General features: G+C 70.4%; 97 protein-coding genes and 1 tRNA gene (2 of these 98 cut by a window edge). 67 read left to right on the top strand and 31 right to left on the bottom strand.

The genetic code is table 11. The features are described 5' to 3' along the window. From AB0E78_RS09185 to AB0E78_RS09175, 3 genes are all read left to right on the top strand, one after another. Positions 1–190 carry the final stretch of a Xaa-Pro dipeptidyl-peptidase gene (locus AB0E78_RS09185; protein ID WP_361829883.1) on the top strand. It extends 1,775 nt beyond the left edge of the window, so only the last 190 of its 1,965 coding nucleotides appear in the window; the start codon falls outside the window, past its left edge; it ends in the stop codon at positions 188–190. Beyond that, positions 187–1,485: a M14 family metallocarboxypeptidase gene (locus AB0E78_RS09180; protein ID WP_361829881.1), complete on the top strand. Its 1,299-nt coding sequence runs from the start codon at positions 187–189 to the stop codon at positions 1,483–1,485. The genes AB0E78_RS09185 and AB0E78_RS09180 overlap by 4 nt, the downstream gene beginning before the upstream one ends. A gap of 141 nt (positions 1,486–1,626) precedes the next feature. Continuing rightward, a complete protein-coding gene (locus tag AB0E78_RS09175) occupies positions 1,627–3,285 on the top strand; it encodes a BCCT family transporter (protein ID WP_361830431.1) in 1,659 nt (552 codons plus the stop codon). A gap of 33 nt (positions 3,286–3,318) precedes the next feature. Here the strand turns inward: AB0E78_RS09175 and AB0E78_RS09170 are convergent, their stop codons facing one another. Beyond that, entirely contained in the window at positions 3,319–3,459 is a 141-nt protein-coding gene (locus AB0E78_RS09170) for a hypothetical protein (protein ID WP_361829879.1), read from the bottom strand. A 90-nt stretch (positions 3,460–3,549) separates the two neighbouring features. Between AB0E78_RS09170 and AB0E78_RS09165 the strand changes: the two genes are divergently transcribed. Further along, the gene (locus AB0E78_RS09165) at positions 3,550–4,584 is read left to right on the top strand and encodes an oxidoreductase (RefSeq protein ID WP_361829877.1); all 1,035 of its coding nucleotides are present in this window, start codon (positions 3,550–3,552) and stop codon (positions 4,582–4,584) included. Positions 4,585–4,895: 311 nt separating this feature from the next. Next, positions 4,896–6,542, top strand: coding sequence for an ABC-F family ATP-binding cassette domain-containing protein (locus AB0E78_RS09160; protein ID WP_361829876.1), 1,647 nt, complete (start codon positions 4,896–4,898; stop codon positions 6,540–6,542). Positions 6,543–6,626: 84 nt separating this feature from the next. On the opposite strand, the gene AB0E78_RS09155 is transcribed toward AB0E78_RS09160, so the two are convergent. The 3 genes from AB0E78_RS09155 to AB0E78_RS09145 form a co-directional block, all read right to left on the bottom strand. Further along, positions 6,627–9,011 carry a Tex family protein gene (locus AB0E78_RS09155; protein ID WP_361829875.1) on the bottom strand — a complete coding sequence of 795 codons (2,385 nt, stop codon included), beginning with the start codon at positions 9,009–9,011 and terminating at the stop codon, positions 6,627–6,629. 63 nt (positions 9,012–9,074) lie between these two features. After that, entirely contained in the window at positions 9,075–9,242 is a 168-nt protein-coding gene (locus AB0E78_RS09150) for an LPFR motif small protein (protein ID WP_361829873.1), read from the bottom strand. 105 nt (positions 9,243–9,347) lie between these two features. Continuing rightward, complete coding sequence (locus AB0E78_RS09145; protein WP_361829871.1) at positions 9,348–10,238, bottom strand: hypothetical protein; 891 nt, start codon at positions 10,236–10,238, stop codon at positions 9,348–9,350. 188 nt (positions 10,239–10,426) lie between these two features. On the opposite strand from AB0E78_RS09145, the gene AB0E78_RS09140 reads away from it, so the two are divergent. Together AB0E78_RS09140 and AB0E78_RS09135 are read left to right on the top strand one after the other, a co-directional pair. Further along, on the top strand, positions 10,427–11,431 hold the full coding sequence (locus tag AB0E78_RS09140) for a GlxA family transcriptional regulator (protein ID WP_361829869.1): 1,005 nt from the start codon (positions 10,427–10,429) through the stop codon (positions 11,429–11,431). A gap of 9 nt (positions 11,432–11,440) precedes the next feature. After that, positions 11,441–12,073, top strand: coding sequence for a DJ-1/PfpI family protein (locus AB0E78_RS09135; protein ID WP_361829867.1), 633 nt, complete (start codon positions 11,441–11,443; stop codon positions 12,071–12,073). Here the strand turns inward: AB0E78_RS09135 and AB0E78_RS09130 are convergent. Next, the gene (locus tag AB0E78_RS09130) at positions 12,063–12,839 is read right to left on the bottom strand and encodes an enoyl-CoA hydratase-related protein (protein WP_361829866.1); all 777 of its coding nucleotides are present in this window, start codon (positions 12,837–12,839) and stop codon (positions 12,063–12,065) included. The genes AB0E78_RS09135 and AB0E78_RS09130 overlap by 11 nt on opposite strands. 93 nt (positions 12,840–12,932) lie before the next feature. Here AB0E78_RS09130 and AB0E78_RS09125 point away from each other — a divergent pair, with 93 nt between their 5' ends. Then, positions 12,933–13,613: a DUF308 domain-containing protein gene (locus AB0E78_RS09125; RefSeq protein WP_361829865.1), complete on the top strand. Its 681-nt coding sequence runs from the start codon at positions 12,933–12,935 to the stop codon at positions 13,611–13,613. Between the two features lie 167 nt (positions 13,614–13,780). Continuing rightward, complete coding sequence (locus AB0E78_RS09120; RefSeq protein WP_361830429.1) at positions 13,781–14,260, top strand: ATP-binding protein; 480 nt, start codon at positions 13,781–13,783, stop codon at positions 14,258–14,260. A 13-nt stretch (positions 14,261–14,273) separates the two neighbouring features. Here AB0E78_RS09120 and idi read toward each other — a convergent pair whose 3' ends face one another. The 3 genes from idi to galE all read right to left on the bottom strand — a co-directional run bounded on the left by idi (position 14,274) and on the right by galE (position 17,047). Continuing rightward, the gene (idi, locus tag AB0E78_RS09115) at positions 14,274–14,867 is read right to left on the bottom strand and encodes an isopentenyl-diphosphate Delta-isomerase (protein ID WP_361829863.1); all 594 of its coding nucleotides are present in this window, start codon (positions 14,865–14,867) and stop codon (positions 14,274–14,276) included. Positions 14,868–14,971: 104 nt separating this feature from the next. Continuing rightward, complete coding sequence (locus AB0E78_RS09110) at positions 14,972–15,898, bottom strand: cation diffusion facilitator family transporter (RefSeq protein ID WP_361829861.1); 927 nt, start codon at positions 15,896–15,898, stop codon at positions 14,972–14,974. A gap of 165 nt (positions 15,899–16,063) precedes the next feature. Then, positions 16,064–17,047, bottom strand: a complete 984-nt coding sequence (gene galE, locus AB0E78_RS09105; protein ID WP_361829859.1) for a UDP-glucose 4-epimerase GalE — start codon at positions 17,045–17,047, stop codon at positions 16,064–16,066. A gap of 257 nt (positions 17,048–17,304) precedes the next feature. Here galE and AB0E78_RS09100 point away from each other — a divergent pair, with 257 nt between their 5' ends. The 19 genes from AB0E78_RS09100 (at position 17,305) to AB0E78_RS09010 (ending at position 38,441) form a co-directional block, all read left to right on the top strand. Beyond that, positions 17,305–19,119, top strand: a complete 1,815-nt coding sequence (locus tag AB0E78_RS09100) for a DUF5941 domain-containing protein (protein WP_361830427.1) — start codon at positions 17,305–17,307, stop codon at positions 19,117–19,119. Continuing rightward, a complete protein-coding gene (locus tag AB0E78_RS09095) occupies positions 19,116–19,853 on the top strand; it encodes a phosphocholine cytidylyltransferase family protein (RefSeq protein ID WP_361829857.1) in 738 nt (245 codons plus the stop codon). The genes AB0E78_RS09100 and AB0E78_RS09095 overlap by 4 nt, the downstream gene beginning before the upstream one ends. Beyond that, the gene (locus AB0E78_RS09090; RefSeq protein WP_361829855.1) at positions 19,841–20,905 is read left to right on the top strand and encodes an iron-containing alcohol dehydrogenase family protein; all 1,065 of its coding nucleotides are present in this window, start codon (positions 19,841–19,843) and stop codon (positions 20,903–20,905) included. Before AB0E78_RS09095 ends, AB0E78_RS09090 begins: the two co-directional genes overlap by 13 nt. Beyond that, entirely contained in the window at positions 20,883–21,662 is a 780-nt protein-coding gene (locus tag AB0E78_RS09085) for a CDP-alcohol phosphatidyltransferase family protein (RefSeq protein ID WP_361829853.1), read from the top strand. The genes AB0E78_RS09090 and AB0E78_RS09085 overlap by 23 nt, the downstream gene beginning before the upstream one ends. A gap of 47 nt (positions 21,663–21,709) precedes the next feature. Continuing rightward, on the top strand, positions 21,710–22,555 hold the full coding sequence (locus AB0E78_RS09080; protein ID WP_361830425.1) for a glycosyltransferase: 846 nt from the start codon (positions 21,710–21,712) through the stop codon (positions 22,553–22,555). A 95-nt stretch (positions 22,556–22,650) separates the two neighbouring features. Next, positions 22,651–23,580: an ABC transporter permease gene (locus tag AB0E78_RS09075; protein ID WP_361829851.1), complete on the top strand. Its 930-nt coding sequence runs from the start codon at positions 22,651–22,653 to the stop codon at positions 23,578–23,580. 31 nt (positions 23,581–23,611) lie between these two features. Next, entirely contained in the window at positions 23,612–24,379 is a 768-nt protein-coding gene (locus AB0E78_RS09070) for an ABC transporter ATP-binding protein (RefSeq protein WP_361830423.1), read from the top strand. A gap of 335 nt (positions 24,380–24,714) precedes the next feature. Continuing rightward, the gene (gene hpnC / locus AB0E78_RS09065) at positions 24,715–25,611 is read left to right on the top strand and encodes a squalene synthase HpnC (RefSeq protein ID WP_361829849.1); all 897 of its coding nucleotides are present in this window, start codon (positions 24,715–24,717) and stop codon (positions 25,609–25,611) included. Continuing rightward, a complete protein-coding gene (gene hpnD / locus AB0E78_RS09060; protein WP_361829847.1) occupies positions 25,608–26,558 on the top strand; it encodes a presqualene diphosphate synthase HpnD in 951 nt (316 codons plus the stop codon). The genes hpnC and hpnD overlap by 4 nt, the downstream gene beginning before the upstream one ends. A 109-nt stretch (positions 26,559–26,667) precedes the next feature. Further along, positions 26,668–28,080: a hydroxysqualene dehydroxylase HpnE gene (gene hpnE / locus AB0E78_RS09055; RefSeq protein WP_361829845.1), complete on the top strand. Its 1,413-nt coding sequence runs from the start codon at positions 26,668–26,670 to the stop codon at positions 28,078–28,080. Next, a complete protein-coding gene (locus AB0E78_RS09050) occupies positions 28,077–29,207 on the top strand; it encodes a polyprenyl synthetase family protein (RefSeq protein ID WP_361829843.1) in 1,131 nt (376 codons plus the stop codon). The genes hpnE and AB0E78_RS09050 overlap by 4 nt, the downstream gene beginning before the upstream one ends. Positions 29,208–29,338: 131 nt before the next feature. Beyond that, positions 29,339–31,333: a squalene--hopene cyclase gene (gene shc, locus AB0E78_RS09045; RefSeq protein ID WP_361829841.1), complete on the top strand. Its 1,995-nt coding sequence runs from the start codon at positions 29,339–29,341 to the stop codon at positions 31,331–31,333. Further along, positions 31,333–31,983: a 1-hydroxy-2-methyl-2-butenyl 4-diphosphate reductase gene (locus AB0E78_RS09040; RefSeq protein WP_361829839.1), complete on the top strand. Its 651-nt coding sequence runs from the start codon at positions 31,333–31,335 to the stop codon at positions 31,981–31,983. Before shc ends, AB0E78_RS09040 begins: the two co-directional genes overlap by 1 nt. Positions 31,984–31,988: 5 nt before the next feature. After that, positions 31,989–33,011, top strand: coding sequence for an adenosyl-hopene transferase HpnH (gene hpnH, locus AB0E78_RS09035; protein WP_361829837.1), 1,023 nt, complete (start codon positions 31,989–31,991; stop codon positions 33,009–33,011). A 4-nt stretch (positions 33,012–33,015) separates the two neighbouring features. After that, positions 33,016–34,182, top strand: coding sequence for a flavodoxin-dependent (E)-4-hydroxy-3-methylbut-2-enyl-diphosphate synthase (gene ispG, locus AB0E78_RS09030; protein WP_361829835.1), 1,167 nt, complete (start codon positions 33,016–33,018; stop codon positions 34,180–34,182). Positions 34,183–34,207: 25 nt separating this feature from the next. Then, the gene (gene dxs, locus AB0E78_RS09025; RefSeq protein WP_361829833.1) at positions 34,208–36,097 is read left to right on the top strand and encodes a 1-deoxy-D-xylulose-5-phosphate synthase; all 1,890 of its coding nucleotides are present in this window, start codon (positions 34,208–34,210) and stop codon (positions 36,095–36,097) included. Beyond that, positions 36,094–37,479, top strand: a complete 1,386-nt coding sequence (locus AB0E78_RS09020) for an aspartate aminotransferase family protein (protein ID WP_361829831.1) — start codon at positions 36,094–36,096, stop codon at positions 37,477–37,479. Before dxs ends, AB0E78_RS09020 begins: the two co-directional genes overlap by 4 nt. Positions 37,480–37,608: 129 nt before the next feature. Then, a complete protein-coding gene (locus AB0E78_RS09015) occupies positions 37,609–38,250 on the top strand; it encodes an XRE family transcriptional regulator (protein ID WP_361829829.1) in 642 nt (213 codons plus the stop codon). 74 nt (positions 38,251–38,324) lie between these two features. After that, positions 38,325–38,441 carry a DUF6126 family protein gene (locus tag AB0E78_RS09010; protein WP_361830421.1) on the top strand — a complete coding sequence of 39 codons (117 nt, stop codon included), beginning with the start codon at positions 38,325–38,327 and terminating at the stop codon, positions 38,439–38,441. Between the two features lie 21 nt (positions 38,442–38,462). On the opposite strand, the gene AB0E78_RS09005 is transcribed toward AB0E78_RS09010, so the two are convergent. Next, positions 38,463–39,284, bottom strand: coding sequence for a tyrosine-protein phosphatase (locus tag AB0E78_RS09005; RefSeq protein ID WP_361829827.1), 822 nt, complete (start codon positions 39,282–39,284; stop codon positions 38,463–38,465). Positions 39,285–39,456: 172 nt separating this feature from the next. Here AB0E78_RS09005 and AB0E78_RS09000 point away from each other — a divergent pair, with 172 nt between their 5' ends. Together AB0E78_RS09000 and AB0E78_RS08995 are read left to right on the top strand one after the other, a co-directional pair. Beyond that, positions 39,457–41,547, top strand: a complete 2,091-nt coding sequence (locus AB0E78_RS09000) for an alpha-galactosidase (protein ID WP_361829825.1) — start codon at positions 39,457–39,459, stop codon at positions 41,545–41,547. 155 nt (positions 41,548–41,702) lie between these two features. Then, entirely contained in the window at positions 41,703–42,521 is an 819-nt protein-coding gene (locus AB0E78_RS08995; RefSeq protein WP_361829823.1) for an SGNH/GDSL hydrolase family protein, read from the top strand. 275 nt (positions 42,522–42,796) lie between these two features. Here AB0E78_RS08995 and AB0E78_RS08990 read toward each other — a convergent pair whose 3' ends face one another. Continuing rightward, positions 42,797–43,411 carry a TetR/AcrR family transcriptional regulator gene (locus AB0E78_RS08990; protein ID WP_361829821.1) on the bottom strand — a complete coding sequence of 205 codons (615 nt, stop codon included), beginning with the start codon at positions 43,409–43,411 and terminating at the stop codon, positions 42,797–42,799. Positions 43,412–43,436: 25 nt separating this feature from the next. Beyond that, positions 43,437–44,663, bottom strand: coding sequence for a Glu/Leu/Phe/Val dehydrogenase dimerization domain-containing protein (locus AB0E78_RS08985; protein WP_361829819.1), 1,227 nt, complete (start codon positions 44,661–44,663; stop codon positions 43,437–43,439). Positions 44,664–44,807: 144 nt separating this feature from the next. On the opposite strand from AB0E78_RS08985, the gene AB0E78_RS08980 reads away from it, so the two are divergent. Further along, positions 44,808–46,049, top strand: a complete 1,242-nt coding sequence (locus AB0E78_RS08980; RefSeq protein WP_361829817.1) for an MBL fold metallo-hydrolase — start codon at positions 44,808–44,810, stop codon at positions 46,047–46,049. Positions 46,050–46,181: 132 nt separating this feature from the next. Here the strand turns inward: AB0E78_RS08980 and AB0E78_RS08975 are convergent, their stop codons facing one another. Both AB0E78_RS08975 and AB0E78_RS08970 read right to left on the bottom strand, forming a co-directional pair. Beyond that, positions 46,182–47,735: a SpoIIE family protein phosphatase gene (locus tag AB0E78_RS08975; RefSeq protein ID WP_361829815.1), complete on the bottom strand. Its 1,554-nt coding sequence runs from the start codon at positions 47,733–47,735 to the stop codon at positions 46,182–46,184. A 237-nt stretch (positions 47,736–47,972) separates the two neighbouring features. Further along, entirely contained in the window at positions 47,973–48,524 is a 552-nt protein-coding gene (locus tag AB0E78_RS08970) for a YciI family protein (protein WP_361829813.1), read from the bottom strand. A gap of 344 nt (positions 48,525–48,868) precedes the next feature. Here AB0E78_RS08970 and AB0E78_RS08965 point away from each other — a divergent pair, with 344 nt between their 5' ends. The 5 genes from AB0E78_RS08965 (at position 48,869) to AB0E78_RS08945 (ending at position 52,678) form a co-directional block, all read left to right on the top strand. Further along, the gene (locus AB0E78_RS08965) at positions 48,869–50,659 is read left to right on the top strand and encodes an ATP-binding protein (RefSeq protein WP_361829812.1); all 1,791 of its coding nucleotides are present in this window, start codon (positions 48,869–48,871) and stop codon (positions 50,657–50,659) included. Positions 50,660–50,726: 67 nt separating this feature from the next. Continuing rightward, the gene (locus AB0E78_RS08960; RefSeq protein WP_361829811.1) at positions 50,727–51,161 is read left to right on the top strand and encodes a roadblock/LC7 domain-containing protein; all 435 of its coding nucleotides are present in this window, start codon (positions 50,727–50,729) and stop codon (positions 51,159–51,161) included. A 2-nt stretch (positions 51,162–51,163) separates the two neighbouring features. After that, a complete protein-coding gene (locus AB0E78_RS08955; RefSeq protein ID WP_361829810.1) occupies positions 51,164–51,535 on the top strand; it encodes a DUF742 domain-containing protein in 372 nt (123 codons plus the stop codon). Further along, positions 51,513–52,109 carry an ATP/GTP-binding protein gene (locus AB0E78_RS08950; protein WP_249586446.1) on the top strand — a complete coding sequence of 199 codons (597 nt, stop codon included), beginning with the start codon at positions 51,513–51,515 and terminating at the stop codon, positions 52,107–52,109. Before AB0E78_RS08955 ends, AB0E78_RS08950 begins: the two co-directional genes overlap by 23 nt. Continuing rightward, positions 52,106–52,678, top strand: a complete 573-nt coding sequence (locus AB0E78_RS08945) for a GAF domain-containing protein (protein WP_361830419.1) — start codon at positions 52,106–52,108, stop codon at positions 52,676–52,678. The genes AB0E78_RS08950 and AB0E78_RS08945 overlap by 4 nt, the downstream gene beginning before the upstream one ends. A gap of 3 nt (positions 52,679–52,681) precedes the next feature. Here the strand turns inward: AB0E78_RS08945 and AB0E78_RS08940 are convergent, their stop codons facing one another. Next, positions 52,682–54,568 carry a DUF2264 domain-containing protein gene (locus AB0E78_RS08940; RefSeq protein WP_361829808.1) on the bottom strand — a complete coding sequence of 629 codons (1,887 nt, stop codon included), beginning with the start codon at positions 54,566–54,568 and terminating at the stop codon, positions 52,682–52,684. Between the two features lie 47 nt (positions 54,569–54,615). Beyond that, positions 54,616–57,093 (bottom strand): polysaccharide lyase 8 family protein, encoded by a 2,478-nt coding sequence (locus tag AB0E78_RS08935; RefSeq protein ID WP_361829806.1) that lies wholly within the window; start codon positions 57,091–57,093, stop codon positions 54,616–54,618. A gap of 260 nt (positions 57,094–57,353) precedes the next feature. Here AB0E78_RS08935 and AB0E78_RS08930 point away from each other — a divergent pair, with 260 nt between their 5' ends. The 6 genes from AB0E78_RS08930 to AB0E78_RS08905 all read left to right on the top strand — a co-directional run bounded on the left by AB0E78_RS08930 (position 57,354) and on the right by AB0E78_RS08905 (position 65,753). Then, the gene (locus AB0E78_RS08930) at positions 57,354–58,856 is read left to right on the top strand and encodes a M1 family metallopeptidase (protein ID WP_361829805.1); all 1,503 of its coding nucleotides are present in this window, start codon (positions 57,354–57,356) and stop codon (positions 58,854–58,856) included. An 89-nt stretch (positions 58,857–58,945) separates the two neighbouring features. Beyond that, a complete protein-coding gene (locus tag AB0E78_RS08925; RefSeq protein ID WP_361829804.1) occupies positions 58,946–61,156 on the top strand; it encodes a right-handed parallel beta-helix repeat-containing protein in 2,211 nt (736 codons plus the stop codon). A gap of 44 nt (positions 61,157–61,200) precedes the next feature. After that, on the top strand, positions 61,201–62,388 hold the full coding sequence (locus AB0E78_RS08920; RefSeq protein WP_361829803.1) for a Gfo/Idh/MocA family oxidoreductase: 1,188 nt from the start codon (positions 61,201–61,203) through the stop codon (positions 62,386–62,388). Positions 62,389–62,497: 109 nt separating this feature from the next. Then, complete coding sequence (gene tdh, locus AB0E78_RS08915) at positions 62,498–63,526, top strand: L-threonine 3-dehydrogenase (protein ID WP_361829801.1); 1,029 nt, start codon at positions 62,498–62,500, stop codon at positions 63,524–63,526. Between the two features lie 43 nt (positions 63,527–63,569). Beyond that, on the top strand, positions 63,570–64,778 hold the full coding sequence (locus tag AB0E78_RS08910) for a glycine C-acetyltransferase (protein WP_361829800.1): 1,209 nt from the start codon (positions 63,570–63,572) through the stop codon (positions 64,776–64,778). A gap of 75 nt (positions 64,779–64,853) precedes the next feature. Continuing rightward, the gene (locus AB0E78_RS08905; protein WP_361829798.1) at positions 64,854–65,753 is read left to right on the top strand and encodes a LysR family transcriptional regulator; all 900 of its coding nucleotides are present in this window, start codon (positions 64,854–64,856) and stop codon (positions 65,751–65,753) included. 103 nt (positions 65,754–65,856) lie between these two features. Here the strand turns inward: AB0E78_RS08905 and AB0E78_RS08900 are convergent, their stop codons facing one another. The 3 genes from AB0E78_RS08900 to AB0E78_RS08890 form a co-directional block, all read right to left on the bottom strand. Beyond that, the gene (locus tag AB0E78_RS08900) at positions 65,857–67,116 is read right to left on the bottom strand and encodes an RICIN domain-containing protein (RefSeq protein ID WP_361829796.1); all 1,260 of its coding nucleotides are present in this window, start codon (positions 67,114–67,116) and stop codon (positions 65,857–65,859) included. A 254-nt stretch (positions 67,117–67,370) separates the two neighbouring features. Then, entirely contained in the window at positions 67,371–67,946 is a 576-nt protein-coding gene (locus tag AB0E78_RS08895; protein WP_361829794.1) for a hypothetical protein, read from the bottom strand. Between the two features lie 11 nt (positions 67,947–67,957). Further along, on the bottom strand, positions 67,958–68,719 hold the full coding sequence (locus AB0E78_RS08890) for a sulfite exporter TauE/SafE family protein (protein WP_361829793.1): 762 nt from the start codon (positions 68,717–68,719) through the stop codon (positions 67,958–67,960). Between the two features lie 84 nt (positions 68,720–68,803). Between AB0E78_RS08890 and AB0E78_RS08885 the strand changes: the two genes are divergently transcribed. After that, the gene (locus AB0E78_RS08885; protein ID WP_361829791.1) at positions 68,804–69,733 is read left to right on the top strand and encodes a LysR family transcriptional regulator; all 930 of its coding nucleotides are present in this window, start codon (positions 68,804–68,806) and stop codon (positions 69,731–69,733) included. A gap of 129 nt (positions 69,734–69,862) precedes the next feature. Here the strand turns inward: AB0E78_RS08885 and AB0E78_RS08880 are convergent, their stop codons facing one another. Further along, complete coding sequence (locus AB0E78_RS08880) at positions 69,863–70,861, bottom strand: LacI family DNA-binding transcriptional regulator (RefSeq protein ID WP_361829789.1); 999 nt, start codon at positions 70,859–70,861, stop codon at positions 69,863–69,865. A gap of 83 nt (positions 70,862–70,944) precedes the next feature. Next, entirely contained in the window at positions 70,945–71,490 is a 546-nt protein-coding gene (locus AB0E78_RS08875) for a hypothetical protein (protein ID WP_361829788.1), read from the bottom strand. A 185-nt stretch (positions 71,491–71,675) separates the two neighbouring features. Here AB0E78_RS08875 and AB0E78_RS08870 point away from each other — a divergent pair, with 185 nt between their 5' ends. The 3 genes from AB0E78_RS08870 (at position 71,676) to AB0E78_RS08860 (ending at position 74,582) form a co-directional block, all read left to right on the top strand. Beyond that, positions 71,676–72,539, top strand: coding sequence for an ABC transporter permease (locus AB0E78_RS08870; RefSeq protein ID WP_361829786.1), 864 nt, complete (start codon positions 71,676–71,678; stop codon positions 72,537–72,539). 106 nt (positions 72,540–72,645) lie between these two features. Further along, the gene (locus tag AB0E78_RS08865) at positions 72,646–73,674 is read left to right on the top strand and encodes an ABC transporter substrate-binding protein (protein WP_361829784.1); all 1,029 of its coding nucleotides are present in this window, start codon (positions 72,646–72,648) and stop codon (positions 73,672–73,674) included. Between the two features lie 14 nt (positions 73,675–73,688). Beyond that, on the top strand, positions 73,689–74,582 hold the full coding sequence (locus AB0E78_RS08860) for an ABC transporter ATP-binding protein (RefSeq protein ID WP_361829782.1): 894 nt from the start codon (positions 73,689–73,691) through the stop codon (positions 74,580–74,582). 133 nt (positions 74,583–74,715) lie between these two features. On the opposite strand, the gene AB0E78_RS08855 is transcribed toward AB0E78_RS08860, so the two are convergent. Both AB0E78_RS08855 and AB0E78_RS08850 read right to left on the bottom strand, forming a co-directional pair. Then, on the bottom strand, positions 74,716–75,534 hold the full coding sequence (locus AB0E78_RS08855) for a sugar phosphate isomerase/epimerase (protein ID WP_361830418.1): 819 nt from the start codon (positions 75,532–75,534) through the stop codon (positions 74,716–74,718). Between the two features lie 61 nt (positions 75,535–75,595). Further along, positions 75,596–79,135: a ThuA domain-containing protein gene (locus AB0E78_RS08850; protein WP_361829780.1), complete on the bottom strand. Its 3,540-nt coding sequence runs from the start codon at positions 79,133–79,135 to the stop codon at positions 75,596–75,598. Between the two features lie 269 nt (positions 79,136–79,404). On the opposite strand from AB0E78_RS08850, the gene AB0E78_RS08845 reads away from it, so the two are divergent. From AB0E78_RS08845 to AB0E78_RS08835, 3 genes are all read left to right on the top strand, one after another. Beyond that, a complete protein-coding gene (locus tag AB0E78_RS08845; protein ID WP_361829778.1) occupies positions 79,405–80,451 on the top strand; it encodes an alpha/beta hydrolase in 1,047 nt (348 codons plus the stop codon). A gap of 112 nt (positions 80,452–80,563) precedes the next feature. Further along, complete coding sequence (locus tag AB0E78_RS08840; RefSeq protein ID WP_361829776.1) at positions 80,564–80,944, top strand: MmcQ/YjbR family DNA-binding protein; 381 nt, start codon at positions 80,564–80,566, stop codon at positions 80,942–80,944. 435 nt (positions 80,945–81,379) lie between these two features. Beyond that, on the top strand, positions 81,380–82,687 hold the full coding sequence (locus tag AB0E78_RS08835) for an MFS transporter (RefSeq protein ID WP_361829775.1): 1,308 nt from the start codon (positions 81,380–81,382) through the stop codon (positions 82,685–82,687). Between the two features lie 61 nt (positions 82,688–82,748). Here AB0E78_RS08835 and AB0E78_RS08830 read toward each other — a convergent pair whose 3' ends face one another. Both AB0E78_RS08830 and AB0E78_RS08825 read right to left on the bottom strand, forming a co-directional pair. Beyond that, positions 82,749–83,669 carry a transketolase gene (locus AB0E78_RS08830; RefSeq protein ID WP_361829773.1) on the bottom strand — a complete coding sequence of 307 codons (921 nt, stop codon included), beginning with the start codon at positions 83,667–83,669 and terminating at the stop codon, positions 82,749–82,751. A 100-nt stretch (positions 83,670–83,769) separates the two neighbouring features. Beyond that, positions 83,770–84,477, bottom strand: a complete 708-nt coding sequence (locus AB0E78_RS08825; RefSeq protein ID WP_361829771.1) for a transketolase — start codon at positions 84,475–84,477, stop codon at positions 83,770–83,772. Positions 84,478–84,607: 130 nt separating this feature from the next. On the opposite strand from AB0E78_RS08825, the gene AB0E78_RS08820 reads away from it, so the two are divergent. The 4 genes from AB0E78_RS08820 (at position 84,608) to AB0E78_RS08805 (ending at position 87,931) form a co-directional block, all read left to right on the top strand. Then, positions 84,608–84,681 (top strand) — tRNA-Pro (locus AB0E78_RS08820). A gap of 388 nt (positions 84,682–85,069) precedes the next feature. Continuing rightward, positions 85,070–86,104, top strand: a complete 1,035-nt coding sequence (locus AB0E78_RS08815) for a LacI family DNA-binding transcriptional regulator (RefSeq protein ID WP_361829769.1) — start codon at positions 85,070–85,072, stop codon at positions 86,102–86,104. A 323-nt stretch (positions 86,105–86,427) separates the two neighbouring features. After that, the gene (locus AB0E78_RS08810) at positions 86,428–87,111 is read left to right on the top strand and encodes a glycoside hydrolase family 11 protein (RefSeq protein WP_361829767.1); all 684 of its coding nucleotides are present in this window, start codon (positions 86,428–86,430) and stop codon (positions 87,109–87,111) included. Positions 87,112–87,298: 187 nt separating this feature from the next. Then, on the top strand, positions 87,299–87,931 hold the full coding sequence (locus AB0E78_RS08805; protein WP_361830416.1) for a polysaccharide deacetylase family protein: 633 nt from the start codon (positions 87,299–87,301) through the stop codon (positions 87,929–87,931). 44 nt (positions 87,932–87,975) lie between these two features. Here the strand turns inward: AB0E78_RS08805 and AB0E78_RS08800 are convergent, their stop codons facing one another. Further along, on the bottom strand, positions 87,976–89,094 hold the full coding sequence (locus tag AB0E78_RS08800; RefSeq protein WP_361829765.1) for a Gfo/Idh/MocA family oxidoreductase: 1,119 nt from the start codon (positions 89,092–89,094) through the stop codon (positions 87,976–87,978). Further along, positions 89,079–89,756: a ThuA domain-containing protein gene (locus AB0E78_RS08795; RefSeq protein ID WP_361829763.1), complete on the bottom strand. Its 678-nt coding sequence runs from the start codon at positions 89,754–89,756 to the stop codon at positions 89,079–89,081. The genes AB0E78_RS08800 and AB0E78_RS08795 overlap by 16 nt, the downstream gene beginning before the upstream one ends. 282 nt (positions 89,757–90,038) lie before the next feature. Between AB0E78_RS08795 and AB0E78_RS08790 the strand changes: the two genes are divergently transcribed. From AB0E78_RS08790 to AB0E78_RS08745, 10 genes are all read left to right on the top strand, one after another. After that, positions 90,039–91,097: a LacI family DNA-binding transcriptional regulator gene (locus AB0E78_RS08790; RefSeq protein WP_361829761.1), complete on the top strand. Its 1,059-nt coding sequence runs from the start codon at positions 90,039–90,041 to the stop codon at positions 91,095–91,097. Between the two features lie 128 nt (positions 91,098–91,225). Continuing rightward, a complete protein-coding gene (locus AB0E78_RS08785; protein ID WP_361829759.1) occupies positions 91,226–92,524 on the top strand; it encodes an extracellular solute-binding protein in 1,299 nt (432 codons plus the stop codon). A gap of 6 nt (positions 92,525–92,530) precedes the next feature. Next, a complete protein-coding gene (locus AB0E78_RS08780) occupies positions 92,531–93,520 on the top strand; it encodes a sugar ABC transporter permease (protein ID WP_361829757.1) in 990 nt (329 codons plus the stop codon). Then, complete coding sequence (locus tag AB0E78_RS08775; RefSeq protein WP_361829755.1) at positions 93,517–94,362, top strand: carbohydrate ABC transporter permease; 846 nt, start codon at positions 93,517–93,519, stop codon at positions 94,360–94,362. The genes AB0E78_RS08780 and AB0E78_RS08775 overlap by 4 nt, the downstream gene beginning before the upstream one ends. A gap of 72 nt (positions 94,363–94,434) precedes the next feature. Next, on the top strand, positions 94,435–96,711 hold the full coding sequence (locus AB0E78_RS08770; RefSeq protein ID WP_361829753.1) for a glycoside hydrolase family 3 N-terminal domain-containing protein: 2,277 nt from the start codon (positions 94,435–94,437) through the stop codon (positions 96,709–96,711). Between the two features lie 65 nt (positions 96,712–96,776). Next, positions 96,777–97,901, top strand: coding sequence for an endo-1,4-beta-xylanase (locus tag AB0E78_RS08765; RefSeq protein WP_361829751.1), 1,125 nt, complete (start codon positions 96,777–96,779; stop codon positions 97,899–97,901). Positions 97,902–98,178: 277 nt separating this feature from the next. Further along, complete coding sequence (locus AB0E78_RS08760; RefSeq protein WP_361829749.1) at positions 98,179–99,144, top strand: glycoside hydrolase family 6 protein; 966 nt, start codon at positions 98,179–98,181, stop codon at positions 99,142–99,144. A 116-nt stretch (positions 99,145–99,260) separates the two neighbouring features. After that, positions 99,261–100,553 carry a glycoside hydrolase family 6 protein gene (locus AB0E78_RS08755; protein ID WP_361829747.1) on the top strand — a complete coding sequence of 431 codons (1,293 nt, stop codon included), beginning with the start codon at positions 99,261–99,263 and terminating at the stop codon, positions 100,551–100,553. A gap of 588 nt (positions 100,554–101,141) precedes the next feature. Continuing rightward, the gene (locus AB0E78_RS08750) at positions 101,142–102,050 is read left to right on the top strand and encodes an alpha/beta hydrolase (RefSeq protein WP_361829745.1); all 909 of its coding nucleotides are present in this window, start codon (positions 101,142–101,144) and stop codon (positions 102,048–102,050) included. 71 nt (positions 102,051–102,121) lie between these two features. Then, complete coding sequence (locus AB0E78_RS08745) at positions 102,122–103,165, top strand: endo-1,4-beta-xylanase (protein ID WP_361829743.1); 1,044 nt, start codon at positions 102,122–102,124, stop codon at positions 103,163–103,165. Positions 103,166–103,310: 145 nt separating this feature from the next. Here the strand turns inward: AB0E78_RS08745 and AB0E78_RS08740 are convergent, their stop codons facing one another. Together AB0E78_RS08740 and AB0E78_RS08735 are read right to left on the bottom strand one after the other, a co-directional pair. Beyond that, the gene (locus AB0E78_RS08740) at positions 103,311–104,315 is read right to left on the bottom strand and encodes an NADP-dependent oxidoreductase (protein ID WP_361829741.1); all 1,005 of its coding nucleotides are present in this window, start codon (positions 104,313–104,315) and stop codon (positions 103,311–103,313) included. Between the two features lie 72 nt (positions 104,316–104,387). Further along, entirely contained in the window at positions 104,388–105,080 is a 693-nt protein-coding gene (locus AB0E78_RS08735; RefSeq protein WP_361829740.1) for an SDR family oxidoreductase, read from the bottom strand. A gap of 137 nt (positions 105,081–105,217) precedes the next feature. Between AB0E78_RS08735 and AB0E78_RS08730 the strand changes: the two genes are divergently transcribed. After that, positions 105,218–105,778 carry a TetR/AcrR family transcriptional regulator gene (locus AB0E78_RS08730; protein WP_361829738.1) on the top strand — a complete coding sequence of 187 codons (561 nt, stop codon included), beginning with the start codon at positions 105,218–105,220 and terminating at the stop codon, positions 105,776–105,778. Between the two features lie 107 nt (positions 105,779–105,885). Here the strand turns inward: AB0E78_RS08730 and AB0E78_RS08725 are convergent, their stop codons facing one another. Next, positions 105,886–108,789, bottom strand: a complete 2,904-nt coding sequence (locus AB0E78_RS08725) for a glycoside hydrolase family 48 protein (protein ID WP_361829736.1) — start codon at positions 108,787–108,789, stop codon at positions 105,886–105,888. Positions 108,790–109,066: 277 nt separating this feature from the next. Between AB0E78_RS08725 and AB0E78_RS08720 the strand changes: the two genes are divergently transcribed. Continuing rightward, positions 109,067–110,539, top strand: coding sequence for a cellulose binding domain-containing protein (locus tag AB0E78_RS08720; protein ID WP_361829734.1), 1,473 nt, complete (start codon positions 109,067–109,069; stop codon positions 110,537–110,539). Positions 110,540–110,627: 88 nt separating this feature from the next. Further along, positions 110,628–112,355 carry a glycoside hydrolase family 6 protein gene (locus AB0E78_RS08715; RefSeq protein WP_361829732.1) on the top strand — a complete coding sequence of 576 codons (1,728 nt, stop codon included), beginning with the start codon at positions 110,628–110,630 and terminating at the stop codon, positions 112,353–112,355. Between the two features lie 96 nt (positions 112,356–112,451). On the opposite strand, the gene AB0E78_RS08710 is transcribed toward AB0E78_RS08715, so the two are convergent. Both AB0E78_RS08710 and AB0E78_RS08705 read right to left on the bottom strand, forming a co-directional pair. Beyond that, positions 112,452–113,705 carry an SLC13 family permease gene (locus AB0E78_RS08710; protein WP_361829730.1) on the bottom strand — a complete coding sequence of 418 codons (1,254 nt, stop codon included), beginning with the start codon at positions 113,703–113,705 and terminating at the stop codon, positions 112,452–112,454. Between the two features lie 114 nt (positions 113,706–113,819). Further along, positions 113,820–114,941: a PrpF domain-containing protein gene (locus AB0E78_RS08705; RefSeq protein WP_361829729.1), complete on the bottom strand. Its 1,122-nt coding sequence runs from the start codon at positions 114,939–114,941 to the stop codon at positions 113,820–113,822. Positions 114,942–115,149: 208 nt separating this feature from the next. On the opposite strand from AB0E78_RS08705, the gene AB0E78_RS08700 reads away from it, so the two are divergent. Next, a protein-coding gene (locus AB0E78_RS08700) for a LysR family transcriptional regulator (RefSeq protein ID WP_361829727.1) crosses the window boundary here: on the top strand, positions 115,150–115,343 show its beginning. It continues 760 nt past the right edge of the window; the window shows 194 of its 954 coding nt (coding positions 1–194); its start codon is at positions 115,150–115,152; the stop codon falls past the right edge of the window.

Below are 115,343 nucleotides of genomic sequence, written 5' to 3'. Positions count from 1 at the left end.
CATCGATCCCCCCGCCGACACTCCGACGCTCGCCATCGACCTGGCCCGTACATCGGCGAAGGTACCGCTGGTGGGCGGCGCCGAAGCGTTCAGGACCTCGTCCGGATCCGTCGCCCCGCGCGAATCCCGTCTCGACGGCGTGGCCCCGCCGCGTCCGTTCCGCCCCATCCCGGGAGGCAGCACTTCATGAGACCCCGCACCGGCCTCACGCCCCGCGTCCGCACCATGGTGCTCGCCTGCGCCACCGCCGCGCTCGCCGCGCCCCTCGTGACCGCGCCCGCGCAGGCGACGCCGACGCCACCCCGTACCGGATTCGAGGAGACCAACGGCGCACGCTGGACCAGTCAGCCCGAGGAACAGGACCTCCTCGCCGCCGTCGACAAGGCGACCGACCGGGTCTCTGTGTCCCGCATCGGCACCACCAAGCAGGACCGGCCCGTCCAACTGGTCCGCATCGGGGAACGCCCCACGAAGAACACGGTGTTGCTGATCTGCAGCCAGCACGGCGACGAACCGTCCGGCCGCGACGCCTGCCTGTCGACCATCCGCGACCTGGCGTACGCGAAGGACAAGAAGACCCGGAAGTTCCTCTCGCGCACCACGCTCCTCGTCGTCCCCACCGCCAACCCGGACGGCCGCGCCGCCGACACCCGCGGCAACTCCGACGGCGTCGACATCAACCGCGACCACCTCTCCCTGCAGACCGCGGAGGCCCGCGCCATGGCCGCCGTCATCCGCGACCGGCAGCCCGACTCGATCTACGACCTGCACGAGTACGGAGCGACCCCGAAGTACTACGACAAAGACCTGTTCGACCTGTGGCCGCGCAACCTGAACACCGACGAGGCGGTGCACAAGGAGGCGCAGACCCTCTCGCAGGCCTACGTCAGGCCCGCCGCCAACAAGGCGGGCCACACGACGGGGACGTACGGGATCTGGACCGACCCCGTGACCGGCGACCCGATCAAGCAGACGGCGGGCGACGGCCAGGAGCGCATCCTGCGCAACATGTCCGGCATCAAGCACGCGGCGGGCCTGCTCATCGAGAGCCGCGTCGACCCGCTCACCGATGCCGAGAAGAAGGACGAGGCGCTGAACAACCGGCGCCGCGTGAAGTCCCAACGCTCGGCGCTCGGCGGCCTGTTCGCCTACGCGGACGAGCGGCGCGGCCAGTTGGAGGCGGCCACCGGTGCGGCCCGCCTCGAAGGCTTCCGTGACCGAGGGCCCGTCTATGTCGGCGGTGCGGACAACGACCCCGCCGAGCCGTCCGAAGTGATCCAGGACCCGCCCTGCGGCTACCGGCTCGACGCCGCACAGTACGGCGACGTCAAGGATGAACTGGCCTTGCACGGAGTCAAGGTCAGGCCAGCGGGCAGGGGTGCCTACGTCCCCCTGCGGCAGTCGGCACGAAACCTCGTACCGTTGCTGCTCGACGAGCGTGCTCCCTATCACCTGCTGACGGGTAGGCCCGACACCGGCTGTTGAGCAGGTGAGAGGCGCGTCACATGTGGTAGGGGGTACGGAGAACATTGATCTGACGTATCCACTCTGTGAAAGGTGCCATTTGTGACGCAGGAACAGCAGAAAGCGGACAGTGGGGGAGGCCCGCCCGATTCGGGGGCGGGCCTGGCCGCCGAACGGGCCCCGCAGACCGACCGGATCGTGTTCGGTGTCACCGCCGTACTCACCCTGGCCTTCGTGGTCTGGGGCGCCGTGGCGACGGATTCGCTCGAGAAGACCTCGACGAAGATGCTCAACGGCCTGATCCACAACGGCGGCTGGGCCTTCATGCTGGCCGCGAGCGGCTTCGTCGTCTTCGCGCTCTGGCTCGCCGTCAGCCGGTACGGGAAGATCACCCTCGGCAAGGAGGGCGAGGAGCCGGAATTCCGCACCGTCTCCTGGGTCGCCATGATGTTCAGCGCCGGAATGGGCATCGGTCTGATGTTCTACGGCGTGAGCGAGCCGCTCGCCCACTTCACGACGCCCCCGCCGGGCACGGACCCCGCCGACTCCGCCGCGAAGATGGAAACGGCGATGGCCACGACCCTCTTCCACTGGACGCTCCACCCGTGGGCGATCTACGCGGTCGTGGGTCTTGCCATCGCGTACAGCACGTTCCGGCGTGAGCGCAGGCAGACCATCAGCGCCGTCTTCGAGCCGCTCATCGGCGCGAAGCACGCCCATGGCGCGTGGGGCAGGGTCATCGACATCATCGCCATCTTCGCCACGCTCTTCGGCTCGGCGGCTTCGCTGGGGCTCGGCGCGCTGCAGATCGGCAGTGGCTTCGAGGTGCTCGACTGGAGCAGCGATGTGCCCACCAGCCTGCTGGTGGCCATCATCGCCGTCCTGACCGTGGCGTTCGTGGCGTCCGCCATCTCCGGAGTGGAGAAGGGGGTGCAGTGGCTGTCGAACATCAACATGGTGCTCGCGTTCCTGCTCATCGTCTTCGTCTTCATCGTGGGTCCGACGGTGATCGTCCTCGACCTGCTCCCGACCTCGATCGGCGCCTACCTCGGGGATCTGCCCCAACTGGTCGGGCGCACGGAGGCGTCGAGCGGCAAGGGCGTCTCGGACTGGCTCGGCAGCTGGACGGTCTTCTACTGGGCCTGGTGGATCTCGTGGACGCCCTTCGTGGGCATGTTCATCGCGAGGATCAGCCGCGGCCGTACGATCCGCCAGTTCGTGGGCGGCGTCATCCTGGTGCCCAGCACCGTCAGCCTTCTCTGGTTCGCCGTGTTCGGCGGCACCGCGATGAAGGTGAAGGAGCGCGGCGGCCTCGCCGACGAGTCCACGCCCGAGGGGCAGCTCTTCGGTCTGCTGCACGAGTACCCGATCGCCACGGTGACGAGCCTGCTCGTCATGATCCTCGTGGGCATCTTCTTCGTCTCGGGCGCCGACGCGGCGTCGATCGTGATGGGCACGCTGTCGCAGAAGGGCGCGCTCGAACCCGGCAAGTTCGTGGTCGTGTTCTGGGGTGTCGTGACCGGAGCCGTGGCGGCGATCATGCTGCTCATCGGCGACGGATCGGGCAACGCCCTCCAGGGCCTGCAGAATCTGACGATCCTGGTGGCCGCGCCGTTCACCCTGGTGATGATCGGGATGTGCGTGGCGCTCATGCGGGACCTGCGCCAGGACCCGCTGATCGTGCGCGGCGAGCACGGCACGGAAGCCGTCGAGAAGGCCGTGATCGCGGGCCACGAGCAGTACGACGGTGACTTCGAGATCCGTATCGGCCCGAGCGACAACGGGGACGACGAGGGGGCGACCAAGGCCAAGTCGGTCTGAGTCCGCACCGCCCTCTTCCTTGTCGCACCACTCTCAGGAGGCGGCCCGCTTCGTCCGCGAAGCGCGCCGCCTCCTGCGTGCTTCCGCCCGTCCGTCCAGCCGGGCCGCGCCGTGTACGCCATCGACCATGCGTACGCCGTCCCGCGCCACCCGGGCCGCCAACTCCTCGTCCATGACCCGGAATTGGATCTATCGCCCTCGGCGAGCGCAGCGGAATGTGCCATGCCGTGCTCACATCACCCCCTAGATGGGGATACTCACACTATGTCTGCCGAGTACGCGACCTTCGGTCTGGCACCGGCCATGCGTGCCGGTGGGGTCCTCGCCAACGGTGACTACCAAGTCCACCGGGATTTCGTCGACTTCATCGTGAACGGGCGTCCGCTGCTGTTCCAGCTCTCCGACCTCGACGCCGTCTCCCCGCTCGCCTCCGACGTCCCACCCGCGATCTTCACCCACCATGTGCGCGGACTCCTCCTGGAGGCCGAGGCGCCCCTGCTCGACGGCCGGCACGTCATCTACGGCTGTCCCGAGTGCGAGGGCCTGGAGTGCGGGGCGGTCACGGCGGTCATCGAGCAGGCGCCGGACGGCACCGACACCTACGTATGGCGGGACTTCGCCTGGCAGACGGCCGAGCGGGCCGATCTGCAGCTCAACGGCTACCACGGCATAGGGCCCTTCCGCTTCCACGGCGCCGAATACCGCGAGGCGCTGCGGCAGTTGCTTGCGGACGGCGAACCCGCGGCGCGTCGCCGCAGGGTGCTCCTGATCGGCGCCCGCGTCGCCGTCCTCGCCAGGCTCGCGGCGGCGCTGCGCACGATCGGAGTCGGCGCCGAGATCGCGGCGGACGCGGCGGGCGTACCGCCGGACGAGCTGCGGACGTACGGGGCGGTGGCCTTCGGGCGGTCCGTCCCGGCGGCGACGCGCGAAGGGGTACGCGCGGCGTTCGAGGGGGCTGGGCTCCAGGTCGCGTACGTCGACGGCCTCGCCCCGATCATCCCGCTCCTGGTCGCCCAGATAGAACACGCCCTGGACCGCAGCCCGTTGGAGCTGCGCCGCCTGACGCGGCTCGCGGCGGCGGACGGCGCCGCGGGCGTCGACATCACCTCGACCTGCCGGGTCCAGCTCATCGCCTACCGCCTCGACCGACTCTCCCGCACCCAGACCCACCAGGTCTTCGACGGCGTCCTGGAGCCGGGAGAGCACCGGATCACCCTGGACGCGAAGGCGACAAAGGGCGAGTCGTTCGTGGTGGCACGAACGACGGACAGCGTGCTTACGGCGCCGATAGTGAGGTAGCGCAGGGCGGTAGGGGTGGCGAGGTGGGGCCCGGTAGTCGTTCGGGCAGGGAGGGGGGAGGGGGCCGCCTTCGAGGGGGCGCAGGTGGGCTTGCCTTGAGCAGGTGCCGCAGGGTGGAGATCCGTGGATGGCAACGGGGCGGCTCGGGTGGCGTGGCGCCCGCCGGTGGCGAGGGGCGTCAGGAGGGGCGTCAGGAGGAGCGTCAGGCAGGCCTGGGCGGGCGGGTTCGCTCGACGCGGGCGTTGGTCTGCCCCTGGCCTGGCCTGCTGCCGGGCGAGCCGGTCCGGGTCTCGCCTAAACTCGACCCCCTGATGACCGCAACCCTCGTCGCCAAGAACCTCGCCGCCGGCCACGGCGACCGCTCCCTCTTCTCCGCCCTCGAACTCGTCGTCGCCCCCGGTGACGTCATCGGCCTCGTGGGCGCCAACGGAGCGGGCAAGTCCACCCTCCTGCGCCTGCTCGCGGGCCTGGACACCCCGGAGACCGGCGAACTGCGCCTCTCCCCGCCCACCGCGGCCGTGGGCCACCTCCCGCAGGAGCCCGACCGCCGCCCCGGCGAGTCCATCCGCGCCTTCCTGGCCCGCCGCACCGGCGTCGAAGAGGCCCAGCGGACCATGGACGAGGCCACCCAGGGCCTGGTCGACGGAACCCCGGGCGCGGACGACGCGTACGCGACCAGCCTGGAGCGCTGGCTCGCGCTCGGCGGCGCCGACCTGGACGAGCGTGCGGAGGAGGTCGCCGCCTCGCTGGGCCTCGACGTCAGCCTCGACCAGCCCATGACCTCGCTCTCCGGCGGCCAGGCCGCCCGCGCGGGCCTCGCCTCGCTCCTCCTGTCCCGCTACGACGTGTTCCTCCTGGACGAGCCGACCAACGACCTCGACCTCGCGGGCCTCGAACGCCTGGAGAGCTTCGTACGCGGCCTGCGCGCCGGCACGGTGGTCGTCAGCCACGACCGCGAGTTCCTCACCCGCACCGTCACCAAGGTCCTGGAGCTCGACCTCGCCCAGCAGCAGATCAACCTCTACGGCGGTGGCTACGACGCCTATCTGGAGGAGCGCGACGTCGCGCGCCGGCACGCCCGCGACGAGTTCGAGGAGTATGCCGACAAGAAGTCCGCCCTGGAGGGCCGCGCCCAGATGCAGCGGGGCTGGATGGACAAGGGCGTCAAGAACGCCCGGCGCAAGGCGGGCGACAACGACAAGATCGGCAAGAACTTCCGCAGCGAATCCAGCGAGAAGCAGGCGGCGAAGGCCCGTCAGACGCAGCGCATGATCGAGCGGCTCGACGTCGTCGAGGAGCCCCGCAAGGAGTGGGAGCTGCAGATGGAGATCGCGTCGGCGCCGCGCTCCGGCAGCGTCGTCGCCACCCTCCGTGACGCCGAGGTGCACCGCGGCCACTTCACGCTCGGACCCGTGTCGCTGCAGATCGACTGGGCGGACCGGGTGGCGATCACCGGCGCGAACGGCTCGGGCAAGTCGACGCTGCTCGGCACCCTGCTGGGCCGCGTTCCCACGGACGCGGGCCACGCGGCCCTCGGCTCCGGGGTGCTCGTCGGCGAGGTGGACCAGGCCCGCGCGCTGTTCCACGGCCCGGAGTCGCTCCTGGACGCGTTCTGCGCGGCCGTGCCCGACACCGAACCGGCCGAAGTGCGCACGCTGCTCGCCAAGTTCGGCCTGAAGGCGGCGCACGTCCTGCGCCCCGCGGCCACCCTCTCGCCGGGCGAACGTACCCGCGCGGGCCTCGCGCTGCTCCAGGGCCGGGGCGTCAACCTCCTGGTCCTCGACGAGCCGACGAACCACCTCGACCTGCCGGCGATCGAGCAACTGGAGTCCGCCCTCGACGCCTACGAGGGCACGCTGCTCCTGGTCACGCACGACCGCAGGATGCTGGACGCGGTACGAGTGACGCGGCGCCTGGAAGTGACGGACGGCAAGGTAGCGGAACTTCCCGCTCCTTGAGGCTGCCGGGCAATCCGGTGGGTGGGCGGGAGACCCCCGGCCGTTAGGCCGGGAAAACCACCCACCCACCCGCAGACAAGTGCGTCAGCGCTTCTTCGGATCCAACAACCCGGCCCGCCGCAACGCATCAGCCATGGCGTCATTGGCAGGCGGCGGCCCTTGCCGCTGCTGCCGCTGACCCTGGCCACCGCCCTGGCGCTGGGGGCGCTGGCCCCCTTGCCCCCGCTGCTGCGGCGGACGCCCGCCGCGCTTCGGGCGCTCCTCGGTGGAGTCGGCCGCGGCCTCATCGTCCAGGCGCAGCGTCAGCGAGATCCGCTTGCGCGGAATGTCGACGTCCATCACCTTCACCTTGACGATGTCGCCCGGCTTCACCACGTCCCGCGGGTCCTTGACGAACGTCTTGGACATCGCGGAGACATGGACGAGCCCGTCCTGGTGGACACCGATGTCCACGAAGGCACCGAACGCCGCCACGTTCGTGACGACCCCTTCGAGCACCATCCCTGAGGCGAGGTCGGAGATCTTCTCGACGCCGTCCTTGAAGGTCGCCGTCTTGAACGCCGGACGCGGGTCGCGCCCCGGCTTTTCCAGCTCCTTCAAGATGTCGCTCACCGTGGGCAGACCGAAGGAGTCGTCCACGAACTCGTCCGCCCGCAGCGAGCGCAGCGTGGCCGTGTCGCCGATGAGCGAGGCGACCTCGCCGCCCGTCTTCTTCGCCATCTTGCGTACCACGGGATACGCCTCGGGGTGCACACTGGACGCGTCGAGCGGGTCGTCGCCGCCCCGGATGCGCAGGAAGCCCGCGCACTGCTCGTACGCCTTGGGGCCGAGCCGTGCCACGTCCTTGAGGCCCTTGCGGGAGGAGAAGGGGCCGTTCGTGTCGCGGTGCGACACGATGTTCTCGGCGAGGCCCGCGCCGATGCCGGAGACCCGGGCGAGCAGCGGGGCGGACGCCGTGTTCACGTCCACGCCGACGCCGTTCACACAGTCCTCGACGACCGCGTCCAGCGAGCGGGACAGCTTCAGCTCGGAGAGGTCGTGCTGGTACTGGCCGACGCCGATGGACTTCGGGTCGATCTTCACCAGCTCGGCGAGCGGGTCCTGCAGCCGTCTGGCGATGGACACGGCGCCGCGCAGCGACACGTCCATGTCGGGCAGCTCCTGCGAGGCGAACGCCGACGCGGAGTACACCGAGGCACCCGCCTCGGAGACCATCACCTTGGTGAGGTTCAACTCCGGGTGCTTCGTGATGAGTTCACCGGCGAGCTTGTCCGTCTCGCGGGACGCCGTGCCGTTCCCGATCGCGATCAGGTCGACCGCGTGCTCCTTGGCGAGCTTCGCGAGCGTGGCCAGGGACTGGTCCCACTTGTTCGCCGGGACGTGCGGGTTGATGACGTCCGTCGCGACGACCTTGCCGGTCGCGTCGACCACGGCGACCTTCACGCCCGTACGGAAACCGGGGTCGAGCCCCAGCGTCGCGCGCGTGCCCGCCGGTGCGGCGAGCAGCAGGTCGCGCAGGTTCGACGCGAAGACCCGCACGGCCTCGTCCTCGGCGCCCGTCCGCAGCCGAAGGCGCAGGTCGATGCCCAGGTGCACCAGGATGCGGGTCCGCCAGGACCAGCGCACGGTGTCCTGCAGCCACTTGTCCGCCGGGCGTCCGCGGTCCACGACGCCGAAGCGGTGCGCGACCATCCCCTCGTACGAAGAAGGCCCCTCCGTCGCCTCCTCCGGCTCCAGGACGAGGTCGAGCACGTCTTCCTTCTCGCCGCGCAGCATCGCCAGGACGCGGTGCGAGGGGAGCTCCTTGAAGGGCTCGGAGAAGTCGAAGTAGTCGGCGAACTTGGCGCCCGCCTCCTCCTTGCCGTCCCGGACCTTCGCGACGAGGCGCCCGCGCACCCACATGCGCTCGCGCAGCTCGCCGATCAGGTCGGCGTCCTCGGAGAACCGCTCGGCGAGGATCGAGCGCGCGCCGTCCAGGGCGGCCTGCGGATCGGCGACGCCCTTGTCGGCGTCCACGAAGGCCGATGCCGCGGCGACCGGATCCACCGACGGGTCGCCGAGCAGGCCGTCGGCCAGCGGCTCCAGGCCTGCCTCGCGGGCGATCTGCGCCTTCGTGCGCCGCTTCGGCTTGAACGGGAGGTAGATGTCCTCCAGGCGCGCCTTGGTGTCGGCGGCCCGGATCCGCGCCTCAAGATCGTCCGTGAGCTTGCCCTGCTCGCGGACCGATTCGAGGATCGCCGCGCGCCGCTCCTCGAGCTCCCGCAGATAACGCAGCCGCTCCTCGAGCGTGCGCAGCTGCGCGTCGTCGAGCATCTCGGTCGCTTCCTTGCGGTAGCGAGCGATGAAGGGCACCGTCGAGCCGCCGTCGAGCAGGTCGACGGCAGCCTTCACCTGCCGCTCCCGTACGCCGAGTTCTTCGGCGATCCTGCCTTCGATCGATGCTGGAGTGGACGTCTGCAGAGGTGCCACGTTTCCCGCCTTCTCACTGGGGTTGCGGGGCAATTGTGGCAGGTGGCACCGACAGCGGGGGGATCAGACCCGGCGTGCCCGCCCCGGGCGGCCTCCCGAACGGCGCCCCGTTCGCCGAGTGGAGTCGGAGGCACCGCCGAACAGCCGGGCAACGGCACGGAACGGCAGCGTCACCACGGTGGCGATGGCCGCGCCGATCTGACGCAGGACATCTGCGATCGCTCGGAACACGGGATTTCCCCTTTCGTCGCCGGTCCGGCGCATGACGCGCGGGACCGGAGACGAACGGGTACCTCGCACGGCGCCGTCCATGCCCGCGTGGTGGTGGCCGTGGGGCTACTCCTTGCCGAGCAGGTCCGCCGGGTACGCCCCCGCCTGGAGCGCCGCGCCCGCGAACACGGTCCCCAGCTCCGTCAGACGCTCGACGCCCGCCGCGCCCAGGTGCTCGTACGGTGCCCGGTCGAGGCGGTCCGTGGCCTCCTCGACGTCCTTGCGCAGCTCGACGCCCGCTTCCGTCAACTCGGACGCACCGTCGTGCAGTCCGCGGGCGCGGAGCCGCTCCACGGCGGCGTCCCAGTCCTCCTGGTTCCAGCCGCGCGTGGTGAAGTTCCACTTCGGCCGCATGCCCTTGCCGGTCGCCGTGTGGCTCACCAGTGCCTCCAGGCCGTCGAGTTCGGCGTGCTGGAGGGCCGTGAGGTGCCCGTCGCCCCGGTGCTCGCGCAGCAGCGTCGCGGCGTGCCAGAGCGCGAGGTGCGGCTGCTCGGGGACGGGCAGGTCCGCGTGGGCGGAGTACAGGGGGCGTGCGGAACGGGAGCAGGCCTCGGTGGCGCGCAGGGCGAGCTCGGCCGCCTCCGCCATCTCCGGGGACGCGAGGGCGTCCTCGCCGAGGAGGCGCCGAAGCGTCGTGTCGACGGCGCGCAGGCGGGCGGCGAGGACGTCCTCGGGGGACGCGGTGTCCCAGATGGCGGGCACGTGCTGGGCGACGGTCTCGTGTTTGTAGTTGTAGAAGGCCGCCGTGACCACTCCGGCGCCGACCCGGCCCATCGCCGCCGTGCGTGCGGCGAAGTTGACGGCCTTGGGGTGGGTGATCCCGATCTCGCCCAGCTCGCGGCCCGTGTCGGGTGAGAAGTAGTGCGTCGAGTGCAGCGAATTGAGCACGTTGTGACACCGGCGACCCGCGCGCGGGTGCAGTGCCGCGGCCTGGGCGGGGGGCTTGAGAGAAGTCATGACCGCACGCTACCGACTGGTTGGTATGGGGTGAAGCCCGGGGCGTCCGCACAGCCGGACCGCCCCTCTGCCGCCCCTCTGCCGCCCCCGGGTCGCCCCCGGGTCGCCCCCACGCCGCCTCCGCCGATGGCAGGAAAAGTGGGCCATTCGTCATTGCGGCCATCCCGCGCGAGGCCAAGGATCGGGGCATGGAGCAGCGAACTGTCCTGGTCGTCCTCTTCGACGGGGTCCAGAGCCTCGATGTCACGGGGCCTGTGGAGGTCTTCGCGGGCGCCGCCGCCTGCCGCGGCGGCGACGCTCCGGCGTACCGCATCGTCACCGCGTCCCTGGACGGCGCTCCCGTACGCACCTCAAGCGGCCTCACGCTCGTACCGGACTCCTCCCTGGCCGACGCCCCCGTGCCGCACACCCTGCTCACCCCGGGCGGCCTCGGCACCCGCGAGGCCGACCCCCGCCTGATCGACTGGCTGCGGACGAACGCCCCGCGGGCCCAGCGCCTGGTCTCGGTCTGCACCGGCGCCATCCTGTACGCGGAGGCGGGCCTCCTGGACGGCCGCCGTGCGACCACCCACTGGGCGTACTGCTCCAAGCTCGCCCGCGACCACCCCGCCATCGAGGTGGACCCCGATCCGATCTTCGTCCGCGACGGTCATGTCGCGACGTCCGCGGGCGTGACCGCGGGGATCGACCTGGCGCTGGCCCTCGTCGAGGAGGACCTGAGCCGGGACGAGGCCCTGACGGTCGCCCGCCATCTCGTCGTCTTCCTGCGGCGGCCGGGGAACCAGGCGCAGTTCAGCGCCCAGCTCGCCGTGCAGACGGCACAGCGCGAACCCCTGCGCGAGGTCCAGCAGTGGATCACCGAGCACCCCGACGAGGACCTCTGCGTCGAGTCGCTCGCCGCCCGTGCCCGGCTCTCGCCGCGGCACTTCGCCCGCACGTTCCAGACGGAGACGGGGATGACGCCGGGCAAGTACGTCGAACGCGTCCGCGTCGAGCATGCGCGCCGCCTCCTTGAGGACACCTCCCACGGCGTCGAGGAGGTCTCGCGCGCCTGTGGCTACGGCACCCCGGAGGCGATGCGCCGCGCCTTCGTCAAGACCCTCGGCGCGGCGCCCGCCGAGTACCGGCGGCGCTTCCACGCCCCTCTCGTTGCTCCTCCCGCCGTTCAGCCGGCACCCGCCCTCAACGGATAGGCACCCTCCATGCAGATCGCCATCGCCCTGTTCGAACGCTTCACCGCCCTGGACGCGGTCGGTCCGTACGAGACCCTCAGCCGCATGCCCGGCGCCGAGACCCTCTTCGTGGCGGAGCGCCCGGGCCCGGTGCGCAACGACAACGGCTCCCTCGCGCTCGTCGCCGACCGCGCTTTCACCGACGTGACCGAGCCCGATGTCGTGGTCGTCCCCGGCGGCCCCGGGCAGAGCGACCACATGGAGAACGCTGCGCTCCTGGGCTGGCTGCGGTCCGCCGACACCACCAGCACCTGGACGACGTCCGTGTGCACCGGATCCCTCCTGCTCGCCGCCGCCGGTCTGCTCAAGGGGCGCCGCGCCACCTCGCACTGGCTGGCACTCGCCGAGCTGGCGAGGTTCGGCGTGGAGGCGACGGACGAGCGGGTGGTGTTCGACGGCAAGTACGTCACCGCGGCCGGGGTCTCCTCCGGCATCGACATGGGGCTCGCCCTGATCGGCCGCATCGCGGGGGAGGGGCAGGCCCAGACCGTGCAGCTCCTCACCGAATACGACCCTCAGCCGCCCTACGACGCCGGATCCCCGCGGAAGGCGCCCGCGCACCTCGTCGAGAAGTTCCGCGCGGGGAGCCGCTTCAGCCAGTAACGCTGTCCCCGGGCGTGCCGCCCTCCGGCGTCCACGTGAAACGCGGCTCGCGGCGCTCCAGGAAGGCGGCGACCCCCTCGGCGGCGTCGCCGCCCGCACGCGTCTGTTCGCCCCAGTGGGCGTCCCGGTCCAGGCGGCCGTCGGCGTACTCCTTGGCCGCGGCCTGCGTCAGCTGTGAACGCGCGGCGAGGACGGCGGTGAACTCCGCGACCCGCTTGTCCAGTTCGTCCCCCGGCAGCACCTCGTCCACCAGACCGGTGCGCAGCGCACGCCCCGCGTCGATCAACTCGCCCGAGAACAAGAGGTACTTGGCGGTCGCGGGCCCCACAAGCGACACCAGGCGCCGGGTGGACGACGACGGATAGACGATGCCGAGCTTCGCCGGAGTGATCCCGAACAGGGCGCCCTCGTCCGCGAACCGCAGATCGCAGGCCGCCGCGAGCTGGCTTCCGCCGCCCACGCAGTATCCGCGCACCGCGGCGAGCGTCGGCTTGGGGAAGGCCGCGAGCGCCTCCTCGGCCCGCACCGCCAGATCCTGCGCCTGGCCGGGCGACTCCCGCAGCGAGGAGATGTCGGCCCCCGCGCAGAAGGTCCCGCCCTCGCCGGTCAGCACGACCGCTCGCACGGCCGGATCGGCGGCGAGCCCGGCGAGCAGCGGCGGCACCTGACGCCACATGTCCGCCGTCATGGCGTTGCGCTTCGCCGGATGGTCGATGACGACGGTGGCGACGCCGTGGGTGACGGCCTGCCTCAGCTGCGGCTCCATGCGCAGGATGCTATCCGCCCTACTCGAACGTACGATCAAGAAGGGGCGGCCCTGAGAACTCTGCGCGACGGGGGAAGCAGGACGGAGACGCTGATGGCCCGACCCAAGAGCGCCAAGACCACCAAGACCGCCCCGCCGGATGCCCAGGGCGCCAAGCAGCTCAGCCGCAGTCTCGGCTGGCTGGCCCTGCTGGGCGCGATCCTCGCGCTGGCGGGGATCGTCGGCCTCGTCTACACAGGCCTCGCCACCCTCACCTCCATGCTCCTCTTCGGCTGGCTGCTCCTGATCGGCGGCTGTGTCGGTCTGCTGCACGCGGTGCAGTCGCGCGGCACGAACTTCTTCTGGCTGGGCGTGGTCGTGGCCGCCCTGAACCTCGCCGCCGGTGTCGTGATCATCCGCAGGCCGGACGTGGCGGCGGAGGCGCTGACGATGTTCGCCGCGCTGCTCTTCCTGACCGGTGGTGTCTTCCGTCTGGTCGGCAGCCTGGTGGTGCGCGGCCCGCAGTTCGGCTGGACGCTCGTGCAGGGCGCCTTCGGGCTGCTTCTCGGCATCCTGGTGCTCGCCAACTGGCCCAGCAGCAGCCAGTACGTGATCGGCTGCTTCTTCTCGCTCGCGCTGCTCTTCGACGGCCTCGGCCTGCTTGCCGCGGGCCTCGGAGGGCGGCGGATCGTGAGCATGGTCGCGGAGGACCGGCAGCCGGGCGGGCCGGGCGGTCCAGACGGTCCGGACGGTCCGGACGGTGCGGACAACCCGTACAACCCGAAGAACGCTTGAAAGCGAACCGGCGAGGACAAGAAGCGCCATAAAACTGACCCGGTTTGGCGTCAGCGATCAAATTCCGTCGATAGTCGCTGACTTCTGGTCAGTCATACGGTCCGGACCAGGACATTCTCAACACTCGATGCGTGGTGACAATCGAGCGCAAGGGCGGCGACCCGACGATGGGCGACGACGGGAGGGGTCCCGGCCCATTCCCTCGGGAGGCCGGAAAGGTGCCGTACGAAGGCGTGTGGCGGTTCACCGCCGCCGCCGTGGACGCCTCGGTGCCCCAGGCCCGGCACGCCGTACGCGACCTGCTCGCCCGGCAGGGCGTGCCCGTATCGGACGACCTCGTGCAGGGTCTGCTCCTGATCGTCTCCGAACTGGTCACCAACGCGGTGCGGCACGCGGCCCTGCTCTCGCCGATGCTCGCGGTGGAGGTGGCGGTCGGCGCCGAGTGGGTGCGGGTCTCCGTGGAGGACGACCACCCCTACCGCCCGACCGCCCTGGTGGCCGACCACGGTCAGACCGGCGGCCGCGGCCTTCTCCTCGTCCGCGAGATCACGCAGGAGGCGGGCGGCGCCTGCGACGTCGAACACACCGCGAGCGGGGGCAAGGTCATCTGGGCGGCCCTGCCCCTGAAGCCCAACGGCACCGGTTAGAACGGGAGTCGGGTCACCAGCCGGCGGACGGCCCCGTCAGCTCCCGGATCGCGGGCCGCGCCGAGTCCAGGACGGTCATGAACCACGCGGAGAACGGCCCCTCGGCATGCCGCTCCGCCAGCTCACCGGCCGTCACGAACGCGGTCTCGCCGACCTCGGACGGGTCGGGCCGCAGCGGCGACTGGACCATCCCCACGAAGAGATGGTTGAACTCCTGCTCCACCAGGCCCGAGTCGGGGTCCGGGTGGTTGTAGCGCACCGTGCCGGCCTCCGCGAGCAGCGAGGGCGAGACGCCCAGCTCCTCGTACGTGCGGCGCGCGGCGGCCGCGAACGGCGCCTCGCCGGGGTACGGGTGGCCGCAGCAGGTGTTCGACCAGACGCCGGGGGAGTGGTACTTGCCCAGGGCGCGCTGCTGCAGCAACAGCCGCCCCTGCTCGTCGAAGAGGAAGACGGAGAACGCCCGGTGCAGCTGCCCGGGCGCCTGATGCGCGGAGAGTTTCTCCGCTGTGCCGATCGTCCTGCCGTCCTCGTCGACGAGTTCCAGCAAGATCGCTTCTCCGGTGCCGTTCGACGAGCTGTTCGCCGCGGTGGCAGGTGTGGTCGGCATACCCATCCTTCGCTTCGGTCTTCGAGCCTCAAGTCTGCCGCACGCGACCGCCCCTCCTGGCAAGGAACCACCGGAAGCCACCCTCACCGGTGTCGGCGCCGGCGTCAGTGGCAGAGCTTCGCCTCGTGCTCCGCGTGGCCCACTGGCTCCAGCTGGAAGGTGCAGTGCTCCACGTCGAAGTGGTCGCCCAGGCAGCCCTGCAGCTCGTGCAGCATCTTCTCGTGGCCGATCCCGTTGAGCGTCTCGGTGCTGACGACCACGTGCGCGGAGAGGACCGGCATCCCCGAGGTGATGGTCCAGGCGTGCAGGTCGTGGACGTCCTCGACGCCCGGCAGATCCAGTATGTGCGAGCGGACCTCGGCCATGTTCACGCCCTTCGGGGCGGACTCAAGGAGCACGTTCAGGGTCTCCCGGAGGAGCTTCACCGTACGCGGGACGATCATGAGGCCGATGACCAGCGAGGCGATCGGGTCCGCCGCCTGCCAGCCTGTGGTCAGGATGAGCACCGCCGCGACGATCACGGCCAGGGAGCCCAGCGCGTCGGCCATGACCTCCAGGAAGGCGCCGCGCACGTTCAGGCTGTCCTTCTGGCCGCGCATCAGGAGCGAGAGGGAGATGATGTTCGCCACCAGGCCGATGACACCGAAGACGATGGTCAGGCCGCCCTCGGTCTCGGCGGGCGTGATGAACCGCTGGATCGCCTCGTACAGGACGTAGCCGCCGACGCCTAGCAGTAGCAGGCAGTTGGCGAGTGCGGCGAGGATCTCGGCCCGGGCGTAGCCGAAGGTGCGGTTCTCCGTCGCCGGGCGGTTGGCGAACTGGATCGCGAGCAGTGCCATGCCGAGCCCCAGCGCGTCCGTCGCCATGTGCGTCGCGTCCGCGATGAGCGCGAGCGAATCCGCCATGAGGCCGCCGACGATCTCGACGACCATGACGGTGATCGTGATCGAGAGCGCGATGCGCAGCCGCCCTCGGTACGCCGCTGTCGCCGTCCCCCCGTGTGTGTGTCCGTGGTCGTGCCCAGCCCCCATGGAAGCCGCCTCCGTGTGGTCGGTATCGGTCTTCTGTCCCCTGGTCGCGCGTCTGCCGCGATCACAGTGAACTACGGGGTGGGGGTATCCGGCAACACGGCACTGAACACCGTTGTCATATGCTCTGACCTGCGGAAATGATCGCAGGTCAGAGCGTTGACGTCATCAGGGGCGGCGCGCCTCGGGGTGGTGGAGGCACCAGCCGGCCCACGCGGATTCGACCATCTCGCGTACCGTGCGCCGCGCCTTCCAGCCGAGCTTCTCGGCGGCCAGACCGGCGTCCGCGACGGCACGCGGGGCGTCGCCCTCGCGGCGCGGCTCGACGAGCGCCGGCCGGTGGTCACCGGAGATCTCACCGATGAGGGTGACGAGTTCGCGTACGGAAACTCCCTCGCCGCGGCCGATGTTCACCGTCAGGTCGCCCTCGGGGTGCGCCTCGACGCGGCGGGCCGCCGCGAGGTGGGCGTCGGCGAGGTCGGCCACGTGGATGTAGTCACGGACGCAGGTGCCGTCCGGCGTCGGGTGGTCGTCACCGAAGATTCGCGGCGACTCGTCGCGGGTGAGCCGGTCGAAGACCATCGGGACCACGTTGTAGACCCCGGTGTCCGCGAGCTCGGGGGCCGAGGCGCCCGCCACGTTGAAGTAGCGCAAGCACACGGTCGCGATGCCGTGCGCCCGGCCCGCGGCCCGCACCAGCCACTCCCCGGCGAGCTTCGTCTCGCCGTACGGGTTGATCGGCACGCAGGGGGTGTCCTCCGCCACCAGGGCCACGTCGGGCGGGTTGCCGTACACCGCGGCCGACGAGGAGAAGACGAACCGCTTGATGCCCGCATCGGCCACCGCTTCGAGCAGCGTCACCAGGCCGCCGACGTTCTCCCGGTAGTAGCGCAGCGGCTGCTCCACGGATTCGCCGACCTGCTTGCGTGCCGCGAGGTGCACCACACCCGTCACCTCGTGCTCGGCGAAGACCCGCCGCAGCAGATCACCGTCGAGCGATGAGCCCCTGATGAGCGGAATGTCCGCGGGAAGCCGCTCCGGCACACCGGCCGACACGTCGTCGAGGACGATCACCCGCTCCCCGGCACCGGCCATCGCCCGCGCCACATGTGCCCCGATATAACCCGCTCCACCTGTGATCATCCATGTCATGGGCGTCGACTTTATGTCGTTTGTGCCGGTCACATGAAGCGCGGTTTGTGGGTGCCGCCCCCGATCGACCATGATGATCGAGTTGGCGGAGGCCTCTGCAGGTTCTGCTTATGGGGCCGTAAACGGGCGGTGAACGCCCGCTTCCCATCATCCGATAGCCTCTGCCGACGTGCCGCCCGGCCGCTGCCGGCCAGGGGCGCCCCTCATCACGCACGTGCCCGGCGCGAGCCGCGCCGGCAATCAAGGAGTGAGTTCGTCTGTCGACCGCCATCCTGACCGGTCAGCCGGTCCCCGGGTCGCCGCTCGAAGGCGATCTGCGGTCCCTGGGATTTGACGTACGGGTCGCCTCCGACACGGCGGACACCGAGACGCTGCTCGCCGCCGTCCCGGCCGGACAGCGGGTCGCCGTCGTCGACGCGCGCTTCGTGGGCCACGTCCACGCCCTCCGCCTCGGCCTGACGGACCCGCGCTTCGCCGCGTCGGCCGTCCCCGGCGCCGTGACCGCGCAGCCCGAGGCCAGGGCGGACCTGACGCGTGCGCTGCGGTCCACCACGGGCTCGGGCAACGGCGGCGGCTCCGCCCTGACGGTGGAGGCGCTCGCGGACCACGTCTCCGAGACCCTGGCCGCCGAAGGCCGCGACGTCCACCGCCCCGACCTCGGCACCCTCGTCGCCACCGTGCCCAGCGATCCTCAGGCACGGAACGAGGCGCGGCAGGCCGTGGCCGCCGTGGACGACGAGGCCGTACGCCTGCGGACCGCGGTCAAGTCGCGGGACGGCTTCTTCACGACGTACTGCATCTCCCCTTACTCGCGTTACATCGCCCGCTGGTGCGCGCGCCGCGGCCTCACCCCGAACCAGGTCACGACGGCCTCGCTGCTCGTCGCCCTGATCGCGGCGGGCTGCGCGGCCACCGGCACCCGCCCCGGCTTCGTCGCGGCCGGCCTGCTGCTGCTCTTCTCCTTCGTCCTGGACTGCACGGACGGGCAGCTCGCCCGCTACTCCCTGCAGTACTCGACGCTGGGCGCCTGGCTGGACGCGACCTTCGACCGGGCCAAGGAGTACGCCTACTACGCGGGCCTCGCGCTCGGCGCGGCGAACGCCACCGGCGACGACGTATGGGCGCTCGCGCTCGGCGCGATGGTCCTGCAGACCTGCCGGCACGTCGTGGACTTCTCGTTCAACGAGGCGAATCACGACGCCACCGCCAACACCAGCCCCACCGCTGCCCTCTCCGACAAGCTCGACAGCGTCGGCTGGACGGTCTGGCTGCGCCGCATGATCGTGCTGCCGATCGGCGAGCGCTGGGCCCTGATCGCCGTGCTCACCGCGGTGACCACCCCGCGCATCACCCTGATCGTGCTGCTCATCGGCTGTGGACTCGCCGCCTGCTACACCACGGCCGGCCGTGTCCTGCGCTCGCTGACCCGCAAGGCCACCCGCACCGACCGCGCCGCCCAGGCACTCGCGGACCTCGCCGACACCGGCCCGCTCGCGACCGCCTTCGCCGCACTCAGGCTCCGCGGCCCGGCGCTGCCCGCGCCGCTGCTCGCCTTCGCCGGCGGCGCCGTGCTGGTCTGCGTGGCGGGACTCACGTCGTACGGCAGCCCGTGGGTGATCGTCGCCGCGGTGATCCACGTCGTCACTTCGGGCCTCGCCGTCGCCCGCCCCCTCAAGGGCGCCCTCGACTGGCTGGTCCCGCCGTTCTTCCGCGCGGCCGAGTACGGCACGATCCTGCTGCTCGCCGCCAACGCGGACGTGAACGGCGCCTTGCCCGCGGCTTTCGGACTGGTGTCCGCCGTCGCCTACCATCACTACGACACGGTGTACCGCATCCGCGGCGACGCAGGCGCGCCGCCGCACTGGCTGGTGCGGGCGATCGGCGGGCATGAGGGCAGGACGCTCGCGGTCGCTCTCGCCGCCGCTCTGCTCACCGACACAGATTTCACCGTCGCGCTCACGGCACTCGCCGTGGCCGTGGCACTCGTGGTGCTCGTCGAGAGCATCCGCTTCTGGGTGACCGCTCACAAACGTGGAGCACCCGCCGTACACGATGAAGGAGAACCCGCATGATCGGCCTCGTGCTGGCGGCCGGCGCCGGACGGCGTCTTCGCCCCTACACCGACACGCTCCCCAAGGCCCTGGTGCCGGTCGACGGTGACACCACCATCCTCGACCTGACCCTCGGCAACTTCGCGGAGATCGGTCTCACCGAGGTAGCGATCATCGTCGGCTACCGCAAGGAGGCCGTCTACGACCGCAAGGCGGCGCTCGAGGCGAAGTACGGCCTCAAGCTCACGCTGATCGACAACGACAAGGCCGAGGAGTGGAACAACGCCTACTCCCTCTGGTGCGGCCGTGACTCGATCAAGCACACCGTGATCCTCGCCAACGGCGACACGGTGCACCCGGTCTCCGTCGAGAAGACGCTGCTCGCCGCCCGCGGCGACGGCAAGAAGATCATCCTCGCCCTCGACACGGTGAAGAACCTCGCCGACGAGGAGATGAAGGTCATCGTGGACCCCGCCAAGGGCGTCCAGAAGATCACCAAGCTGATGGATCCGGCGACGGCCACCGGTGAGTACATCGGCGTCACCCTCATCGAGGGCGAAGCGGCCGACGAGCTCGCCGACGCGCTGAAGACCACCTTCGAGCGCGACCCCGACCTCTACTACGAGGACGGCTACCAGGAGCTCGTCAACCGCGGCTTCAAGATCGACGTGGAGCCGATCGGCGACGTCAAGTGGGTCGAGATCGACAACCACGACGACCTCGCCAAGGGCCGGGAGATCGCGTGCCAGTACTGACGAGGCTCATCCCCTCGCCGGTCGTCGTGGACATCCGGCCGGGGGCGCTCAACGACCTGGCCGGTGTCCTCGCGGACCAGCGGATCTGCTCGTCAACCGGCAAACTCGCCATCGCCATCAGCGGCGGCTCCGGCGCGGTGCTCCGGCAGCGGCTCGAACCGTCGCTGCCCAGCGCCGAGTGGTTCGAGGTCGGCGGCGGCACGCTCGATGACGCCATCAAGCTCGCCGACGCCATCAAGAAGGGCCGCTACGACGCGGTCGTGGGCCTCGGCGGCGGCAAGATCATCGACTGCGCCAAGTTCGCCGCCGCGCGGGTCGGCCTGCCGCTGGTCGCCGTCGCGACGAACCTGTCGCACGACGGTCTGTGCTCGCCGGTCGCCACGCTCGACAACGACGCGGGCCGCGGCTCGTACGGAGTCCCGAACCCCATCGCGGTCGTCATCGACCTCGATGTGATCCGTGAGGCTCCCGTACGGTTCGTGCGCTCCGGCATCGGCGACGCCCTGTCCAACATCTCCGCGATCGCGGACTGGGAGCTCGCCGCACGTGAGCGCGGCGAGGACATCGACGGCCTCGCGGCCGCGATGGCGCGCCAGGCCGGCGAGGCCGTCCTGCGCCACCCCGGTGGCGTGGGCGACGACGCCTTCCTGCAGGTCCTCGCCGAGGGTCTGGTCCTCACCGGCATCGCGATGTCCGTGTCGGGCGACTCCCGCCCGGCGTCCGGCGCCTGCCACGAGATCAACCACGCCTTCGACCTCCTCTTCCCCAAGCGCGCTGCCAGCCACGGCGAGCAGTGCGGCCTGGGCGCGGCCTTCGCGATGTTCCTGCGCGGGGCACGCGAGGAGTCGCTGTACATGGTGGAGGTCCTGCGCAGGCACGGCCTCCCCGTGACGCCGCAGGAGATCGGCTTCACCGTGGACGAGTTCGTCCAGGTCGTGGAGTACGCCCCGCAGACGCGCCCCGGGCGCTACACGATCCTCGAGCACCTCAATCTGAATTCCGACCAGATCAAGGACGCATACGCCGACTATGCCAAGGCCATCGGTAGCTGAACTCCGCCCCGTCGTTCACCCCGCAGGGGTGAAGGACCGGCGCAGCGGTGAGCACTGGGCGGGACGCCTGTACATGCGAGAGATCTCGCTGCGCTGCGACCGCTACCTGGTGAACACCAGGATCACGCCCAACCAGCTCACGTATCTGATGACCGTGGCAGGCGCCCTCGCCGCCCCGGCGCTTCTGGTGCCGGGGATCACGGGCGCCGTGCTCGGCGTGATCATGGTCCAGCTGTATCTCCTGCTCGACTGCGTCGACGGCGAGATCGCCCGCTGGCGCAAGCAGTACTCCATGGCCGGGGTCTACCTCGACCGTGTCGCCGCCTATCTGTGCGACGCCGCGGTCCTGGTCGGCTTCGGTCTGCGCGCCGCCGATCTGTGGGGCTCGGGCCGCATCGACTGGCTGTGGGCCTTCCTCGGCACGCTCGCCGCGCTCGGCGCCATCCTGATCAAGGCGGAGACCGACCTCGTCGGTGTCGCCCGTCACCAGCAGGGCCTGGCGCCGGTCAAGGAGTCGGCCTCCGAGCCGCGCTCCTCCGGCATGGCCCTGGCCCGCAAGGCCGCGGGCGCGCTGAAGTTCCACCGGCTCGTGCTCGGCATCGAGGCGTCCCTGCTCATCCTGGTCCTCGCGATCGTGGACCAGGTGCGTGGCGACCTGTTCTTCTCGCGGGTCGGTGTCGCCGTACTCGCCGGCATCGCACTCCTCCAGACCCTGCTGCACCTCGTGTCCATCCTCGCTTCCAGCAGGCTGAAGTGAGTGCGGCGGGGAGCCGGCCCCTGAAGGTCGGCGCGGTCATCATCACCATGGGCAACCGGCCGCAGGAGCTGCGTGCCCTCCTCGACTCGGTCGCCAAGCAGGACGGCGACCCGGTCGAGGTGGTGGTCGTCGGCAACGGCGCCCCCGTGCCGGACGTCCCCGAAGGCGTACGGACCGTCGAGCTGCCCGAGAACCTCGGCATCCCCGGCGGCCGCAACGTCGGCATCGAGGCCTTCGGCCCCGGCGGCACCGACGTCGACATCCTGCTGTTCCTGGACGACGACGGCCTCCTGGCCAACATGGACACGGCCCAGCTGTGCCGCGAGGCCTTCGCCGCCGACCCGAAGCTCGGCATCATCAGCTTCCGCATCGCCGACCCGGACACGGGGGAGACCCAGCGCCGCCACGTCCCGCGCCTGCGCGCGGCCGACCCGATGCGCTCATCCCGCGTGACGACCTTCCTCGGCGGCGCCAACGCCGTCCGTACGCAGGTCATGGCGGAGGTCGGCGGTCTGCCCGACGAGTTCTTCTACGCCCACGAGGAGACCGACCTCGCCTGGCGTGCCCTGAACGCGGGCTGGATGATCGACTACCGCGCCGACATGGTGCTCTTCCACCCGACCACCGCCCCCTCGCGGCACGCGGTCTACCACCGGATGGTCGCCCGCAACCGCGTCTGGCTCGCCCGCCGCAACCTGCCCGCGCTCCTGGTCCCGGTCTACCTCGGCGTGTGGATGCTCCTGACCCTGGCCAGGAAGCCTTCGGGCCCCGCGCTCAAGGCCTGGTTCGGCGGCTTCAAGGAGGGCTGGACGACGCCCTGCGGACCTCGCAAACCGATGAAGTGGCGTACGGTGTGGCGCCTGACCCGACTGGGCCGACCTCCTGTCATCTGACAAGCTCGGGTCTGAGAACATCTGGGCCATACCCCGGTCCCTGGCCCACGCCTACGCCCGACCGGCTGCGCATCTGAAGACGAAAGTTTCCACTCGTGAGTGAGACAACGCATGACGGCGGGGTCGCCGTGACCGCGCCCCCGTCGCCCGATGACGGGCTCTCCCGGGCCGATCTCGCCGCCAAGTACGGTCTGACCGTCAGCGGCGCACGGCCCGGACTTTTCGAGTACGTCCACCAGCTCTGGGGACGGCGCCACTTCATCCTCGCCTTCTCACAGGCGAAGCTGACCGCCCAGTACAGCCAGGCCAAGCTGGGCCAGCTGTGGCAGGTGGCGACGCCGCTCCTCAACGCGCTCGTCTACTTCCTGATCTTCGGGCTCATCCTTAAGGCCGACCGGGGCTTCGAGCGCGAGGTCTACATCCCGTTCCTGGTCACGGGCGTCTTCGTCTTCACTTTCACGCAGTCCTCGGTGATGGCGGGTGTCCGGGCGATCTCGGGCAACCTGGGCCTGGTGCGCGCGCTGCACTTCCCGCGGGCCTCGCTGCCGATCTCCTTCTCGCTGCAGCAGCTCCAGCAGCTGCTGTTCTCGATGATCGTGCTGTTCATCATCACGATCGGCTTCGGCAGTTATCCCAAACTGTCTTGGCTGCTGATCGTCCCGGTCCTCGCCCTGCAGTTCCTGTTCAACACGGGCCTGGCGATGATCATGGCGAGGCTGGGCAGCAAGACCCCCGACCTCGCGCAGCTGATGCCGTTCGTGATGCGTACGTGGATGTACGCCTCCGGCGTGATGTTCTCCATCCCGGTCATGCTCAAGGGCAAGCCCGAGTGGATCGCGGACATCCTGCAGTGGAACCCCGCAGCCATCTACATGGACCTGATGCGCTTCGCGCTGATCGACGGCTACGGCAGCGAGTACCTCCCGACGCACGTGTGGGCGGTCGCGGCGGGCTGGGCCGTGCTGGTCGCCGTCGGCGGCTTCGTGTACTTCTGGAAGGCTGAGGAGCGTTACGGCCGTGGCTGAAGAAGACAAGATCACCGACGAGATCTCCGACGTGACGAAGGGGCACATCCCCACCGTCATCGCCGACGAGCTGCACATCGTCTACCGCGTGAACGGCGCGAAGACGGGCAAGGGCAGTGCCACCTCCGCGCTGAGCCGCATCGTCAGGCGAGGCGAGGAGCGGGGCGTACGCAAGGTGCACGCCGTGCGCGGCGTCAGCTTCACCTCCTACCGGGGCGAGGCCATCGGCCTGATCGGCTCGAACGGCTCCGGCAAGTCGACCCTGCTGCGTGCCATCGCGGGCCTGCTGCCCGCGGAGAAGGGCAAGGTCTACACCGACGGCCAGCCCTCGCTGCTCGGCGTGAACGCGGCCCTGATGAATGACCTGACGGGCGAGCGCAACGTCATACTCGGCGGGCTCGCGATGGGCATGACACGCGAGCAGATCAGGGAGCGCTACCAGGACATCGTGGACTTCTCGGGCATCAACGAGAAGGGCGACTTCATCACCCTGCCGATGCGCACCTACTCGTCGGGCATGGCGGCCCGCCTGCGCTTCTCCATCGCGGCCGCCAAGGATCACGACGTACTGATGATCGACGAGGCGCTCGCCACGGGTGACCGGAAGTTCCAGAAGCGCTCCGAGGCCCGCATCCGCGAGCTCCGCAAGGAGGCCGGCACGGTCTTCCTGGTCAGCCACAACAACAAGTCCATCCGTGACACCTGTGACCGCGTGCTGTGGCTCGAACGCGGTGAGCTGCGCATGGACGGGCCGACCGACGAGGTCATCAAGGAGTACGAGAAGTTCACGGGCAAGTAGCTCGACCCGTACGTCTGAACGAGTCAGGGCCCCGTCGGAGTCAACCCGGCGGGGCTCTGCCGCGTCCTGAATCCCGACTGCCCCGTTGGTTGCCTCAAGTCCCTCTCGCCCAGGGAAGTTTGACGCCAATCGGTGTGTTGTTGTGATGCGCGGAACACCCCGACGATGCAGGCTGCGTTGTACAACGTAAGCTGTACCGGTGCTGATTCGCGGCAAGTGGGGCGATATCGCGCGGCGCCCCGGCTCATGACACGGCCCGCCTCGCGGAGGGCCGGGCGGCGTGTCCGAAATGGGATGTATTGGGTCGGCAGTGTAGAACGGGAGATGTGACGGCAATGGCTACGGATGATCTCCAGCTGCGCGACGCATCCGCCGTCCTCGCGAAGGCCGCGGACGAGAACTTCCCGGTGGCGCCCTTCTTCCTGCCCCGCGCCTGGCGCGACGACCTCATGGCCGTGTACGGCTATGCCCGCCTGGTGGACGACATCGGTGACGGCGATCTGCCCCCCGGCGGCGCCGACGCCCGCTACCTCGGCGTGGACCCCGGGGCCGCCGACGACCGGCTCGCCCTCCTGGACGCCTTCGAGGCCGACCTGCACCGGGTCTTCGACTCCACCCCGATGCACCCCTTGATGCGCGCGCTCCAGCCCACCGTGCGCCGCTGCGGCCTCACCCCCGAGCCCTTTCTCGGCCTGATCGAGGCGAACCGCCAGGACCAGCTCGTCGCCCGCTACGAGACGTACGACGACCTCCTCGCCTACTGCGAGCTGTCCGCGAACCCCGTGGGCCGGCTCGTCCTCGGCATCACCGGCACCGCCACGCCGGAGCGGATCCGCCGCTCGGACGCGGTGTGCACCGCCCTCCAGATCGTCGAGCACCTGCAGGATGTCGCCGAGGATCTGGGCCGCAACCGCATCTACCTGCCCGCCGAGGACATGAAGCGGTTCCATGTCCAGGAGCGGGATCTGGCCGCACCGACAGCAGGCGCGTCGGTGCGCGCACTGGTTGCATATGAAGCAGAACGCGCCCGCTGCCTCCTGAATGAAGGCACCCCCCTGGTGGGTAGCGTCCACGGCAGGCTGAAGGTGCTGCTTGCAGGTTTCGTGGCTGGGGGGAGGGCGGCGGTCTCCGCGATTGTCGCCGCCGGATACGACGTACTTCCTGGACCGCCCAAACCCACCAAGCCGCGCTTGCTGCGCGAGGTGGGGGCGGTTCTGCGAGGAGAGGGGTGAGCCGGACCGTGGAGTCAGGCCCGAACGTGTCCGCGCCGGTACTCGCCGCATACAGCTATTGCGAGGCAGTCACCGGGCAGCAGGCACGCAATTTCGCCTATGGCATCAGGCTGCTTCCGATGCCCAAGCGCCGCGCGATGTCGGCGCTCTACGCCCTTTCGCGGCGCGTGGACGACATCGGTGACGGCGCGCTCCCGCCGGACGTCAAGGCCGAGCGCCTCGACGACACCCGGGCCCTGCTCGCCCGGATCCGCGCCGGCAACGTGGACGAGGACGACACCGACCCCGTGGCGGTCGCGCTCGCGCACGCCGCGGACCACTTCTCCATCCCGCTCGGCGGGCTCGACGAACTCATCGACGGCGTCCTGATGGACGTCCGCGGCGAGACGTACGAGACGTGGGAGGACCTCAAGGTCTACTGCCGGTGTGTGGCGGGGGCCATCGGACGGCTCTCGCTGGGCGTGTTCGGCACGGAGCGGGGGGCGCTCAATGCCGAGCGCGCGCCGGAGTATGCCGACACGCTCGGCCTCGCGCTCCAACTCACCAACATCCTCCGTGACGTTCGCGAGGACGCGGAGGACGGCCGTACGTATCTGCCCGCCGACGACCTCGCCAAGTTCGGCTGCTCGGCCGGGTTCTCGGGCTCGCAGCCGCCCGCCGGGTCCGACTTCGCCGGGCTCGTGCACTTCGAGGTGCGCAGGGCGCGGGCGCTGTTCGCCGAGGGATACCGGCTGCTGCCCATGCTGGACCGGCGCAGCGGCGCCTGTGTCGCCGCCATGGCGGGCATCTACCGGCGTCTCCTCGACCGCATCGAGCGGGAGCCGGAGGCGGTCCTGCGGGGCCGTGTCTCGCTGCCGGGCCGCGAAAAGGCGTATGTCGCCGTGCGCGGTCTCTCCGGTCTCGATGCGCGCACCATCTCCCGACAGACCGTCAGGAGGCGTACGTGAGGGGCATCAGCGGCGAATGCGCTGAACGTAGGGCGACCTCCGGCAACCGGCGGGCAACCCTCCGCTCCGCCCCGGCGTCCCAGACTGCAACCGCCGAGGGGGAAAGCGCATGACGAACGACGACACGCGATCGGCCGCGGAGGCCGAAAGCGCCGCCGGCCGCGGGGCCGCGGTGGTGGTCGGCGGCGGGCTCGCCGGCATCACCGCGGCGCTGTCCCTCGCCGACGCGGGGCTGCGCGTGACGCTGCTCGAAGGGCGGCCGCGCCTCGGCGGGCTCGCCTTCTCCTTCAAGCGCGGCGAGCTGACCGTCGACAACGGCCAGCACGTCTATCTGCGCTGCTGCACCGCCTACCGCTGGTTCCTCGACCGCGTCGACGGAGCGGCCCTGGCGCCCCTGCAGGAACGTCTCGACGTGCCCGTGCTCGACGCGGACCGCAACCGGCTCGGCCGCCTTCGCCGCACCGCGCTGCCCGTGCCGCTGCACCTGGCGGCGAGCCTCGCCACGTATCCCCATCTCTCGCTCGCGGAGCGCGCCAACGTGGGACGTGCCGCGCTCGCCCTCAAGGGACTCGACCCGGCCGACCCCGAACTGGACGGCCAGGACTTCGGCAGCTGGCTGACCGCGCACGGTCAGTCGGCGCGCGCCGTCGAGGCCCTGTGGGACCTGGTCGGTGTGGCCACGCTGAACGCCGTCGCGGGGGACTCCTCGCTGGGGCTCGCCGCGATGGTCTTCAAGACCGGGCTGCTCTCGCAGCCGGGCGCCGCCGACATCGGCTGGGCCCATGTGCCCCTCGGTGATGTCCATGACACGCTCGCCCGCAAGGCGCTCGACTCCGCGGGCGTGCGAACCGAACTGAGGACACGAGTCACCTCCATCTCCCGTACGGACAACGGGGGTTGGAAGGTCGAAGTTCCCGGCGAGGAGTTCGAGGCCCAGACCGTCGTGCTCGCCGTGCCGCAGCACGAGACCCACGACCTGCTCCCGGACGGCGCCCTCGACGAGCCCGACCGGCTGCTCGACATCGACACCGCGCCGATCCTCAACATCCACGTCGTCTACGACCGCAAGGTGCTCAAACGCCCCTTCTTCGCGGCCATCGGCTCACCGGTGCAGTGGGTGTTCGACCGGACCGAGGCCTCCGGGCTCACCGAGGGGCAGTACGTGGCGCTGTCCCAGTCCGCCGCCCAGGACGAGATCGACGCGCCCGTCGCCGCGCTGCGCGAGCGCTATCTGCCGGAGCTGGAGCGGCTGCTGCCCGCCGCGCACGGCGCCGAAGTACGGGACTTCTTCGTGACACGGGAGCGCACCGCGACGTTCGCGCCGACTCCCGGTGTGGGCCGGCTGCGGCCCGGTGCTCGCACCAAGGCTCCCGGCCTGTACCTGGCCGGGGCGTGGACCGCCACGGGGTGGCCCGCGACCATGGAGAGCGCCGTCCGCAGTGGCATCAGTGCCGCCGGGGCCGCTCTCTCCACACTCGACCGCCCACGTGATCACCTCTTCGACGTCGAGGAGGCCGCGTGAAGCTAGACCTTCTGGGGTCAGGTCCCCAGGAATCCAGCATTGGAACAAGAGGAGAGACTGTGCCGACTGTGCCCTCGGCCGAACCGGCTGCCGACACGGTGGACGTGACCTCACTGCTCGAGCGCGGAAGGACGCTGGCCACCCCGGTGCTGCGGTCCGCCGTGGACCGCCTCGCGCCGCCCATGGACACCGTCGCCGCCTACCACTTCGGCTGGATCGACGCCGAGGGCAACCCGTCGGACGGCGACGGCGGCAAGGCCGTGCGCCCCGCGCTCGCCCTGCTCTCCGCGGAGGCCGCGGGTGCCGCGCCCGAGGTCGGCGTGCCGGGAGCGGTCGCCGTGGAACTGGTGCACAACTTCTCGTTGCTGCACGACGACCTGATGGACGGCGACGAGCAGCGCCGCCACCGTGACACGGTGTGGAAGGTGCACGGCCCGGCCCAGGCCATCCTCGTCGGCGACGCCCTCTTCGCGCTCGCCAACGAGATCCTCCTGGAGATCGGCACCGTCGAGGCGGGCCGCGCCACGCGCCGCCTGACCACCGCCACTCGTGCCCTGATCGACGGCCAGGCGCAGGACATCTCCTACGAGCACCGCGAGCGGGTCACCGTCGAGGAGTGCCTGGAGATGGAGGGCAACAAGACCGGCGCCCTGCTCGCCTGCGCGGTCTCCATCGGCGCGGTCCTCGGCGGCGCCGACGACCACACCGCCGACGTCCTGGAGAAGTACGGCTACCACCTCGGCCTCGCCTTCCAGGCCGTGGACGATCTGCTCGGCATCTGGGGCGACCCGGAGGCCACCGGCAAGCAGACCTGGAGCGACCTGCGCCAGCGCAAGAAGTCGCTGCCCGTCGTGGCCGCGCTCGCCGCGGGCGGGCCCGCCTCCGAACAGCTCGGCGAGCTGCTCGCGGCCGACGCCAAGAGCAATGACTTCGACAGCTTCTCCGAGGAGGAGTTCGCCGCGCGCGCCGCCCTGATCGAGCAGGCGGGCGGCCGTGAGTGGACCGCCGATGAGGCCCGGCGCCAGCACACCATCGCGATCGAGGCGCTCGACACCATCCAGATGCCGGACCGGGTGCGGGCTCAGCTCGTCGCGCTCGCCGACTTCGTCGTCGTACGAAAGAGATGATCGCTATCGAGCGCATATGCGGGCCCTCTGGGGGATAGCCCCCAGAGCCGCAGGCAGTCGCCGGCCGGCGCCCAGCGCGTCGGCCGACGGCGGACCCACAGCAGAGAAGACGACTGCACGAAGGGGAAGCCATGACAGCGACGACCGACGGAAGCACCGGAGCGGTGACGCCCCGCGCAACCTCGGCCAGCCAGCCACTCGACCAGGCCGGCACGACGGCATGGCCACGTGACGCCGCCGCGCGCGCAATACAACGCTCCACCGAATTCCTGCTCGGGCAGCAGGACGCCGAGGGCTGGTGGAAGGGCGACCTCGAGACGAACGTGACGATGGACGCCGAGGACCTGCTGCTCCGTCAGTTCCTGGGCATCCGCGACGAGAAGACCACGCGAGCCGCCGCGCTCTTCATCCGGGGCGAGCAGCGCGACGACGGCACGTGGGCCACCTTCTTCGGCGGCCCCGGCGAACTCTCCACCACCATCGAGGCGTACGTCGCGCTGCGTCTGGCGGGCGACGCCCCCGACGCCCCTCACATGGCGAAGGCCTCCGCCTGGATCCGCGACCAGGGCGGCATCGCCGCGAGCCGCGTCTTCACCCGCATCTGGCTCGCCCTGTTCGGCTGGTGGAAATGGGACGACCTCCCCGAACTCCCGCCGGAGCTCATCTACTTCCCCAAGTGGCTGCCCCTCAACATCTACGATTTCGGGTGCTGGGCCCGGCAGACGATCGTGCCGCTCACGGTCGTCTCCGCCAAGCGTCCCGTCAGGCCCGCGCCCTTCCCCCTCGACGAGCTGCACAGCGATGCGCGCGTGCCGAACCCCGGCAAGCCCCTTGCCTCCGTGGGAAGTTGGGACGGCGTCTTCCAGCGGCTCGACAAGGCGCTTCACCTCTACCGCAAGGTCGCCCCGCGCAAGGTGCGCAGGGCCGCGATGAACAGCGCCGCCCGCTGGATCATCGAACGCCAGGAGAACGACGGCTGCTGGGGCGGCATCCAGCCCCCCGCCGTCTACTCCGTGATCGCGCTGCACCTGCTCGGCTACGACCTGGAGCACCCGGTCCTCAAGGCGGGCCTCGCATCCCTCGACCGGTTCGCCGTCTGGCGCGAGGACGGCGCCCGGATGATCGAGGCGTGCCAGTCGCCGGTCTGGGACACCTGTCTGGCCACCATCGCACTCGCCGACGCGGGCGTGCCCGCCGACCATCCGCAGCTCATCAAGGCGGCGGACTGGATGCTCGCCGAAGAGATCGCGCGGCCCGGCGACTGGTCCGTACGCAGACCCCAACTCGCCCCGGGCGGCTGGGCGTTCGAGTTCCACAACGACAACTACCCCGACATCGACGACACCGCCGAGGTCATCCTCGCGCTGCGCCGGGTGGACCACCCGGACCGCGCGCGGATGGAGAACGCCATCAGCCGCGGGGTGCGCTGGACCCTGGGCATGCAGTCCAAGAACAACGCCTGGGCCGCCTTCGACGCCGACAACACAAGCCCGTTCCCCAACCGGCTGCCGTTCTGCGACTTCGGCGAGGTCATCGACCCGCCGTCGGCCGACGTCACCGGGCACGTCGTCGAGATGCTCGCCATCGAGGGCAAGGCACACGACCCGCGCACCCGGCGCGGCATCGAGTGGCTGCTCGCCGAACAGGAGCCGGACGGTTCCTGGCTCGGCCGCTGGGGCGTCAACTACGTATACGGGACGGGGTCCGTGGTGCCCGCGCTCACCGCGGCGGGCCTGCCGGGCTCGCACCCCGCGCTGCGCCGCGCCGTCGGCTGGCTGGAATCGGTGCAGAACGACGACGGCGGCTGGGGCGAGGACCTGCGCTCCTACCGCTACGAGGAATGGCGCGGCCAGGGCGTCTCCACCGCCTCGCAGACGGCCTGGGCACTGCTCGCGCTGCTCGCCGCCGGGGAGCGGGACTCCAAGGCCGTGGAGCGGGGCGTCGCCTGGCTCGCCGGGACCCAGCGGGACGACGGCTCCTGGGACGAGCCGTACTTCACCGGCACCGGCTTCCCCTGGGACTTCTCCATCAACTACCACCTCTACCGGCAGGTGTTCCCGCTCACCGCACTGGGCCGGTACGTCAACGGGGAGCCGTTCGCGGGCCTCTCCGCCAAGGGGGGCTGATGGGCCGGGCCCCGGCCGTGCCGGACCCCGCACCGCTGCTGATCGCCTGCGCGCTCGGCATCGAGCACCTCGCCCTGCGCACGGGCGACCACGGAGGTGCACACGGGCGTGTCACCCTGCTCCGTACGGGCATGGGCCCCAAGAACGCCGAGCGGGCCGTCACCGGCGCCCTCGGCAAGGAACCGCTGCGCCACGCCGCCGTCGTGGCCACCGGCTTCTGTGCCGGGCTCGCCCCCGGCATGCACCCCGGCGACCTGATCGTCGCCGATGAGACACGCGACGCACACGGTCGCACGACCTGCGTCGGAACCGATCTGCTGGTCAAGGAGCTGATGCGGGCCGTGCCCGGCCGCACCGTGCACACCGGCCCGCTCACCGGATCCGACCATGTCGTCCGCGGCCATGAGCGCACCGCCCTGCTCGCCACGGGCGCGATCGCGGTGGACATGGAGTCCGCCACGACGCTGCACAGCGCGCTGCGGGCGGGAGACCGGCCGGTTGCCGCCGTCCGGGTGGTCGTGGACGCCCCACAGCACGAACTCGTCCGCATCGGCACGGTGCGCGGTGGAATATCGGCTTTCCGTGTTCTTCGTGCCGTGCTTCCTGCATTTTTCGAATGGCACCGTTCTTCTTTGCTCCCTCGGAGGTGAGCCAGATGGCCATGCCGCTGCGCCAGACCGTCAAGGTCGCGACGTATCTCTTTGAACAGAAACTGCGCAAGCGGGAGAAGTTCCCGCTGATCGTGGAGTTGGAGCCGCTCTTCGCATGCAACCTCGCGTGCGAGGGATGCGGCAAGATCCAGCACCCCGCCGGGGTGCTCAAGCAGCGCATGCCGGTGGCCCAGGCCGTGGGTGCCGTGCTCGAATCCGGTGCGCCGATGGTGTCCATCGCCGGCGGCGAGCCGCTGATGCACCCTCACATGGACGAAATCGTCCGGCAGTTGGTGGCCAAGAAGAAATACGTCTTCCTGTGCACCAATGCGATGCTGCTGCGCAAGAAGCTGGAGAAGTTCACGCCTTCGCCGTACTTCGCGTTCGCCGTGCACATCGACGGAATGCGGGAGCGGCACGACGAATCCGTCGCGAAGGAAGGCGTGTTCGACGAGGCGGTGGCGGCCATCAAGGAGGCCAAGAAGCGCGGTTTCCGCGTCACCACCAACTCGACCTTCTTCAGCAACGACACCCCGCAGAACATCATCGAGGTCCTCAACTACCTCAACGATGAGCTGCAGGTCGACGAGATGATGCTGTCGCCCGCCTACGCCTACGAGAAGGCGCCGGACCAGGAGCACTTCCTGGGCGTCGAGCAGACCCGCGAACTCTTCAAGAAGGCCTTCGCGGGCGGCAACAGGCGGCGCTGGCGCCTGAACCACTCGCCGCTCTTCCTGGACTTCCTGGAGGGCAAGGCGGACTTCCCGTGCACCGCGTGGGCGATCCCGAACTACTCGCTCTTCGGCTGGCAGCGCCCCTGCTACCTGATGAGCGACGGGTACGTCCCCACGTACAAGGAGCTCATCGAGGAGACCGACTGGAGCAAGTACGGCCGCGGCAAGGACCCGCGGTGCGCCAACTGCATGGCGCACTGCGGCTACGAGCCGACCGCGGTCCTCGCCACCATGGGCTCCCTCAAGGAGTCCATCCGCGCCGCCCGTGAGACGGTCTCCGGAAACCGCGGGTGACGTCATGACCCCTGGAACGCCTGTGGCACTGGGCCTTCCTGAGCTGCCGGTCCGGCCGATCTCGGAGCGCCGCCTCTCGCGGCGCATCGAGGTCGGGCCGGTGGCCGTGGGGGGCGGTGCGCCGGTCTCGGTGCAGTCGATGACGACGACGCGTACGTCCGACATCGGGGGGACGCTGCAGCAGATCGCCGAACTCACGGCGTCCGGCTGCCAGATCGTGCGGGTGGCGTGTCCTACGCAGGACGACGCGGACGCCCTCGCGACGATCGCGCGGAAGTCGCAGATCCCGGTGATCGCCGACATCCACTTCCAGCCGAAGTACGTGTTCGCGGCGATCGACGCCGGGTGCGCGGCGGTGCGCGTGAACCCCGGCAACATCAAGCAGTTCGACGACAAGGTGCGCGAGATCGCCCGTGCGGCGAACGACGCGGGCACGCCGATCCGGATCGGCGTGAACGCTGGTTCGTTGGACGCGCGCCTCCTCAAGAAGTACGGGAAGGCCACCCCGGAAGCCCTCGTCGAGTCCGCGCTGTGGGAGGCGTCGCTCTTCGAGGAGCACGGCTTCAGGGACATCAAGATCTCGGTCAAGCACAACGACCCGGTGGTCATGGTCAACGCCTACCGGCAACTGGCCGCAGCCTGCGACTATCCGCTGCACCTCGGTGTGACGGAGGCGGGGCCCGCCTTCCAGGGCACGATCAAGTCGGCGGTGGCCTTCGGGGCGCTGCTGAGCGAGGGCATCGGTGACACCATCCGGGTCTCGCTGTCCGCGCCGCCCGCCGAGGAGGTCAAGGTCGGCATCCAGATCCTGGAGTCGCTCGGCCTGCGCGAACGCCGCCTGGAGATCGTCTCCTGCCCGTCCTGCGGGCGGGCCCAGGTGGACGTGTACAAGCTGGCCGACGAGGTGACGGCGGGCCTGGACGGCATGGAAGTGCCGCTGCGGGTGGCGGTCATGGGGTGCGTCGTGAACGGGCCGGGGGAGGCCCGTGAGGCGGATCTCGGCGTCGCGTCCGGCAACGGCAAGGGCCAGATCTTCGTGAAGGGCGAGGTCATCAAGACCGTCCCCGAGTCGAAGATCGTGGAGACCCTCATCGAAGAGGCGATGAAGATCGCCGCACAGATGCAGGACGACGGCGTCACCTCAGGGGTGCCCGACGTCACCGTGAGCTGAGTTCAACCAGACAGGGGGCCCGAGCATGACCATTCTGGAATCCATTCGCGGACCGCGTGACCTGAAGGCGCTGACCGAGGCCGAGCTCGACGAACTGGCCGAGGAGGTCCGGGAGTTCCTGGTGCACGCGGTCGCCAGGACCGGAGGTCACCTCGGGCCCAACCTGGGGGTGGTGGAACTCTCCATCGCCCTCCACCGGGTCTTCGAGTCGCCGCTCGACCGCATCGTGTGGGACACCGGCCACCAGAGCTACGTGCACAAACTCCTGACCGGCCGTCAGGACTTCTCCAAGCTGCGCGGCAAGGGCGGCCTCTCCGGCTACCCCTCGCGCGCGGAGTCCGAGCACGACATCGTCGAGAACAGCCACGCGTCGACCGCGCTCGGCTGGGCCGACGGCCTGGCCAAGGCGCGTCAGGTCCAGGGGGAGCGCGGCCATGTCGTCGCCGTCATCGGGGACGGCGCGCTCACCGGCGGCATGGCGTGGGAGGCGCTCAACAACATCGCGGCCGCGAAGGACCGGCCGCTGATCATCGTCGTCAACGACAACGAACGGTCGTACGCCCCCACCATCGGCGGCCTCGCCAACCACCTCGCCACCCTCCGTACGACCGACAGCTACGAACAGGTCCTGGCCTGGGGCAAGGACATACTCCAGCGCACACCCGTCGTCGGACACACGCTGTACGAGTCGCTGCACGGCGCCAAGAAGGGGTTCAAGGACGCCTTCGCGCCGCAGGGCATGTTCGAGGACCTGGGCCTGAAGTACGTCGGGCCGATCGACGGACATGACACGGGGGCCGTCGAGTCGGCACTGCGACGTGCGAAACGTTTCCACGGGCCCGTCATCGTCCACTGCCTCACCGAGAAGGGGCGCGGCTTCGAACCCGCGCTCGCCGACGAGGCCGACCGTTTTCATACGGTCGGCGTGATGGACCCGCTGACCTGCGAGCCGCTCGCACCCTCCAACGGCCCATCCTGGACCTCGGTGTTCGGCGACGAGATCGTGCGCGTCGGCCGGGAGCGGCCCGACGTCGTGGCGATCACGGCGGCGATGCTGCACCCGGTGGGCCTGACGAAGTTCGCGGCTGAGTTCCCCGGCCGGGTCTGGGACGTCGGCATCGCCGAACAGCACGCCACGGTGTCGGCGGCCGGGCTCGCGACCGGTGGCCTGCACCCCGTCGTCGCCGTCTACGCCACCTTCCTCAACCGGGCCTTCGACCAGCTCCTGATGGACGTCGCGCTGCACGAGTGCGGCGTCACCTTCGTCCTGGACCGGGCCGGCGTCACGGGCGTCGACGGAGCCTCGCACAACGGCATGTGGGACATGTCGATCCTCCAGGTCGTGCCGGGCCTGCGGATCGCGGCGCCACGCGACGCCGACCAACTCCGCCTCCAGCTGCGGGAGGCCGTCGCCGTGGACGACGCGCCGACGCTCCTGCGCTTCCCCAAGGAGTCGGTGGGACCGGCGATTCCCGCGGTGGACCGGATCGGCGGCATGGACGTGCTGAGCCAGGACGGTCAGGACGCCGACGCGGACGTCCTGTTGGTGGCCGTCGGCGTGATGGCGCCCGTCTGCCTCCAGGCGGCGGAGCTGCTGCGGGAGCGCGGCCTCAGCTGCACCGTGGTCGACCCGCGCTGGGTCAAGCCGGTCGACGCCGAGCTGCCCGTCCTCGCCGCACGGCACCGCGTGGTGGGGGTCGTCGAGGACAACAGCCGGGCGTCCGGGGTGGGCGCGGCCGTGGCCCTCGCCCTCGGTGACGCCGAAGTCGACGTCCCCATCAGGAGGTTCGGCATCCCCGAGCAGTTCCTCGCGCACGCCAAGCGGGCCGAGGTGCTCGCGGACCTCGGGCTCACCCCGGTCGAGATCGCGGGGCGGATCAGCGCCACACTGGCAGCCAAGGAGCACGGAGCATGACCAAGGAGTTCGACCTCGGCAGTCTCCTCGCCGAGCGGGGGGCCGAGCGCTACGAACTGCACGCCCGGCATCTGAACCACCAACTGCCGCGCATGCTGCACACCATCGGTTTCGACAAGGTCTACGAGCGGGCCGAGGGCGCGTACTTCTGGGACGCGGAGGGCAACGACTACCTCGACATGCTCGCGGGCTTCGGGGTGATGGGCCTGGGCCGCCACCACCCCGTCGTACGCAAGGCGCTGCACGACGTCCTGGACGCCTCGCTCGCCGATCTGACGCGCTTCGACTGCCAGCCGCTGCCGGGTCTCCTCGCCGAGAAGCTGCTGACCCACAGCCCGCACCTGGACCGGGTGTTCTTCGGCAACAGCGGCACCGAGGCCGTCGAGACCGCCCTGAAGTTCGCGCGGTACGCGACGGGCAGGCCCAGGGTGCTCTACTGCGCGCACGCCTTCCACGGGCTGACCACCGGCTCCCTGTCGGTGAACGGCGAATCCGGGTTCCGGGACGGGTTCGCGCCGCTGCTGCCCGACACCGCCGTCCCGCTCGGCGATCTGGACGCCCTGCGCAAGGAGCTGAAGAAGGGCGACGTGGCGGGGCTGATCGTCGAGCCCATCCAGGGCAAGGGCGTGCACGAGCCGCCGCCCGGCTATCTGCGCGCCGCCCAGGAGCTGCTCCACCAGCACAAGGCGCTGCTCATCGCCGACGAGGTGCAGACGGGCCTGGGCAGGACCGGCGACTTCTACGCCTACCAGCACGAGGAAGGCGTGGAGCCGGACCTGCTGTGCGTGGCCAAAGCGCTGTCCGGCGGCTATGTGCCGGTGGGCGCGACGCTCGGCAAGGACTGGATCTTCAAGAAGGTCTTCTCGTCCATGGACCGGGTGCTCGTGCACTCGGCGAGCTTCGGGTCCAACGCGCAGGCCATGGCGGCCGGGCTCGCGGTGCTCTCCGTCATGGAGGACGAGAAGACCGTCGAGAACGCGCGCGTCACCGGCGGACTCCTGAAGACGCGGCTCGGCGCGCTCGTGGACCGCTATGAGCTGCTGAGCGAGGTCCGCGGCCGTGGCCTGATGATCGGCATCGAGTTCGGCCGCCCCAAGTCCCTGAAGCTGCGCGGTCGTTGGACGATGCTGCAGGCCGCGCGCAAGGGGCTCTTCGCGCAGATGGTGGTCGTGCCGCTGCTGCAGAAGCACCGCATCCTCACCCAGGTCTCCGGTGATCATCTGGAGGTCATCAAGCTGATCCCGCCGCTGACCGTCGGGGAGAAGGAGGTCGACCGGTTCGTGGAGGCCTTCACCGCGGTGATGGACGAGGCGCACAGCGGCGGGGGGCTGATGTGGGACTTCGGCAAGACGCTGGTGAAGCAGGCGGTCGCGAACCGCTGAGGCGCCATGCGAGCCGTGAGGCGCCTTGCGACCCGTGAGGTGCCGTGTGATCAGTGTGGCGCCGCGCGAGGCTTTTGCCTCTGAGGCAAGAAAGTTGCCTCGGGGGCAAGAGCCTGGCTCAATCGAGGTATGAGCAACGCCGAGTCCGCACCGCTCGACCCAGAGGCAGCCGACGCCCTGCCCGCCGTCGCCCCGCAACTGCGTGAGCTGCGCCGACGTGCCTCGCTGACCCTGGAGACAGCGGCCCGCAACGCCGGACTCTCGCCCGCCCATCTCTCCCGGCTCGAGACCGGGCAGCGCCAGCCGTCCCTGCCCCTGCTGCTCGCACTCGCCCGCACCTACGGTACGACGGTCTCGGAACTGCTCGGCGAGACGCCCGCCGACCGGGACGCGATCGTCCGCGCCTCGGACATGGAACCGACCCGGGCGGGCGGCTGGACCTACTGGCCGGCGGGCGCGCAGGCCCGTGGCATGCAGGCACTGCGGGTGCACGTCCCGCAGGGGGCACAGGGTGACATCGTGCGCGTCCACCCCGGTGAGGAATGGCTGTACGTCCTCCAGGGGCACCTTCGGCTGCGGCTGGGCGACACCACGTACACGCTCGAACCGGGAGACAGCGCGCACTTCGACTCGCTCACCCCGCACCGGATCGCCGCCGCGGACCGCCTCGGCACCGACCTTCTCTTCGTCCACACCCTGCTGCAGAGTCCCGCCACCGCGCTGTGCCTCGGTGGGACCCCGCACAGCCCCACCCTGGGAGACCCGCGATGACGGAACCCGAAGCGCAGCAGCCCGAGCAGGCCGGTCAGCGGGGGCAGGCGGCGCCCGCCAAGAAGGCCATGTCCATGGAGGAGAAGTTCCCCCGCGGGCTCTGGGTCCGGCTGATCGTCTACGTCGCCGTGGGCCACCTCTTCGCGGCCTTCATCTACCTGCTGTTCACGCTGGGCGCCCAGAACCAGTAGCGGCGGGACCCGCCGGGCCGCTCAGTCCAGGAGGTGTTCGCGAAGGCGCTCACGGGTCTCCGGGCCCAGCTCCAGGCCCTCGGTGAGGTAGGTCTCCGTGTCGCCCCAGGTCTGCTCGATCGTCTCGAAGGCGGCGGCCAGATACTCGGCGCGGGCCTCGAAGAGCGGGCTGAGCAGCTGCATGACCTCGGGGGACATCGCGTTGGGGGAGCTGTTGCTGCGGTGCACCTTGTAGCGGCGGTGGGTGGCGTTCGACTCCAGGTAGTCCGCCTCGATGGCCTCGCGCTCGACGCCGACGGCGAGGAGCGTGACGGCTATCGAAAGGCCCGCGCGGTCCTTGCCCGCGGCGCAGTGCATCAGGGCGGGCACGCTGTCGGCGGCCAGCTCGTGAAGTATCCGGCTGTGCTCGGCGGTGCGGTCCTTGATGATCTCGCGATACGTGTCGATCATGCGCCCCCCGGCCTGCCCCTCGGAGAGGGCCGCGCGCAGCTGGTCCAGGTCGCCGTCGCGGACCATCACCCAGAACTCGGCGCCGTGGGCCGGGTCGGTCAGCGGCAGGTTCACGTTGCGGACGCCGGGCAGCTCGACGTCCGGACCCTCGAGACGCTGGTCGGCCGCGTTGCGGAAGTCGTAGATCGTGTGCAGACCCAGGGTGGAGAGGAACGCGGCGTCGGCCGCCGTGGCGTGCGCGAGGTGACCGCTGCGGAAGAGGCGGCCCTGCCGGACGCGGCGGCCGTCCACGGTCGGAAGTCCGCCCACATCACGGAAGTTGCGGACTCCGGACAGCTCCGGCTCCGCCGACGCGGTCGTCGTCAGCTCTGTCGGCGGGACTTGCTGCGTCACGGGGGCTCCTCCCGTCCGGCCGCCGGCGCGACTCGCCGGTGGGGGTGCGGATTCGACCATACGACATGGGTTCCTGAGGCAATCACCGCTGACGCATGAGCGTTGCCTCACAAGTGATCCCCCTTGATGATGTCCGTACACGCGCACCCGTCTCTGCGACTGTGGGGGATCGATGATCGAGGTCGGCGAAGACGGCCGTACGTGGCTGCTCTCGGGTCCCACCAGCAGTTATGCACTGCGGCTCACGGACGGCGACGAGCTGCTGCACCTGCACTGGGGGCCGCGCATCGCGCTCGCCGACGCCGAGGCGCTCGCGGCGGAGCCACTGCCCGCGGAGTGGTCGTTCGAGTCGCGGCTCGACGGGCACGAGGAGTATCCCGTCGAGGGCGGCCGGCGCTTCGTGCGCCCCGCGCTGTCCGTACGGGGCGCCGGAGTGCGCGGCAGCGAGTGGCGGTTCTCGGAGGCCGCGATCGAGCGCGACGAACTGCGGCTCCAATTCCACGATCCCGCAAACCAGTTGGGGATCACGCTCGTCTACCGGACGCGTGGGGACGTCATCGAGCGGTTCGCCGTCCTGTGCCACGAAGGACCGGCGGACGCGCCCGAACTCGAGCTGCTCCGCGCCGACTCCGCGACCTGGACGCTGCCCTCCCGCGCGCACTGGCGGCTCTCCCAGCTGCACGGGCGCTGGGCGGCCGAGTCACGGCTCGTGCGGTCGGAGATCACGTACGGCGAGAAGGTCATCGGCAGCCGTCGCGGGCACACCGGGCATCAGCACCTGCCCTGGGTCGCGCTCGACGCGGAAGGGGCGACCGAGGAGCACGGCGAGGTCTACAGCTGCGCGCTGGCCTGGTCGGGCTCCTGGCGGATCGCGGTGGGCCAACTGCCGGACGGGGCCGTGCAGATCACCGGCGGCCGAGGGCATGACGACGCCGGGCAGGAGCTGCTCGCCCCCGGCGCGCGGACGGTGACGCCGGTCTTCGCCGGGCTGTGGAGCGGGGGCGGCTTCGGCGGGGCGAGCCGGGCCTGGCACGCCTATCAGCGCGCGCACGTGATCCCGGACGCGGGCGAGCCGCGGCCCGTGCTCTACAACTCCTGGGAGGCCACCAAGTTCGACATCTCCGCGGACCAGCAGCGGGCGCTCGCCGGACGGGCCGCGGGCATGGGGGTCGAACTGTTCGTGGTGGACGACGCGTGGTTCGGGCAGCGCGTCAGTGACCGGGCCGGGCTCGGCGACTGGACGCCCAACCCGGACCGCTTCCCCGGCGGCCTCAAGCCGCTCGCCGACGACGTGCACGCGCTGGGCATGAGCTTCGGGATCTGGGTCGAACCGGAGATGGTCAACCCGGACAGCGATCTCTACCGCGCGCACCCCGACTGGGTGCAGCACCAACCCGGCCGCATCCGCACCGAGTTCCGCAACCAGCTCGTGCTCAACCTCGCCCGCGAGGACGTCCAGGAGTACCTGTGGGAGCAGCTCGACACGCTCCTCTCCAGTGCGCCGATCGACTACGTGAAGTGGGACTTCAACCGCAGCTTCACCGACGCGGGCTGGCCGGGTGAGCGCTACCCACAGGGCATCTGGAACGCCCATGTGCACGCCCTCTACGGTCTGTTGGACCGGCTGCGCGCCGCGCACCCCTCCGTCGCCTTCGAGTCCTGCTCGGGCGGCGGCGGCCGGATCGACCTCGGGATCCTCTCCCGGACCGACCAGGTGTGGACCTCCGACAACACCGATCCCCTGGACCGGCTGGCCATCCAGCACGGCTTCGGCCAGCTGCACCCGGCGCGGGTGATGGCCGCCTGGGTGACGGACAGTCCGAACACCCAGCTGAACGGCAGGGTCAGTACGCTGCGCTTCCGCTTCGTGAGCGCGATGGCGGGGGTGCTCGGCATCGGCGGCGACCTCATGGAGTGGAGCGCGGGCGAGCTCGCCGAAGCGGGCGACTGGGTGAAGCTCTACAAGGAGATCAGGCCCGCGGTGCAGCTCGGGGACCTCTACCGGCTGCGCCCGCCGTCGGAGCCGCTGAGCGCGGTGCAATACGTCCACGGCGACGAGACCGTGGTCCTCGCCTGGCTGCGGGCGCAGTCCTACGGGGAGGAGCCGCCCAGGGTGCGGCTGCGGGGACTCGACCCCACGGCGGCCTACGTCTGCCAGGAGACGGGCACGACCCACCTGGGCGCGGTGCTGCTGCACCACGGGCTGCGGACGGGGCTGCGCGGGGACCTGGACGCGGCGGTGTTCCGCTTTTGTCGCGCGTGAGTTCCGTGCGCAGGAGTGTCCGTCGCGTATGAGTGCCGCCGGGCCCCTCAGGTATTCCTGGCTTGGACGAATCTTGACCGGTGGCTTATCTCACCCCCCGTCAACCCCTCCCTACGGTGGCGTAGGTCACTTAGCGAGGTGAAAGATATGACGATGTGAGAGCAGAGTCGACATCCTTCATCCCTGACACATTCACCTCCTACGCAGCGGTCGGCGACAGCTTCACCGAAGGCGTGGGGGACCCCGGCCCTGACGGAACGTTCGTCGGCTGGGCCGACCGCCTTGCCGTGCTGCTCGACGACCGGCAGCCGGAGCACACGTTCCGGTACGCCAACCTGGCCGTGCGCGGCAAGCTGCTCGACCAGATCGTCGCCGGCCAGGTGCCCCTGGCCAAGGAGCTGGCCCCGGACTTCCTGACGTTCTGCGCGGGCGGCAACGACATCATCCGCCCCGGCACCGACCCGGACGAGGTCGCCGAGCGGTTCGAGCGAGCCGTCGCCGACCTCACCTCGTCGGTCGGCACTGTCATGGTGACCACGGGGTTCGACACCCGAGGAGTGCCGGTCCTCAAGCACCTGCGCGGCAAGATCGCCACGTACAACGGTCACGTCCGCGCGATCGCCGACCGTTACGGCTGCCCGGTCCTCGACCTGTGGTCCCTCAAGACCATCCAGGACCGCCGCGCCTGGGACGGCGACCGTCTGCACCTCTCCGCCGAGGGCCACACGCGCGTGGCGCTCCGCGCGGCCCAGGTGTTGGGCCTTGAGGTCCCCGCGGACCCGGACCAGCCGTGGCCCCCGGAGCCGCCGCGCGGCACGCTGGAGGTGCGGCGGGACGACATCAACTGGGCGCGCGAGTACCTGGTGCCGTGGTTCGGGCGGCGGCTGCGGGGGGAGTCGTCGGGGGACCACGTGGAGGCCAAGGGAAGCGTGGACCCGTACACCGTCAGGATGCACATCAAGTCCGCTTCCTGAAGACGGCGGCGCCCACGGAGAAAACCAGGTGCCTCCGTGGGAGGGGATGGCTACGGTAAGAGCGTCCAGGTGCGAAGGCGCGGGCTACTTCCACTCCTCATGGGGAGGTCGCGGGTTCGAGTCCCGTCGTCGACTTCGGGTCGGCGTAGCTCAGTCGGCAGAGCACCACGTCGCCTGCGTCGGCTTTGATCTCTGGACACCTGACGCGAGCCGTCTGCCCTCGGGGGAAACCGGGCAGGCGGCTTCGTCGCGTGCGGGGCCGGTCCGTCAGCCGGTCAGCCCGTCGGCGCTTCGACCGGAGCCAGGCCCAGTTCACGGTTCAGGGCCTCGTCCACCCAGGCCAGCATGCGGGAGCGGGGCAGCGTGCCCTCGTAGGCGGTCATCTGCACCGCGAGGCCGTCCAGCAGGGCCGTGAGGCGCAGGGCCGTGGTCCGGGGGTCGGGGCAGGCGAACTCGCCCGCCGTGACGCCCTCCGCGATGACCTCCGCCAGGGCCGCCTTCCACTGCTGGTCCAGGTCGCGCGTCACCGTGCGCAGGGTGGGCTCGCGCAGCGCGGCGGACCAGCCCTCGATCCACAGGCGCCAGCCCTTGGCCTGGCCGGTGGGCGCGTACCAGCGGACGGCCGCGCGCAGCCGGCGAAGCGCCGTGGTGCGGCGGCCCAGGAGGGCACGGAGATGGGCCAGGTCGGCCTCCGCGGCGTGCGTGAAGGCCGCTGCCACCAGCCTCTCCTTCGTGGAGAAGTGGTACAGGACCAGCGCGTTGCTCACCCCCAGCGCCGCGGCCACGTCCGCGATGCGCACGGCGGCCACACCGCGCACCTCGATCTGTTCGACGGTGGCGGCCAGCAGCTCCGCCCGCCGTTCCGCCACGCTCAACCGCACTCTCGCCACGCCGGGCAGCCTATCCACCTCCCGGCTACGCGTTCGCGTACCAGCCGAATCGCTCCCCGATCACCGGCAGACGGTCCGCCACCAGCGCGTGGGCGGCCGTACGCGGAGTGGTGCCGTCCGCCTCCGCGCGCCGCAGCATCGCGTCGACCAGGGCCCGCATCGAGCGGCGGGTGTGTGCGAAGGCCTCGTCCGCGTCGGGCCCGATGTCGCCGAAGAGCGTCCACCACCACCAGGCGTTGGTACCGGAGTTGACGACGACATCCGGCAGCACGGTGATGCCGCGCTCGGTCAGGAGGCGCTCCGCCTCGGGCAGCACGGGCATGTTGGCCGCCTCCGCTATCCAACGGGCCGTGATCCGCGCCTGGTTGGTCTGGTTGATCGTGTACGACACCGCCGCGGGGACCAGGATCTCCGCCTCCGTGGACAGCCAGGCCTCGCCCGGCAGCTCGCGGTCGCCGGGGCGCAGGGCCGCGCGGTCCACCGTGCCGTGCGCGTCGCGGGCGGCGAGCAGCGCCTCCACGTCGAGCCCCGCCGGGTTGGCGATCGTGCCCTTGATGTCGGCGACGGCCACCGTCGTCAGCCCCGCCCGGGTGAGGTAGCGGGCGGTGGCGCCGCCCATGGTGCCCAGGCCCTGCACGGCCACGCGTGTGCCGGCGTGCGCGTGGCCCGCGCGGTCGAGGGCGGCGAGGACCGCTTCGGCGACCCCGTGGCCGCCGACCAGCTCGTCCAGGCCGATCCCGTCGACCTCCACGGCGAACGCGTCCGCCAGGCGTGCGCGGGCCGTCGCCTCGTCGTCCAGGAGTGGGTAGACGGCCTGGACGGTGGAGATCAGGCCTGCTTCCGCCGCCGCCTCGTCGACCAGGTCCTGGGTCAGCCCCAGGTCCTCGCCCGTGGTCCACGAGCTCTCGATGTAGGGGCGCATCGCCCGCAGGTAGCGGACCAGGACGTCGTACGCCTCCGGGGCGCGCGGATCGCAGTCGATGCCGCCCTTGGCGCCGCCGAGCGGGATGTAGTGGGCGCTGGGGTCGTAGTGCAGGGCCTCCTTCATCGTCATCCCGCGGGCCAGCCCCGTGACCTCGTCGAGCGTGCAGCCGGGGCGCATCCGGAGACCGCCGCTGCAGATGCCGCGTACGAGACGGTCGATGACCAGGAAACCCCGGTGGCCGGTGATGTGGTCGGTCCAGGTGAGGGAGAGGAGGGGTGTGGGGGAGGGGGCTGCGGGCACTGTGGGTGCCGGGGGCGCTGTCGGCATGGAGCGGACTCCTACTGAATGGGGGATCAGTAGGAGTACATCACGCGCCGCCGTCCGCGTGGCCCGATGCGGGCCCCTCCGGACGACCGCTGTCGTAGGCGGTGCACATAATGGAGATCTGACCTATCCCTTCCAGGAGGTGCTGTGTCCCGTTCGCTGAGCTCTGGGCTCCGCTCGCTCAGGACCGCCGCCTTCGGCGCGGATCCGGCCGGCGAGCGGCTCGCGCGGATCCACGGATCGCCGAACTTCGCCGACGGGTCCTTCCAGAACCCCGAGGGGGCGCGGACCCGGCCCACCGGTTCGACGCTCGAGTTCGCGAAGATCTACTTCCGCAAGGAGGAGCGGATCCGGCGCGGCCCCACGGGCACCATCCCGGTGCACGCGACGACCCTCGCCGACATCGCCGAGCCACCGGCGAGCGGATTGCGGATCACCTGGATGGGGCACTCCAGCGTGCTCGCCGAGATCGACGGACAGCGGGTGCTCTTCGACCCGGTCTGGGGCGAGCGGTGCTCCCCCTTCTCCTGGGTCGGCCCCAAGCGGCTGCACCCCGTGCCGGTGCCGCTCGCGGCGCTCGGCCCGGTGGACGTCGTGGTGATCTCGCACGATCACTACGACCACCTGGACATGCCCACCATCCGTGCCCTGGCGGGCACGGACACGGTCTTCGCGGTGCCGCTGGGCGTCGGCGCCCACCTGGAGCGCTGGGGCGTCCCCGCCGACCGGCTGCGCGAGCTCGACTGGAACGAGGCGGCGAAGGTGGGGGGCCTGACCCTCACGGCGACGCCCGCGCGCCACTTCTGCGGCCGTGGCGTGCGCAACCAGCAGCACACGCTCTGGGCGTCCTGGGTCGTCGCGGGATCCGAGCACCGCATTTACCACAGTGGGGACACCGGCTATTTCGGCGGCTTCCAGGAGATCGGTGCCGAGCACGGACCGTTCGACGTCACGATGATCCAGATCGGGGCCTACAGCGAGTTCTGGCCCGACATCCACATGACGCCCGAGGAGGGGCTGCGCGCGCACCTGGACCTCCAGGGCGGGCGGCCCGGCGGTGTGATGCTGCCGATCCACTGGGGCACGTTCAACCTCGCGCCGCACCCGTGGGCCGCGCCCGGCGAGGGCACGATCGCCGCGGCGGGCGCCGTAGGGGCGAGGATCGCGCTGCCCCTGCCGGGTGAGCCGTTCGAGCCCGCGTCGGACTCCGCTCCGGCGGAGCCGTGGTGGCGCGGCGTGGCGATCGAGCCGGAGGACGGCTGGAGCCGCCCTGACGGCGGCACCGCGGGCACCGAGCCCGGCTCCCACTCCGCGGAGCTCCTGGAGGACACCGCCCGTGCCGAGCGCACGGAGGGCACCGGGGAGCCCGAGGCGGCGCGGATCGGCTGACGGAAACAGCAGGCCGGGGAGGTGCCGCGGGGTGTTCGTGGTGCCTCTCGGGAGACGGGACGGCCGCGTACGAGGCGTCGTCCCGTACCTGCCCTGATCGTGCCGCCCGGCAGCCGTGCCGCCCCGCAGAGGTCAGCCGGGCGCAGGCGCCAGAGCCGCCTGTTCCGAGCCCTGGCCGGCCGGAGCGACGAGCAAGGTGAACCAGACGGTCTTGCCGCTGATGGTGGGCCGGGTGCCCCAGGCGTCGGCGAGGGCCTCGACGAGGAGCAGGCCGCGGCCGTCCTCCTCGGTGCTCTCCGCGAGCCGGGCCCGCGGCCGCGGTGTGCTGTGGTCGGTGATCTCCACGCCCAGTTCGCGGACGCTGTGCCACACCCGCAGACCGATGGGCCCCCGCGCGTGGCGGAACGCGTTGGTCAGGAGTTCGGAGGCCAGCAGGAGCGCCGTGTCGGCCTGTGCCGTGAGCCCCCATTCCCGCAGCTTGGCCCGCAGGAACCGCCGCCCCGCCGGGACCGAGACCGCCTCGCTGGCAAAATGTGTCTCCGCGGTGTCCAGGGGTGCCGTGGGGAAGCTGACGAGCAGCAGGGTCACGTCGTCGGCGTACGCGTCGGTGTCCGGCAGCAGTGCGTGCAGGACGTGGTCGGCGGCGCTCTCCAGGCCACCGGCAGTGGCGAAGACGTCCTCCAGCTTGCTGGTCACCAGCTTCAGGCGGAGGTCGATGTCGCTGCTCGCCGTTTCCACCAGACCGTCGGTGTAGAGGGCCAGGGTCGTCCCGGCCCGCAGGGGAAGACGGACCTGCTGGTGAGGCACCCCGCCCACCCCGAGAGGGATGCCGGTCGGCACCGGCAGCTCGCGGACCGTCGCGTCCGGCTCGATGAGGAGCACCGGCAGATGACCGGCCGAGCACACCGTCACCTCGCCCTGGGCCGGGTCGGCCTGCAGATAGACGCAGGTGACGAACGGCTCGGGCAGATCACGCGTGAACGCGTCCAGCGTCTGCATCAGTTCGCACGGCGGGAGCCCCGCCAGGGCCAGGGCGCGGGCCGCGGAGCGCAGCTGGCCCATGACCACGGCGGCGTCCAGGCCCCGCCCCATCACGTCCCCGACGAAGACCCCGACCCGCCCGGCACCCAGGTCGATCAGGTCGAACCAGTCCCCGCCGACCCCCTGCCCCTGGGTCGAGGGCAGATACCGGCTGGCCGCGAGCGCGCCGGGGATCTGCTTGGCGTTCCCCATGAGGTTGAGGGCCAGCGCGATCTGCCGCTGCTGCGCGTGCAACTCGGTGAGCTCCGCTTCGGCTGTCTTGCGGGCGGTGATGTCGCGCATGATCGAGCAGGCGGCCGTGATGGCTCCGTCGCGGGTGCGGATCGGCCAGAGGGTAACGTCGACGTCCAGGACGCGACCGCCGCTGGCCGTCCGACGGGTTTCGTAGTGCTCGATCCGCACGCCGCGGGCGATCTGCTCCAGCAGGCCGGTCTCCTCGTCCTTGAGGTCGGGGGGCACGAGCATGCCGACATGGCTGCCGACGGCCTCTTCGGGCGTGTATCCGTACAGTCGCTGCGCTGCCGCGTTCCAGAAAGTGATCTGCCCGTCCAGGGTCTTCATGAGGATCGCGTCCTGTGAGGATTCGACCAGTTCCCGGAAGAACCCCGGCTGGCTTCCGGTGTCCCGCAGCCTTGGTACTGACATCACTGGTGCCTCGCTTCACCTGACGCATCCGCACCCGGACGGAGAGAGCCACATTCCCGCCTCCGCACACGTCCACGTCGTCCATCACCTCTCGTGATGACGGATATTGCAGCACGGCAGACGCGGCCCTCGGGGTTCCACCGGTATTTCACCGATTCGGATTCACAGTTGTCCTTTCCGTGCAAGTCCGGGCGGGCCGAGTGACACATTGGGGCGTTCGACCCGCTATCGCCTCTGTTATCGCCGCCCGCCGAATTCCCAGTCGTGGACCTCGACGTCGGCGTACCGCTCCGGCGTCAGGACGGCGCGTGCCGTGGCCGGGTCCGGGGCCATGACCAGTGCCGCCGTGCCCAGCCAGAGGGAGCCGTCGTCGGAGAGCAGCGGCCCGTACGCGATCAGTCCGTCCCTGCCGGGCGGCGGCACGTCGAGATCGGCGGCCTGTCCCGAGCCGAGGCCGATGACCAGGTACCGGTTTCCGCCGCTGGCGCCACCGGGGAAGTCCCACATGGTGCGGCCCAGCGTGTTGCGCCACCGCCGCACCAGCACGTCCCGGTACGCGCCCGCCTGGTAGTTGGGCTCGTCGAAGGCGAAGGCCCGGGCGGCGGCGGCATCCGGCAGGTCGACGATGTGCACGCTGCCGGTCGGCGTCTCGCCGTCGGCGGCGAAGGTCGGGCCCCGCGCTATCAACTCCTCGGCGTACTGATCCATGTAGGACCAGTGATCCTCCGTCAGCTTCTCGCGCAACGTGAGGGAGCCGGGCCGGTCGCGGTGGTAGCAGAAGAATTCCATGCCGCCGACTCTGGCCAATGGACGGCGGAGTCTCAACGGGATTAGGCAGTGCACAGCCGAGATTGCCGGAGCGGCGGCCGGGACCCCGACTTCGCCGGACGGAACAGACGTACGAAGGCGTATTCGGACGGTCGTGCGATGTGTCATACCAGAGCGGGACGCTGAGTGCCGGACTTTGTCAACTGCCTCCCGCACATGAAGCGTTGATGACTACCGTGAGTGTCCGCCGGTCGACGCAGGGATCATGGCAGCGGTCCTGCCCGAGCCCTCCCGACCGGCACGGCGATGCCGCGAAGCCACGCGTCGCGCGCCCGTCGGAGCCCGCTCCCTTACCGAGGACGCTGATGTCTCACCTCCGTGCACCGGCCGCCCGCGCAGACCGCCGTGAGGGCGGGCGCCACGGCAAGCCCGGGAGCCGACCCGCCACGGCGCTGCCCGAGGCCCGGATACGGCCGCAGCTCCTGCGCATCGCCGTACTGCCCGTCGTCGCGGTGATGCTCTGCGCCGGTGCCGCCGTGCTGTTCATCGTCCGATCGTCCCCCGGCCCGCTCGAACCCGCGCTGCTCCTCATCCTCGTCGCCGCCGGAGCCATCAGCCTGGCCAGCATCGTGATCGCGGCCGTCGCCGCCGACCGCACCGCGACCTCCGTACGCGAACGCGTCGGCACCCTGCGCCGCACCACCGCGCGCGGTCAGGCCGAGCTGCGCGAAGTCGTCGAGAAGCTGCGCCGCGGCGAAGGGCCGCCCGCCCGCAGGGCTCCCGCCCGAACCGCCCCGGACGGCGACGACTTCGGGCTGCTCGCCGCCGAGCTGTCCCGGGCCCAGGACGTCGCCGTCACCTCTGTCGTGCAGGCCTCACAGCTCTCCAGCCACGCGGGCAGCGAACAGAAGGTCGAGGTCTTCGTCAATCTGGCCCGGCGGCTGCAGTCCCTCGTGCACCGCGAGATCTCGATCCTCGACGAGCTGGAGAACGAGGTCGAGGACCCGGACCTGCTCAAGGGCCTCTTCCACGTCGACCACCTGGCCACCCGCATCCGCAGGCACGCCGAGAACCTCGCCGTGCTCGGCGGCGCCATCTCGCGCCGCCAGTGGAGCAATCCGGTCTCGATGACGGAGGTGCTCCGCTCGGCCATCGCGGAGGTCGAGCAGTACTCGCGCGTCAAGCTGGTGCCGCCGATCGCCGGCACCCTGCGCGGCCACGCCGTCGCCGACGTGATCCACCTCCTCGCCGAACTCGTCGAGAACGCCACGGTGTTCTCCGCCCCGCACACCCAGGTCCTGCTGCGCGCCAACCTGGTGACGGCCGGGCTCGCCGTCGAGGTCGAGGACCGTGGCCTCGGCATGCCGCTGACCGAGCAGAACAAGATGAACCACCTGCTCGCCGACCCGGACCAGGTCAACGTCGCGAGCCTCCTCCAGGACGGCCGGATCGGCCTCTACGTGGTCTCCGCGCTGGCCCGCAGGCACGGCATCGCGGTCCGCCTCCAGACCAACATCTACGGAGGCGTGCAGGCCGTACTGATCCTGCCGCAGGGTCTGCTGGGCACCGAGCCGCAGCACGAGCCCGACGCCGCCGGGCGCCCGCAGCGCGCCCCGGAAGCAGCGCCACCGGCCGCCCCCGGCGACGTACGGGAAACGGCGCACATGCCCGCCGCGGCCCCCCACCCGGAGCCCGTTGCCGTGACGCGGCAGCCGCAGCGTGACGTGCGGCCGAGCCCGCCGCCGCCCGCGCCGACAGCTCCCGTGGCGCAGGGCTCCGCGCCCGCCCCGCTGCCCGTACGGGGCAGAGAGGGCAGGCCGACACCGGCCGAGGCCGTGCCCGGGATCCGGCCCGGGGACCGGCAGGCCGCGGCCGAGAACGCCGGGACACCGCCGGTCCCGCTCAACGGCGACGCCGTGCGCGGCCGGGTGGGCAAACCCCAACTGCCCAAGCGGCGCGCCCAGGAACACATCGCGCCCCAACTGCGGGACGCGCCGGCGCCCCGCCCGGAGAGCGAACACCACATCGGTCACGACCCGGGGCTGATGGCCGCCTTCCAGCGCGGCATCGGACTCGCCGCCGCGCAGGAGATGCGGGACCCGGCCCCCGGACCCGACCTCGGCGTCCCTCGCGGGGGAGGCGACCAGGGTGGCTGAACCGCACCACCCCGCAAGCACCACGTCTGCCCCCGCAGACCCTCGTACCTCAAGGAGTCGATCCACCATGGCGAGCGATGCGCCGACCGCGCAGGTATCCGACCTCGACTGGCTGATGAGCGGCCTCGTACAGCGTGTGCCGCACACCCACAGCGCGGTCCTGCTCTCCTCCGACGGACTCGTGAAGTCGGTCCATGGCCTCGACCCGGACAGCGCCGACCACATGGCGGCCCTCGCCTCCGGGCTCTACTCACTGGGGCGCAGTGCCGGCATCCGGTTCGGGGACGGCGGTGACGTGCGCCAGGTCGTCGTGGAGCTCGACTCCACCCTCCTGTTCGTCTCCACGGCGGGCTCCGGCACCTGTCTGGCGGTGCTCGCCGGGCGGGACGCGGACGCGGCGGTCCTCGGCTACGAAATGACGATGCTGGTCAAGAGCGTGCGCCCCTACCTCCTCACCGCGCCCCGGCAACCCGCCGGTGAACCCGCCCCGATGAGGCATTGAGCGTGGCGGCCTCGCACGACGGGCCATGGCTCGACGAATCCGCCGGACGGCTCGTCCGGCCCTACACGGTCAGCGGCGGGCGGACCCGGCCGACCGCTCAACTGGACCTCCTGACCCAGGTGATGGCCACCGGAGGCCCGGTCATCGGCTACCTGGGGCCCGAACACACGGAGGCGCTCGGGCTCTGCGCGGCACCCACGTCGGTCGCGGAGATCGCGGCGCAGCTGAAGCTGCCCGCAGTGGTGACCAAGGTGCTGCTCTCCGATCTCGTCGACTGCGGGGCGCTCACCCTGAGAGCCCCGGACTTCTACCACAACCCCACTGACCGGTCCCTGTTGGAGGCAGTGCTCGATGGACTACGACGACAGCTCTGACCCCTTCCCCACCGCACTGAAGATCCTGATCGCGGGAGGTTTCGGGGTCGGCAAGACGACCTTCACGGGCGCGGTGAGCGAGATCGCGCCGCTGAGCACGGAGGAGCTCCTCACCACCGTCAGCGAGGGCACCGACGATCTGTCCGGCGTCGAGAACAAGACCACGACGACCGTGGCCATGGACTTCGGGCGCATCACCCTCGACCCGGAACACGTGCTCTACCTCTTCGGAACGCCCGGCCAGGAACGCTTCTGGTTCATGTGGGACGAACTCTCCGAAGGGGCGCTCGGCGCGGTGGTCCTCGCCGACACCCGCCGCCTGGAGGACTGCTTCGCGGCGGTGGACTTCTTCGAGCAGCGCGGCATGGGATTCATCGTCGCGATAAACGAATTCGACGGCGCCCACCGCTACGAACCCGAGGAGGTGCGTTCCGCCATCGACCTGGATCCGCAGGTGCCCGTCGTGCGGTGCGACGCGAGGATCTCCAGCTCGGGCATCGCCACCCTCCTCACCCTCGTCAAACACCTCCTCGCGCACGCCCCGGCCGCCCCGAGCTACGGAGCCCACACCTGATGTACGACTCGACCGCGCCCCTGCTGCTCACCCCCGTCGACACGGAGGCGCCCAGCCGGGTACGGAGGCTGCGCAGGCTCGGCATAGGACTGCGTCCGGAGCTCGCCTTCGACGCCTTCGCCGACCGGCTCGCCGAGGTCACGGGCGCGCCGTACTCCATGGTCAACTTCATCGACGAGAACCGGCAGTTCTTCGCCGGTCTGCACACCCCGGACCACTCGGGGGACGGCTCCGAACTGACCTCCACGGCGGCCGGCGAGCACGCGCCGTTCCGCTACATGGCGCGCGATCACGGGTACTGCCCGCATGTGATCGTGCGGCGCAAGGCCCTCGTCCTCGAGGACGTCTGCGACTATCCGCGGTTCGCGGGGAACCCGGTCGTCGACGAGATCGGCATCCGCTCCTACCTGGGCGCCCCGCTCATCGATCGGACGGGCATCGCGCTCGGTACCGTCTGCGTCGTCGACGTCGAGCCCCGGCCCTGGGGGAGGGCGGGTCTGGAGACGATCAAGGCGATGGCGGCGGAGCTGATCGAGCAGATCCACCGCCGGGAGGACGGCGGGATCTGACGCTCACACCGTCAGCAGGGTGCCGTCGGGGAAGCGGACACGGACCACGTCGTCCGCCACCGTGCACGCGATGGACTCCCGCAACGCCGCGGGCCGGACGGCATCCTGGGACAGGGCGACCAGCGTGACGTGGATGCCTGCTCCGCCCGGATGCCCCGAGAAGGTCAGGTAGGGCGTCGCCGAGTGCGGCCCGTAGGCGTTGGCGGCCACCTCGCGGGCGATGCCCGCCTCCTCGTCCCAGCCGTGCAGCGCGACGACGGCACTGGTCAGCCCGGCTTCCGTACGGGTGAGGGCCCAGCCGGGCCCCTGCTCGGCGTGCGGCTGCGCCTCGTCGGCGACCGCGTATCCGCCCTCGCGGACCGTCACGCCCGCCGGGGCCTGCACGCGGTGGACGCGGATCTCCCAGGGGCCGTGCAGCGCGCTCGTCGTCTCGACGGGGAAGTCGCCTTCGAAGCCAGGCAGTTGAGCGTCGTGACGGGAAGCGGCCACGCGTCCCTCGCAGCGCACCGGGTGGATCCGGCGGCGGCGGGACGCGGTGCCGTCCGGTGCGAGGAGCGCGAGGTGGTTGTCCACAGTGCGTTCCCACGCGCTCGGGGCGGTCTCGGGGGCGGTCGCCGTGGAGTAGCCGAACTTGGCGTAGTGCGGGTCGTCGGCCGCCGGGCCTTCGAGCGGGTTGTGGTCGCTGCCGTGGTTGACCAGACGGACGATGCCGTCGTGGCGCGTGCCGTGCAGGAGCCAGCCGGGCTGGGGGAGGGCCGTGTACTGGTCGGACTCCTCGACGGGGAGCGGGAGTTCGCGCTCCGTCCACACCGGGTGCCCGGCGGGCAGCAGCAGGCCGAGGAAACCCTTGCTCGCCCAGTACGGGGACGCCGGACCCGAGTAGGCCTGGGTGGCCGGCAGGAACGTCTCGTACCAGCCGAGGGGCAGCAGCCCCCGCTCGTCGGGGACGCCGCGCTCCACGAAGTGCCGTGCGGTGCCGGACGCGAGGCGCCGGGTGAGGCCGGGGGCCAGGGGAGTGCAGTCCGCGAGGGCGCCCATCCAGACCGGGGCGGTCGCCGCGAAGCGGTACGTCAGGGAGCGGCCCTGGTGGACGGGGGCGCCGTCGGCGCCGAAGAAGTGCGGGTAGGCGGTGAGGAACTGGGACAGGCGTTCGCGGTAGACCTTGGCGCGACCCTCGTCGTCCGGGCCCGCCATGCGCGCCCAGAGCAACGGGTACAGATGCATCGCCCAGCCGATGTAGTAGTCGAAGTTGCGTCCGTCGCCGTCGCTGTACCAGCCGTCTCCGCGGTACCAGTCCTCGATGCGGTCTAGCCCGCCGTCGATGTCCGCCTTGCTGTACGGGGCGCCGACGGACGCCAGGAACTGCTCCGACACCACTTGGAAGAGGCGCCAGTTGTTGTCCCACGTCCGGCCGCCGACGAACCCGGAGAACCAGTCGACGACCCGCTCCTGGACCCGGGTGTCGAGCTTGTCCCAGATCCAGGGGCGGGTCTCGTGCAGCCCGATCGCGATGGACGCCGCCTCCACCATCTGCTGCGAGCAGTCGCTGAGTTCGGGCCAGGCCTCGCCGCCCGCGGCATCGCGGTCCGTGCCCGTTGTCAGACCCTGCGCGTAGCGTTCGATGAGGTGGGGGTCGACCTCGCCGCCCGCTCCCGCGATCCGGAAGGAGGCGAGGAGGAATGACCGTGCGTAGCCTTCGAGCCCGTCCGACACGACCCCTGACCAGCTGCCGCGGCCGGGCAGCCGGTACTGCGCGAAGTTCGGCGTCGCGTAGGGGACGAGCGCGTCCAGCTGCCGGTCGGCGAGCGCCTCCCAGTGCGCGCGGGTCCAGCCCGTGAGCGGGGACAGGACCCGGTCGGTGGGCGGCAGGGCCAGGTGCGGTGCGGGCATGGTGGGTCGTTGCTCCTCGTGGCTGGGGGCCCGGTGGCGGGCGGCGGTCACCTCAGGTGCGCGGTGTGCGTATGGCCGCGCGAGCCCGCGACGCGGACGGTGACGACGGGGCGGCGGCCCGGGGTGACGGTGACCGTGTCATCGGCGCGGACCACCTTCCGTACGGGGGAGGGGAGTTCCAGGGTGACCGTCGTGCCGGTGCGGCCCGGGTCGGCCACCGCCAGCGTCATGCCGTCGCCGCCGCGTCGCACGATCACCGTGCAGGGGCCCGACGCAGTGATACCTGCCGCGCTGCCGGGTCCCCAGAAGTGCACGGCGACGAGGCCGTGGCGCCGGGCCTCGATCGCCTGGGCGGTGGCGTTGTTGGCGACGACGCGGACGGGCCGGGAGTGCGCCCAGAGGGCGGTGGAGGTGGCGCTCGCGCCGGGGAGGAGGACGTAGGCGTACGAGGACGTGGTGGGGGAGGTGCCGTGGTCGAGCCACAGGGTCAGATAGCGGCGGGTGACCGGGGTCGTGCTGCCTCCGGTGTCCGCGCCGGTGTTGATCGCCCGCCAGGTGCCGGTCCGCTCCTCGCGCAGGGCGTTGAGCTGGGTGCGGCCACGGCCATGGGGTGGCTGTGCGGGGTCGTCGGGGAAGACGTAGCCGCCGGTGCCGTCCAGGTGGGCCCAGCGGGCTCCGGCCAGGGGCGCCGTCCAGCCGGTGTGCGAGGGCTGCCGCCGTCCGTCGACGGTGAGGCGGGGCACGCCGTCCTCGTACAGGTTCCGGTTCTCGACGATGGTCTCGACGGTCCTGCCGTCGCTCGCGGTGATGTCCGTGCCCAGGGCGACGACCGCGTTGTCCAGGAAGAACCACGCCTTCCTGGCCCGCAGCGTGCTGCCGTCGGCGAGGAGTTCCATCGCGGCGGCGCCGAACCTGCCGTCGAGCACCGCGCCGCCCGCGACGGCGTTCTTCGGCCGGTAGGTCCCGGTCCCGCCGCCCGTGCCGATGTCGGTGCGCTTGCGGGTGTCGACGGTGGTGCCCGGCAGGCGGTACGGATCGACCGTCGCCCAGAAGCCGTCCCCGAACTGCCCCAGGTCGTCGCCGTCGTACAGATAGGCCATGCCGTCGCCGGTGTACCAGCCGTGCAGATTCTCGCCGTTGCCCGCCTCGTACGCGGCGATGCGCTGCGAGGAGAGCGAGAGCGTGAGCGCCCAGCCGGGGCGCCGGTGCACCACCCGGTCCATGTCCGCGAACGCGAAGTGCCCGGTGAGCCGGTCGGCGGCCGGTACGGAGTGGTCGCCGAGCACGGCCTTGGCGCGGGCGAGCGCGGGGACGCCCACCAGGCTCAGATAGGGGTGGGTCTTGTTGCGCGTCATCCACCCCTTGGCCAGCGCGCGCCAGCGTCCGGCGTACGCGGCGGGGGCGCCGTCGGCCAGTTGCAGGATGTTGGTGAGGGCGGCCGCGCCGTCCTTGTGGTCCGGCGCCTTCTCACGGGACGTCGCACGGCCGCGCACCGCGTCCATCATCAGCCCGTCGAAGACCACCGGCGAGAAGGTCCGGTCCACCGCCTCGTACAGCACGGACGTCTTCGGGTCGGTGACGGCCCATTCGGAGTCCGCGAGCAGCGCGATCAGCTGCCCCGCGCTGCCGAGCAGGACGCTGCCGTACGTCCCCGTGTACGCGACGGAGCCGTGCTGCACGAAGGACCCGTCCTCGTAGAAGCCGTCGCCCGAGGTGACGTACGTGAACAGGCTGTTCTTGCCCTTGTCCCGGACGTCCGAGAGGCCGTCGCGGGCCAGGGCGAGCGTGGCCGCGTCCCGCGCGAGCAGCCCGCGCAGCGCGACGATGACGGCCTTGTCGGCGCGGTTGGCGCCCGTCTCCGCCAGGGTGGGGGCGTTGGTGCGGCGGTCCGGGTCCGGGCAGAACTTCGCCACCGTGGAGACGTACGCCGTCAGGTCGGCGGCGGGGATCTTCGCCCGCAGGAGTACGCACGTGTCCATCAGGGCGCGGGGAGCGCCGATCTCCCAGAACCACCAGTTGCCGGATTCGGGGCGGGTGGTGTTGTAGCCCTCCGCGTGCAGGAAACGCAGGGCTTCGAGCAGGGTGTCCGCCGCTTCGGCGCTGCCGCTGAGGGAAGTGCCGGGCGTGGCCCAGGCCGTCGCGATCGTACGCAGACGGGTGTAGCTCTGGCCGAAGTTGCCCGGGTCCTTCGCGGGGGAGAGGTCGGCCCACAGGGCGCTGCGGCCCGCTGACCGGTCCAGGTCCCGCCACCAGCCCGAGGCCTGGTTGTCCAGGACCTTCAGGGCCGCCGCGAAGTCCGGGTCGGCGGGGTCGAAATCACCGCCGGTGAGCTGCGCCGCCGCACGGGCGAGCAGCGCGTCGTACGGGTCCGCCGCGTCCGCGTCGGCACCAACGTCCGCGTTGGCCGCTGCCCATGCCGTGCCGCCCGCGGTCACCGGCAGGAGCGCGGAGGCGGCACCCGCGGCGAGGAGGGTGCGGCGGCGGGGGCCGGTGGGGCCGGTTGGGTCGGGGAGGGGCGTGGGCATGCGGAACTCCCATGGGATGTCGGGGCATCGGGGTGCGGAACGCGGCGGGGCGTGGGAGGGAGGTGTGTGGGCGATTCCGCGTCAGCATGTAAGCGTTTGCTATGCGGGGGCAAGAGGGGTCGGCATCTTTCTATGTTCTTTCTGTTCATTCAGCCCCGGAGCTGGTCTTCCAGCTTGTTCTCGCGCGGCACGACCCAGGGTTAACCGGTTACCTACGGGGTGTTGACGGCGACAGTAAGCGATTACTACGTTGCGGCCCCATGGCTGAGAACAGGACACGAACCGCACGTACTCGCAGTACTCGCACCGTCCGTGCCGCGACGGCGACCGCAGCCGCGGCCGCCACCCTCGCGCTCGCCCTCCCCGCCCACGCGGTGCCCTTCGACCCGGCCCCGGGCTCGGACGGCGTCGGCGACCCGCTCTTCCCCACGCTCGGCAACGGCGGCTACGACGTCCGCCATTACGATCTCTCCTTCGACTTCACGCCGGTGACGTACGACTTCACCGGCACCATGAGGATCAAGGCGAGAGCGACCCAGGATCTGTCGTCCTTCAACCTCGACGTCGACTCGCTCGCCATCGACGCCGTCAAGGTCAACGGCAAGAAGGCGGCATGGGCGATCGGCCCCGGCCGGACCGGCCAGGAGCTCACCGTCACCCCGGCGGGCGGCCTGCGCGACAAGCGCGCCTTCGACGTCGAACTGACCTACCACGGCAACGGAAAGACCAAGCCGATCGGCCAGCCGGGCTGGCGCTACATGTCCGACGGCGGCTTCGCCTCCGCCGCCCAGGCCTCCCGCGCGGACACCTTCGCGCCGGTCAACGACCACCCGTCGGACAAGGCCACCTGGTCCTTCCACCTCGCCGCCCCCAACGGCTGGACCCCCGCCGCCAACGGCAACCTCACCGGCACCCGTGACGCCGACGCGGGCAAGAAGACCCGTGACGCCGACGCGGGCAAGAAGACCTGGGACTTCGCCCTCAAGTCACCGATGGCGCCCGAGCTGTTGGGGATCTCCGTCAACAAGCAGACCTACCTCTACGGACGCGGCCCGCACGGAGTGAAGCTGCGCCACCTCGTTCCTGAGGACCAGCAGGCGAAGTACAAGCCCATCGCCGAGGAGACCGGCGGGCAGCTCGCCTGGCTGGAGAGGACCCTCGGCGTGCGCTACCCGTTCGACACGTACGGGGTGCAGATCGTGCGGGACGGCTACGGCGACGCGCTGGAGAACCAGACCCTGTCGCTCTTCGGCCCTTCGTGGTTCGACCGGCCCACCTACTCGACCACCATGGTCCATGAGCTGACCCACCAGTGGTTCGGCGACTCCGTCACCCCCGCGACCTGGCAGGACGCCTGGATGAACGAAGGGCCCGCCGTCTACTACGCGGCCGTGTGGGCGGACCAGAAGGGCTTCCAGCCCATCGAGGAGAAGATGAAGACCGCGTACGCCAAGCTCGACGCGGTCCGCAAGACCGACGGACCGCCCGGGAAGCCCACCGGGCTCGGCGGATTCAACATCTATGACGGCGCGGCGGTCTCTCTCTACGCCCTCAACCAGCAGGTAGGGCAGGAGAAGTTCGACGCCGTCATGAAGGCGTGGCTCACCAAGCACCGGCACGGCAACGCCTCCACCCAGGACTTCGTCGACAACGCCGTCGAGGTCACCGGCGACGACTCGGTCGGCACCTTCCTGAACCACTGGCTGTTCGACCTCGACAACCCGCCCATGCCCGGGCACCCGGACTGGGGCGTCGCGAAGTGAGGCGCCCACGGAGCGCACGGAGCGCACGGAGCTCGCGGAGCCCACGGAACTCACCGAACTCACGGAGCCCGCGCCTCACCGGGATCGTCGTGGCCGTCGCCGCTGTCGGAGCCGCCATCGCCCCGCAGAGCACGGCCCAGGCAGCCCCCGGCGCCAAGGTCGTCCACGCCGCCCCGCACGGCTCGGGAAAGTCCTGCACCGCCGCCCGCCCCTGCTCCCCGCAGGCCGCGCGCGACGCCGCCCGCACCATCAGCGGACGCGACGTACGGGTCGAACTGTCCGCCGGCATCTACGAGTTGAGCGAGCCGCTCGCACTGGGCGCGGCCGACTCCGGGCGCGACGGGCACACCGTCACCTGGACCGCCGCGCCCGGCGCCCACCCCGTCCTGTCCGGCGGCCGGACGCTGACCGGCTGGGGCAAGAGCGCCGACGGGACCTGGACGGCCAAGGTCCCCGAAGGGATCACCCCGCGCCAGCTCTTCGTGGACGGCGAGCGGGCGCGGCGTGCGCGTGGCGCGGCCTGCGCGGCGAGCACCTGTGACGCGACGAAGACCGGCATGACGGGCGCCACGGCCACCGGCATCGCCAAGTGGAGGCGGCCCGCCGACGCGGAGGCCGTCATCAAGGTCCGCTGGCGCGACTACCACTGCCGGATCACGGGCGTCGAAGGGGACAACCTCACCTTCGCGCGGCCCTGTTGGGCCAACTCCGCGAGCGGCACGGACCGCACGGGCCCCGCCTGGGACTCCACGACCGTCGACTCGGCGCGCTACTCCGGAGTCGCCTTCTTCGAGAACGCCCGCGAACTCCTGGACCAGCCCGGCGAGTTCGTCTGGGACGCCGAGAACCGCACCGTCACCTACCTCCCGCGCAAGGGCGAGGACATGCGCCGCGCGCGCGTGCTCACCCCCGCGACCGAGCACCTCATGGTCATCGACGGCGCCCACGACCTGCGCGTGCAGGGCATCGGCTTCGCCCACGCGGCGTACGGTCAGCCCTCCACCGACGAGGGCTACGCGGGCACGCAGGCCGGACTCACCCTCACCGGAGCGACCGGCCCGGTCGATCACGCGGGCCGCCACTACACCAAGCCGAGCGCGGCGCTCACGGTCCGCGGCGGCCGCCATGTGACGGTCACCGGGGCCGAGTTCACGCACCTGGGCGGCGCCGGAGTCATCCTCGAAGCGGGCACCAAGGACTCGTCCGTCACCCGCTCCCGCTTCACGGACCTGTCGTCCGGCGCCGTCTACGTCGGCGACACCGAGCCGAAGCCCCACGCGGAACTGGCGGGTGAGCGGAACACCGTCGCGTACAACACGATCCGCCGCACCGGGGTGGAGTACACCGACGCGGTGGGCATCTGGGCCGGGTACGAGGCCGGGCTGAGCGTCGACCACAACACCCTGGACGACCTGCCCTACTCGGGGATCTCCGTCGGCTGGGGATGGAACCAGCCCGAGGCCCAGAAGTCCGCCCTCCGCGACAACCGGATCACGGCCAACCGCATCACGAACGTCATGCGCGTCGAGCACACCCAGCACGACGGCGGCGCCATCTACACCCAGGGCGCCCAGCCCGGCACGGTCGTCTCCGGCAACTACATCAACCGCTCCGCGTACGGGAACATCGAGCGCGACGGCAACGGCATCTACCTCGACGAGCAGTCCTCGTACATTCGCGTCGAAGGCAACGTCATCACCCGTGTCGGCTACAAGTGGGTCTCCAACTGGGCCGATTACGGCATCCAGAACCACGCCACCGGCAACTGGACCGACACCGACACCCCGGCGCTCACCGGCACCGGGTCGACGATGCGGGACAACCACACCAAGCTCGACCGGCTGCCCGCCGACGCGCTCGCCGTGGCGGCCCACGCGGGGGCGCGCCCGGCGCCGGCCGAGCAGCTGCGCCCCGACCTCGCCCGCAGCGGCACCGCGTCCCAGTCCTCCACCGACGGCGCGGCCCCGGCGGCGAACGCGACCGACGGGGACACCTCCACCGACACCCGCACCCTGTCCGAACCGGGCGCCTGGTGGCAGGTCGACCTGGGTGAGGCGCGGCACGTGGGACAGGTCGAGGTCTGGAACAACGCCTCCATGACCACGGCCGACTTCGACGTGCAGCTGGCGAGGAGCGCGGACTTCTCCGACGCAACGACCACGACCGTGCACGTCACCGGACGGGCACTTCGGCCCACACTCCTCGACACGGACGCGGAAGCCAGATACATAAGGATCAAGCTCACCGGCACGGGACGCGTGGCGCTCGCGCACGTGCTCGTGCATCCTGCACGTACATAGGCAACACCCGCACTCGCACAGGTATTTGTACGGAAAGGCACACCATGACCGACCTCCGTCTCGGCGTACTCGGCTACGGCCTGCGCGGTTCGCTCGCCCGCACCGCACACCGGCCCGGCGCGGGCTCCCGCGTCACCGCGCTCGCCGACCATGACGCCACCGCCCGGACGGAGGCGGCCGAGGCCTTCCCCGGCGCCCAGATATCCACCGACCACCGCAAGGTCGTAGAGGACCCGGACGTCGACGCCGTCGTGATCCTCACCCCCGACCACACCCACGCACAGCTCGCCTGCGAGGCGCTGCGCGAGAAGAAGCCCGTCTTCGTGGAGAAGCCCCTCGACATCGGCATCGAGGCCTGCGACGAGATCCTGCGGACCGCGTACGAGACGGGAACCCGCCTCTACGTAGGCCACAACATGCGCCACATGCCCGTGATCCGGCTGATGCGCGACATCATCCGGCGCGGTGAGATCGGCCAGGTCAAGACGGTCTGGGTACGCCACTTCGTCGCCTACGGAGGCGACTGGTACTTCAAGGACTGGCACGCCGAACGGCAGAACACCACCGGCCTGTTGCTCCAGAAGGCCGCCCACGACATCGACGTCCTGCACTGGCTCGCCGACGGCTACACCCGCCAGGTGCAGGCCTTGGGCGACCTCATGGTCTACGGCGACAATCCGCACCGCCGCGAGCCGGGCGAGCCCAAGACGGACGACTGGTACACCTCGGACGGCCACTGGCCGCCGAGCGCGCAGCGCGACCTCAACCCCGTCATCGACGTGGAGGACGTCTCCCTGGTCAACATGCGCCTCGACAACGGCGTCCTCGCCTCCTACCAGCAGTGCCACTTCACCCCTGACTACTGGCGCAACTACACCGTCATCGGGGACGCGGGCCGCCTGGAGAACTTCGGCGACGGCCCCGGGGGAGTGGTGAAGGTCTGGAACGAGCGGCGCTCGACGTACCGCGCCGACGCCGACGCCGAGTACCTGGTGCCCGACGAGCAGGACGAGGGCGGGCACGGCGGCTCCGACCCGCTGCTCATCGACGAGTTCGTACGGTTCGTGCGCGAGGGCGGGCGCACCGACACCTCGCCGGTCGCGGCCCGGATGGCGGTGGCGGCGGGCGTGCGCGCCACGCAGTCGCTCCGTGACGGGGGCACGCCGCGCGAGGTTCCCGTCCTGGATCCGGAGCTGATCGCGTACTTCGAGCGCGGCCAGACCCGGGCCTGAAGGAAAGCTGCGGCGGCGCTTAAGAAATCCTCGATGGACCGGGGCGCCGCCGTAGGGAAGATTCCTGTGTCGTCGGTGGAAGAAGCGACGTACGACAGGAGCCGCTGCGTTGAAGGCGCTGGTCAAGGAGAAGGCAGAGCCGGGACTCCGGCTGATGGACGTACCGGAGCCGGTCATCGGCCACGGGGACGTCCTGATCAAGGTGCTCCGCACCGGGATCTGCGGCACCGATCTGCACATCCGGGCCTGGGACGGCTGGGCGCAGCAGGCGATCCAGGCGCCGTTGGTCGTCGGGCACGAGTTCGTCGGCGAGGTCGTGGAGACCGGGCGTGACGTCGCCGACATCAAGATCGGCGACCGGGTCAGCGGCGAGGGCCACCTGGTCTGCGGCAAGTGCCGCAACTGCCAGGCCGGCCGCCGTCACCTGTGCCGCGCCACGGTGGGCCTCGGCGTCGGCAGGGACGGGGCGTTCGCCGAGTACGTCGCGCTGCCCGCGGCCAACGTATGGGTGCACCGCGTCCCCGTGGATCTCGACGTGGCCGCGATCTTCGACCCGTTCGGCAACGCGGTGCACACCGCGCTGTCCTTCCCGCTGGTCGGCGAGGACGTCCTGATCACCGGTGCGGGACCGATCGGCCTGATGGCCGCGGCCGTGGCCCGGCACGCGGGCGCCCGCAACGTCGTCATCACGGACGTCAGCGAGGAGCGCCTGGAGCTCGCCCGCAAGGTCGGCGCGAGCCTGGCGCTGAACGTCGCCCAGACCTCGATCGCGGACGGACAGCGCGAACTCGGCCTGCGCGAGGGCTTCGACGTCGGCCTGGAGATGTCCGGCAACCCCGTCGCGATGCGCGACATGCTCGCCAACATGACCCACGGCGGCAAGATCGCCATGCTGGGCCTGCCGGCCGAGGAATTCGCCGTCGACTGGTCCCGGATCGTCACCTCCATGATCACGATCAAGGGCATCTACGGCCGCGAGATGTTCGAGACCTGGTACTCCATGTCCGTGCTGCTCGAAGGCGGCCTCGACCTCGCCCCCGTGATCACCGGGCGCTACGGCCACCGTGACTTCGAGGCGGCCTTCGACGACGCGGCGAGCGGCCGCGGCGGCAAGGTCATCCTCGACTGGACCTCCTGAACCCCGACCGTCCCGACCGCCTCAGCTGCTGAAGGAATCAAGCATGTTCGACTCCGTACGCGACGACCTGCGCACCACCCTCGACGAGATCCGCGCCGCCGGACTGCACAAGCCCGAGCGCGTCATCGGCACCCCGCAGTCCGCCACGGTCGCCGTCACGTCGGGCGGCCGGGCCGGCGAGGTCCTCAACTTCTGCGCGAACAACTACCTCGGCCTCGCCGACCACCCCGAGGTCGTCGCCGCCGCCCACGAGGCCCTGGACCGCTGGGGCTACGGCATGGCATCCGTGCGCTTCATCTGCGGTACGCAGGAGGTGCACAAGGAGCTTGAGGGACGCCTCTCCGCGTTCCTGGGCCAGGAGGACACGATCCTCTACTCGTCCTGCTTCGACGCCAACGGCGGAGTCTTCGAGACGCTGCTCGGCGCCGAGGACGCGGTCATCTCGGACGCCCTCAACCACGCCTCGATCATCGACGGCATCCGGCTGAGCAAGGCCCGCCGCTTCCGGTACGCCAACCGCGACATGGCCGACCTGGAGCAGCAGCTGAAGGAGGCCTCCGAGGGCGGCGCCCGCCGGAAGCTGATCGTCACCGACGGCGTCTTCTCCATGGACGGCTACCTCGCACCGCTGCGGGAGATCTGCGACCTCGCCGACCGCTACGACGCGATGGTGATGGTCGACGACTCGCACGCCGTCGGCTTCGTGGGCCCCGGCGGCCGTGGCACGCCCGAGCTGCACGGCGTCATGGACCGCGTCGACATCATCACGGGCACCCTGGGCAAGGCCCTCGGCGGCGCATCCGGCGGCTACGTCGCCGCCCGCGCGGAGATCGTCGCCCTGCTCCGCCAGCGCTCGCGCCCGTACCTCTTCTCGAACACGCTCGCTCCGGTGATCGCGGCGGCCTCGCTGAAGGTCCTCGACCTCTTGGAGTCGGCGGGCGATCTGCGCGAGCGGCTCGCCGCGAACACGGCGCTCTTCCGCTCGCGGATGACCGAGGAGGGCTTCGACATCCTGCCGGGCGACCACGCGATCGCCCCGGTGATGATCGGCGACGCCTCGGTCGCGGGCCGGATGGCCGAGCTGCTCCTTGAGCGCGGCGTGTACGTGATCGGCTTCTCGTACCCGGTGGTGCCGCAGGGCGCGGCCCGTATCCGCGTCCAGCTGTCGGCCGCCCACTCCACGGACGACGTGAACCGTGCGGTGGACGCCTTCGTGGCGGCGCGGGCGGAGCTGGACGCCGCGGGTGCCTGAGGGCCCACGGGTGTCCGGGGGCCTTGGCCGGACCACTGGTGTCGGTGAGGCCCGCGGTTTGGGACAATCGACCCCATGATCGAAGCGCGGCGGCTGCACATCCTCCGTGCGGTGGCCGACCACCGCACGGTCACGGCCGCTGCCGCCGCGCTGTACCTCACGCCCTCCGCGGTCTCCCAGCAGCTGACCGCGCTGGAGCAGGAGACCGGCCACCGCCTGGTCGAGCGGGGGGCCCGCGGGGTCCGGCTCACCCCTGCGGGCGAGATCCTGCTCTCCCACACGAACGCGGTCCTCGCCCAGCTGGAACGGGCCGAGGCGGAGCTCGCCGCGTACAGCTCGGGCGCGGCCGGGACGGTCACGGTGGCGTCCTTCGCCACGGGGATCGCCCTGGTGGTCGGGCCCGCTCTCGCGCGTCTATCGACCGCCGCGCCCGGCATCCGCGTACGGGTCCAGGACGCGGAGGGTGACGCGAGCCTGCCCATGGTCCTCGACCGGCAGGTGGACGTCGCCGTGGCGGTGGAGTACCGGGGAGCCCCGGGCGCCGACGACCCGCGGCTGACGCGCGTCCCGCTGTATGCGGAGCCGTTCGACGCGGTGCTCCCCGAGACGCATCGCCTCGCGGACGCGGAGCGCGTACCACTCGCGGAGCTGGCCAAGGACGCGTGGATCGGTCCCTTCGCCGGGAACCCCTGCCATGACGTCGTGATACTCGCCTGCGAGGCGGCGGGCTTCCAGCCACTGCTCGAACACTGGTCGGACGACTTCCGCGCGGTGGTCGCCCTGGCTTCGGCGGGGGCGGGCGTGGCCCTGGTCCCCCGGTCCGCGTTGCGGGGCATGGACGTCTCGGGGGTGGTGATCCGCCCGGTGGAGGGCGCCGCTCCCACCCGCAGGGTCTTCGCGGCGGTGAGGTGCGGGGCGGAGGAACATCCGCTGATCCGCCCGGTGCTCGACGCTCTGGGGGAAGCGGCGGAGTAGCGGCGAGTGCGCTGTTTCCGGTGCGGCCCGGTCCCGTGCGGCCCGGTCCCGTCGGCGGGGTGGCCGACGAGCCGGGCCGGGTGTGGATGCTGCCGGGTGGCGGCTACATCCAGAGGCCGTCCAGGAACGGGTAGGCGTGGGTCAGCCTGGCCGGGCCCTGGATGAGTTCGTCCTCGGAGACGACGACGAACTCGTCGCCCTTGGTGAGGAAGTAGTGCGCCGTGGAGCCGGAGACGGCCGTTGCCGCCGCGTCAGGTCCGAAAGCGAAGGCATCGGGTGCCGCCGTCAGCAGGAACTGCTGGTGGGACGAGCCACGTGCCAGGTCGCCCCTCCCGGGCTCCGTGGTGAAGCTGTCCTTGCGGCCGAAGACCACGAGCCTGCCGCCCTCGGCGCCGAAGCCGGTGATGTCGCACAGCTCGCCGACCGTCTGCAGGAGACCGGGGTCCAGCATGTGCTCCGTGTCGTGGACGGGTCCGTGGCCCTTCTCGGAGAACTCGATGGCCTGGTACCGCTTGATGCCCAGGTAGGTGTGACCGCTGCGCCCGGCGGCCGGGCCGACGGCGTCGAAGCCGTCGCTGAATGGCTTGGGCAGGTGCGGGAACTGATCGGCGATCTTCCGCGGTCCTGCCTCGATGCCTCGCCGCTTGGAGAAACGGATGAACTCGTCCCCGCGGAAGCCCTCGAAGCGTACGTAGGGCGTGTCGCTGTCCGGGATCGCCTTGGCCGCCGCCTCGAAGATCCCGCCACCCGCGTCGAGCGCCTGCTTGGCCGCGCCGCTCAGGGAGCCGAGCACCGAGCCGAGGACGCCGCCGCTGGAGGAGACCACGGTGGCCGTCAGCGCGTCGAACGCCGTGGTCTCGCCGCGGCTCGGCACCCGCTCGAAGCGCCACTGCTGCGCGGTGCGGGCCCCCAGGTCCGGCTTGCCCGCCTGCTCCAGGGCCGCGTCCGGTTCGCTGCTGTCGTCGTGGACGGACAGCAGGTGGCCGCTGTTCACGTTGACCAGCGTGTACCGGTCGTCGCCGACCGCCACCGGCCGCCACAGCTGGGACACCAGCAGGTCCCGCCGGGTCTCCGCCGGGCACTGCTGCACCGGCGACCCCGCGCGGCCGCGGCCGGTCATGATGTCCATGCGCAGGGTGCTGTGCACGTTCTGCAGCGTCCAGGCGCCGTCCTTCGCGGCATTGGGCCGCAGATGCCACAACTGGCTGTGCCGTGCGGTTCCTTGCGGGTTCAGCTCCTGCTGCACGACCGGGACGCTCTGTGCGGTCTTGGCGCCTTGCACCCCTGCGTACAGCCCGCTCTCCTCGTTCTTGAGCAGGTAGATCCCCTCAGACAGCGCAGACTGCGCAGACGACGCGGACATGGTCAACCTCCGTGGACGACGGACAGTGATCCCCCGCTTGTGCGCCTCATAGAGTAGGAGCTGATTCCGATTACCGATACGGGTGGGTTTCGGCTGCTATTCACCCCTCAATTACCGGTACTTGGGGCGGCGGTACGCGCGGGCGTCGACCCAGGTGGCGCCAACTCTCCCCGTGGGCCCATGCGTTGGCCGGGCGTGACGTGGGGCGGGACGCGCCTGGGGTGCGGGGTCCGATTCTCGTCTGTGACGCGGCGTCAATTGCCGCCCGGTGAAGGTTGTTCGCCGTGCGGTGTCAGGCCGCCGGAGACAGGCGCGGGGCCGAGGACGCTCTCGTCGCCCCCACCCCGGCTTTCGCTCCCGTCCTCGTGGCGCAGGACCCAGTCGTCGAGGTCGAGGGCCGCTTCCAGCGGATTTCCGGCCGTGTAGGCCCGCCACCAGCCCGAGCCGTCGGGGGCGGTGGTGGCGGGGACCGCATCGGGGGAGCGGAGTTCCTCCCGGAAACAGGCCTCGGCCGCGGTGAAGCGCGCACGCGCTGTCCGCGCATCGACACCCAGGACATCACCGATGACCTCCCAACTGGCGCCGCCGAGACGCTCGCACACGGCGGCGGCATCGAAGAACCGCTGGGCGGCCTTGAGTACGTGGGCGGCGCCGGCCAGCACCGAACCGGGGGAGCGTGGGGTGCCGTCGGAACGCAGTTCGTGCTCGCCGACGGGTACGGCGCCGCGCGCGAGACCGGCCAGCTCGCACGCCTCGTAGGCCATCGCCAGCCGTGCCCGTGCCGCGTCCGAGAACGGGGATGCGGCGGCACCGAAGTCCTGATCGCTCATGGCGGCCGGCCTCATCCGCGCACGAAATAGAGGACGGTCATCGTCACGGCGGTGGTCAGGATGATGCCCCGCAGCAGTCGGTCGGAGAGGCGGCGTGCGAGGTGCGCGCCGGTGAAGCCGCCGAGCAGCGCGCCGACGAGCATCGGGACCAGGACGAGCGGGGCGCTCAGCGCGTCCGACGCGACGAGAAGCAGTGCGGTCGCGCTGAGATTGATGGCCGCGATCTGGGTGACCCGCATCGGATTGCTCACCGCGGTGTCGAGTCCGAGGCCGATGCCCCACAGCGCGAACATCATGATGCCTACGGCGCCGCCGAAGTATCCCCCGTACAGAGCGAGGAAGAACTGGCCGATCAGGACGGCCCGGGGGCTGATGCCGATCTCGCGGCCCAGCGCGCCGCTCACCGCACGGGAGAGGCGGCGGCCGAAGGCGAGGACGACGGTGGCGAAGGCGAGCAGCCAGGGCACGGCGGCATCGAACGACGCCGCGGGGAGCGTGAGGAGCAGGGCGGCGCCGAGTCCGCCGCCGACCACGCTGATGGCCGTCAGCGCCCGGGTGGATGTCGCCCCGACCGGGGCGAGTTCACGTCGGTAGACCCATCCGCTGGCCACGGCTCCCGGCACGAGCGCGATGGTCGACGACGCGTTAGCCGTCACGGGGGACAGGCCGACGGCGACCAGGGCGGGCAGCGCCACGAACGTGCCTCCGCCGCCGACGGAGTTCAGCGCTCCGGCGGCGGTGCCTGCCAGCAGGACGAGCAGTATCTCGGACACCCGCCGAGCATCACCCCGTGGGCGGTGGGCCCACAATGCGTTATCGGTGTACCCAGCCTAAGGCTGTGCCATAGGCTCAGCAGGGTGCGCTACGACCTGGACGATCTGCGGCTGTTCCTCGGCATCGTGACGGAGGGGTCGATCACGGCAGGCGCCCGCCGGATGCATCTGAGCCTGCCGTCGGCCAGCGCCAGGGTCCGTTCCCTGGAGCAGCAGGCCGGTGTCGAACTGCTGATCCGCGGACGCAGGGGCGTGCGTCCCACTCCGGCGGGGACCACACTGGCCCGGCACGCGCGCGAAGTCATCGCCCAGACCGTGCGCCTCGAAAGCGCGGTCGCGAGCTATACGAGATCCCCGACCGCGCCCCTGACCCTGCTGGGCGGCGGCTCCGCCGTGCACCGGCTGGTGCCCCAGGCCCTGGTCACGTTCCTCCGGGCGCACCCGGACATCGACGTCCGTGTCTCCGAGAACCGCACCCCGCGGATCGTGCGGATGCTGGCCGATGGCGAGGCGGACCTTGGCATCGTCCTGGACGACGAGGCCCGCGACTGCGGTCTCGCGATGGAACCCCTCGGCGACGACTCCCTGGTGGTGGTCGGCCAGGCCGGTGGGATCCTCACGGGCCGTACGGCGTTGACCTACAGCGAGGCGGCCGAACACCCCCTCGTGGGGCTCGCCCCCGACGCCTCGCTGCGCCGCTGGATCGAGAGACACGTCGGCCCCCACGCACCAGTGGTGCGCTACCGCACCACGGTCGCCAACCTCAACGTCCTGGTGGCCTTGGCCGCCGCGGGAGTCGGCCTCGCGATCGTCCCACGCCGGGTGATCGACCCCAGCCAGGCCCTGGACGTATGCGATCTGCAGGACCCCTGGGCCCAACGCCACCACCTCCTGGCCTGGGGCGCCAAGACAGGCCCACCTTCCCCGGCCACCAAGGCCCTCGCGGACCACCTGCGCAGGGCGTCGCTCGCTGAACCTGCGTTGCCGGGGCGTGGGGGGAGCGGGCGGGGGTGAGATCGGGGCTGTTGGGGCTGGGGGTGAGCCTCTGTCCTCAGCCCCCTCTGCCCTCAGCCCCCTCTGCCCTCGGGCTCCTCCGCCCTCAGGCTCCTTCTCCCTCCTAGGCCCTGCCTCCCTCAGGAGACCTCACGTCGTAGGCCGACCCGTGCTGGCCCGTAGGACCACCTCGCCCCGGACCCGCTCCACCCGCGACCTCGCTCCCCGTTCGCGTAGGGCGAGGGCGAGTACGTCCCGGCCCATCCGCGTCAGCGGCAGCGCCACAGTGGTCAGCGGTGGGGTGAGTTCCCCGACCAGGGGGATGTCGTCGAAGCCCGCGAGCGATACGTCGTCCGGCACCCGGAGCCCCCGCTCCCGCAGCGCACCCAGCGCCCCCACGGCCATCACGTCCGTCACCGCGAAGACGCACGTCGGCCGGTGCCCGCGCCGCAGCAGTTCGACCGCCGCCGCATGACCCCCGTCGCGGGTGAACGCGCCCTCCACGATCCGCTCCGGTGGAAGAGTGACCCCCGCGTCAGCCAGCGCCGCACGGAACCCGGCCAGTCGGTCCGCGACCGTGGTGAGCCGTTCGGGGCCGGTGAGCACGGCGAACTCCCGGTGGCCCAGAGACAGCAGGGCCCGCGCCAGCGCACCTGCCCCCGCCCGGTTCTCGGGCTGCACCGTGTCCACCCGAAGGCTCCGGTGCCGACTGACCACGGCGACGCGTCCCCCGTCACGTATGTAGGGGGCGAGCTCCGACTCCAACGCCCGTTCCCACGCGGGGTCCTGGAAGCCGGAGCCGATCAGCAGGATCGCGCGGGCCCGCTGCCCCCGCAGCATCGAGACGTACGCGATCTCCCGCGCCGGGGCGCGGAACGTGCTGGCCAGCATGACGAGCAGGTCCTGCTCGGCCGCCGCTGCCATCACTCCGCTCGCGATCGCCGCGAAGTAGGGGTCGCCGACGTCGTGACAGATGACCCCGACGGTGTTGTTGGAGGAACTGGCGAGCGCCTGCGCATGGGCGTTGGGGATGTAACCCAACTGGTCTGCCGCTTCGAGCACCCGGCGCCGCAGATCCTCGCGTACGCGCGTCGTACCGTTCAGGGCGCGCGACGCGGTCGCCGGCGAGACCCCGGCGGTACGGGCCACCGAGTGCAGCGTGACGTGCGGCCCGTGCTCGCGCCCCCGTCCACGCCCGTGCACGGACTGCTGCTGCTCGCGGGGCGGCCCTACTACGGGCCGCTGTTCGCGTCCGCTCTCGCCCTCGCGCGACGGCTCGATTGCGGTCTGCTGTTCGCGTCCGCTCCCGCGCGAAAGCCCGACCGTGGGCCGCTGCTCGCGTCCGCTCCCGGATGTCGGTGCGGGTTGCTGTTCGCTCCCGGGTGCCGGTGCCGGTGCGGGTTGTTGTTCGCGTTCGCTCCCGCGTCGGGGTGCTGGTGCGGGTTGCTGTTCACTCCCGCCCCCGGGTGCCGGTGCCGGTGCCGGCTGCCGTTGGCGTCCGCCCCCGCCTCCGTGCCCGGGTGCGGGTTGCAGATCGCGTCCGCTCCCGCCCCCGGGTGCCGGTGCCGACTGCCGTTCGCGTCCGCCCCCAACCGCGGGCCGTTGTTCGCCTTCCAGCCCGGACGCTCGTCCCGCTCCCAGTTGCTCCCCGCGTCCGCCCAGAGCTGCGGCTTCCGCCCGGCCCCCACCCCGGCCCGGAGGTTCCACCCCGCCCCCACCCCGAGCTTCGGGTTCCACCCCGCGCCCGCCTCCCGCACCCGGTCCCTGCTCGCGCCCAAGCGCCCGCACCGCGCCCCCCCCTCGTTCCGCCCCGCGAAACTTCGAGCCGACCTATTGACCCTGCGGTCAGCCAGTCATTAGCGTGGCGGACACCTTATCAGAAAGCGCTTTCTGAAAGCGGTTTCCGCACCATCGACGCTCCGCAACTGCCTCCGAAGTTCGCTGAATGCCAGGGGAGTTCACCGTGAGCCAGAGCGCACTGCAGGCAACTCCCGTGAAAACGGCAGGCGTTGTCGATCGCAGCCGCCCCACCTTGCGACAACGCATCGCCGAGGCCGCCGAGAAGAGCTGGCGTCCGCTCGTCCTGCTGCTCGTCCTCTTCGGCGCCTGGTGGCTGGTCGCCGCCACCGAGATGGTTGAGGCGTACCTCGTGCCCTCGCCCGGTGCCACCCTCGACGTCATCCTCGACAAGCCGGACTATCTCTGGCAGCACAGCTGGGTCACCACGTACGAGACCCTGCTCGGTTTCGTCATCGCCGTGGGCGTCGGCATTCTCTCCGCGGTCCTCATGGTCTACTCGACCACCGTCGAGAAGACGCTCTACCCGATCCTCCTCTTCGCCCAGGTCGTTCCGAAGATCGCGATCGCCCCGCTGTTCGTCGTCTGGCTCGGCTTCGGGATGGCGCCGAAGATTCTCATCGCCGTGCTCATCGCCTTCTTTCCCGTCGTCATCTCGATGGTGACCGGGCTCAAGGCGGTCGACCCGGAGATGCTCCAGCTCTCCGCCACCATGGGCGCGCGGCCCTGGCAGACCTTCCTCAAGATCCGCTTCCCGGCGTCGTTGCCGCACCTCTTCTCCGGCCTGAAGGTGGCCGTCACGCTCGCCGTGACCGGCGCCGTCGTGGGCGAGTTCGTCGGCGCGAACGAAGGCCTCGGTTATGTGATCCTCCAGGCCAACGGAAACCTCGACACCCCCATGCTCTTCGCGGGGCTCCTCGTCATGTCGCTGATCGGCGTCGTCCTCTTCGTGCTCGTCGAGATCGCCGAGAAGCTACTGCTCCCGTGGCACGCGAGCCGCAGGGACGCGGCCGCCACCACGACGTATTGACCCCCACGCACGCCAGACACCCGCACGCCAGACACCCGCATCCGCACACCCAGCCACACGCCCCGCCCCCCCAGCCATGTCAGCCGTACGCGAGAAGGGCCGTCCCATGCACGCGCGCAGACTGCTCACCGGCCTCGTCCCCCTGGCCCTCGTCGCGGTGACCGCGACGGCCTGCGGCGGCGATGACGACAAGACGAGCACCAGCGACTCCGGCAAGAAGCTCGACAAGGTGACGCTGACCCTCAACTGGTATCCGTACGGCGAACACGCGCCCTTCTACTACGGCGAGCAGCAGAAGATCTTCGAGAAGCACGGCATCGACCTCGACATCAGGGCCGGCCAGGGCTCGCAGAAGACCGTGCAGGCCACCGGCGCGGGGCAGACCGACTTCGGCTGGGCCGACACACCGGCGGTCCTCGCGGGAGTCGATCAGGGAGTGAAGGTCAAGAGCCTGGGCGTCTTCCTGCAGACGACGCCCGCCTCAGTGCAGTTCTTCGACGCCCAGGGCATCAAGTCGCCCACCGACCTCAAGGGCAAGATGATCGCGGGCACGGCCGGCGACGCACTCACCAAGACCTTCCCGATCTTCCTGGAGAAGAACGGCATGGAGCTCTCGGACGTCAAGGTCCAGAACACCGACCCGGCGGGCAAGATCGCCGCGGTGATCTCCGGCAAGACGGACGCGCTGCTGGGGTACGCGAGCGACCAGGGCCCCACCATGCAGAACAAGGCCAAGAAGGACGTCTCGTATCTGCGCTTCTCCGAGAACGGCCTCAACTTCTACTCCAACGGCCTCATCGCCGGGCCCAAGACCCTGCAGGGCAGGGGCGATCTGGCCAAGCGCATGACCGCCGCCGTGAGCGAGTCATGGGCCGCCGCCGAGAAGAGCCCGCAGCCCGCGGTCGCCTCGATGGAGGGCGCGTCCGAGCAACTGCCGCCCAAGGAAGTGCTGTCCGAGCAGTTCAAGACGACGCTGACCCTGCTGCACACCGACGCGACGAAGGGGAAGGCGCCGGGCGCCAACACCGAGGCGGACTGGCAGCAGACCATCGACGTCTTCTCGAGGGCGGGCCTGGTCCAGAAGGCCAAGCCCGTCGCGGAGTACTGGGACGCGGCCAAGGGGATCAAGGGCTGAGGGGCGGCAGGGCCATGGCGAAGGACACGACACTCAAGACCAGCGACGAGCCACGCCCACCGGCGGGGGAGACGACGCGAGAGGTGACGGGGGACGCGATACGAGACGTGACACGAGGCACGACAGATGACGCGCGCCCCTCTGCCGTGCGCCTCGATGACGTAGCCGTCCGCTTCCGTACGAAGAAGAAGGACGTCACCGCATTGCGGGACGTCTCGCTGAACGTCGGCGCGGGCGAGTTCGTGGCGATCGTCGGGCCCTCGGGCTGCGGCAAGTCCACCCTCCTGAAGCTGGTCGCCGGGCTGCTCGCGCCCTCGTCGGGCGATGTGCTGCTCGGCGGCGAACGGGTGCGCGGACCGCGCCGCGACATCGGTTACGTCTTCCAGAGGGCCGCGCTCCTCGACTGGCGCACGGCACGCCGCAACATCCTCCTCCAGGCGGAGATGCGAGGGATCCCCGGCGCCGAGGCACGCGCGCGTGCCGACGAGTTGATCCGTATGACGGGACTCGGCGGCTTCGAGGACGCCTATCCGCACGAGCTGTCCGGCGGCATGCAGCAGCGCGTCGCGCTCTGCCGGGCGCTGTTGCACGAGCCGCCGGTGCTGCTCATGGACGAGCCCTTCGGGGCCCTCGACGCGCTCACGCGCGAGCAGATGAACGTCGAGCTGAACCGGATCTGGCGCGAGACCGGAACCACGGTGCTCCTGGTGACCCACTCGATCCCGGAGGCCGTCTACCTGGCGGATCGCGTCGTCGTGATGAGCCCGCGCCCCGGCACGGTGGAGGAGATCATCGACGTCGGCCTCCCCGCCGAACGTTCGTACGCGACGACCCTGGCGACGCCCGAGTTCCGCGAGTCGACCGGGCGAATCCGCGAGCTTCTGGGAGCCGTGTCCGCGCACGAGTGAGACGCGCCTGCAGATCCGGCTGCAGCGGCTGCCCTGCATGAACCGCCCGGTATGAGCCGCCCCGCATGAACCGCCCCGCAGGAACCGCACGTGCGGCTGAGCCCCCTCAGGAGCCCAGCCGCACCGGCGTTTCTCAGTACCGCAACGCGGCCAGATACGCGTAGCTGTTGCGGGCCGTGGCGAACGGATCGGTGGGGGTGTCGTGCTCCACCAGCCACTGCTTGACGCCGCCCACGCGCGCGTGTTCGAACATCGCGGCGAAGTCCAGCGTCCCCGAACCGACATCGGCGAAGCCGCCGTCCGGTGCCATGTCCTTCACATGGAGCGCGGGGAACCGCCGTCGATGCCGCACGAAGTACGCCGCCGGATCCGCGCCGCCCTTCGTCGCCCAGTACACGTCCAGTTCGAAGCCGACCAGATGCGGGTCGGTCTCGGTGACGAGGATGTCGTACAGGTTCGTGCCGTCCACCGCCACATGGTCCGTGCCGTGGTTGTGGAAGAGCACCGGGCCGAGGCCCGCGTCGCGCGAGGCCTGCCCGATGCGGTTGAACTGCCGCGCCGCCTCCCGGAATCCGTCCGGCGTGTGCAGCGCGCCGGGCAGACTCGGCACCACCGGCCACTTCGCGCCGAGGGTGTGCAGATCCTCCAGGGCCTGCGGAAGACCGCTGCCCTTGAGGATGTCGTACGCGACGTGTTCGAGGACCGCCTTCAGGTCCACCGCGTCGAGCATCCGCCGGATGTCGGCCGCGCTGTTCCCGTGCCGGCCGCTCACGCCCACCGTGGCGTAACCGATGTCGGCGAGCTGCTCCAGCGTGCCCGCGAAGTCCTGGGCGAGGACGTCGCGCATCGTGTAGAGGTGCATGCCGATGCCGCCGCGCGGGATGCGCCGGCACCGTGACGCCTCACCCGCGCGCGCGGGCAGTGCGGTACCGACCGCTGCTGCCAGCCCCATCGACGTACCGAGGAAGGCGCGTCTGGTTCCGTTCAGACCGGTTCTCTTCATGGCTGTCCCCTCACTTCGCCGTGATCCGGACCGCTCCGGTCGTCGTGTCGCCCTTGTCGTCGGTGACGGTCAGATGCGCCGTGTACGTCCCCGCGCGCGCGTACGTGTGCTCGGCGCTGCCGGTCTCCGTTCCCGAAGGCTTGGCGTTGTCGCCGTAGTTCCAGTGGTAGGAGGCGGCGGTCCGGCCTTCGGGCAGCTTCACCGCGCTGGTGAGCTTGACGGCGAGGGGCGCGGTGCCACTGCCCGGGGCCGCCTTGACCGTCACCTTCGCGCCGGCCTTCTTCTCGACTCCGGGGCCGTTGAAGTGCAGCCAGTCGACCGTCAGGAGATCTTCCTTCTCGGACGTCCATTCGGGGTTGGTGAAGACGGCGTACAGCTTCGTCGTGCCGTCGTGGTCGGCCAGTTCGGTGGTCGGCGAGATGAAGTTGCCCCAGCCGCCGGTGTTCGGCACGGTGACCTTGCCGAGCAGCTTGCCCGTGGGAGACCCGGCGCGGAACTCGATGTCGCCGCCGAGCCCGCCCGATGCCGCGCCCACCGTCACGGAGTCGACGCCCTTGAGGTGCACCGGGTCGAAGGAGACCCAGTCGCCGTCCTCGATCTCGATGAGCCGCTTGCCGCCGGAAGCGTCCGCGCGGTCACCGGTGTCCGCACCGCCGTGCGCGCCGCCGGTGCTGGTGCGGTGCTCGGCCTCGCGGAAGGAGGTCCGCAGCGTCAGTGAGGAGGAGCCCGTCAGGGCGGGCACACCGGACGCACCCTTGTCCTCGTACTGGGCCGTGATCCCGTAGTAGAGATTCTGGCCGGGGCCGTGACTGTCACCGGCGTCCGTCACGATCTCGCCCGCGCAGCCGGTGTAGTTGTCCAGCGGGTGCAGATGGGTGTCGTGTCCGAGCTGGGACTGGACGACGACCCGCTTGCAGTCGATCGGCCCGTCCTCCTTGTCCGTCACCTTGATCTTGAAGGGAATCGTGTCGCCGAAGCTGAACGTCCCGCCGTTGGGCGGCTGTTGAATGGTGACCACCGGACGGGTGTTCCCGACGGTGACCTCCTGCACGGCCAGACCGCTCAACTCGTCCGGGCCCGTGACCTTCAGTCGCGCGCTGAACTGCCCCTTCGTGGTGTAGGTGTGCGTCGGGTTCGCCTCGGTCGAGTCGGTGGTGCCGTTCCCGTCGAAGTCCCACGCGTACGTGACGGGCTTGCCGCCGGGCAGTCCCGAACCCGCGCTGGAGAACTTCACCTTGAGGGGAGCCGTGCCGTTGTCGGGCGTGGCCGTGACGCGGGCGTCCGGCAGCCGTCCGTCCTTCACGTAGTCGATGCGGTAGATGCCCGCGCCTTCGTTGCCGCCGCCGCGGCCCGTGCCGCTGCCGAGCCCGAAGTCGATGACGTACATCGCGCCGTCAGGACCGAAGTCGGCATCGAAAGGCTGATTCCATTTCATGTCCGGGAAAATGGAGTTGATCGAGTTCAGGTCGCCCGCCTTCGCGGGCTTGAAACGCGGATCGGTGAACGTCTGGTCCTTCTCCTGCATCGAGAAGACCTTGAACCACTGCCGCGTCAGCTCGTAGTTGAACCACTTCCCCTCGAAGTACTCGGGGAACTTCGTCTTGTACGTGTTGGCGGCGTCGTAGTCGTAGACCGGACCGCTCATCGGGCCGCCGCCGCCCGTGCCGAGTTCGGGGAACTGCTCGGAGGCGGAGTAGGCGTACCAGACGTTCGCGGGCTGCGCGGGCGGCAGATCGCGCAGGCCCGTGTTGTTCGGCGAATCGTTCACGATCTTCGCGCAGTCGAATGTCGCGCCCGACTTCTTCGTCGCGAAGTCGTAGTCGTTGAACGGAGTGTTGTCACCGATGCAGTAGGGCCAGCCGTAATTTCCGGCCTTGGTGATGCGGTTGTACTCGACGGTCCCCTCGGGGCCCCGGTCGGCGACGGCGTTCTTCGCGTCGGGCCCGTAGTCCGCCATCAGGAGGGCGCCGCTCAGCGGGTCCGTGGTGATGCGGAAGGGGTTGCGCATGCCCATCGCGTAGATCTCGGAGCGGGTCTTGTCCGTGCCCTGCGCGAAGAGATTACCCTCCGGCACGGAATAGGTCCCGTCGTCCTTCGGGGTGACGCGCAGGACCTTGCCGCGCAGGTCGTTCGTATTGCCGGCGGTGCCCTGCGCATCCCAGGCGCGACGGCCCTCGCGCTCGTCGACCGGGGCGAATCCGTCCGACGCGAACGGATCGGTGTTGTCACCCGTCGCGATGTACAGGTCGCCCTTCTTGTCGAAGGCGATGGAGCCCGCCATGTGCGAGTTCGCCCGGCCCTCGCCACGCCAGGTGGGAATGGTCAGGAGCCGTTTCTCCGTCGCCGGATCGACCTTTCCGTCCGCTTCGGTGAAACGCGAGAGATTGATGCGTTTCTCGGTCTTGTCGGAGTTCAGGAGATAGACCCAGTGGTTGTCCTTGAACTTCGGGTCGAGTGCGAGTCCGAGCAGCCCGTCCGACTGGCTCGTCATCTCGGGGGTGTAGTCGAAGTCGAGCGCCGTGGAGACCTTCAGCGTCTCCTGGTCGATGATCTTCAGCTTCCCGGTGCGCTGGATGAAGAACACGCGGCGGTCGGGGGCGACGGCCAGCTCGAAGGGGTCGGCCAGATCGTTCGTGGCGAGCGGCGTGCGCTGGAAGGCGCCGGTCTTGGTGGCGGTGCAGTCGCCGGGCTTGTTGCCGGCGGCCCACTCGATGCCGCCGAGCAGGTGCTTCAGGAAGCCCTCTTCCTGGAAGGCCGACTTGGCGTGCCCGCCCGCCGTGTACCAGGAGCGGCCGCCGTCGTAGTTCTGGCACCAGGACCACGGCTGGTCGACGCCCTCGTCGAGCCCGGTGACACCGTCACGCACCTTCACCTGGGCGAGCGTGTGCACCTTCCCCGTCGGATTGGTGCGCCAGTTGTACCACTCCTCCGTGCGCTCCCAGAGCTCCGGAAGCCCCTTGGTGGAGGGGTGCGCGTGGTCGAGTACCTTGACCCGCCCGGTCTGCACCTCGGGGTGCTTGTCGAAGATCGCACCGACCAGACCCTCGTACCAGCTCCAGTCGCGCTCGCTGGCCGACGCGGCGTGCAGGCCGACCCAGCCGCCGCCCCCGCGGACGTACTTCTGGAAGGCCGCACGCTGGTCGGCGTCGAGCAGATCGCCTTTCTCCGGGGTGGAGTTGGTGTTGTTGAAGACGATGGCCTGGAAGCGGGCGAGATTGACGTCGGTGAAGGCCGTGGCGTCGTCGGTCGCCTCCACCTCGAAGCCGTTCTCGCTGCCGAGCTTCTCGATGGCCTCGACGCCCGCGGGGATTGAGTCATGGGGGAAGTTCGTGACCTTGGAGAAGACCAGGACACGGAAGGGGGCCGCCGCTTTGTCCGCCTCCGCCGCCGCGCGGGGCGGCGCGGTGAGGCCGAGGCCGATGACGAGGGCCAGCAGGGCGATGAGCGCGAGCCAGGGGCTCGGCGTGGTGCGGCCCGGTCTCGGTGCTGTGCGGCCTGGTCTCGACGCGGTGGGGCCGCGTTTGGGCAGGGTGGGACTCGTGGAACTCATGGCGCTCCCTGGGCTGGGCGGGTGGACGGCTGCCGGTAGCCGGGTGTGCGGTGAGTGCGAGTTGCGCGGGCGCGGGGCCGTCGGGAAGCGCGGCCGTTAGAAAGCGCTTTCCGTTGCGCGTTGTTCAGCGTAGGTTCCGGTCTGACGGGGGGTCAATGGGTCGGAAGGGCCTGGCGTGAGAAGGGGGTCACGGAGAGGCACGGGTATGAGGGCGCGTGTACGGGGGAGGGTTTCAGGGCCACAGATGCCGTACAGGGGAGCCTTTCGCCATGTCTGACCACGCCTCGACGCCCGCCCCCGCCGCGTACACCGCCGGACTTGTGAACGCGGCCGACGGTGTCCCCGTCGCCACGTACACCTGGCTGCCCGACGGCGGCAGGCCGCGCGCCTTCGTGCAGATCGCGCACGGCGCGGGTGAACACGCCCTGCGCTACGACCGGTTCGCACAGCATCTGCTGGCGCACGGCTATGGGGTGGTCGCGTCCGACCACCGGGGCCATGGCGCGACGGCGCAGGCGACGGGTGGGTACGGGGTGACGGGTTCGTCGGCGGGTGAGGCGGCTGGTGCGTCTGACCCATCCGACGCGTCTGACCCGGCTGCCGCATCTGGTGGGTCTGGTGTGTCCTCCCCCTCCTTCGACAGCTGGCGCGCCATCGTCGACGACCTCAAGGCGATCGGCGACCAGGTACGCACCCTGCACCCCGGAACCCCGCTCTTCCTGCTCGGCCACAGCATGGGATCGCACCTGGCCAGGGACTACGCGCAGGAGTACCCGGACGGCCTCGCGGGCCTGATCCTCTCCGGCACCTTCCGCTCCCTGCCCGGGGTCGGGATCGACGAGTCGATCGCCCGCCTGGAACGCGAGATCGCTGAGGACGGCCGGGAGGCCCTCTCGTCGTACCTCCCCGAACTCTTCGCGGCCTTCAACGACGCGTATCCGCACCGCACCGGCTTCGAATGGCTCTCCCGCGACGAGGCCGAGGTCGACGCGTACGTCGCCGACGAGCGCTGCGGCTTCCCCTTCTCCGCCGGGCTCTGCCTGGACTGGGTGCGTGCCGTGCGCAAGATGAACGACCCGCGCAGCCTGGCCCGGGTCCCCGCGGACCTGCCCGTCCACATCGCCGTCGGCACCGAGGACCCCTGCAACCAGGGCATGACGCTGGTCCACGAACTCGTCGAGGACTACCGCTACGTGGGCCTGGACGACCTCACCTGGAAGGGGTACGAGGGGGCGCGCCACGAGATCCTCAACGAGACCAACAGGGACGAGGTGGAGGAGGACCTGAGGACCTGGATGGACAAGCGGGTGCTGTGATGGGCGTCCGTGGGTGACGGGTGGTCGTGTGACGCGCATCCGTGTGTGACGGGTGTCCCTGTATGACGGGTGTCCGGGGGCCGCTGTCAGTGGCGTTGGCTACCGTTCAGCCATGTCTCGAGCTCATGCCAAGGCCCAGGTCACGGGTGACGACGTCCGACAGGCCGCACTGGCCCTGCCGGATACGACGGAGAAGATCGCCTGGAGCATGCCCACCTTCCGAGTGGCCGGAAAGATGTTCGCCACGCTCCCCGAGGACGAGACGTCCATCGCCGTTCGGTGCCCGAAGGAAGAGCGCGACGAGTTGGTCCTCGCGGAGCCGGACAAGTTCTGGATCGCCGACCACGAGGCGATGTTCGCCTGGGTGCGCGCACGGCTCTCGGCGCTCGACAAGGACGAACTGGCCGACATCCTCGCCGACTCCTGGCGCCAGGCCGCGCCCACCCGACTCCTGGACGCCTACCCGGAGTTGGGGCTTCCGCCGACGAGCTGAGGCGGGCGAAAAGCGATCGGCCGATGTCAGTGCCCCGTGGCATGATCCAGCCGAGGGCGGAGGGCGACGGCTCGTGGGACGACGGGCCGGACGCTGCCGCCAGGGGAGGGGACTGGGGTGCCGTCACGGGACGGGATTGACGAGGGCGGGACTGATGGGAGAGCCGGCGAAGGCGAGGTAGAGGAGGTAGGCGAGGCCGGAGAAGGCGGGGGCAGGCGTACGGGGATCCCGCAAGGGGGGCGGGGTAAGCGCACCCCACCCAGCCGCACAGGTCGCCCAAGCCGCCCAGGCCGTACCGGCTCCACCGGCCGAACCAGCGCCACCAGCGCCACCAGCGCCACCAACCCCAACAACCCCACCAACCCCACCAACCCCACCAACCCCACCAACCCCACCAACCCCACCAACCCCATCGGCTCCGCCGCCCGCAAGGATTTGCCGACGCCCCTGGAAGCCGCGGACGCCCGCAAGAGCATCTGGTCGCGAGACTTCGGGTTCTTCTTCGGCGCCCGGACGGTCGCCAAGCTCGGCGACACGATGCTGCCCGTGGCGCTGGCCGCGGGGCTGCTCCAGCACGGGCACGGCGCGGGCGCCGTCGGCCTCGCCATGGCCGCCACGACGGTCTGCTTCGCGGGGCTGGTGATCTTCGGCGGGGTCTTCGCCGACCGGTTCAGCACCCGCCTGTTGATGATCGGCGCGGACGTGGTCCGGCTCGGCACGCAGTCGGTCGCGGCGGTCCTCTTCTTCACCGGCCACGTCGTGCTCTGGCAGATATGCGTGATCGGTGCGCTCAACGGCGCGGCGGGCGCACTCTTCCAGCCCGGCGTCGCCAGCACGGTCCCGCGCCTTGCCTCCGACGTCCAGAAGGCCAATGGCGCGATACGCGTGGCCGAGTCGGCAGCGGCCCTGGCGGGACCGGCCGTCGCGGGCGTCCTCGTGGCGTTCGCCTCGCCGGGCGCCGTCTTCGCCGCGCACGCGGGGACGTACGGACTGAGCGCCCTGTGCCTGGTCCTGCTCCGGCTGCCGCCCGCGTTGCCCGGCTCGCTGCCGCACAGCAACGGCTTCCGGGCCGATCTGGTGCAGGGCTGGCGGGAGTTCAGGTCCCGCACCTGGCTCTGGGGCGTCATCGCCATCTTCTGCGTCCTGATGATCACGACCACCGGCCCGCTGACACCTCTCGTCGCCACGCTCGTCGTCCAGCAGCACGGCTCGGGGGCGTACGGCCTGATCAACTCGGCCCTGGGCGCGGGCACCGTGCTCGGCGGCCTGGCCGCCCTGCGGCTGCGCCCCCGCCACATGCTCCGCGCCGGTTCCGTGGCCCTGATCGGGTACTGCGCCTTCCCGGCCGCCGTCGGCGCCCAGCTCGGCGTTCCGCTGATGGCCGTGGGCGCCGCGGTCGCGGGCGCGGGGCTCTCCTTTTGGGGAGTCATGTGGGCGACGAGCGTCCAGACCCAGGTACCGTCCGACGTCCTCAACCGCATCCATGCCTACGACGTCGCGGGATCGATCGCCCTGCTGCCGGTGGGCCAGGCACTCGCGGGCCCCGCCGCGAGCGCTTTCGGCGCGGAGCAGGTGCTGATCACGGGCGCAGTGACGACGGTCCTCGTCTGCCTGGCGATGCTCTCGGTGCCCGCGATACGCGGGTTGGTGCGGGTGGACGGGAGGGTGCCGGTCCAGAGCGGGGGAGCGGCGGCCGACCGCCCCGGACGGACCCTGCCGGCGGGCCGCGGCGCGCAGCGATGACCTAGGGGCAGCCACGCGCCGGCCAGGGGAGCCCAGGGGAGCCCAGGGGAGCGAGGACGGCCTAGACGAGAGCGGGCCCAGACGCCCCCAGGAAGCCGGTGATCCGCTCCCGCAGCGAGCGGACGTCGAGCCCGTGCGCGGCCATGTGGTCGTCGACCTGCCCATAGCGGCGCAGCTCGGCCCGGCCGACGCCGAGCCCGAGCACCCGGTGCGGGACGTCGGCGAGCGCGTCGTTCGCGGCGGCGGTGGAGGTCCCGGCGAGATAGGGCTCGACCACGACGACATCGGCCCCATCCGCTGCCCCCGTCGCGCGGCGCAGCGCCTCCGCGTCGAAGGGCCGCACGGTGGTCGCGTACAGCACGGTGAGGTCGAGCCCCTCACTCGCGGAGAGCACGTTGTCCAACATGGGCCCGACGGCGATCACGACCCCGCCACGGCCCTCGCGCACCGTATGGAAACGGGCCCCGTCCACCGGCAGCGCTTGAGCGTTCGACTGCGCCGAGAGCCGTACGTAGACCTTGTCGTCACCGGCGGCGACCGCGTGCCGCAGCAGCGCCTCGGCCTCGTCCGGGTGCCCCGGCACATGAACGGTCCAGCCGTCCAGGGTGTCGAGCAGCGCCACATCGCCCGGCGACATGTGCGTGTAGCCACCGGCGGGCCAGTCGAAGGAGGCGGCGGCGCTCACCAGAACGCCCCCCACCCCCTGATGCCCGAAGTCCAGCTTCACCTGCTCGAACGGCCGCTCCACGAGAAAGCTCGCGAAGGTGTGCACGACGGGCCGCAGCCCGGCCAGGGCGAGACCGGCACCGGTCCCGATGAGCAGCTGCTCCCGGATCCCGACGTCGATCACCCGGTCCGGATGCTTGCGCCGCGCCTCCTCGAAGGCGTCCACGCCGATCGCGGCGAGGACGACGGCGACGCGCGGATCCTCGTCGAGCAGCCGCGAGACGACGGGGGTGAAGCGATCACGCATGGTGTCCATGGCGGTAAGACCTCCGACGGAAGAGAAAGAAGAAGAAGCGAATAAACGGACGGAGCGGACGCAGGGAGACAGGTGGCCCCCACGGGGCCCTTGCCCCCGCTCACGGACCCTTCGGCTCGACCTGGGCCACGACCACCCGTGGCCGCCCCGGATGCGGCGCGGTGAAGGCCGCGTACAGCGCGTCGTGATCGCGCCCGTCGACGGTCTCGGTGGACCACCCGGCGGCCTCGAAGCGGGCGGCGATGCCGCCGGGCCTTGCGTGCCGGGCGGAGGCGTTGTCGATCACGACCGTGTGCAGCCGCTCGAGCCCGGAGGGCCCTGCGAAGGCGATGGCCTCGTGATTGCTGCCCTCGTCCAGCTCCGCGTCCCCGACGAGCACCCACACCCGGGCGTCCGCGATGCCCAGCGCCCCGAGCCCCAGTGCGGTCCCGACCGCGAGCGGCAGCCCGTGCCCGAGCGACCCGCTGCCGATCTCGACGCCCGGCACGAGCAGCCGGTCCGGGTGGTGCCCCAGCGGCGAGTCGTACGCCCCGAACCCCTCCAGCCAGTCGACCGGAAGGAAGCCCTTGGCGGCGAGGACGGCGTAGTACGCCATGGGCCCGTGCCCCTTGGAGAGCAGGAACCGGTCGCGCCCCGGATCGCCCATCTGCTCGGGTGTGACCCTGAGCACTCGGTCGTACAGGACCCAGAGCGCGTCGAGGGTGGAGGTCGCGGCGGGCCCGTGCTTCTCGTCCCCCGTCATCCGCGCCATGAGGCGGGGCAGGTCCGTGTATCCGTACCGGTGCTCGCGTTCCGTTGTCATCGTCATGACACAGAGCGTGCAACCTCAAGTCCGCTTGAGGTCAACAGGTCACTAAAGGCGTGAGCGATCACAGCTCCGAGTGCGGTATTGTTTCGATGCGCGTTCGGCCAGGGGAAACCCCAGGTCACACGGGCACCGGGACGTGGCGCAGCTTGGTAGCGCACTTGACTGGGGGTCAAGGGGTCGCAGGTTCAAATCCTGTCGTCCCGACGGAAACGTCGCAGGTAGGGGCCATCTTCGGATGGCCCCTACTTCGTTTTGGGGAGCAATTCTGGGAGCGGGGAGCGGCTTCCTGTGCTCCCTGGATGCGGGGGTTTGGGAGCGGCATCGACGGGGGGTCGCTCCTGGCCTCTCGCCCGTGCACGCGTGTCGGCGCGCGAGGAGGTCCGGGTGGAGGGGGCTGCTGCCGTGGGTGATCGAGTGGCCGCGCAGGGGGCCGTCGTACTGGTGATGGATCACTTTCTTGCGCCTCGTGCGTCGGCGTTGATGGTGGGGTGAAGGCCGGTCTCGGAGGGGGCGCCGACGGTGGGCGCGCACGGCGGCCGCAGGCGGGTGAGTGATCAACGTCGCAAGAGATTTGGGCAGTTGACCGTGCTTTATGCTCCTGAGCATGCGAGATGACGAGGGATTGGGTCGCATCACCTTGGCGCAGGTGGCCCAGGAGGCGGGGGTCTCCATTTCGACTGTTTCGAAGGTGCTCAACGGGCGGCGCGACGTGGCGGCTCCGACCCGCGTGAAGGTGGAGCGCATCCTGGACGAGAACGCCTACCGACGCACCACTCGGGTCGCCCGCGAGGCGCCGCTCATCGAGCTCGTCTTCCACGAGTTGGAGAGCGTGTGGGCGCTGGAGCTCATCCGCGGTGTGGAGAAGGTGGCGAAGGCCAGCGGCGCGAGTGTGGTGCTCACCGAGAGCGGTACGCGGCAGGCGCCCGGGCCCGAATGGATCGAGGGTGTGTTGCAGCGCAGGCCGCGCGGCGTGGTCCTGGTCTTCTCGACCCTCCCCGGTGAGGTGAAGCAGCAACTGCGTTCGCGCTCCATCCCGTTCGTCGTCATCGACCCGGCCGGAGACCCCGACCCGGACGTGCCTTCGGTGGGCTCGGCGAACTGGAACGGCGGCCTGGTCGCCACCCGGCATCTGGTCCAGCTCGGCCACCGGCGCATCGGCATCATCACGGGCCCGGAGGACATGCTCTGCTCGCTGGCCCGGCTCGATGGCTACCGTTCGGCGCTCAGCATGGCCGGACTGGCGACGGACCCCGAACTCGTCCGGTACGGCGACTTCCACGTCGAGGGCGGTCGTGAGCGGGCGGCCGAACTGCTCGACCTGGACGATCCGCCGACCGCGATCTTCGCGGGCAGTGACCTTCAGGCGCTCGGTGTCCTGGAGGCGGCCCGGCTGCGGGACCTGCGTGTCCCGCACGATCTGTCCGTGGTCGGCTATGACGACGTGCCCCTGGCCCAGTGGTCGAGCCCCCCGCTCACGACGGTCCACCAACCCCTGCGACAGATGGCCGAGGGGGCGGCGCAGATGCTGATGCGCCTGCGGTCGGAGGAGCCGGTGGCGACCAGAGTGGAGCTGGCGACGAGCCTGGTCGTGCGCGAGAGCACGGCGGAGCGCCGACAAGGCCGATGACGACCCTGTCGTCGCGTTGCGGGCTGGTGGCCGCACAGCACGTCTCGTGACGCTCCGAAAAACTTTCGGATAACTTGTCGAGGTGATTACTCGTCATGCTGGCTGAATCTCGCCTCGGGGCGCCAAACCTCCTTCGTTGTAGCCCAGTTAAGCCTGTGGCCAGGCTCGATGGCGCTCAGTGGAGGGTGGTCACCGGGCTAAAGTTTCGCTCGACATGTCGAAACAGTTGACAGTGTGTAAGCCCGCCACCAACCTATCGACGTCGACACGCACCTCAATGGCTGTGCAGCCTCTCGCTGGCCCCACCAGGAGGAAGCATGAACATGAGCGACCGGCCCCCCGCATCCCCTATGAGCCGCCGCGCTTTCATCGGCACCGCCGGCGCCCTGACACTCGGCGCCTCCGCGCTGACGCTGCCAGGTACCGCGTACGCGGACACGACCATCACGACCAACCAGACCGGCACCAACAACGGTTACTACTACTCGTTCTGGACCGACGCCCCCGGGACGGTCTCCATGACCCTGTCCTCCGGCGGCAGGTACAGCACCTCATGGCGCAACACCGGGAACTTCGTGGCCGGCAAGGGCTGGGCCAACGGATCGCGTAGGACCGTGAACTACTCGGGCACCTTCGCCCCGTCCGGCAACGCCTATCTGACGCTCTACGGTTGGACGTCGAACCCGCTCGTGGAGTACTACATCGTCGACAACTGGGGCACCTACCGGCCCACCGGAACGTACAAGGGTACCGTCACCAGTGACGGCGGCACCTATGACATCTACAGGACGACCCGGTACAACGCCCCGTCCGTCGAGGGCACGCGCACCTTCGACCAGTACTGGAGCGTTCGGCAGCCGAAGCGCACCGGCGGAAGCATCACCAGCGGTAACCACTTCGACGCCTGGAGCCGCGCCGGGATGCCCTTGGGCAGCTTCAAGTACTACATGATCATGGCGACCGAGGGCTATCAGAGCAGCGGCAGCTCCAACATCACGGTGTACTGAGCGAGTTGGGCAGCCGCCTTGGTGATGGTTGCGGCGGTCGCGCCGCGCGCCTGCCTGCGAGCCGGCAGCGCGCGACCGCCGCAATCTCCAGGTGTCAGAACAGATTCCCAAGCTGGAGGACCCACTGATGAGAATGCGCTCACCTCGCTCGTCGCGTTCCCTGACAGTAGGGCTGGCCGTGGCCACGATGGCCGGCGCGTGCACCCTCACTGCCCATACCGCCGCCTCGGCGCAGGCCGTCGCCTGCACCGGTTACGTAGGCCTCACCTTCGACGACGGCCCGTCCGGCAGCACATCGGCTCTGCTCGACGTGCTCAAGCGGAACGGGTTGCGCGCCACGATGTTCAACGAGGGGCAGTACGCCGCCGGCAACCCCTCCCAGGTCCGCGCGCAGGTCGCCGCCGGCATGTGGGTCGGCAACCACAGCTACACCCACCCTCACCTGACCCGGCTCAGCCAGTCACAGATCGACTCGGAGATCTCCCGCACCCAGCAGGCCATCGCCAACGGCGGAGGAGGCACACCCCGGCTGTTCCGTCCGCCGTACGGCGAGACCAACGCGACGGTGCAGTCCGTCGCGGCCAAGTACGGCCTGACCCAGATCATCTGGGACGTCGACTCACAGGACTGGAACGGAGCCAGTACCGATGCGATCGTGCAGGCCGCCGCACGGCTCACCAACGGCCAGACCATTCTCATGCACGACTGGCCCGCCAACACACGCGCCGCGATCCCGCGCATAGCCCAGGGGCTGGCGGCTCGCGGTCTGTGTGCCGGCATGATCTCTCCGCAGACCGGCCGCGCAACGGCTCCGGCCTGACCGCAGCAGGCCCGGCGCTTCGTCGGCGGCCGGCCGACATCGGCCTACTCGGCCTCGGGCCGCGCGTGGGCGGGGACGGCGGTGGGCCGCTCACCCGCACTCGTGACGGCGACGCTCCGCCCGGTGCCGGACGCGGTGAGCAGTGACTCCATGATCTCCAGTACGTGGTAAGCGAGGTGGCCGCTCGCGCGGTGCGGGGTACCGGTGCCGAGGGAGCGGGCGAGATCCGCGATGCCGTAGCCGCGGTCGGCTCCCGCGTAACCACCCCGTACGGGGGCGTCCTCCCACTGCCCGGACCCGGCCCTGAAGAGACGCACCCGCCCGTCGAAGCCGTTGGGATCGGGAACGGACAGGGAACCGCCGGTGCCGTACACCTCGATGCGCGGCAGGTCGCCGGCCCAGACGTCGAAGGACATCACCAGCGTGGTCAGCACCCCGCTCTCGTGCTCCAGGACGCCCGTGACGTGGGTGGCCACCTCGACCGGGAACTCGGTGCCGGCCCGCGGGCCGCTGCCGACGGTACGCAGCGGACGCGAGGTGGATGCCATGCCGACCACCCTGCGTACCGGACCGAGCAGCGTGACCAGGGCGGTCAGGTAGTACGGGCCCATGTCGAGCAGCGGGCCGCCGCCCGGCCGGTAGTAGAACTCCGGGTCGGGGTGCCAGAGTTCGTGGCCCGGCGTGACCATGAAAGCGGTGGCGGCGACAGGTGTACCGAGCTGCCCCGCGTCCAGGACAGCGCGGGCGGACTGCACCCCCGTACCCAGGACCGTGTCCGGCGCACAGCCCACGCGCACGCCTGCCCTGTCGGCAGCGGCCAGCACCGCCCGGGCCTCGGTGGTGGTCGCGGCCAGCGGCTTCTCGCCGTACACATGCTTGCCCGCGGCGATCGCGGCATGGGCGACGTCGGCGTGCGCCGCGGGGACGGTCAGATTGAGGACGAGGTCGACGTCCTCGGCCGCGTACAGCTCCTTCGGGGTGGTGGCACGGGCGCCGGGGACCGAGGCCGCGACGGCGGCGGCGCGCGTCTCGTCCAGGTCGGCCACCGCGGTGACGGACAGGTTCGGCAGGGCCGGAAGCGTACGCAGATATGCCCCGCTGATCCGCCCGGCCCCGACCACTCCGACGCGCAGCGGTGACCGGGCCTTCAGCGCGTCGCCCATGCCATGCCCTTCCTGATCATCGCGTCGGTCTGGGGGACCTCCAGATCGGCGAGGCCGTGTCCGAGTGTGGTGACGAAGACCCGGCCCTCGCCCCAGTGCCGCGTCCAGGTCACCGGTACCGGTGTGCCCAGGAGTTCGGGGTGGTCGGGGTCGGGGCCGTACAGGGAGGTCGCGAGCACCTCGATCGCCGGGTCGACGTGCAGGTAGTACTGCTCGGTGGTGACCGTGTAGGCGTCGACGCCGGCCAGCACAGGGTGGTCCGCCTTGTCCGGTACGGGGACCACCTCGAACGTAATGAACTCCTTCGCGTGGTACACGAACTGACCACCCGTCATCAACTGGTACCGAGTCTCGGCACGGAACGCGTCGATGATGCCTCCGTGCCAGCCGGCCAGACCGGTGCCCGCGCGGACGGCCCGGCTCAGACCTTCCACCTGGGGGCCGGTGATCTCACCCATCGTCCAGCACTGCACGACGAGGTCGGTCGCGGTGAGCAGGTCCGCGTCGAGGTAGCTGTCGAGAGAGTCGGAGACCGTCACCGCGTAGCCGTCCTCCTTGAGCGTGGTGACATAGCGGTCCGTGGCGGCGACGGGGGTGTGTCCGTCCCAGCCGCCGCGGACGACGAGCGCCCGCTTGGTGGCCGTGGTGCGGGAAGAGAACATCGGCCCTCCGTGGGGGCGTCGGCTTGGGCGGCGAGGGCGCACACGTCCCCTGCGCCTAGGTTCACGAAAGTGTCGGACGTTACCGCGCTGCCGTCCAGGGCGTCATGTGCTCAGCGCGGCGAGACAGAGGATCCGGGCCCGGTCGGCCGGGCCGTCTGCCAGACCTCTTCCTGCCGGTCGTACGGGCAGAGGGCTTGACCGGCGCACGGTCGACGGCATGTCCTACGGTTTCCGGAAGCCATCCGGAGATTTTCGGATGACGAGTCGACGGAGGTGAGGAACGTGGCCGGGGAAGGCGCTCAGCGCAAGGCGACCACGCGGAGCCCGGACGGGTCGGCCAAGGTGACGATCGCCGAGATCGCGCGGGAGGCCGGGGTCTCGGTCCCGACCGTCTCGCGGGTCGTGAACGGACGTTCCGACGTGTCACCGGCCACCCGCGCCCGGGTGGAGGAGCTGCTGCACCGGCACGGCTACCGGCGCCGGCCGCCCGCGCCCGGAGACCGTGCGGCTCTGCTCGACCTGGTCTTCAACGACCTGGACAGCCCGTGGGCTGTGGAGATCATCCGTGGCGTCGAGGAGGTCGCGCACGAGGCCGAGGTGGGCACGGTGGTCTCCGCGATCCACGACCGGGCGGGCGCGGCGCGGCAGTGGATGACCAATCTGCGGGCCCGTGCCTCCGATGGCGTGATCCTGGTGACGTCCGTCCTGGAGCCCGGGCTGCACGACGAACTGCAGCGCCTGGGCGTCCCGTTGGTGGTGATCGACCCCGCCGGATCGCCCGCGACCGAGGCGCCGACCGTCGGCGCCACCAACTGGGCGGGCGGGATGGCGGCGACCGAACATCTGCTCGGCCTCGGGCACCGAAGGATCGGGTTCATAGAGGGCCCGCCCCGGCTGCTGTGCTCACGGGCCAGACTGGATGGTTACCGGGCCGCGCTCGACGTGGCGGGTGTGCCGGTCGACGACGAGCTGATCGTGCCCGGCGACTTCTACCACGAGTCCGGATTCACCGGCTGCAAGCGGCTGTTGGACCTCCCCGAGCCGCCTACCGCCGTTTTCGCCTCCAGTGACCAGATGGCCCTTGGCGCGATCGAGGCGCTGCGCCGGCGCGGCCTGCGGGTGCCCGAGGACATGAGTGTCGTCGGTTTCGACGACCTGCCGGAGGTGCGCTGGAGCGCGCCGCCGCTCACCACGGTGCGCCAACCCCTGTCCGACATGGGCAAGTTGGCGGCCCGCGCTGTCCTCGATCTCGCGCGCTCCGTCGCACCCGCATCGCCGCGCATCGAGCTGGCGACGGAACTCGTGGTCAGGGCCAGTACGGCGGCCCCGCGCGACCTGTAGCGCGGCAGGCGCCCGGCCCGGGGGTGTCAACGGCCTTTTTTGTTGAGGCTGTTGACACCCCCGCTCCGTGTCCGTAACTTCCGTGGCCATCTACCGATAGTTTTCGGATCACTTCCGGAAGGTGCGTCATGCCAGCCTCCGATTTCTCCCGCCGACGCTTCCTCGGCGCTGCCTCCGCCGCTGGTCTCGGGGCGGCCGCCCTGACCGCGTGCGGCGGCTCCGACTCCGGCGGCGGGAAGGACAGTTCGGGCCGGACCATCGTGGAATGGTGGAACATCCAGACCACTGAGCCGTCGAAGACCGTCTGGCCAGAGCGAGCGAAGGCGTTCGAGGCCGAGAACCCCGACGTGCGGATCAAGCTCGTCACGCTGGAGAACGACGCCTACAAGTCGAAGATGACGGCGCTGACCAGCTCCGGAAAACTTCCGGACATCTACCACACCTGGGGCGGAGGTGTTCTGCGGCAGCAGACCGACGCGGGCCTCGTCGAGGACCTCACCTCGTCCATCGAGCCGTGGGCCGACACGCTCGTGCCCGCCTCGGTCAAGGCCTACCAGTTCGACGGCAAGACGTACGCGGTGCCCTTCGACATCGGAGCCGTGGGCTTCTGGTACAACAAGGCGCTCTTCAAGAAGGCCGGAATCAGCGCGCCGCCCACCACCTGGGACGACTACCTGGACGCGGTCAGGAAGCTGAAGGCCGCGGGCATCACACCGATCGCCCTCGCGGGCAAGGAGAAGTGGCCCGGCATGTACTTCTGGGCGTATCTGTCGATGCGGATCGCCGGTGTCGAGGGCATGCAGAAGGCCGCCGACGCCAAGGACTTCACCGGTGACGACTTCGTCAGGGCGGGCGAGCACCTCAAGGACCTGGTGGCGCTCAAGCCGTTCCAGAAGGGCTTCCTCGGCGATGCCTACTCCACCCCCACCGGAGAGGCCGCCGCCATGGGCAACGGCAAGGCGGGCATGGAGCTGATGGGCCAGTGGGCGCCCGTCGTGCAGGCCGACGCGGGCAAGGGCATCGGCAAGGACCTCGGCTTCTTCGCCTTTCCCTCGGTGGCCGGCGGCAAGGGCGAGCTCACCGACGTGTTCGGCGGAGGCGGCGGCTACGCGGTCCGCAAGGGCGCGCCGAAGGCCGCCACGGACTTCCTGAAGTTCTTCATGACCGCCAAGTCCGACCGCATCCTGGTCTCCAAGGCCGACACGATCCCTGTGGTCAAGGAAGCTACCAGCGCCCTGACTGACCCCAACCTCACGGCGGTCTCCGACATGCTCGGCAAGTCCACCGGCTTCCAGCTCTACCTCGACCAGGCCTACCCGCCGGCTGTCGGCCAGGAGGTCAACGACTCCGTCGCCGCCCTCATCGCCGGCTCCAAGTCTCCCGATCAGGTGACCCGGTCCATTACCCAGGTCGCCAAGAGCCAGTAACAGACGATGACTTCGACCTACGTAAAGGACGCGGCCGAAGCTGTCGCCGAGCCGTCGCCCCCCGACCTCGGCAACCGGCGTCCGCTCGCCCGGCGCGTCACCGACTGGCTGACGGCCGTCTCCTTCACCCTGCCCGCCCTCATCCTGTTCGGCGCGCTCGTGCTCGCCCCGATCCTGTACGCGCTCTACGTCAGCCTCTTCAACTGGGGCGGATTCGGGTCCCCTTCGGACTACACGGGACTCGACAACTACAGCCGCCTCGCCAAGGACCCGGTCTTCCTCGGTGACCTGTGGCGCGGCCTGCTCCTCGTCGGCTTCTCGGTTCTCGTCCAGCTGCCGTTCGCACTCGCCATGGCGGTCCTGCTCAACCAGAAGCTGCGCGGCCGGGCCGTCTACCGGATGCTGTTCTTCGCCCCGTACGTCCTGTCCGAGGTGATCACCGGCGTCCTGTTCTCCATGATCTTCGCGCCGGACGCCGGGCTTGCCGACAAAGTGCTCGGCGCGGTCGGCCTCGACGGGCTCGGCGGGCTGTGGTTCGCCGACCAGTCGACGGTCATGCCGACCCTGTTCCTCGTGATGACCTGGAAGTACTTCGGCTTCCACATGATGCTCTACCTCGCAGGCCTCCAAGGCATCCCGGCCGAACTGCACGAGGCGGCCCGCATCGACGGGGCAAGCGCCTGGCAGCGCTTCCGCTACATCACCCTGCCCCTGCTCGGACCGACCGTCCGCATCAGCGCGTTCCTGTCCGTCATCGGCGCCATCCAGCTGTTCGACCTGGTGTGGGTGATCTCGCAGGGCGGCCCCGACCACGCCTCCGAGACGATGGCCATCACCCTGTTCCAGTTCGGGTTCAAGCGCTACGAGATCGGCTACGCCAGCGCGATCAGCATCGCGCTGTTCCTCATCAGCCTCGTCTTCGCCCTCGCCTACCAGCGCCTCGTGCTGCGTCGGGACACCGAAGGAGCCCTCACGAACATGCGAGCCACCCGATGACCGCGCCCGACGTGCCCGGGCGCCGCCGCTTCGGCAAGGCGCCCCTGTACGTGATCGTGTGGCTGGTCGGCATCGGCATGGTGACACCGCTGCTGTACGCCCTCGTGTCCGGCTTCAAGTCCACCGACCAGCTGTCGAGCAACCCCTTCGGCCTGCCGTCGCCCTGGGTGACCTCCAACTACACGGACATCCTCGCCTCGGGCCCCTTCTGGCGGATGCTCGGCGCGTCCACCCTCGTCGCCGTCGGGACCACCCTGCTGACGGTGGGGGCGGCGGCCCTCGCCGCGTTCTCCCTGGCCCGATTCGCCTACCGCGGACGGGAGTTGCTGTTCACGCTCTTCACGATGGGGCTGATGTTCCCGTTCGCCGTGGCGATCCTGCCGCTGTTCATCCTGCTGCGCACCTTCGGGCTTCTCGACAACCCGTGGGGCGTGATCCTGCCGCAGGCCGCGTTCGGGCTGCCCATCACCATCGTCATTCTGCGCGGCTTCTTCCGGCAGATCCCCGGTGAACTGGAGGAGGCGGCCACCCTCGACGGGTGCTCCCCGTTCGGCTTCTTCTGGCGGATCCTGCTGCCGATGGCGCGCCCGGCGCTCGGCACGGTCTCCGTCCTCGCCGTGGTGAGCAGCTGGAACAACTTCCTGCTGCCGCTGCTCGTGTTCAGCAACGAGACCTGGTGGACCATCCCCGTCGGCGTCCAGCAGTTCCAGGGCCAGTACGCCACCGACATCGCCCGTGTCTTCGCCTACCTCGTCCTGGCCATGGTGCCCGCGCTCGCCTTCTACGCCGTCGCCGAACGGCAGCTGGTCGGCGGCATCACGGTGGGCGCGACCAAGGGCTGACACCGCACCGCCGCACACCGCACCGCCGGGTCTCGCCACCACCGCCTGCACACATCGCACTTGAGGAGTTCCATGGTCAAGCCCTGGCAGGACACCACCCTGCCCGCCAAGGTCCGGGCGGCGGACCTGCTCGCCCGGATGACCACCGAGGAGAAGACGGCCCAGTTGTCCAGCGTGTGGCTGGGGGCCGACATCGACACCGACAGCGCCGCCGTCGCGCCGGGGCAGCACGCGTACGTCGCCGAGAGCGCGGTCCTCGACGCCCTGCTGCCGCACGGCCTCGGCCATCTGACCCGGCCCTTCGGTACCGTCCCGGTCGAGCCCGCGGTGGGCGCGGCACGCCTCGCGGACCTGCAGCGCCGGGTCCGTTCCGCGAACCGCTTCGGGCTGCCCGCGCTCGCCCACGAGGAGTGCCTGACCGGCTTCGCCGCCTGGCAGGCCACGATCTTCCCGACGCCGCTCGCCTGGGGCGCCACCTTCGACCCGGCCCTGATCACCGAGATGGCCGAGTCCATCGGTACGTCGATGCGCACGGTCGGCATCCACCAGGGCCTCGCCCCCGTCCTCGACGTCGTCCGCGATCCCCGCTGGGGCCGTACCGAGGAGTCCATCGGCGAGGACCCGTACCTGGTCGGCACCATCGGCAGCGCGTACGTGCGCGGCCTGGAGGCCGCGGGGATCGTCGCCACCCTCAAGCACTTCGCCGGGTACTCGGGCTCGCGCGGCGCCCGCAACCACGCGCCCGCCTCCATCGGACCGCGCGAACTCGCGGACGTCTTCCTGCCCCCGTTCGAGATGGCACTGCGCGAGGGCGGCGCCCGCTCCGTGATGGCCTCCTACAACGACATCGACGGACTGCCCGGACACGCCCACACCGGCCTGCTCACCCAACTCCTGCGTGACACATGGCAGTTCACCGGAACGGTCGTCGCCGACTACTTCGGCATCGCGTTCCTGGAGTCCGCCCACAAGGTGGCCGCGACGGAGGGGGATGCCGCGCGGATGGCCCTCGCGGCCGGCGTCGACGTAGAACTGCCCGCCGCGCGCTGCCTGCCCGTGGCCGCACACCTTCCCGAAGACCTGATCGACCGCGCCGCGTTGCGCGTCCTCACGCAGAAGTGCGAACTGGGCCTCCTCGACCGGGACTGGGAGCCGGTCATGGGATCGACGGGATCCACGGGATTCACTGGATCCACGGAAGCCACAGAAGGCGCGCTCGTCGACCTGAACCCCCCTCAGATGCGGGACCTGGCGCGGGCTGTGGCGCAGGAGTCGGTCGTCCTGCTCGCCAACGACGCGGGGCTGCTGCCGCTGTCCGCCAACGGACTGCGCATCGCCCTGGTCGGCCCCCTCGCCCACGAACAGGCCGCCATGCTCGGCTGCTACACGTTCCCGCGGCACGTCGGCGTCAACCACCCAGGTCTCCCTGCGGGTGTCGAGGTCCCGACGCTCGCCGAGGGGCTCCGTGCCGAACTGCCCGGCGCGGTCTTCGTCAGCGACCCGGCGCAGGCCGACCTCTGCCTCGCCGTGGTCGGCGACCGCTCGGGCCTCTTCGGGCGCGGCTCGTCCGGCGAGGGCTGCGACACCGAGGACCTTGAACTGCCCTATGGGCAAGGTGCGTTGTTGGACGAGGTGTTCGACACCGGGACACCGGCCGTCGTCGTCGTCCTCAGCGGGCGACCCTACGCACTCGGTCGCTGGGCCGACCGGGCCGCCGCCGTCGTCCAGGCCTTCTTCCCGGGGCAGGAGGGCGGCGCCGCCGTCGCCGGAGTCCTGTCGGGACGGGTCGAGCCGTCGGGGCGCCTTCCCGTCGGCGTGCCGCGCGGGCCCGGCGGCCAGCCCGCCCCCTATCTCGCGCCGCCGCTCGGCCGCCGGGGCGACGCCAGCAGCGTGGACCCCACCGCCCTCTACCCCTTCGGGCACGGCCTCTCCTACACCACGTTCACCTGGGACACCCCGCAGTGCGACGCCCCCGAACTGCCCACCGACGGCGATACCACCCTGCGCCTCACCGTCCACAACACCGGTGAGCGGCCCGGCACCGAGGTCGTCCAGCTCTACCTCCACGACCCGGTCGGCAGCGTCGCACGCCCCGAGGTCCGGCTCGTCGGCTACGCCCGCGTCCCGCTCGACGCCGGGGCGTCCGCGGAGGTCCACGCCACGTTCCCGGCGGACCTCGCCGCGTACACCGGAGCCGACGGCCGCCGCGTCGTCGAACCCGGCGCCCTCGAACTACGTGTCTCCGCGTCCAGCGAACGTGTCCACCACACTGTGCCGCTCACCCTGACGGGTGCGGAGCGGGAGGTCGGGCACGAGCGGCGGATGCGGTGCGAGATACGCGTCAAGTGACGCGTGGAAACAGCACGGCGCACGGTCAACCGACCTTTCCCAGCAATGAGTTGAGGAGCAGCACCATGCGCACACCTGCCCCCCGCACCCCTGCCCGTAGGGCCCGTAGCCGCGTCAGAGCCGCCGCTTTCGCGTCGGCGACGGCTCTGCTGCTCGGCCTCGCCGGTGTACCCGACGCACATGCCTACGCCGACACACACGCCGACGCCGGTACGCGCCACCGCCCCGCCACGCTCGACAGCCTGGCCGAGCGCACCGGCCGCTACTACGGCTCCGCCGTCGACAACCCCGAACTCGGCGACACCGCGTACGCCGACCTGCTCGGCACCGAGTTCGGCAGCACCACGCCCGGCAACGGCATGAAGTGGTACGCCACCGAACCCCGGCGAGGTGTCTTCGACTTCACGGCAGGCGACGAGATCGTCGCGTACGCGCAGACCCACAAGCTGAAGGTCCGCGGCCACACCCTCGTATGGCACAGCCAACTGCCCGGCTGGCTGGAGAACGGCACCTGGACCGCCGACGAACTGCGCGCCATCCTCAAGAACCACATCACGACCGAGGTGCGGCACTACAAGGGCAAGGTCTTCGCCTGGGACGTCGCCAACGAGATCATGAACGAGGACGGCACGTACCGCGAGAACATCTTCTACAAGACCCTCGGCCCCGGTTACATCGCCGACGCCCTGCGCTGGGCGCATGCCGCCGACCCCGGCGTGAAGCTCTACCTCAACGACTACAACGTGGAGGGGCTCGGCGCGAAGTCGGACGCGTACTACAAGCTCATCAAGCAACTCAAGGCCGACGGCGTGCCGATCGACGGCTTCGGCATGCAGGCCCACCTCGCCCTGCAGTACGGCTTCCCGAGCGACATGAAGGGGAACCTGCAGCGTTTCGCCCGCCTCGGCCTCGATGTCGCCATCACCGAGCTCGACATCCGGATGATCCTCCCGTCGGACGCGGCCGAACTGGCCCAACAGGCCGACTGGTACGGGCAGGTGACCAAGGCCTGCCTCGCCGTCCGCCGCTGCGTCGGCATCACGCTGTGGGGCTACTCCGACCGCCACTCGTGGATCCCGTCGGTCTTCGAGGGCCAGGGCGCGGCATTGCCCTGGGACGAGAACCTCCGGCACAAGCCCGCCTACGACGCGATCGCGAAGGTGCTCGCGGCCGCGAAGCGGGGGGAGTGACGGTGGTCCGTCACATGACGCGAAGTTGACCGAGGGCCCTTGACACGTTCCGCCCGCGCCAACACCATGCCGCCCATACCCAAGAGCTTCGGACGCGCTTGGGGGACGCTTCCGATTGGGAGCGCTCCCATGACTTTCCGGGCCCGACGGTCTGCGTCCCGGGGCCCGGAGCCACCGTCGCCCGGGGGCGTCGCACCTCGTACTTCCTCAGCGCGCCGCACGCACACGCTCAGATCGCAGCGCGTGCGGTGCGTCCCCCGTCAGGAAGAGGTTCCCCATGTTCAGATACAGACGTGCCCTGCTCGCGCTGCTGCTCGCCTTCCCGCTCGCACTGGCAGCCCCCGGACTCGCCCACGCCGACAGCCCGGTGGCCATGACCAGCGGGTTCTATGTCGACCCCCACTCCACCCCCGCGGCGTGGGCCGCCGCCAACCCCGGTGACGGCCGCGCCGCCGCGATCAGGGACAACATCGCGGCCAAGCCGATGGCCCGCTGGTTCGGTAACTGGAGCGGCACCATCGGCACGGCCACGGGTGCGTTCGTCGGCGCGGCCGATGCCGTGGACAAGCTGCCGGTCCTGGTCGCCTACAACATCCCCAACCGCGATATCTGCGGCGGACACTCTGGGGGCGGCGCGGGCTCGGCAGCCGCGTACAACACGTGGATCGCCGCCTTCGCCAGTGGCATCGGCAGCCGTCCGGCCGTCGTCATCCTGGAACCGGACGCCCTGGGAGACACGAGCTGCATGACCGCCGCGCAGATCGCCGAGCGCAACACGCTGCTCAACAACGCCATCGACCAGTTCAACCAGAAGGCCCCCAACACCTGGGTCTACCTGGACGCCGGAAACCCGGCCTGGCTGGCGGCCCCCACGATGGCGCAGCACCTCGCCGACGCGGGAGTGCGCAAGGCCCACGGCTTCTCCCTGAACGTCTCGAACTACCTGACCACCGGTGAGAACACCGCGTACGGCAACGCGATCAACGCGAAGCTGAGCTCGTCCTACGGCTACACCAAGCCCTACGCCATCGACACCAGCCGCAACGGACACGGTTCCAACGGCGCATGGTGCAACCCCGCAGGGCGCAAGCTCGGCACCCCGACCCAACTCGGTGGCGGAGCCGAAATGCTGCTGTGGGTCAAGACGCCCGGTGAATCCGACGGCAATTGCGGTGTGGGCGCCGGATCGGTGGCAGGCCAGTTCCTTCCCGAGGCCGCCTACAAGATGATCTACGGCTACTGACATCCCCGTCCGGGCCACCGCCCTTGAGCTCCCGTGGCCGTGCCCGTCGATGCATCCCGTCCCCGTCTCCGTCCGCGTCCCGTTCCTGTCCCCGTCCGTCCCGACCAGGAGCACACATGAGATCCGGTATCCCGCTCACCAGACGCATGGCCCTGCTCGCCTCGGCCGCCCTGATGACCTGCGCGGCGGCCCCGGCCGCACAGGCGCAGGGGGCACCCGCCGAACAGGCCGAACAGAAGGTCATCACCCCGACCACGCGCTTCTACGTAGACCCGCACAGCAAGGCCGCCCAGCAAGTGATGACCGACCTCCGTAAGGGGGACCGGGCCAACGCGCTGAACATGGCCAAGCTGGCGAGCCAGCCGCAGGCCGAGTGGTTCACCGAAGGCACGCCCGCCCAGGTCGGAAGAGAGGTGCGCAAACTCGTCCACGCCGCCGCGGTCACCCGGCGTGTGCCGGTCCTCGTCGCGTACAACGTCCCCGGCCGCGACTGCAGCCTCTACTCCGGCGGTGGAGCCGCCTCCTCGGCCGCGTACCGGCAGTGGATCGACGCCTTCGCCGACGGCATCGGCAACCGTAAGGCCGCCGTCGTCCTGGAGCCCGACGGCCTCGCGGCCCTTCCCAAGGACTGCGCCGGCGCCATCGACCCCACCGGCGAACTCACCGCCCACCGCATGGCGGACCTCGCCTACGCCGTGCGCACCCTGAAGAGCGAGCCGAACACCGCTGTATATCTCGACGCGGGCAACAGTCAGTGGAAGTCGGTCGGTGACATCACGCAGCGACTCCTGGACGCCGGCCTGGAGCAGAGCGACGGCTTTGCCCTCAACGTGTCCAATTACCAGCCCACCGACCAGACTTCGCGCTACGGCACCTGGATCGCGAAGTGCGCGTGGTACGCCACCAAGGGACCGGATGCGGCTCGCGGTCACGCGGACCGGTGCGCCAGTCAGTACTACTCGCCCGCCGCGCCCAACGACGGCGCCCCGGGCAACGCCGTCTCCTCCACCGACCCGTCGACCTGGCACTGGACCGACGCCTGGTTCGATCAGAACACGGGCGGCGCGTCCACCGATGAACTGGCGCGCTTCGTGGTGGACACCAGCCGCAACGGGCTGGGGACCTGGTCGCCGCCCCCGGGCAAGTACACCGGCGACCCGGAGACTTGGTGCAACCCACCCGGCCGCGGTATGGGCCCTCGCCCCACCGCCGGTACCAAGGTCCCGCTCGTCGACGCCTACCTGTACGTGAAGACCATCGGCGAATCCGACGGCAGCTGCACACGCAACACCGGCGGCACCATCGACCCCGAGTACGGCATCGTCGACCCGGCCGCCGGCGTCTGGTGGCCCGAACAGGCCCACTCCCTCGCCCGCAACGCCGTACCCGGTCTGGAATTCCACCGGTAACCCCGGTCGACGACACCGTGGGGCGCCGCCCGCTGGGGGGGGCGAAGGGCATCCCTGCGTCGGCGCCACCACGGTCGAGGGAGGTCAGTCCGCGACGCGCCACCTGTTCGACGTTGTGCCGGTCGCTGCCCAGGTTCGCCCCGATGGCCGCGGGCTCGTCCGTGCATGGCGAGTGTCGAAACTTTCGCGCAACTCTTTCTGATCGATGGCTGAAACTATTTCGCGCGAAGCGTTGACCGGACACCGTCAAGCGCTTCATCATTCCTGCGTCCGAGGGCCCGACTATCGTTCGGGATATCGACCAGGCGTCGGGCTGGGCAGGCCCGAGCCGCACAGCCGCACAGCGGCTCGTACCCGCTTCACCGCATGCGCGCCAGGGCCCATCGGTCGGTCGAGTCGCCATGGAGTTGCCCATGCCCATACCGGTCGGAGACCACCGTCGCCAACTTCCCCCATGGCTTCGGCGACACACGGATCGTGCTCCAGGACTTCCGTTCCGCCCTGGCCACACAGACAGCCCCCGCCTGCTGAGGCCGAGACCTCCAGACAGGACCTGTCTCCCCCCCCCACACACACAAGGAGTCACGCATGTCATTACGGCGACGTACGTTCCTCGGCCTCACCGCGGCCGCGACAGCCGGCCTGAGCGCCCCCCTGCTCGGCTCCGGACTGAACCGCGCCCACGGCGCCGAACTGGCGGCACCCGCAAAGGAGTTCGCCGTCGGAGTGCGTCAGTTCAACTGGAGCCGAGGTTCCCGCTCACTGTTCACCAAGGTCTTCTACCCCACCCCCGGCACCCCCGGTGGCGCCCCCGTCCCCAACGCCCCTCTCGCCGACGGCGTGTTCCCCATCGCCGAGTGGAGCCACGGCATGAGCGGCAATTCCGACTCCTACGCCTCGCAGACCCATGCGATAGCCTCCGCCGGCTTCATCTGCCCCGCGCCCTCGTTCTCCGACAACACCAACCTCGGCTCCGTCTACGGAGGCGAATGGTCGAAGGACGTATCCGAGGTCATCACCCGGACCCTGGCGCTCAACTACGCCGCGGGCGGCCCCTTCGCCGGGCACATCGACACCGCGGCCGGGGTCGGTGTCTCCGGGCACTCGATGGGCGGCATGACCACCCACGGCCTGGTGACCGCCTGGCCCGACGACCGTATCGTCGCCGCCGTCCCGGTCGCTTGTGTGGACATGGGCAACCCCGCCGCCTCGGTCCGTGCAGGCGTGCTGTTCATTCACGGCGACAGGGACCCGACCTGCGACTACGCCCTGGCCCGGCGGGCGTACCAGGAACTGCGCGCGCCCAAGGCATTCCTCACCCACGTCGGCGCGGACCACGCCGCGTACCTGAACCCGGGGTTCCCGACCTTCGACCGGACCCAGAACACCCTCGTGGACTGGTTCCGCTGGCGCCTGTACGACGACACCGCCGCCCGCGACCGGCTCCCCGCCGACGCCACCGGCAACGGCACCCGCTGGGAAGCCGCCCTGGCCTGACGGCCGGCGGGCATACGAGTCCACGCCCTGCGCCGCTGCCACCACACCCCCACGAGAGAGAGACACACGCGATGACCGACAGATCCTCCAGAAGCCGCACGACGCGACGCGTCTCGCGACGCACCCGGTCGGCGATCACCGCCGCGGCGACCGGCGCCCTGGCGGCAGCGGCCGTCCTGGCGTTCTCGCCCACCGCTCACGCCGCCGATACCCTCGGCGGTGCGGCCGCCCAGCGCGGCCGGTACTTCGGCGCCGCGGTCGCCCCGCACCTCGGTGAGACCGACTACGAGTCCACTCTCAACCGCGAGTTCTCCAGCGTGGTCGCCGAGAACGCGATGAAGTGGGACGCCACCGAGCCGAACCGGGGGCAGTTCAACTTCAGCGGCGGTGACCAGCTCGTCAACTACGCCCAGCAGCACGGCAAGTTCGTACGCGGCCACGCCCTGGTCTGGCACGCCCAGCAGCCCGGCTGGGTACAGGGGCTGACGGGCGACAGCCTGCGCCAGGCGATGCGGGGACACATCGCCGGGGTCGCCGGCCACTACGCGGGCAAGATCGACTCGTGGGACGTGGTCAACGAGGCGTTCGAATGGGACGGCAGCCGCCGCAAGTCCAACCTCCAGCAGCAACTCGGCAACGGCTGGATCGAGGACGCCTTCCGCGCCGCGAAAGCGGCGGACCCCAAGGCCAAGCTCTGCTACAACGACTACGGCACCGACGGCATCAACGCCAAGAGTGACGCCATCTACCGCATGGTCCAGGACTTCCGCGCCCGCGGCGTCCCGATCGACTGCGTCGGCTTCCAGAGCCACCTGGCCTCGAACTCCGATCTCAGCACCTACCGGCAGAACCTCCAACGCTTCGCCGACCTCGGCGTGCACGTGCAGATCACCGAACTCGACGTCGGCGGCTCCGGCGCGGCACAGGCCAATGTGTACCGGCAGGTCACCCAGGCATGCGTGGCCGTCGCCCGGTGCAACGGCATCACCGTGTGGGGCGTCACCGACAAGTACTCCTGGCGCGCCCAGGAAACCCCGCTGCTCTTCAACGGCAATTACCAGAAGAAGGAGGCATACGGTGCGGTCCTCGCGGCGCTGAACAGCGCGGCGAGCTGAGACCGGCCGGGGGCTCGGCGGTCGTCCCGCCGGGCCCCCGGCTCTCCACGCGTGGGGCATGGGCGTAGGAGGCGACTAAGGGTTCGTTCGCGGTGCCGGTGCTGCCGGTGCTGCCGGTGCTGCCGGTGCTGCCGATGTGCCCGCCCTACGTCATCGAGACGACGACCTTGCCGGCCTTCGCACGGCCCTTTTCGACGTACTCCATGGCCCGGAGGGTTTCGTCGAACGGGAAGACCCGGTCGACGACGGGGCGGATCATCCCGGCGTCGACGAGCGGGGTGAGTTCACGCAGCTGGTCGCCGCTGGCCTTCATGAACAGGAACGAGTACGTCACGCCGTGGCGCTTGGCGCTGCGCCGGGTCCGGAAGCTCAGCGCGGTCATGGCCAGGCGGAGAACCGGGTTCGCACCGAGTTCGCGGGCGAAGGCCGGGTCGGGCGGGCCCGCGACGCTGATGGCCCGACCACCGGGCTTGAGCACCCGCAAGGACCTGGCCAGGTTGTCGCCGCCGAGGGAGTCCAGGACGACGTCGTAGCCGTCGAGGAGTTCGGTGAAGTCCTGTGTGCGGTAGTCCACGACGACATCCGCGCCGAGCTTTTTGACCAGGTCGACGTTGGCGGTGCTCACGGTGGTGGCCACGTGCGCGCCGAGTGCTTTGGCCAGCTGGACGGCGATGGAGCCGAGGCCGCCGGCTCCCGCATGGATGAGGACCCGCTGACCCCGCTGTACCTGGGCCCGCTCGACCAGCGCCTGCCATGCGGTCAGGGCGACGAGGGGCAGGGAGGCGGCCTCGGTCATGGTGAGGGCGGCCGGTTTGGGTGCCAGGTCGTCCTGATGGACGGCTATGAGGTCGGCGAAGGTGCCGATGCGGTCCTTGTCGGGGCGTGCGTATACGTCGTCGCCGACCGCGAACTCGGTGACGTCGGCGCCTACTTGGATGACCGTTCCGGCGAGGTCGTTGCCCAGGACGAGGGGGAGGCGGTAGGGCAGGAACGCCTTGAAGTCGCCGTTGCGGATCCTCATGTCCAGTGGGTTGACGCCCGCGGCATGGATCTTGACCAGGACGTCCTCGGCGCCGACGACGGGGTCGGGGATCTCGGCGGCGCGCACGGTGGCCGCGTCGCCGTACTTCTCGACCCTGAAGGCCTTCATCGTCTTCTCCGTTTCTGTTCCCGTCCGCGAGAGGCCGGGGTTTCCGCTCGGGTCGGGAGCGCCCCGCAAGGCTCAGGCGGCGTTCGGCTGCGGCGCGGCGGCCAGGCCCTGCTTGACCTGCCGGGTCAGATCGTCGGCGACGATCTCGGGCAGGCCCGCTTCGATGCCGTCGAGGGCCTGGGCCGCGACGGCGGAGGCGGAGACCTTCTGGTCGGCGGGGACCTGGGCAGCCATGTCGGTGTCCATGTAACCGACGTGCAGCGCGGACACGGTGATGCCGCGCGGTGCCAGCTCCTCGCGGCTCGCGCCGGTCAGCGCCCAGGCGGCGGCCTTGGAGGCGGCATAGGAGCCGAGGCCTGCCGGGTGGTACCAGGACAGGACCGACAGGACGTTGAGTACGGCGCCACCGCTGTTGCCCTCGATCACGGGGGCGAAGGCGCGGGTCGTGGCGAGTGGGCCGAAGAAATTGGTGTCCATCTCCCGGCGCACCTCGTCCAGGTCACCGCCGACCAGAGCGGCGCCGGTGGAGATGCCCGCGTTGTTGATCAGGAGTGTCGCGTCGGAGGCGGTACGGGCGGCCTCCCTGATCGACTTCTCGTCCGTGACGTCCAGGTGCAGCGGGGTGACACCCGGCAGGTCGACCGTCTCGGGGCGGCGGGCCGCCGCGTAGACCTTCGCGCCGCGCTCCACGAGCTGAGCGGCGAGATGCCGTCCGAGCCCCCGGTTGGCGCCGGTGACGACCGCGACCGTGTTCTTGAGCTCCATGTCTGATCCTGCTTCCGGTTGTGGCGGGCGCCGTCCGGCACCTGCCTCCATCTGATTTAGATTATGATGACAATCTAAACACTGGATTACGATAGATGCCAGTCGACATCCAAAACGGTTTCGCGTAGGAGGTGGCCATGGGCCGGGTATCGCAGGCGCAGGCGGAGGAGAACCGCAGGCGGGTCGTGGACACCGCCTCCCGGCTCTTCCGGGAGCAGGGCACGCACGTCAGCGTCGCCGAGCTGATGAAGGCGGCCGGTCTGACCCACGGCGCCTTCTACAAGCAGTTCGCTTCCAAGGAGGCACTCGTCGACGAGGCCACCGCTCACGCGATCGACGAGCTCACCCAGCGGTACGCGGACGGCCTCGAGCAGTACGACGGGCAGCGCGACGCCGCCCAGCGCACGCTGATCGACACCTATCTCTCCGTCGAACACCGCGACAACGCGGCGGGCGGCTGTCCGATCGCCGCGCTCGCCACCGACGTCGCCCGCACCCCCGACGACCAGGAGGCCCGCCGCGTCTATACCGAGGGGGTGGCCGACTTCGCCGATTTCCTCGGCGATGACGACCAGGACGGCCTCGCCCGCCTGAGCACCCTGTTCGGCGCGCTCGTTTTGGCCCGCGCCACCAAGGGCTCCCCGCTCTCCGAGCGGATCCTGGCCGCCGCGTATGAGGCCCTGACGGAAACCGGCTGATCGAGGGTGCCGCCTCCGGGGCAGGAGCGAGCAGGGGAGAGGGCCGGGCGGGCCCCGGGGAGGGGGCCGCCCGGCCCGGTGTACGCGGACCTGCCGTCAGCGGGGCGTTACTCGAGCAGCTCCGCGTACGAACCCATGGCGAGCGCGATGTCCGCCTGGGCCCAGAACCGGTGGTACGTGAACGTCGGTGCCGCGCCGCCCGCCAAGTACGCCTCGACCTTGGACCAGTTGGGGTCGTTCTTGTAGAAGGAGCGCAGCGAGGAGAAGGTGGACGAGGAGTCGACCTTGTCGCCGTTCGGCATCGTGCCCGTCCAGCCGCTCGGGACGTAGACCGGGTCGTCGAACCGGCTGTAGTCGGCCCGGGTCTCGGGCACGGCGATGCCGAGCGCGTCCTGGTCGTGCTCCCACATGCCGTCGAGCAGCGCCTTCGCCGTCGTCTTCGCCTGCGTGTCACCGGACTTGGCGGCGTAGTACGTCAGGGTCTTCGCGTACGCCGCCGCTACACCGACGTCGTTCGTGTAGTCGGCGACCGTGACGTGAAGTCCGCTGTTGCCGCCGGGACTTGAGGCGTTCCAGGTGTCGGGCTTGCCCGACCACTGGAGCGTCGACGGGATGCGGAACGTGCCGTCGGGGTTGATGGTCGTCTTGGACAGGGCCCAGTCGACCCACTTGTCCAGGACCGCCTTGGCGTCGGCGTCGCCCGTCTGCTGGTAGTACTCGGCGACGCGCTCCATCGACCACGCCTGGAAGCCGAACCACTGGTTCGACGGCGGGTCGTGGTAGACCGGCGCCTCGTCGTAGTACATGCCGTAGAACGTCGGAGTGCCGGACGGCGGGGTGCCGTAGCTGCCGCCCCAGCTGTTCGTCGCGCCGCCCGCTATGGCGCCCTCGTCCGACTGCAGCCAGCGGTAGAACTCCAGCTGCCGGTCGAGTGACTTGGCCCAGTCCGCCTGGCCCGTAGCCGACTTGGGCTTCAGGTCGGCGGTCGAGGAGAGCGCGTACGCGGCGAGCGGGTTCTGGTAGCCGCCGTGCGTGTGGCTCGAACCGATGCGCCAGGACCAGCCCGCCGAGGTGTCCGTCGCGCCGCCCCAGGCGTAGTACCAGGACATCAGGTAGTGCGAGGCGTCCTTGCCGGTGCCGGCCGGGCAGGTCGTCGGCCCGTCGCAGTTCCCGACCTTCTTGAAGTACTTGTCGTACATCGAGTACCGCAGGTAGTCACCCATCTTGGCGGCCTTGCCGACGGTCGCCGAGACGTCGGAGCCCTTGCCCTGCTGTTTGGCCCACACGTCCGCCCAGTACGCGGCCTGCACCGCCCGCGCGTCGGCATCCGGGGCGTTGGTGAACTTCCACTGCTTGGCATAGGACGAGTCGCCGGTGAACAGGTCCAAGTACCCGTTCTTTCCGCCGTACTTGAAGGCGTCGCACGTGGGCTGCGGGACCGTCTCCCACACCGACTCCTGCGCACCGCGCTGGAACGTGTTGATGTAGGACGGGCCGGTGGTGGTCGGGCCCGCCTCGCACTTACCGGGTTCGTTCCCGTAGCCGTAGACGTTGTCGACGTCCTGCAGCCAGTGCATGCCGTAGATGTCGTCCGTGCCGTACGCGCTCTTCAGCTCCGCCGCGATCGGGTCGCTGCCGACGGAGACCGACGGGTCGAGCTTCGCCGGGTACTGGGACGGCAGGTCGTGCTCGGGCGCGTACGTCGCGGGCTTCGATGCGTTGTAAGAGGAGTTCGTCGGCTGGTCCGCGTGGGTGGGGATCATGTACTTCTCCATGAGGCCCCACGCCCCGTTGAACTTCGACCAGTCGCCGCTGACCTTGCCGTACATCGCCTGGAGCCACAGGAGGTAGCTGTACGCCTCCGATGTCGTCTCGTGGCCGTGGTCCGGCGCCTCGACGATCAGCGTCTCGACCGAGTGGTACGGGACGCCCTCCGGCGAGAAGTAGCCGTTCGCCGGGTTGGTGATCTTGCCGTAGAGATCGAGGAAGCGGGCATCGTACGTCTTGGACGCGGCAAGCTGCGTCGCCGTCACCGTGGCCTTGGTGTGGCCCGGGGCCGTCACGCTGAAGGTGGCCGCGCCCGTGCCGGAGGCGTCGGCGGCGATCGTCACCTTCTGCGCCGTGTTCCAGTTCGACGGCGTGAAGGTCAGGCTCGCGCCGGAGGAGACGGACAGGCCCGTGTTGCCGCTCGCGCGGGCCACCGAGACCGTGACGTTCGACGCCGGCTGTGTCGACAGCTTCACATCGAAGGTGCCCGACTTCCCCTGCTGGATACCCAGTTGGGACGGCGTGGCGACCAGGGCGGGGCCCGCCGCGACCGTGATGCCGACCGGCGTCGACTCGCCGGAGGCGCCCTTGCTGTCGTACGCCTTCGCGTACAGGGAGTGCGTCCCGGCCGCCAGGGCGTCCGCGCTGAGCCCGTAGGGCGCGGTGGTGTCCGTGCCGAGCAGGGTCGTGTCGTCGTAGAACTCGACCTTGTCGACGCTCGCGCCGTCGGCCGCCGCGGCGGTGGCGGCGAGCGGGACGGCATCGCCCGTCGAGTAGACCGCGCCTGCCTTCGGGCTGGTGAGCACCGTGATCGGCGGCTGATGGGCGCCCGCGCACGTCGTTCCGTTGACCGCGAAATCGGTGGGCGCTGAATTCGCGCCACTGTAGGTGAATTGCGCGCCTGTCGTGGCGGCGGCGCCGGGCGCGATCTTTGCGTTGTACGAGAGGCTTTTCGCGGTGATCGATTTACCGGACTGCGACCAGGTCGCGTTCCAGCCATTGGTCAGTTTCTGGTTGCCGCTGTAGTCGTAGGTGAGAGCCCAGCCGTCGATCGCCGATGTGCCGCGATTGGTGATCGTCAGATCGGCGGTGAAGCCGGAGCCCCAGTCGTTGGTCTTGTAGTCGACGCTGCACTCAACTGCCGCCGCCTCAGCGGTATTTGGGGGAGCGGCGAGCACGGCAAGCGGTAGTGCCAGGGTGGCCGCGACAGCGGTCCACAGCCGCCGGGCCGGTCTTTTTGGCATGCCCTGGTTCCTCCTTGCGGTTCATGGAGCGGGGGGTGGAGTTGTGATGTGAGCGTCACAACCTGTGAACCAGTGGGAGCGCTCCCAAGGATGGGGACGGGGAAATTCAGGGTCAAGAGGCTTGAAGAGTCGAATTAATTCGACAGTGGAAATTCGGAACTCCTCTGTTGCTTGGCGGCAGTTCCTTCTCTACAGTCCACCAGCAACCAGTGGGAGCGGTTCCATCAGTCGACGCGCCGGCCTGTGCCGGTCGCGCCCGAGCTGCAAGGAGTCGCTCATGCGGCACCTCCCGCGTCACCCGTTACAAGCAACCCTGCTCGCGTGCGTCGTCTCGGCGGCCACGCTCGTCCCCCTGACCGACGCCGCGTCCGCGGCCGCCCCCGCCTGCTCGGTGGAGTACTCCGTCACCGGGCAGTGGGACGGCGGCTTCCAGGCCGCGGTGAAGGTCACCAACAACGGCGCGGCCAAGGACGGTTGGAGCCTGTCCTTCGCCTTCGCCGACGGACAGAAGGTCACTCAGGGCTGGGCCGCGAAATGGTCCCAGTCCGGGGCGTCCGTGACCGCGGCCAACGAGTCCTGGAACGGCGCGCTTCCCTCCGGCGGAAGCGTCTCCGCCGGGTTCATCGGATCGCGGTCGGGCGCCAACACCGTACCGACGGCCTTCAAGCTGAACGGCACGACCTGCAACACCGACGTCACCGACCCGACGGACCCGACCGATCCGGGTGGCGAGGGTGAGGCCCCGGCCCTGAAGGTCTCCGGGAACAAGCTCGTCGATGCCTCCGGCGCCTCCCGCCGGCTCCTCGGCGTGAACCGCTCCGGCGCCGAGTTCATGTGCGTACAGGGCTACGGGATCTTCGACGGTCCGGTCGATGACGCGTCCATCGCGGCCATCGCCGACTGGAAGGCCAACGCCGTCCGGATCCCGCTCAACGAGGAGTGCTGGCTCGGCCTCGACAACATCAAGCCCGAGTACGCGGGCGCCAACTATCAGTCCGCCATCAAGGAGTTGGTGACCAAGGTCAAGGCCCACGGCATGACGCCGATCCTGGAGATGCACTGGTCGTACGGCCAGTACACCGGGAACTCGGCGGGCTGCTCCGACATCCACGCCACCTGCCAGAAACCGATGCCGGATGCCCGGTACGCACCCGGCTTCTGGTCGTCGGTCGCGAGTGCCTTCAAGGACGATCCGACGGTCGCCTTCGACCTCTTCAATGAGCCGTATCCGGATCGCGCGACCTCCAACATCGGGGACGCGTGGGCCTGTTGGAAGGACGGTGGCAGCTGCCCCGGCATCGGTTACGAAGTCGCGGGCATGCAGGACCTCGTCGACTCGGTCCGTGCCACGGGAGCCAAGAACGTGATTCTCGCGGGCGGCCTCGCCTACTCCAACGACCTCGGCCAGTGGCTCGCCCACCGGCCCTCCGATCCGGCCGGCAATCTCGCCGCGGCCTGGCACGTCTACAACTTCAACACCTGTTCCACCGAGAGCTGCTGGGACTCCACGCTCGCGCCCGTCGCGGCTCAAGTGCCGCTGGTGGCAGGGGAGATCGGTGAGAACACCTGCTCGCACGGGTTCGTCGACCGCGTCATGAAGTGGTTCGACGACCGGAAGCTGTCCTACCTCGGCTGGACCTGGAACACCTGGGACTGCTCCTCCGGTCCTTCCCTGATCAGCTCGTACGACGGCACACCGACCGCGTTCGGGATCGGCCTGCGTGATCACCTGCGCACCGTGAACGGATGACCACCCCCCTCGGTACGACCACCCCGCTCCCTACGACCACCCCGCAACGTATGACCCGCCTCATCTCAGGAAAGGGACACCGCAGACCATGAGCCGTATCAGATCGAGAGCCGGCACCGCCGTGCTCGCCGCCCTCGCCCTCACCGGCGCCGCCTGTGCCGGCACAGCCGCCGCCATGCCCGACGACGCCGGGGCCGCAGCCGCCGCCTGCACCGTGGACTACAAGGTGCAGAACGAGTGGGGGAGCGGCTTCACCACCGCCGTCACCGTCACCAACAACGGTGCGGCGGTGAACAGTTGGGGCCTCACCTGGTCCTACGCGGGCAACCAGAAGGTCACCAACGGCTGGAACGCCGACATCACCCAGTCCGGCGCCGCCGTCACCGCCAAGAACGCCTCCTACAACGGCGCCCTCGCCACCGGTGCCTCCGCCTCCTTCGGCTTCAACGCCTCCTACAGTGGCAGCAACGCCCTGCCCACCACCTTCAAACTGAACGGCGTCACCTGCAACGGGGACACCGACCCCACGGATCCGACCGATCCCACGGACCCGCCCGGACCCGGTGACCGCGTCGACAACCCCTACGCCGGCGCCAAGGTGTACGTGAACCCGGAGTGGTCCGCGAAGGCCAAGGCCGAGACCGGCGGATCCCGCGTCGCCAACCAGCCCACCGGCGTCTGGCTCGACCGCATCGCCGCCATCAACGGCGTGGGCGACGGCATGGGCCTGCGCGACCACCTCGACGCGGCCCTCGCCCAGAAGGGCAGCGGCGAAGAAGTCGTCCAACTCGTCGTCTACGACCTGCCGGGCCGCGACTGCTCCGCTCTCGCCTCCAACGGCGAACTCGGCCCGACGGAGATCGACAAGTACAAGACGGACTTCATCGACCCGATCGCCGCGATCCTCGGCGACCCCAAGTACGCGGGCCTGCGCATCGTCACCACGATCGAGATCGACTCGCTGCCCAACCTCGTCACCAACGTCTCCGGCCGGCCCACGGCCACGCCCAACTGCGACGTGATGAAGGCCAACGGCAACTACCAGAAGGGCGTCGGATACGCCCTCGACAAGCTCGGTGACATCAAGAACGTCTACAACTACATCGACGCGGGCCACCACGGCTGGCTCGGCTGGGACGACAACTTCGGCCCCTCCGCCGAGCTGTTCAAGACGACCGCATCCGGCAACGGCGCGAAGCTGTCCGACGTCCACGGCTTCATCGTGAACACGGCCAACTACAGCGCACTCAAGGAGAACAACTTCGCCATCGGCGACACCGTCGCGGGCAAGTCGGTACGTGAGTCCAAGTGGGTCGACTGGAACCGCTACACCGACGAACTGTCGTACGCCCAGGCCATGCGCACCAAGCTGGTCTCGCTCGGCTTCGACCAGAACCTCGGCATGCTGATCGACACGTCCCGCAACGGCTGGGGCGGCACGGCCCGGCCCGCCGGACCCGGGGCCACCACGGACGTCGACACGTACGTGAACGGCGGCCGCTACGACCGCCGTATCCACCTCGGCAACTGGTGCAACCAGTCCGGCGCCGGCCTCGGTGAGCGGCCGCAGGCCAACCCGGCCACCGGGATCGACGCCTACGTGTGGATGAAGCCGCCGGGCGAGTCGGACGGTTCGAGCACCGCCATCGACAACGACGAGGGCAAGGGCTTCGACCGCATGTGCGACCCGACGTACACCGGTAACCCGCGCAACAACAACAACCTGTCCGGGGCGCTGCCCAACGCGCCGTTGTCCGGCCGCTGGTTCTCCGCCCAGTTCCAGGAGCTCATGAAGAACGCCTACCCCGCGCTGTAGGCACACCGCACACCGCCGGGACCCGGGAGCGTACAGAGCCCCGGGCCCCGGCGGACGTGTGCCACTCGGTCGCCTCGCCCGTCGTCAGCCTGCGCGCTAGGACCAGGGCAGGACCAGAGCGCCCCAGGCCACGACCGGGCCGAGGGCGACGATGCTGCCCGTGTACCCGATGACCTGGCGGTAGAAGCGGCGGGTGTCCACACCGCGGGCGTTGCTGAGGACCAGTGCGCCGTTGGTGGAGAAGGGGGATGTGTCGACGATCGTCGTGGAGACGGCGAGTGCGGCGATCAGGCCGACGGCGCTGAGGTGGCTGGAGAGCAGCAACGGCGCGGCGATGGGGATGATCGCGGTGAGGATCGCGGTGGAGGAGGCGAAGGCCGAGGTGATGGCGACGGTGAAACACAGCAGCAGGGCGACGACGACCGGCGCGCCGATGCCCGCCGCGTGCTCGGAGATCCCCTCGATGATGCCGGCCCTCTCCAGCATCGCGATGTAGGTCATCATGCCCGCCACCAGCAGCAGGGTGGACCAGCTCACGCCGTCCACGGCCTTCTCCTGCCGCTTCGTGTCCACCATGGCAAGGAGCGCACCGGCCGCCAGTGCCAGGAATCCGATCTCCAGATGGAAGCCGAGCGCTCCGATGACGAGGGCCACCAGGCATGCGAGGGTGAGCCACTGCCGCCAGTCGGGCTTGCCGGAGACGGCGAGGTCCATGTCGTCGGCCGCTTCCGCGGCGCCCTCCAGCAGCGGCGCGGGACGCTTGGCGAGCAGCGCGTAGGTGAGGATCGAGAGAATCAGGTTGATCAGGAAACTGGCACTGAACAGTGCTACGGCGGAGACCTGCATGTCGGTCTTGTCGACCAGGCCGAGCACCAGCGCACCGGAGACGGCGAGCGGTGAGAACGCGCCCGCGTGCCCGCCGCTGATCACCATCATGCCGACGACCAGCGGGTTGAGCTTGTAGCGGTAGGCGAAGTTCATGCCGATCGGCGCGAGGATCGCGACCGCGGCCGGGGTGAACGTACCGAACGCCGTGAGCAGGGCGGCCACCAGGAACAGCACCCAGGGGATGAGTACGACCTTTCCGCGCACCAGTCGTACACCGGCCGCGACGAGCCAGTCGATGGTCCCGTTGCGGCGGGCGATGGAGAACAGGTAGGTGACTCCGACGATGGTGACGAAGAGCTTCGCGGGGAACCCCTCGAAGATCTCGTCCTCGGTGAGGCCGAGCGAGGCGGTGCCGACCACGAACGTGGCGACGAAGGCGAGGATGCCCAGGTTGATCGGCAGCACGGTGCCGACCACGAACATCACAAGCAGCGCTCCTACGGATATCACTTCAGCAGACATCTTTGTCCTTGGTGCGGTGGGGACGGGTGGCGCGCCCTGGAGGCGCAGGTATCCCGGGCCGGACGGCTGGGGGACCGCTTGCCCGAGGCGGGGTTCGGCGGGGTTCGGCGTGATTCAGGCGGCCCGCGGCGCGCCTGTCTCGGGTACGTAGATGCGGGCGTCGGCGAGCAGCCTCGCCGCCCGCTGCACGGTGACCCGGCGCGGCAGGCCGTCCCGTACTTCGGAGCACCGGACCGCGACCACACCGGCGGGCGTGCCCAGTCGCAGCCATCCATCGGCCGGGCCGCTCGCGGCCCGGGACACGACGGAATCCTCCGCGAGCCCCGCTGCCGCGACCGCGACGGCGGAGGTCAGGCCGATCGCGGGGTGGGGGGCGTTCATGGTGAGCATGCGCACCGAGATGTCGTAGGCCTCGGCCGCCACGCGTTCGCCGAGCGTGGTGGTGTACGGAACCGACGGGCCGACCAGGCCCACCTTGGGCACGGCGTCCCCCGGTGCTTCGCCCGGCTGGAGAAGCCCCATCAGGGATGCGGCGCCATGACGGACGGTGCGCAGCCAGGGGACGTCCGCGCTCATCCGCTCCAGTGGCTCGGCACCGGTGCGCGCGGCGCTGGCGGAGTCGATGAGCACGACCGGAGCTCCCGCGTCCACCATGCTCACGCGCACCGGTTCCGCGGTGCCGACCCGGAGGTTCTGGGCGGGCTCCCCGGTGGGAAACAGCGAGCCGGTGGTGCCGCCGGCCGGATCGCGGAAGGTGAGGCCGACCCCGACTCCGCCCGCGCGAGTGCCCGGCACCGTCTGACGGCCGAAGTGGTGCACCACGCCTCCGGCGGTGTCCACGAGCCCTTCGAGGACCGCGCCGGTGTTGGTGTTGCGCATCACCACCCGTGTCCGGTCGCCGGTGACCGGCACCATGCCCTTGGTCACCGCGTACAGGGCAACGCCGGTGGCGCAGTTGCCGCAGTTGCTCGTCCACTCCACCGAGCCCGTGCCGATGCCGACCTGAGCGAACAGGTAATCGACGTCGACGCCGGGCTCGGGTGAGGCGCCGACCACGGCCGCTTTCGAGGTGGTCGGGGTCGCCCCGCCCACCCCGTCCAGTTCGACGGGATCGGTGGCGCCGTACGCGGCGACCAGCAGCCTTTCGAGGTCGCCACGGTCGCCGGGTACTTCGACCTGGTTGAACAGCCAGCACTTGCTGGTGCCGCCACGCACCAGGGTCGCGGGAATGTGCACGTCTGAGGCTCTTCCTGGATAAGCGGACATCTGGATCAACGGACATAGGGATGGGGCCGAGGCAGCGGTGACGAGTTACGCGTGACGAGTGCCGAGCGCAGTGCGAGTCGGTGAACCGCTCGGCGACAGCGGTGACCTTCGCAGAGGCATGACTTCGGAACAATCGCGATTCGCTTCACCTGGGTTTAGCTGAGCTAAAGTCGGCGGCATGCTCAACGTGCGCCGCCTGCTGCTCCTCACCGAGGCCACCGAACGCGGTTCACTCACCGCCGCGGCGGAAGCCCTCGGCATGACCACCTCCGCTGCCTCCCAGCAGATGTCCCTGCTGGAGCAGGAGGCAGGGCAGCCGCTGATCGAGCGACTGCCGCGCGGCATCCGTCCTACCCCGGCGGGCGACGCGCT

Origin of the sequence: Streptomyces sp. NPDC032198 (genome assembly GCF_040636975.1) — a bacterium.
Taxonomy (GTDB): Bacteria; Actinomycetota; Actinomycetes; order Streptomycetales; family Streptomycetaceae; genus Streptomyces.
The sequence above is the reverse complement of the archived record's forward strand: the minus strand, read 5'-3'. Positions and strand labels throughout refer to the sequence as shown.

What these genes read in the sequence shown, in the direction of transcription:
- AB0E78_RS09145 (WP_361829871.1), bottom strand. Translation starts at nt 10,238, where the DNA reads ATGACTTCTCTCAAGCCCCCCGCCCAGGCCGCGGCACTGCACCCGCGC.
- galE (WP_361829859.1), bottom strand. Translation starts at nt 17,047, where the DNA reads ATGACATGGATGATCACAGGTGGAGCGGGTTATATCGGGGCACATGTG.
- AB0E78_RS08910 (WP_361829800.1), top strand. Translation starts at nt 63,570, where the DNA reads ATGTTCGACTCCGTACGCGACGACCTGCGCACCACCCTCGACGAGATC.
- AB0E78_RS08730 (WP_361829738.1), top strand. Translation starts at nt 105,218, where the DNA reads ATGGGCCGGGTATCGCAGGCGCAGGCGGAGGAGAACCGCAGGCGGGTC.
- hpnH (WP_361829837.1), top strand. Translation starts at nt 31,989, where the DNA reads ATGGCCATGCCGCTGCGCCAGACCGTCAAGGTCGCGACGTATCTCTTT.
- AB0E78_RS08920 (WP_361829803.1), top strand. Translation starts at nt 61,201, where the DNA reads ATGACCGACCTCCGTCTCGGCGTACTCGGCTACGGCCTGCGCGGTTCG.
- AB0E78_RS08735 (WP_361829740.1), bottom strand. Translation starts at nt 105,080, where the DNA reads ATGGAGCTCAAGAACACGGTCGCGGTCGTCACCGGCGCCAACCGGGGG.
- AB0E78_RS09110 (WP_361829861.1), bottom strand. Translation starts at nt 15,898, where the DNA reads ATGGGGGCTGGGCACGACCACGGACACACACACGGGGGGACGGCGACA.
- AB0E78_RS09165 (WP_361829877.1), top strand. Translation starts at nt 3,550, where the DNA reads ATGTCTGCCGAGTACGCGACCTTCGGTCTGGCACCGGCCATGCGTGCC.
- AB0E78_RS08750 (WP_361829745.1), top strand. Translation starts at nt 101,142, where the DNA reads ATGTCATTACGGCGACGTACGTTCCTCGGCCTCACCGCGGCCGCGACA.
- AB0E78_RS08755 (WP_361829747.1), top strand. Translation starts at nt 99,261, where the DNA reads ATGAGATCCGGTATCCCGCTCACCAGACGCATGGCCCTGCTCGCCTCG.
- AB0E78_RS08840 (WP_361829776.1), top strand. Translation starts at nt 80,564, where the DNA reads ATGTCTCGAGCTCATGCCAAGGCCCAGGTCACGGGTGACGACGTCCGA.
- AB0E78_RS08825 (WP_361829771.1), bottom strand. Translation starts at nt 84,477, where the DNA reads ATGACGATGACAACGGAACGCGAGCACCGGTACGGATACACGGACCTG.
- AB0E78_RS08900 (WP_361829796.1), bottom strand. Translation starts at nt 67,116, where the DNA reads ATGTCCGCGTCGTCTGCGCAGTCTGCGCTGTCTGAGGGGATCTACCTG.
- AB0E78_RS08775 (WP_361829755.1), top strand. Translation starts at nt 93,517, where the DNA reads ATGACCGCGCCCGACGTGCCCGGGCGCCGCCGCTTCGGCAAGGCGCCC.
- AB0E78_RS08845 (WP_361829778.1), top strand. Translation starts at nt 79,405, where the DNA reads ATGTCTGACCACGCCTCGACGCCCGCCCCCGCCGCGTACACCGCCGGA.
- AB0E78_RS08985 (WP_361829819.1), bottom strand. Translation starts at nt 44,663, where the DNA reads ATGCCGACAGCGCCCCCGGCACCCACAGTGCCCGCAGCCCCCTCCCCC.
- AB0E78_RS09135 (WP_361829867.1), top strand. Translation starts at nt 11,441, where the DNA reads ATGCAGATCGCCATCGCCCTGTTCGAACGCTTCACCGCCCTGGACGCG.
- AB0E78_RS09170 (WP_361829879.1), bottom strand. Translation starts at nt 3,459, where the DNA reads ATGGACGAGGAGTTGGCGGCCCGGGTGGCGCGGGACGGCGTACGCATG.
- AB0E78_RS09160 (WP_361829876.1), top strand. Translation starts at nt 4,896, where the DNA reads ATGACCGCAACCCTCGTCGCCAAGAACCTCGCCGCCGGCCACGGCGAC.
- AB0E78_RS08895 (WP_361829794.1), bottom strand. Translation starts at nt 67,946, where the DNA reads ATGAGCGATCAGGACTTCGGTGCCGCCGCATCCCCGTTCTCGGACGCG.
- AB0E78_RS09130 (WP_361829866.1), bottom strand. Translation starts at nt 12,839, where the DNA reads ATGGAGCCGCAGCTGAGGCAGGCCGTCACCCACGGCGTCGCCACCGTC.
- AB0E78_RS08810 (WP_361829767.1), top strand. Translation starts at nt 86,428, where the DNA reads ATGAGCGACCGGCCCCCCGCATCCCCTATGAGCCGCCGCGCTTTCATC.
- AB0E78_RS09085 (WP_361829853.1), top strand. Translation starts at nt 20,883, where the DNA reads ATGCCAAGGCCATCGGTAGCTGAACTCCGCCCCGTCGTTCACCCCGCA.
- AB0E78_RS08935 (WP_361829806.1), bottom strand. Translation starts at nt 57,093, where the DNA reads ATGCCCACGCCCCTCCCCGACCCAACCGGCCCCACCGGCCCCCGCCGC.
- dxs (WP_361829833.1), top strand. Translation starts at nt 34,208, where the DNA reads ATGACCATTCTGGAATCCATTCGCGGACCGCGTGACCTGAAGGCGCTG.
- hpnC (WP_361829849.1), top strand. Translation starts at nt 24,715, where the DNA reads ATGGCTACGGATGATCTCCAGCTGCGCGACGCATCCGCCGTCCTCGCG.
- AB0E78_RS08965 (WP_361829812.1), top strand. Translation starts at nt 48,869, where the DNA reads ATGTCTCACCTCCGTGCACCGGCCGCCCGCGCAGACCGCCGTGAGGGC.
- AB0E78_RS09180 (WP_361829881.1), top strand. Translation starts at nt 187, where the DNA reads ATGAGACCCCGCACCGGCCTCACGCCCCGCGTCCGCACCATGGTGCTC.
- AB0E78_RS08765 (WP_361829751.1), top strand. Translation starts at nt 96,777, where the DNA reads ATGCGCACACCTGCCCCCCGCACCCCTGCCCGTAGGGCCCGTAGCCGC.
- AB0E78_RS08940 (WP_361829808.1), bottom strand. Translation starts at nt 54,568, where the DNA reads ATGCCCGCACCGCACCTGGCCCTGCCGCCCACCGACCGGGTCCTGTCC.
- AB0E78_RS08795 (WP_361829763.1), bottom strand. Translation starts at nt 89,756, where the DNA reads ATGTTCTCTTCCCGCACCACGGCCACCAAGCGGGCGCTCGTCGTCCGC.
- AB0E78_RS08855 (WP_361830418.1), bottom strand. Translation starts at nt 75,534, where the DNA reads ATGGGGCTGGCAGCAGCGGTCGGTACCGCACTGCCCGCGCGCGCGGGT.
- AB0E78_RS08830 (WP_361829773.1), bottom strand. Translation starts at nt 83,669, where the DNA reads ATGGACACCATGCGTGATCGCTTCACCCCCGTCGTCTCGCGGCTGCTC.
- AB0E78_RS08805 (WP_361830416.1), top strand. Translation starts at nt 87,299, where the DNA reads ATGGCCGGCGCGTGCACCCTCACTGCCCATACCGCCGCCTCGGCGCAG.
- idi (WP_361829863.1), bottom strand. Translation starts at nt 14,867, where the DNA reads ATGCCGACCACACCTGCCACCGCGGCGAACAGCTCGTCGAACGGCACC.
- AB0E78_RS09000 (WP_361829825.1), top strand. Translation starts at nt 39,457, where the DNA reads ATGATCGAGGTCGGCGAAGACGGCCGTACGTGGCTGCTCTCGGGTCCC.
- AB0E78_RS08800 (WP_361829765.1), bottom strand. Translation starts at nt 89,094, where the DNA reads ATGGGCGACGCGCTGAAGGCCCGGTCACCGCTGCGCGTCGGAGTGGTC.
- AB0E78_RS08950 (WP_249586446.1), top strand. Translation starts at nt 51,513, where the DNA reads ATGGACTACGACGACAGCTCTGACCCCTTCCCCACCGCACTGAAGATC.
- AB0E78_RS08865 (WP_361829784.1), top strand. Translation starts at nt 72,646, where the DNA reads ATGCACGCGCGCAGACTGCTCACCGGCCTCGTCCCCCTGGCCCTCGTC.
- AB0E78_RS09010 (WP_361830421.1), top strand. Translation starts at nt 38,325, where the DNA reads ATGGAGGAGAAGTTCCCCCGCGGGCTCTGGGTCCGGCTGATCGTCTAC.
- AB0E78_RS09080 (WP_361830425.1), top strand. Translation starts at nt 21,710, where the DNA reads ATGGGCAACCGGCCGCAGGAGCTGCGTGCCCTCCTCGACTCGGTCGCC.
- AB0E78_RS08970 (WP_361829813.1), bottom strand. Translation starts at nt 48,524, where the DNA reads ATGGAATTCTTCTGCTACCACCGCGACCGGCCCGGCTCCCTCACGTTG.
- AB0E78_RS09015 (WP_361829829.1), top strand. Translation starts at nt 37,609, where the DNA reads ATGAGCAACGCCGAGTCCGCACCGCTCGACCCAGAGGCAGCCGACGCC.
- AB0E78_RS08785 (WP_361829759.1), top strand. Translation starts at nt 91,226, where the DNA reads ATGCCAGCCTCCGATTTCTCCCGCCGACGCTTCCTCGGCGCTGCCTCC.
- AB0E78_RS08905 (WP_361829798.1), top strand. Translation starts at nt 64,854, where the DNA reads ATGATCGAAGCGCGGCGGCTGCACATCCTCCGTGCGGTGGCCGACCAC.
- AB0E78_RS09125 (WP_361829865.1), top strand. Translation starts at nt 12,933, where the DNA reads ATGGCCCGACCCAAGAGCGCCAAGACCACCAAGACCGCCCCGCCGGAT.
- AB0E78_RS08725 (WP_361829736.1), bottom strand. Translation starts at nt 108,789, where the DNA reads ATGCCAAAAAGACCGGCCCGGCGGCTGTGGACCGCTGTCGCGGCCACC.
- AB0E78_RS09120 (WP_361830429.1), top strand. Translation starts at nt 13,781, where the DNA reads ATGGGCGACGACGGGAGGGGTCCCGGCCCATTCCCTCGGGAGGCCGGA.
- AB0E78_RS08930 (WP_361829805.1), top strand. Translation starts at nt 57,354, where the DNA reads ATGGCTGAGAACAGGACACGAACCGCACGTACTCGCAGTACTCGCACC.
- AB0E78_RS08715 (WP_361829732.1), top strand. Translation starts at nt 110,628, where the DNA reads ATGAGCCGTATCAGATCGAGAGCCGGCACCGCCGTGCTCGCCGCCCTC.
- AB0E78_RS08770 (WP_361829753.1), top strand. Translation starts at nt 94,435, where the DNA reads ATGGTCAAGCCCTGGCAGGACACCACCCTGCCCGCCAAGGTCCGGGCG.
- AB0E78_RS09040 (WP_361829839.1), top strand. Translation starts at nt 31,333, where the DNA reads ATGGGCCGGGCCCCGGCCGTGCCGGACCCCGCACCGCTGCTGATCGCC.
- AB0E78_RS09020 (WP_361829831.1), top strand. Translation starts at nt 36,094, where the DNA reads ATGACCAAGGAGTTCGACCTCGGCAGTCTCCTCGCCGAGCGGGGGGCC.
- AB0E78_RS08710 (WP_361829730.1), bottom strand. Translation starts at nt 113,705, where the DNA reads ATGTCTGCTGAAGTGATATCCGTAGGAGCGCTGCTTGTGATGTTCGTG.
- ispG (WP_361829835.1), top strand. Translation starts at nt 33,016, where the DNA reads ATGACCCCTGGAACGCCTGTGGCACTGGGCCTTCCTGAGCTGCCGGTC.
- shc (WP_361829841.1), top strand. Translation starts at nt 29,339, where the DNA reads ATGACAGCGACGACCGACGGAAGCACCGGAGCGGTGACGCCCCGCGCA.
- AB0E78_RS08860 (WP_361829782.1), top strand. Translation starts at nt 73,689, where the DNA reads ATGGCGAAGGACACGACACTCAAGACCAGCGACGAGCCACGCCCACCG.
- AB0E78_RS08760 (WP_361829749.1), top strand. Translation starts at nt 98,179, where the DNA reads ATGTTCAGATACAGACGTGCCCTGCTCGCGCTGCTGCTCGCCTTCCCG.
- AB0E78_RS08975 (WP_361829815.1), bottom strand. Translation starts at nt 47,735, where the DNA reads ATGTCAGTACCAAGGCTGCGGGACACCGGAAGCCAGCCGGGGTTCTTC.
- AB0E78_RS08815 (WP_361829769.1), top strand. Translation starts at nt 85,070, where the DNA reads ATGCTCCTGAGCATGCGAGATGACGAGGGATTGGGTCGCATCACCTTG.
- AB0E78_RS08850 (WP_361829780.1), bottom strand. Translation starts at nt 79,135, where the DNA reads ATGAGTTCCACGAGTCCCACCCTGCCCAAACGCGGCCCCACCGCGTCG.
- AB0E78_RS08960 (WP_361829811.1), top strand. Translation starts at nt 50,727, where the DNA reads ATGGCGAGCGATGCGCCGACCGCGCAGGTATCCGACCTCGACTGGCTG.
- AB0E78_RS09140 (WP_361829869.1), top strand. Translation starts at nt 10,427, where the DNA reads ATGGAGCAGCGAACTGTCCTGGTCGTCCTCTTCGACGGGGTCCAGAGC.
- AB0E78_RS08740 (WP_361829741.1), bottom strand. Translation starts at nt 104,315, where the DNA reads ATGAAGGCCTTCAGGGTCGAGAAGTACGGCGACGCGGCCACCGTGCGC.
- AB0E78_RS09095 (WP_361829857.1), top strand. Translation starts at nt 19,116, where the DNA reads ATGATCGGCCTCGTGCTGGCGGCCGGCGCCGGACGGCGTCTTCGCCCC.
- AB0E78_RS08745 (WP_361829743.1), top strand. Translation starts at nt 102,122, where the DNA reads ATGACCGACAGATCCTCCAGAAGCCGCACGACGCGACGCGTCTCGCGA.
- AB0E78_RS08720 (WP_361829734.1), top strand. Translation starts at nt 109,067, where the DNA reads ATGCGGCACCTCCCGCGTCACCCGTTACAAGCAACCCTGCTCGCGTGC.
- hpnE (WP_361829845.1), top strand. Translation starts at nt 26,668, where the DNA reads ATGACGAACGACGACACGCGATCGGCCGCGGAGGCCGAAAGCGCCGCC.
- AB0E78_RS08780 (WP_361829757.1), top strand. Translation starts at nt 92,531, where the DNA reads ATGACTTCGACCTACGTAAAGGACGCGGCCGAAGCTGTCGCCGAGCCG.